The organism is Enterococcus sp. AZ089 (assembly GCF_050547225.1).
In the GTDB taxonomy this organism is placed as follows: Bacteria; Bacillota; Bacilli; order Lactobacillales; family Enterococcaceae; genus Enterococcus_D; species Enterococcus_D entomosocium.
In genome coordinates this window covers 3,558,015-3,672,500 of record NZ_CP172954.1, presented here as the reverse complement: position 1 = coordinate 3,672,500, position 114,486 = coordinate 3,558,015, and the positions used below count along the sequence as shown (strand labels likewise).

Here is a 114,486-nt window from a genome sequence, read left to right as displayed (position 1 = left end):
TATAATCTATTGGATCGCTTTTTAGTGACCTTAGAGTATGAGGGGATCGAACCGATCATCTTTTTGACAAAAGCGGATCTTGTGAAAGATCTTGCCGCAATGAAAGCAATTGAGGAGACCTATCAAGCAATTGGCTACCACGTGATCACGTCAAAAGCAGAAGGCGAAGATCTATTGGAACTTCAACGGTACTTCCCTGAGCGGATCACCGTTTTTATGGGGCAATCTGGTGCTGGAAAGTCTACGCTATTGAATCGAATCGTCCCGGAATTAGCATTGGAAACAGGAGTGATCTCAGAATCTCTCGGACGGGGGAAACATACGACCCGTCATGTGGAGCTCTTGCCGATTTGTGATGGATTGGTTGCCGATACACCAGGATTTAGTTCGATCGATTTTCTGGAAATCGAAGCAGTAGAGTTACCAAAGCTCTTCCCTGATTTTTTAGCAGTAGCTTCCAACTGCCGCTTTAGGGAGTGTATGCACCTCAATGAACCTGATTGTGCAGTTAAACAGGGAGTTGCAGCAAATGAGATTGCTGAAACTCGTTACAAAAACTACGTGCAATTTTTAGAAGAGATTGAAAACCGACGTCCGGTTTATAAAAAGAAGAAAAAGTGAGGGAAAAGCATGATGAAACTAGCACCATCTATTTTAAGTGCCGATTTTGCAAATCTTCAAAGAGACATTGAGCTGGTAGAGCGCCATGGCGCAGATTACATTCACGTAGACGTGATGGACGGTCATTTCGTTCCTAATATTACCTTAGGCCCAAACATCGTTAAAGCGATTCGCCCAGTTACCAAGCTGCCGTTGGATGTTCATCTAATGATCACCGAGCCAGAAAAGTATATCCATGCCTTCGCGGAAGCTGGAGCAGATATCATTGGTATCCACGCGGAAGCAACGCCTCATATCCATCGTGCGATCCAAATGATTGTGGCAGAAAATGTCAAAGCAGAAATCGTCATCAACCCAGGTACACCAGTTTCAGCCATTGAACATGTTTTATCTATGTGTGATCAAGTGTTAGTTATGACGGTCAATCCAGGGTTTGGTGGGCAATCCTTTATTGAAGAATCACTGGAAAAAATTGCGGCGTTGGCTGCTTTAAAAGAAGAAAAAGGCTACCATTATGATATCGAAGTAGATGGCGGGATCGTTCCTGAGACAGCCAAACGCTGCCTGGAAGCAGGCGCAAATGTCTTTGTAGCAGGAAGCTATATTTACGATGCCGATGAACCTGCGGCGCAAATCAGAGCATTGAAAGAAGCTTTGCAATAAATGAAGATTTTGTTAGCGGCAGGTGGAAGTCCTGAAAATTGGCCACAGTTGATGGCGTATGATAAATACATTGGAATTGATCGTGGGGCCCTGTTTTTGCTTCAGCACCAACGGCCAGTCGATCTGGCAATCGGTGATTTCGACTCCCTGACCGCAGCAGAACTGCAAGCGGTCAAACAACAAGTTAAGACAGTGATCCAAGCCCCTGCTGAAAAAGATGATACAGATACTCAATTGGCATTGGTTGAGACGTTGCGTCTTTATTCAGAAGCGCAAATCGACGTGATTGGTGCAACGGGGGGACGCCTTGACCATCTTTTAGCCAATCTGTGGTTAGTTTTAGAAGATCGGTTTCGTCCATTTGCCCCAAATCTGCGTTTTTTAGATCGTCAAAATGTCGTTCAGTTCTTTTTACCAGGCACCTATCAATTGGAAAAAGAACCCGGGATGCAGTATTTGGCGTATTGCTGTTTGACGCCGGTAACAGATTTGACGTTAACAGGTAGCAAGTATTTATTAGAAAACGTCCAAGTACCGTACCCAACTTCTTATGCTAGCAATGAATTTCTGACACAAACAGCAGGTTTTTCCTTTAGCAGCGGGATGATAGCAGTCATTCAAAGTTGTGATTAAGAGACGGAACGTCTCTTTTTTTTGTTGAAAATTTCAGAAACTTAATTACAAAAAAAACATTAAGACGGACAACTTAGCTTTTGTTTGCAGGGTATTAATGGTAAAATTGGAACTACAGTTTGGAATTATTTGAGGTGTCTTTGTGAAAAAGTTTAATCCTAATAAAAATATTATCATCACATTGATTATTGTGATTTTAGTTGTCACCGTATTAAGCGTGACGATCGCCCGCCGAGCAGCGGGAAACTCCACCAATGCCGTGCAATCTACGGTCAATGACTCCGTTGGCTTTATCGATAAAATGATTACCGCTCCTTTTCGTTGGATCGAAAATGGTGCCAATTCAGTCAAAAATTTGTTTGTGACCTATGAAGAAAATGAACGTTTAAAAGAGAAATTGGACAGTTTTGAGGAACTGGAACAAGCGAAGGACAATGCGCAAAGAGAAATCGATGCCTTGAAAGAAGAGCTAGAGCTGAATGCAACCTTGACGAATTATGAACGGATCTCCGCCAATGTCATCAATCGGTCACCTGATACTTGGCAAGATATGCTGATCGTGGACCGCGGCTCAAGAGATGGTGTTGAGGTCAACATGGCAGTTATGTCGCAAAAAGGCTTGATTGGTCGTGTCATTGAGGTCAATGCAGCTTCTTCTAAAATTGAACTTTTGACTTCTGAAAACCAGAATTCCAACCACTATCCGGTTCGGATCAGCGGCGAAGATGGGTCAAACTTTGGGATCCTAAGTAGTTACGATCAAAAAGAACGTTCCTTAGTCATTACCCAATTGACGGGGGACAATGAGCTGAAGGAAGGCGATGTCGTGCAGACCTCTGGATTAGGAGGAAACTCGCCCGCCGACTTAGCGATCGGAACAGTGATCCGTACCACCAAAGATGAGTTTGGTCTTGATACCCAAGTATTTGTAAAACCGTATGCCCAAATGTATGATATTCAAGCAGTAACGATTATCAAACGCTTGGCAGGTGAGGAATAGCCATGAAAAAGCATGACTACATCAAATACCTGGCAGCGGGCGTCTTCTTTTTGATGATGTTGGCAGATGGACAACTGACGCGTTTTTTGGAAAAATGGACCCAAGACAATTATATCGCCAGTGCGCATCTTTTATTGATCGCTCTTTTATGTGGCGCGAAGTATTTGCCGAAAAACTTTTTGATTACCACGGCGCTGGTGATCGGCTGTCTCTATGACGTGTATTATGTCGGTGTGATCGGCATCTACACGGTGGCGTTTCCCTTGATCGTATGGATCATGTATATTTTGAAAAATACGCTTTATCAAAATGTATTTACCATGTTTTTCGGAATGATCATCTTTGTTACAAGCTTAGAAGTTGTGACATTGGGGGTTCAATTGCTGTTTAAGATCGCATCAGTTAGCACGTCATTCTTTGTTTCCCGCTTTCTAGCACCAACGCTTTTATTGAACATCCTTTTGTTTATCCTTTTAGTCATTCCATTCATGAAGCTATTCAAAGACGAATAGCTTCATTTTTTTTGCGTTTGACTGTATAAAAATAACAGCGATTGAAATGTTTTTGTAATATTCCTTTTATCTCTCTGACATACGGCTGTGTTACAATCACACTATCGTGAAGGACTTTAGGTATTCTTAAGCATTTATACATAAAAAAACCATATTAGGGGAAGCAACAGCCGGAGGAATGAAGAGTGAAAAAGCGAATTTTATCTTTATTGTTAGTAAGTTCAATTGTTCTTACTTCTGCAGCAGCACCGACACTTGTCTTTGCATCAGATTTTGACAATAAAATTGAAGAAAAAAATCAAGAGATCTCTGACTTGCAAAACCAGCAAGCGAGCATCCAGTCACAAGTAGCAGCACTTGAAAGCGACGTGACTGCAATCAATGAAAAAGCCCAAACTTTGTTGCAACAACAAGGGGATTTGCGTGCGGATTCTGAAAAGTTGAAGCAAGAAATTGCCGATTTGAAAGTCAGAATCGAAAAGCGTGAAGAAGCGATCCAAAAACAAGCTCGTGATGTTCAAGTCAATGGACAAAGCACGAACTTTATTGATGCAGTATTAGAAGCTGACTCTTTAACAGATGCTATTGGCCGTGTGCAAGCAATGACGACGATCGTCAATGCTAACAAAGATCTTGTAGATCAACAAAAGGCAGACCAAGAAGCAGTTGAAGCGAAAAAAGCGGAAAACGACGATAAATTGGCAGAGATCGCAGCGAACCAATTTGAATTAGAAACACAATTAGGGGATCTACAAGCCAAACAAGCTGATTTGAATGTTTTGCAAGCGGAATTGGCTGTTCAACAAGCATCTAAAGAAGATGAAAAAGCTGATTTAGAAAAACAAAAAGAAGAATACGAAGCAGAACAAGCTCGCATCGCTGCAGAAGAAGCGGCGGCAGCAGCAGCTCGTGAACAAGCAGCACAAGAAGCAGCGGCTCAAGAAGCGGCAGCAAGCGAATCTTCAACGTCGAATTCAACGACATCAAGCGCCACAACAAATTCTAGTACGACGACTGATACTACGCAAGGCAGTTCATCACAAGGCAGCGGTTCAGCAAATACGACCCCATCGACACCTGCCAATAATAACAATAGCAATAACAACCAAGGATCAAATAATAGCAGCAACGGTTCAAGCAGTACTCCTGCACCCGCACAAACGGTCAATGGTTCAGCAATCGTAGCAGAAGCAATGAAATACATTGGTACCCCTTATGTTTGGGGTGGTACGACACCAGACGGCTTTGACTGTTCTGGCTTTACACAATATGTATTTGCTAAAGTTGGGATCTCATTACCACGGGTAACTTACGCACAAGAATTTTCCGGTACGGTAATTTCGATCAACGAAGCAAAAGCCGGTGACTTGTTATTCTGGGGTAGCCGCGGAAGCACACACCACGTGGCGATCGCTATGGGTAACGGACAATACGTTCATGCACCAACACCTGGTCAAAATGTTTCTGTCAGCAGTTACTCTTATTACTCACCAGATTTCGCGGTGCGCGTAAACTAAATCAATTGAAGCTATTTCAAAAGCTGGCGTTTTACGTCAGCTTTTTTTGATTTCTGTTTTAAAAAACGTATGCTTTTTTTGTTTTCAGTCTTGCCAGAACATCTTATAATAGAGAAGAGAAAGGAAGCGGATAAAATGAACAAGACCTCGTCTTCCAGAGAAAAAATGATAACGGTTAAGTTTTATACGAATTATCTTTCTCGCATGATGATGCCGAATTTAAGTATTTTTATTGCGTGGATGCTGATTTCATTCCTGTTGCCTTTTTTCTCAGTCGATCAACAAGTGATCCAGCAAATGGAACAAGGGGTCTTGACTGTGTTGCTGCCCCTCATGATTGCTTATACAGGTGGGCAAATGTTGGCGCCTGAACGCGGTGGGGTCGTAGGAGCAGTGGCGGTCTTAGGGGCTATTCTCGCAACCGATATTCCCCAGGTCTTTGGGGCGATGCTGCTGGGACCGCTAGCGGGCTGGCTATTGTACTGCAGTGATTCGATCGTGAGCAAAGTCAAAAGTGGCTATGAGATGCTGGTGCGCAATTTTATTGCAGGTGCGTTTGGCGGACTCCTTTTTTTAGGCAGTTACTTTCTATTGGCGCCGCTTTTTAATTGGTTCAGTCTCGGCAGCTATCAGCTCGTTGATTATTTCGTTCGGCAAAACGTCGTGCCCTTTATTCATATCATTGTAGAACCATTGAAGGTTTTGTTTTTTAATAATATTGTCAACCATGGACTATTTACGCCGCTAGGAATCGAAGCCGCGGCAGTTAACGGTCAGTCGGTTTTATTTTTGATCGAGGCCAACCCCGGTCCGGGATTAGGGGTCTTAGCGGCGTATCTTTTCTTTGGTTCAAAGCGAAACCGAACGAATGCCGCAGCATCCATTTTTGTGCAGGCTATTGGTGGGATTCATGAAGTCTATTTCCCGTTTGTTCTGCTCGATCCTTGGGTGTTGCTCGGTCCGATCGTTGGTGGTTTCAGCGGTACACTGATCTTCCAATTTTTAGGAGTAGGCTTGAGAGCACCGGCGTCCCCGGGCTCGATTTTGGCGATTTTACTCAATACACCGGCTTCTATGATCCTTGGTGTCTTAACTGGGATTGTCGTCAGTACGGTCGTATCGTTTGCGATCGCTAGTGTGCTATTAAAACGGAAGACCAATACAGAAAATGAGGAGCGTAAGATGCCGAAAATGAAGAAAGTCACGGAGATCGTCGTGGCCTGTGACGCAGGGATGGGGTCCAGTGCGATTGGTGCCAGCATACTAAAAAAACAGTTGCAAGAAGCCCAGCTAACGTTTCCTGTCCGCTATCAGTCGATTTATCGTGTGACGGATGATCCCAAGCTGTTAGTGATCACCCAACGGGAATTAGCAGCTATTGCCCAAAAGCAGACACCACACGCACAGCATTATGTGCTAGATAATTTTTTGGCGGCAGATGAGTATGCTCCGCTGATCCAAGAATTACAAAGAAGAGAACAGGATCCGCAACAATCGTTACAAATCGAAGCAGCAAATTCGCTAGGGTTTTCAACGATCATCTTTTTGTATACTGGAAAAAAACGCGGTTCACAAACGATGGCAGTGGAGATACTAAGAAAAATGGCCCGCCAACAAGCGCTGTCTTTGACCATCAAAAAAATGGCATATGAAGGACAAGCTCTTGATCCTACGGCAGTCTATATCCTCCCGAAAGAACTTGCAAAAAAGTGCCCGATCCCAGATGTTTCTTTACTGGTGGTGGATGATTTATTGACGACAGATGCGTATCGTCAGTTACTGACAGAAGGAGTCGACTATGTTTTTGACCAATCGTGAAACACTTTTATTAACGGAATTGATGAATAGTACCGGTCCGGTTTCTTTAGATCGCATGATGCAAGTCTTAAAAGTCAGTAAACGAACGGTGTACCGTGAACTGGCTAATCTAGAAAAATCCTTAGAAACAGTAGATGCTACCTTAGAGAAGGTCGGTCGTGGTCATTTCCAAATTTTTGCATCAGAAACGAGCATTCGCCAATTACAAGAAGCCATTATGGCAGATACCGATCAAGAATTCGCGGCTAGTGAGCGGCAACACCGTATTTTGTTGCAACTGACTACCGCCACGAAGCCTGTATCCAGTCATTTTTTCTTGGAGCGTTACCAAATCAGCAATACGACGTTTTTTTCAGACATCAAACAGCTTGAAGAGAGTCTCGCACGGCTGCCGTTAAGGATCGTGCGCAATCAAGGGTATGAGATCGAAGGCTCCGAAAAGTATCGGCGGTTGCTCACAGCCAATACACTAGTGATGGAGATCAATGAATACCAATTTTTCCATTTACTGGAAACCGATGATGAAGCCCCGTTTATTTTTCAATTTCTGTCCCGCGACCATCTATTGCTAGCCCAGCGGTTGATTCGGGAAACCATCGAACCCCAATTCAAGGAACTTAGTGACCGCAAATTAGCCTTTATCGTCTTGATGCTGGCGCTAGCCATGGATCGGGTAGCTTTGGGCTATACGGTGGAAGAAGAGACGTACCCGAGTCAGATCAACAAAGACTTGCTGAAGGTGGCGAAAAAGATTTTTGCTCAGATCGCCGAAAAGACCAAACTGCTTTATTCCATCAACGAAATCGTCTTTTTTGCCGTGTTACTAGGTGATTTTGCCAATTCCTTTGACCGTGATTTTTTTGATGACAATTTTGATACCGACTTGGCTTATCGTGTAAAACGCTTGATCGAATTGGTCAGTGAGCAAACGGAAGTGGCGTTTTATGAAGACACGAACTTGTATAAAATGCTGCTGACCCATATCTCAGGAGTAATGACGCGGGCTATTTTAGAAGAAGATCATTTGAACAACCCTATCCTAGAAAAAATCATGAACCAGTATGTCGAGATTGCCAGCGGGATTCGCAATCATCTGCCGCAAGTCTTTCCGCAGCAGCAGTTCTCGGAAGAAGAAATTGCCTATATGGTCCTGCATTTTGCCAATTCGTTGGAAAAAAATCCGAAAGTGTTAGAAGTCAATATTGCAGGGATCTCTCCTAGCGGATTAGCCTCCATCAGTTTGTTAGAGATGCAGCTGCGGAAACATTTTCCCTTTATCAATCAAATCACCTTCTTTCGAGTGGGGGATGTCAAACGGGAAAATATCGAGGAGACCTATGACTTGGTGATCTCGACTTCATTGCTGCCAGGGTATCAAGGAGAGTACAAACTCGTTTCACCGATCCTGCTAGAAGAAGACATTCAAGAGTTGAAGAAGGCCTTCCAAGCCATTAGTCAGAAAAAACGTTCCGCCAAAAAAGCGCCCTCTGCTTTGGTCAAAGAGGAATCCTATGAAGCGGTCTTGGCTTTTATCGAAGCTATTAACCAGCTATTGGCGCTGTTTCAAGTGCAGGCGATTGATAACCCAGCGGACTTGGAAGAAACGTTGCAGCTGGTGCTGACGTCTTTTGATGCACATGTTGTTTTAGATCGTGAGAAAGTTGTTGATCGTCTCTTAAGGCGCTACTTCCAAGCGCCAGTGGGCATTCCTGACACCCACTTTGCCTTGTTTCACGCGGCGAGTTCGGCGATCCTGCAACCTGTTTTTCGTATTTTCGATTTGAAACAGCCGCTGCCACTTCTAGCGATGGATAAAAAAGAAATCGCTGTTACCCGTTTATTAGTCATGCTGGCGCCCTATCCTATCAATGAAACAAGCTCTCAGATGTTAGGGAAGATCAGTGGTTCGATCATTATGAATGATCTAAATACGGAGATTTTTAATTCCGGCAATGATTCGATTATTTATCAGTTACTCTCTTCGCTCTTGATTGAAGAAGTAAAACAATAGGAGGGATCAGCGATGTATATTCCACAGGAGCGGATTTTGTTGGATCAACACTTTACCGATGCCACAGAGGCTCTGACAAAAATTGGCGAGTACTTAGTCAACCAGGAGATCGTCTCTTTACCTTATGTCAAAAGCCTTTTGCGGCGCCATCAAAAAACAGGTGTTTACATCGGTAACTTTGTTGCATTGCCCCATGGGGAAGAAGAAGCCCAGCAATGGATCAAGGAAGAAGGGCTCTTTTTGATCCAAGTGCCGGATGGCGTCGACTTTGGCACGAAGGAGCAACCCAAAATCGCTACGATCCTTTTCGTAGTCGTCTTAAAAGAGCAGCAATTAGCTGTTTTGCAAGAAATCGCCTTTTTTTGTTCCGATATGCAAAATGTTCGGGCGCTTAGTGATGCCGAATCGGTTGAAGAGATCCAACAGATTTTGCTTGCAGAAGAATAAGCGGTCAGCAGCAGACTGGCTTGTAACAAGAGAAGCGAACGAAATGAGTGAATGAGCTGCCTCCGTGTGCTCGCTCTTTCTACCTTGTGTAGAAGGAGCGGGTACACGTTTTTTTTTGTGTTTTGGCAAAAACCAGATAGAAATGCTCCACGTGAAACATAACAAAAATAAGCGAGTGCAGGGGCTACTCGCCTTTTTTTGTTCTATCCGTTTGGCTACAAGTTTTGGCACAGTTTTTTGTGCCAAAGTACGACTTTCGACCGTTTTGGGAAGCGCCTACAATAAGGGTGTAAGCAGACGAGAGGAGAGAAAAAAATGGAACAGACACAAAAAGCAGCCAAATCATCAGTAAAAGCAAAAGTTCAAAAATTAGGCAGTACGTTGTCGAGTATGGTGATGCCAAATATCGGCGCATTGATTGCATGGGGTGTATTAACGGCATTATTTATTCCAGATGGGTATCTACCAAATGAAGCCTTTGCAACGATGGTCGGTCCAATGCTAACGTATTTGATCCCAATCTTGATCGGGTATACCGGCGGGAAAGTGATTGCTGGCGACCGCGGGGCCGTGGTTGGGGCGATCGCGACGATGGGGGTCATCGTCGGAACAGATATCCCAATGCTATTGGGTGCGATGATCATGGGTCCTTTAGGCGGTTGGGTCATCAAGAAATTTGACGAGATCTTCCAAGACAAAGTTCGCGCTGGCTTTGAAATGTTGGTCAACAACTTTTCATCAGGTTTGATTGGCTTTGCCTTAGCATTACTGGGCTTTGTAGCAATCGGGCCAGTTGTTAACACCTTGACACAAGCAATGGCAGCAGGGGTAGAAGTGATCGTCAATGCCCACTTGATTCCATTAGCCAATATTTTTATTGAACCAGCAAAAATCTTATTCTTAAACAATGCCATCAACCATGGAATTTTGACACCACTAGGTACTGAGCAAGTCAGCGAATTTGGGAAATCAATTCTTTACTTATTAGAAGCCAATCCTGGACCTGGTTTAGGAGTCTTGCTAGCCTTCACTTTCTTCGGAAAAGGAGCAGCGAAATCTTCGGCACCTGGAGCGATCATCATTCACTTTATCGGTGGGATCCATGAGATCTACTTCCCATACGTCATGATGAAACCATTGATGTTCTTAGCAGTGATTGCCGGCGGTGTATCAGGAAGCTTTACCTTCCAATTGTTAGGTGCAGGCTTACGGGCACCTGCTTCCCCAGGTTCGATCATTGCGATCTTAGCAATGACGCCATTCAACTCGGTGATGAGTGTTGTTTCTGTCTTAGCCGGAATTGCCGTAGGAGCAGGCGTATCCTTTATCGTCGCTGCCGCAATCTTGAAAGCGGATGCGAAGGACACGGTGGATAATTTTGAAGAAAAAGTACAACAAACGCAAGCAGCAAAACTCAGCGCCAAAGGTTTGGCGGCTCAACCAATGACTGGCATCAATCGTATCATCTTCGCATGTGATGCAGGCATGGGCTCCAGTGCTATGGGGGCATCGATCTTACGTAAAAAAGTCAAAGAAGCGGGTCTTCCACAAAATGTCTCGAATTCCGCCATCAACAATTTGACGGACGATGCCAATACGCTGATCGTCACTCAAGAAGAATTGCAAGAACGTGCCAAACAAAAAGCGCCAAATGCGACCTTCGTCGCGGTTGAAAATTTCCTGAACTCTCCACGGTACGATGAAATCGTAGCTACATTGTCAGGGACGAAGACAGCGGGGGAGTCAGCAAAAACGTCTGAAGCAGGCAACCAGGCAGATGTTCCTTCCGCCAATGACCTTAAGCAAGTCAGTGAAATCATTTTGGCCCACGATGATCGCAAAGGTTCGGCAACGATGGCTCAGAAAGTCTTCCAAGATCTTTTAGCCAAAGAAGCTCTGACGATGCCGATCAGAAAAAGCCATATCAATGATCTCCATGCCAACGCCTCTTCCCTGGTGATCACAAAAGAAGCCTTAACGCCGCAAGCGCAAACTTCAGCGCCAGAAGCGATCCACCTATCCGTTAATAATCTGATGGGAACGACGAACTATCAACGGATCGTGGCATCAATCAAAGCAGCGAATTAAGAAAGGATGAGCCGAATGCAAGTATTAGAAAAAGACATGATTGAATTGAACAAACAATTTGCGACCAAAGAAGAAGCCATTCGTTACTGCGGCGAAAAATTGCTGGCGGCAGGCTGTGTGGAAGAAGAATACGTCGAAGCCATGCTTGAGCGTGACGAGATGCTCTCAGTCTATATGGGGAACTTTATTGCGATTCCTCACGGCACGGATGAAGCCAAAAAATACGTCAAAAAATCAGGTATCTGTATCGTGCAAGTACCTGATGGCGTGAATTTCGGTACCGCGGACGAAGAAAAAATCGTCACCGTTCTTTTCGGCATCGCGGGCAAAGGGGAAGATCATCTGCAATTGGTCCAACAAATCGCCCTCTTTTGCAGTGATATCGATAACGTCGTCGAATTGGCGGATGCTTTGGATAAAGAAGAAATCGCCCAAAGTTTGACCGTAGCATAAGGATTTAAGGAGGAGACAAGACATGAAGGCAGTTCACTTTGGTGCAGGTAATATTGGTCGCGGCTTTATCGGCGAGATATTGGCTGCCAACAACTTTGAAATCACATTTATTGATGTCAATGAAACGATCATTGACGCCTTAAAAGCAAGACAAGGGTATACCATCGAATTAGCCGATGAGACCCAAGAACAGATCCACATCGAGCATGTGACAGGATTGAACAATGCCAAAGAACCAGAAGCGGTGATCCAAGCGATCGCCGAGGCAGACATCCTTACGACCGCCATTGGTCCCAACATTTTGCCGCATATCGCTGAGCTGATCGCCAAAGGCTTAGAAGCACGTCAGCAACACCCAGACAAGCCAGCCATTGATGTGATCGCCTGTGAAAATATGATCGGCGGATCGACCTTTTTAAAAAGCGAAGTGCAAAAATACGTTGCGGATTGGTCAGCGTTGGAAGCGACGGTTGGTTTTCCAGATGCAGCGGTGGATCGCATCGTACCGCTGCAGCACCATGAAGATCCCTTATTCGTTCAAGTAGAACCCTTCTGCGAATGGGTGATCCAAGAGTCTGGGATGAAATCCTCGATCCATCTGCAAGGGGTCCATTATGTGGCGGATCTGGAACCGTATATTGAACGGAAATTATTCAGTGTCAATACGGGTCATGCCACGGTAGCGTACACAGGCGCCCTCCAAGGCTATCAGACGATCGATGAAGCGATGCAGGATCATTTAGTGGTGATCCAATTAAAATCCGTTCTCGAAGAAACTGGCCGCCTTTTAATTGAGAAATGGGCCTTTGATCCTGAAGAACATGAACGGTATATCGAAAAAATCATCCAACGCTTTAAAAACAAGCACATTTCCGATGCCATCACTCGGGTGGCACGGACACCTGTCCGCAAATTAGGGACCGAAGAACGCTTTATCCGACCAGTCCTTGAGTTAGAAAAACGCAACATGCAGCCAGATCATCTCTATGAAACGATCGGCATGATCTTCAATTACAAAGACCCTGAAGATGAGCAAAGCCAACAGTTACAAGCACTTTTGGATGAAAAATCACTACCGGAAGTCATTGCAGAAATCACTGGCTTGCGTGATGAAGACATGATTGAAACGATCCGACAAAACATTGAAAAATATGCGTATGTTGCCGCATAAAAACGAGTAACACACAGAACAAGCAGATAAATTGCCGCATCCGTAAAAGCTAGCCCAACAAGTGAGCTTTTGCGGATAGGTCAATTTCTTTCAGCGCTTGTTCTGTATTTTTTTGCTCACCGATTGACCTTTGCTGCCAACTTGACGATAATAAGAAAAGAAATGAGGGAGAGCAATGGAACGATGGTTTGAAGAAGCCCAGCTTCAAGTAATTGAGTTGCCGATCGAATGGCAGGAAAACCGTCCCGTCTATCGGGCCTTTATCCGTGAATTGCCGACGATCCAAGGGGAAGGAACTTCGCGGCAAGCTGTTTATCGGCAGTTGGCAGAAGCCTACGCGGCTTACCTTGCCCAACTTCGAGAGGTCAATGAGGCGCAGGAAGAAATGACGTCTTCCTTATTATCGACGGAAGAATTATTGCGCTACTATGATGGCGAGACCTTCGATGGTTTTGAGTTGCCCTCTGACGAGTAACAGGAAACGAGCCATGAACTGAAAACTGAAAAGCTACGCAAGAAAAAACCGCTCAGCTGCAGCTCGATCGATACGAAGGATCAAACGCTGCAACTGGCGGCTTTTTTTCTATCAAAGAAACCACGTCTTATTCGCGGTTAGTTCAATGCCTCAGTAATCGCTTGATTGAAGGCATCTAAGTCATCTGGGTTCCGACTGGTGATCAACCGATAGGTTTCGTCGATCACGACGGGCTCATCTTTGACGGTGGCACCTGCGTAGGCTAAATCTGGTCGCACAGAATCATAAGCCGTCAAGGTCAAATCTTTCGTCAGTCCTGTTTGGATAAACAGTTGTGGGCCGTGGCAAATGGCAAAGACGGGACGATCAGATGTCAAAAAGTCTTTCGTCAATGACACATAGCGCTCATCGGTCCGTAATTGGTCAGGGGAGAAACCGCCTGGGATCAACAAAGCATCAAAACTGGCGGGATCGATCGTATCGATGGCCGCATCGACGGGAAACGTTCCACCTTGTTTGCCTTTTACGGTCTCGGTGCCTTCATTACTAATAACGACTACTTCATGTCCGGCCGCTTCCAGTGCTTCTTTTGGTGACGTCAATTCAACATCTTCAACTAGATCAGTGACAATAACAGCAACTTTACTCATTCGATCTCCTCCTTATTACTTGATGAACAATTTGTTCACCTGCTATTATTTATGCTAACGAAGATTTTCGCTGTTGACAAATCATCTGTTTTGTCCGCAGCTTGAAAAAGAAAGAAGGCAACGCCATGGCAACGATCCAACTATTTATCTCTGATACCCCCCTTTGCTTTGAAAAAGCGGAATTCACTTTTATGGAAGAAACATTTGTCATCGAGAAACAGCAATTATTTGAAAAAGTTGATGCGGTGATGCATCAGGAAGTATCCTCGGCCTTGGTTTCATTGGTAGAAAAAGCCCTTTTGACGCTAGAAGCGATCGGGGAAGAAGAGGATTATTTCGACCTGCTTTATTTGACCTATGAGAATACCCGTCGTTCCCCCAGCGGACAGCAATTACTCGCACAGCCTTTTCCAGCTGTAGAGACAGCCTTGCAGCCGGTCTTTGATGAGTTGGCAGAACCGATCATAGAAAAGTTTTATGAAGAGCTGACCAATCAGCTAGAAGAAGTCGCCAATGATGAACTGTTTAGTTCTTACTATCTGGATGATGAGCAAGCGGTGATTCAAATTGATGCGCCGATCCAACATGAAGAAGTAATCGCTTTGCCCGCCCTTTTACGAGATTACCATGGCACGTTGCACCTGACCTTTGAAAAGTTTTATGAATACCTTGTGTAGCGACGGCAACTGCCGTCGTTATTTTTTGTGAAAACAGTTACATGTTTAGTTTTTTTTAAATCCTGCGACAGAAGCCTCGGGAATCTTGACCCTTTTGTCAGAAACGATTATAAAGGTAAGAAGAGGCTGAAGGAACCGAGACTGCCGATGGGCAGAATCGGGTAAGAAAAGGATGAGAATCATGCGAAAAGTCCCGCCTATTTTAAAACCAATTGCACTTTTAACGATATCAACGATCATTGCCACTGCCACCGGCGTGGTGAATTCAGGCAGTTACCGCCAACCAAGTCGTGCGACGGAAACGACAGAAACGACCGAACAAGCACCAAGTGAAAGCACACCGTCTTCGATAACGGAAGACAGTCAAAATCAAACACCTGCTAGCACGGACTCACAACCGACGAACGATGACCAGCAGACAACACCGTCATCCAGCAGTGAAGTAGTAACACCAGAAACGACCCCGTCTTCTTCGGTGCCGACAGAAACGACACCATCAAGCGATGAGAGTGTTTCACCGGCGACACCGGAAAACAATCAAGAAACGCCTTCTTCAAGTGAAGAAACCACGCCAGATCCACAAGGGATCATGGATGAGAATCAAGGAAATGAGTAGGTGAGAAAATGACGCTTATTTTAGATTTAATCAACGGCATCCACAAATTTTTGGGCTATCTTGACATCAGTCCCAAATACTTGAATCGCGCCTATACCATCCTCAGTATCATTCCAACGGCGTATATTTTGCGGATCGTCTATGGAATGTTTGCGAACCAAAACTATTTTCAAGCGATCCTTTATACGATCGGCTTTTTGGTCTTAGTCTATTTTTGGGTACTGAATATCTTCTATTATTTCTTGAATAAAAATATGAAGTTCGATGTCACTCAGACCTTTGTCAAAGTCTTGCCGGATGAAGTCTTCAATATTGAAGGGGAAACTATCAGCACCACCGACATTGATCGTTTGACGACTGAAAAAGCGGTGATCGATTTTGAAGAAGACTATCAGCTGGTATTGGCGAATCATTTGCAGACCTTGATCGCTCAAGAAGAATTGGCGATCAAACCGTCATCCAACGGCTTTACGATCCCGAAAAATACCTTGTATCCTTACTATTTTGTCAAACAGCAAGGGAAAAACGAGTACGTATTGCAGATCGGGACCAGCTACACGGAGATGACGAAAGTCGGCACGATTCAATGGACCGGCAAGCAACCTTTAGAGCCAGTGGGCTTATTTATCACTGGCGGTGATTTTGTCAAAAATGATGTCAAATACCATGAACCCTACAGTTTGAAATTGTACGTCAAAAAAGAGGTCTCCGAAGAAGAACCACAGACCTCAAGACAGGCATATCGACGACAAGCACGCAAATAAGAAAAGGCAGTTCCCCCAGAGCGTTCTCTGAAGGGACTGCCTTTTTGGTATCTCGGTTATTCGATCGGAATGTTTTTTGCAGGTGCGTCTTTGTAGCTAGCTTTCGGTAAAGTCAGGGTCAAAACGCCGTCTTCAAACACTGCTTTGATGGACTCGTCATCAATGTCTGTGATGGTGAAGGTCCGTTGATAGGCACTGCTGGAGCGTTCTTTGCGCAAATAATGTCCGAAATCATCCTCGGTTTCAGTGGTCTCCGTTTGAGCCGCTGAAATCGTCAAGGTATTGTTGACGTAACTGACGCGGATGTTTTCTTTCTTGATGCCGGGTAAATCTGCTTGAACGAGATACTTGTCTTCGTATTCTTTAATGTCCGTGTTCATTTGTCGTTCTTGCCAAAAACTGTTCATTAATTTGCCTAATAGTTCTTCGCCGCCTGCTAAATCTCTTGGAATCAAATTTGCCATGTGGTTCCCCCGCTTTCTTTTATCCATTGAGTTGGTACCTCTATTTTACGAGGAACCAAGCCAAAGGGCAACCAAAATGGCAACAATCATAAAAACAAGAGAAATCACTCAACTATCTTATAAGAATCTGCTATGATAGAACTAAATAACTATCAGATGATTGGATGAATGAAGATGGAGATTATTGAAAAAGCGCCAGCTAAGATCAACCTCGGTCTCGATGTGTTAGAGAAAAGAACAGACGGCTACCATGAGTTGGAAATGGTGATGTCTAGTGTTGATCTAGCCGACCGTCTGATAATGGAAGAGATAGCAGAAGATAAGATCATTGTAGAAACCAACAAAGCTTTTTTACCGATCGATAAACGCAATAATGTCTATCAGGCCGCCAGTATTTTAAAAAAACGCTATGGTATCAAAAAAGGCATCCGCATTCGCATCACCAAGAATATCCCGGTGGCAGCTGGGTTAGGTGGTGGCAGTACGGATTGTGCGGCAGCGCTGCGGGGGATGGTTCGCCTTTGGGACTTGGACCTCTCCATGGCAGAGCTGATCGATATTGGTATGGAAGTTGGCACTGATGTTCCCTATTGTCTGTATGGGACCACTGCTCATATTGCAGGAAAAGGGGAGCTGGTGACGCCGCTGCGGCCGATGCCGCAATGTTGGGTCATCTTAGTCAAACCTCGTCTGAGTGTTTCAACGGGGAAAATCTTTCAAGAAGTTGAGCTGGACCAACTGCACCATCCAGATATCGCAGCATTGTCTGCCGCCGTCTTAGCCGAAGATTACCCAGCAATGATCGCTGCCATGGGCAATAGCCTAGAAGCCATCACGATCCCGAAGTATCCGATCGTCCAACAGATCAAAGATCGCATGATGAAATACGGCGCAGATGTTGCCTTGATGACCGGCAGCGGACCGACTGTCTTTGCTCTTTGTCAAAAATATTCGCGGGCACAACGGGTCTATAATGCCTTAAAAGGATTCTGCGATGAGGTTTATCTTGTACGTACATTGAAATGAATGAGTCAAGGACACAGGCAGGAAGTGCCTGTGTTTTTTCGTTCCTTCGATAAAAATCAGTCATATAGCGAAGAAAAAGGCAGCTGAGGTAGGGAGGAAGCATCTAGAAGCTGCCCTACACAAAAGTCCCCGACTAAAAAAAGACGTCGGGGTCTGATTCTTTACCTAAAGCAAAGGCTATTCTTTTTGGTGCTGCTTCTTTGCGGATTTTTTCTTTTTGTCTTCTTCGTACAATGGTTTGTCGATCGTTTTGCGGATTTCTTCGGTTTGCTGCGATGCAGGATCTTCCGGTAAATCGATTCGATTCAGCAGTTCGCTGTTGTTTACAGTTGGCGGCACAGTTACAAATTCGTTCATCTTCGTTTCCTCCAAGTGCTTTTAGATGATTATCCTACTTACTCTCTAATTTTTCAAGTTATCACAAAGGAATCGCATGGCCAACGGTGTAAAATAAGACGATGTTCCCGAGAGAAGAATCCGCTTCAAATGAACGTTTTCTCCTATGTTTTCCGATTTATCTCGAAATAAAAGTTTTAAATCGTAAAACGTACGATTTGTCTTGACGAACCGGAAATCATTTGATAGAGTAACTTTTGCTAACAAAACGGAGTTGTTCCGTTTTAAAATAAAAAGATGAGCCAGCAAATGGAAGGGGAAATCCCGATGAAAAAAATCTTACTTACTACAGCACTCCTTTTAGGGGGCGTGCTTCTTGGCGCTTGTGGGCAGCAAGAAGCGACAAGTCAATCGAGTGACGCAGAAAAGCTGTCGATCGTCACGACCTTTTACCCAATGTACGAATTTACGAAAGAAGTCGCAGGTGAGGCAGCGGATGTCTCCTTGCTGATCCCTGCAGGAACAGAACCTCATGACTATGAGCCAAGTGCCAAAGATATGACCAAAATTATGGATGCAGATGCCTTTGTCTACAATAGTCCTGAGCTAGAAACTTGGGTTGCTAGTTTGACGGATTCCGTCGATCCTGAGCAAACAGCAGTGATTGAAGCGGCCAAAAACATTCAGTTGGTGGAAGGCACAGAGGAAGAGCATGGTCACGAGGACGAAGACAGCCATGAAGGCCATGATCATACGTATGACCCTCATGTTTGGACTGACCCAGTCTTAGCGATCCAAGAAGTAGAAACGATCCGCGATGACCTGATTGCGAAGTTTCCTGAGCAAAAGGCAACCTTTACGGAAAATGCGGCTGCCTATATCGAAAAGCTTTCTGCTTTAGATGAAGCCTACCAAGCGGCATTAAAGGATGCGACCCAACGAACCTTCGTTACGCAGCACGCAGCCTTTGGCTATTTGGCACGGCAGTATGATTTAGTCGAAGAATCGATTTCGGGCATTTCACCCGATCAAGAACCAACGCCAAGTCGGTTGGCTGAGCTGAAAGAATATGTGGAAGAAAAACAAGTCAAAGTTATCTATTTTGAAGAAAATGCCTCATCGAAGGTGGCTGAGACCTTAGCCTCTGAAACGGGCGTGGAGTTAGCGGTCTTGAATCCATTAGAAAGCTTGACGCAAGAGCAGATGGATAACGGCGAAACATACCTGTCTGTAATGGAAGACAATTTGGCAGCATTACAAAAAAGTATTCACTAAGGAGGCGCCTGCGTGCGTTATATCGATGTAAAAGATTTGACCTTTTATTATGATGATGAGCCCGTCTTGGAAGACATTTCTTACTTTGTTGAAGACGGCGAATTCGTGATTTTGACCGGCGAAAATGGGGCGGCAAAATCTACTTTGATCAAAGCAACCCTTGGTTTGTTGAAACCTTCTAAAGGAGCAGTCACCTTGGCGACCAAGAATGCAGCTGGTGAAAAATTAAGCATCGGCTACATTCCTCAGCAGATTGCTTCCTTTAACGTCGGGTTCCCCAGCACCGTTTTGGAATTGGTCCAATCAGGCCGCTACCCAAGAGATCGTTGGTTCAAGCGACTGACGAAACGAGACCATGAACATGTCCGCCGTGCATTAGATGCCGTCGGGATGTGGGACGTGCGTCATAAACGGATCGGTGAGTTGTCCGGTGGCCAAAAACAGCGGATCAGCTTGGCACGGGTCTTTGCCACGGATCCTGATTTATTTATTTTAGATGAACCGACTACGGGGATGGATGAACAATCCCGCAATCTGTTTTATGAACTGCTGCGGCACAATGCTCATGACCACGGCAAGTCGATTTTGATGATCACTCATGATCACGAAGATATCAAAGAATATGCGGACCGTCAGATCCGTTTAGTGCGGAAGGAGGATTCACCATGGCGCTGCTTTCATATGAATTCATGAGAAGAGCTTTTCTTGCGGCGATTTTTATTGCTGGTATCGCACCAATGCTAGGGGTCTTTCTGGTGATTCGAAGACAGTCATTGATGGCTGATACGCTGTCCCATGTCTCTTTAGCAGGGGTGGCACTAGGCTTCTTTCTAAATCTAAATCCGAGTTTGACGACGCTATTGATTGTAGTCATTGCCGCAATCATTTTGGAATACTTGCGAACACTGTACCGCAGTTATTCAGAGATTTCGATCGCCATTTTGATGTCCGGCGGTTTAGCGTTAGCCCTCGTCTTGATGAACCTTAGCGGGGGGAACTCCGCAACGAGTATCCAATCGTATTTGTTTGGGTCGATCGTTACGATCACACAAGAGCAAGTTTGGATCTTAGGCTTTTTGTTTTTAGTCGTTTTTGCTTTATTCTTCTTATTCAAACGGCCCATGTACATTTTGACCTTTGATGAAGATACCGCTCATGTCGATGGCTTGCCTGTGCGAGTGATGTCGATGCTCTTTAATGTCTTGACGGGGGTGGCAATCGCCATGATGATCCCGATTGCGGGTGCATTGCTGATCTCTGCGATCATGGTTTTACCAGCTGCCATCAGTATGCGTTTAGGCAAAAGCTTCAACGCGGTGATTTTGATCAGTGTCGTGATTGGCATGATTGGGATGATGTCTGGTTTGACCAGTTCCTTTTATTTGGACACACCACCGGGAGCGACGATCACGCTGGTTTTTATCGCTCTTTTCTTAGTAATCAATTTGATCAAACGCATCGTGATCCTCGTGCAACGAAAACAACGCCTCAAATAAAGGGCTTTATGAAAAAGAAACGAAGAATTTTCGTTTCTTTTTTTTAAACTCTAATCAAAACCGAACGATATAAGCAATATTTCAGATAATGCTCGCATTTATCCCGAAAAAGCCTTATAATAAGGCGAATAAACTAAAGGAGTTGTCCGGTGTGAAAATACGTCGAAGTGAACGACTGATCGATATGACACATTACTTGTTGAATCATCCCCATGAATTGATTTCATTGTCCTTCTTTTCTAAACGATATGCCTCTGCAAAATCATCGATTAGCGAAGATTTATCTATTATCAAAAAGACCTTTAAAGAACGAGGAACAGGCATTCTTGATACCGTGCCAGGCGCTGCTGGCGGTGTTTTTTTTGTGCCTGAAATTTCTGAAGAAGAAGCGTATGCGTACGTTGAAGGGCTGGCAAAACGCTTGTCTGAGCAAGACCGTTTGTTGCCTGGCGGCTATGTCTATCTATCTGACTTATTGGGCGAACCGGAATTGCTGCGCCAAGTCGGCCGCATCATCGCTTCCAAATATTTAGGCGAACAAATCGATGCGGTGATGACCGTTGCTACTAAAGGAGTTCCGATCGCTCAAGCAGTCTCTTACTACTTGAATGTTCCCTTCGTGATCGTGCGTCGTGATTCCAAGATCACTGAAGGCTCGACCGTGAGTGTCAATTATGTCTCTGGTTCTTCAGAGCGGATCGAAAAAATGGAATTATCCAAACGCAGCTTAAAGCGCGGCTCTAGAGTATTGGTGGTTGATGACTTTATGAAAGGCGGCGGCACGGTCAATGGGATGAAGAGCTTGATTGAAGAATTTGAGGCCGAATTAGTCGGTATTACGGTTTTTGCCGAAACGAAATTCAAAGGCAAGCGGGCCATCAGCGATTACAGCTCTCTGCTGTATGTTGAAGATGTCGATACCCAGACCAAAACGATCTCGGTAGTACCGGGAAATTATTTTGAGAAAAAAGCCTGATTTTTGTGGCTCTTAGACTGGCGCAAGCAGCTGTTTTTCGAACGGCGGCTGCCAGTCTTTTTTTGATTGGTCTAGGTGGAGATTCCTTAAATCGTTGAAATTTACAAGTACTTGGGCTAAACTGTTTATAGGAAATTCAATGAACAAAAATCGTTCAGATTGATAGGAGTGGAATACGTGGACGCACGTTTTGCAATAATTTTAGCGGCTGGAAAAGGCACGCGCATGAAATCGAAGTTATATAAAGTGTTACATCCGGTTTGCGGTAAGCCAATGGTGGAGCACATCATGAACCGAGTGGTGGAAACAAGTCCTGAAGAGATCGTGACGATCGTTGGTCACGGGGCGGAAATGGTCAAGGAGCAACTGGGGGATCGCACCAATTACGCCTTACAAGCCGAACAATTAGGTACCGGTCACGCTGTCGTTCAAGCCGAATCATTTTTAAAGGGCAAAAAAGGCACGACCTTAGTAATTAGTGGGGATACGCCGTTATTGACGACGGAAACCTTGAATAACTTGTTCGATTACCATCAAGGGAAAAATGCATCGGCAACGATCTTGACGGCACAAGCGGCAGACCCAACGGGCTATGGCCGGATCGTACGGGATCATGTCGGCATCGTGGAAAAAATCGTCGAGCAAAAAGATGCGTCGACCGAAGAAGCACTGATCCAAGAAATCAATACAGGCACGTATTGCTTTGACAATGAATTGTTATTTGACGCCTTGGCAAAATTAGATACGGACAATGCCCAAGGGGAGTACTACTTGACTGATATTATCGAGATCTTAAAGGAAGACGGCAAAATCATCGCTGCTTATCAAACCGAAGATTTCCATGAATCTTTAGGAGTCAACGACCGCATCGCCTTAGCCGAAGCCAATCGCTTGATGCGCCAGCGGATCAACCGTCAACACATGCAAAACGGCGTGACCTTGATCGACCCGGCGACGACTTATATCGACGAAGGCGTTGTGATTGGTTCAGATACCTTGATCGAAGCCGGTGTGATCATCAAAGGGCAGACGACGATCGGAGAAGACTGTGTCATTACGGCAGCTTCTGAAATTGAAGACAGCAAGATCGGCAACCAAGTGACGATCAAGGCATCGACGATCGAGGAGAGCATCATTCATGATGGCGCCGATGTCGGTCCCAATGCCCACCTTCGCCCCAATGCGGAAATTTTGGCCCATGCCCATATCGGTAACTTTGTGGAAATCAAAAATGCGACGATTGGTGAAGGCACCAAAGTCGGACACTTGTCCTATGTCGGTGATGCAACCTTAGGCAAAAACATCAACGTCGGCTGCGGTGTAGTCTTTGTTAATTATGACGGCAAGAGCAAATTTAAAACGACTGTCGGGGACAATTGCTTTATCGGCTCCGGGTCTAATCTGGTTGCACCCTTGACCATCGAAGAGGAAACGATGATCGCTGCTGGCTCAACGATCACCAAAGATGTTCCTAAACACAGTATGGCGATTGCCCGCGCCCGTCAGGAAAATAAAGCGGATTACGCGAAAAAGTTACCTTATCTAAATTAGAAATAGCGAAATGACTTGATTTCTTAAGGAAAAATGACTACTATTTATTAGGAAGAAGATTCTAGTAAAAAGGAGTCATTTTTTTCTAGATGAACGCAAAGAAAGTGGAGGTTCTCATGTCAAATCATTATTTTGATCCAAGATTGAAGATTTTTTCTCTGAACTCAAATCGTCCTTTGGCGGAAAAAATCGCAGCTGCAGTAGGTGTTGAATTAGGTAAGTGTTCAGTCAAACAATTTAGCGATGGTGAAATCCAAGTGAATATTGAAGAAAGTATTCGTGGTGCCCACGTCTACGTGATTCAATCAACCAGCAGCCCTGTAAACGATAACCTAATGGAATTGCTGATCATGATCGATGCTTTGAAGCGCGCCAGTGCGAAGACGATCAATGTAGTAATGCCTTATTATGGTTATGCAAGACAAGACCGCAAAGCGCGATCAAGAGAACCAATCACCGCAAAACTTGTAGCAAACATGATCGAAAAAGCCGGTGCGAACCGTATGGTTACACTGGATTTGCATGCTTCACAGATTCAAGGGTTCTTTGATATCCCAGTTGACCACTTGATGGGTGCACCATTGATCGCCAACTACTTCTTGGAAAGAGGCATTCAAGGCGATGACGTCGTAGTCGTTTCACCAGACCACGGTGGCGTGACTCGTGCCCGCAAATTAGCTGAGTTTCTTAAGTCACCAATCGCGATCATCGACAAACGTCGTCCGAAAGCCAACGTAGCGGAAGTCATGAATATCATTGGTCATGTTGAAGGCAAAACTTGTGTCTTGATCGACGATATGATCGATACTGCTGGTACCATCACATTGGCTGCGAATGCGTTGAAACAAGCAGGTGCCAAAAGTGTTTACGCCTCATGTACTCACCCTGTCTTGTCAGGACCTGCCTTGGAACGGATCGAAGATTCGGCCATTGAGCATCTAGTTGTGACAGATTCGATTTACTTGCCAGAAGACCGTAAGTCGAAAAAAATCGATGAGATCAGTGTTGGTGCCTTGATGGGCGAAGCGATCAAACGAATCCATGAGAACAAACCAGTAAGTCCACTGTTTGAATCAAAATTATCAATTTAATCGTGCCTCATAAGCATGAGAACAACAGCCAATGGTCGGTCTTTAACCGCTCATTGGTTGTTTTTTTCTGAGGAGTTTCAGGATGTTTTTAGAAAAAACGATCGCAGTCATGTTTCTTTTCACCAATTTATGGTATTCTTGAAAGTGACTTGCGAAACGCAAGCACAAAATAAAATAGAATCTAATCACAAAGGGGAGTCTGCAAAGGCTGAGAATGAGAGTACTCTAAACCCTTCGTACCTGTTTCGATCATGCGAACGTAGGAATTGTGACGAGTTGAAGTGTCTAACACTTCTCCTTTGTGAATTGTGATGATTCTAAAGGAGGAGTTTTTTTTGAAACGAAAAATGTCGCTGCAAGTGTGGACGGAAGGAACGATGATTGCTGCGATCGGGGTCGTCTTGTCGTATATCCCAATCCAGACAGCCAATTCCAGTATCGACTTGTCTCTAGGGCTCGTGCCCTTGGTCTTGTATTCGTATCGTCGCGGGGTGCTGCCGGGAATGACGGCGGGATTTATGTGGGGCTTGCTGAATATTTTGATTGGTAGCGCCATGCGTAACTTTATCACCGTTCCACAGATCATCTTTGAATATCCCTTTGCCTTTGCTTTTGGCGGGATGGGCGGCTTGTTTGCTAATAAAATCCAGCAAGCGATCCGTCAAAACAGCAAAACCGTTACGTGGTATGTCGTCTTAGGGGGCATCGTGGCGGTGATTAGCCGTTGGTTTTGGCATTATTGGGCAGGGGTGTTTGTCTGGGGAATGTACGCACCAGAAGGACAAAGCCCGTATCTGTATTCCTTGATCTTCAATGGAACATCGGTCATTATCAATATCGTTTATGTAGGGGTCGTCCTAGGTCTCTTAGTCAAGGCCGCCCCGAAATTATTTGTGCCGAAAGCTTAGTTTTAGAAATGAAATCATAAAAAATGTCTTGATGCTCTTTGAAAAAGAGAAGCATCAAGACATTTTTTTGTCGAAAAAGCCAAAAGCCAAATCTTCTTGATCAATTTCCAACGACCAGTTTTTTTTGCTGGCTGAGTAGCGCAAAACTGCAATTTGATCTAACTCTTTTTGATTGACCAATGTGCTTTTCAAGCCAGCATCTTCTGACAGATAGATCGGGATCGTATAAGTTTTATCGATCAGTTGTTCTTGTGTCAGACAGAAGACGATGCCTTCTTGCATGATTCCCCGCAACTCTTTCAGCAAATTAAAATCGAGTTTTTCCACCGGTGTTGCTTTTTTAAAAAAGGAGAGGCGATCATTGATTTTTTCTAAGACGATGCGGGTGATCCGATCCGCCAAGATCCGGTAATACTCATCTAAGTAACGATAATAAACGCGGGAACGTGCATCTTTTAAGTCAAAGAAAACAAAGTTATTTTGCAGTTTGTAAAAGAAAGGGGAGTGGAGGTGTGTCTTCATGTGGCCAAAATATAACAATTCGGAGATCTCTAAAGGCGTCAATTCTTTGACCATCTCGTAATCATTAAAATCGATCCACTTCATTTCTTCGGCAATGCGACCTTTGTTGATTTGCTGAAAAAACAGTTGGACATCTTCCATTCCGCGTATCACTTTTAAGCCCGTATGACCGTCGAATTCGCCGAAATCACTGGAAGGATCAAGCAAGAGCAAATTCTTGGGCTGATGGACGATGCTCTTGTTAAAATCTTGGGGGGCAAGCCCGCGGGTCAAGACGGCATTGCTGGTTGTATCAATATGTACGTAAATCGTGTTAGACATGCCGATCGATCCCTCCTATATACTAAGTTCATTCTACAACAAAGCGCTGAAAATTGCTTGTATCTTTTCGTTTAAAGTTATATTACAAAATAACAGAAAAAACAATTTTTAAGTTCCCTTTTTCGACAAAAAAAGGCAAATCTTGTCTTTTCGTAAAAAAACTGGCCAAAATTGGCGTCTTTATGAGGATTTTGGTATGATAAAAGAAGAAACTAATGGAGACGAGAACCTATGAGAAAAAAGAAAAGCAGACTTTCGAATTGGCTGAGCAATCTCTTTTTGCTTGTGCTGTTATTGATTGGTTTAGCATTGATTTTTAATAATCAAATCAAAAATTATTTTATTAAACAAACAGGTGAAGCATACGCAGTCGGCACCATTGATCGTAGTGAGGTCGAAAAAAATATGGAAGCGGAAGCGACCTTTGATTTTGATGCCGTGGAGCCGGCAAGTTCAGAAGCAGTCTTACGGGCGCAGCTGAGCAACAAAGCTTTGCCAGTGATCGGCGGCGTGGCGGTTCCCAGTGTTGGGATCAATCTGCCGATTTTTAAAGGCTTGGCCAACGAGGCCTTGCTGTATGGTGCTGGTACGTTAAGTCCCACCCAAAAAATGGGGGAAGGCAATTACGCGTTAGCTAGCCATCGCGCTCAATCGCCAGAGCTTTTGTTTACGCCATTGGATGATGTCGCGATCGGGGCGGCTATCTATGTGACCGATCTGGAAAATATTTACACGTATACTGCGACTTCTTCTGTGCGGGTCGACCCGACCGATGTTTATTTGCTTGACGAAGTAGAAGGCCGCAAAATGATCACGCTGATCACCTGTGGGGAAATGGGCGGTGTCACCCGTCGTGTGATCCAAGGTGATCTGGAATCTGTAACGCCTGTCGACGAAGCAACGGATGAGATGTTGGCAGCATTCAACATGGCACAACGAACATTTTAATCAAAAGAATAGCTCGAGTGGTACGGCAGATGGCGTGTCATTCGTCTATTCTTTTTTGCATAAGGAGGCGTCTTGATGAAAGTGAAAAAACTGACTTCGATCGATTTTCTTGCACAAAGGGCAGGGTTTCAAGAAAGCCGACTGGTCTTTTCCTTTTTTGAGTCGCACTCAAAAGCGCGACGAGCATTTCTTGCCGACATGGCGCAGCAGGGCTGGCAGATCGACAGCCGTTATGGCCGCTTTTACCTTGCCGGGCAGTTTGATTTTGACCAAAAGACACTGACTATCACCAATCTGCTGGTGGAAGCGGCCGCCGAGTTTACTTGGAAACAACTGCTGGCCGTGACAGAAAGCTTCGCCCGCAGTCGCTTTGTAGCAGCCGTCTTGTGGCAGCTTCCTCATCGGCCCCCCTTGGCTGAGTGGTTTATCCAGCAAGGGTATCAGGTGGTCCCTCAAGGGTATCAAAGAGCGCTATCTTATCAGACGGCGCTGGTTTTAGGCGGTGGCGGTGCTCATGGGGCGTATCAAATCGGGGTTTGGCAAGCGCTGCAAGAACGGGGCATCACCTTTGAATGGATCACGGGAACTTCCGTCGGTGCCTTGAATGGTGCCTTGATTTTAATGAACGATGTGGAAGCGGCCGTCGATTTATGGGCAAATATCTCCAGCGAGCAAGTATTGCACTATCCGCTTGCTTCGGTACGAGCCCAAACACTGCGGGATTTGATGAATCAAGCCAACTCGCTGGTCCGTGAAGCGGTCAAAAGCAACGGCGCCAGTACCGAACCCTTGGCAAAGCTTTTGCAAAAGACCTTTGATCAAGAAAAATTCAGCCAAACTGCTTGTCATTTGCTAATCTGTACGACTCGTCTGCCAGATTTCAAGGAGACGGTTTATGCCTTTGATCCATCAGCAGTAGAAGAAAACCTGCATTGGTTATTGGCATCCGCCTCATTTTATCCAGCGATGCAGGCGCAAAAAATTAATGACGCCTATTACATCGATGGCGGCTATCGCAACAACCTGCCCATCGATGTCGCTCTACAGCAGGGGGCAACGGAATGTATCACCGTGGATGTCCAAGGACCCGGCATCAATAAAAGGACGGTTTTGACGGAAGAAACTGCGCAACTTTCGTTAGGGTCTCCTTGGTCCTTAGGCAGCTTTTTGGTTTTTGATGCCCAGCGTTCGCTGGATAATATGACCTTGGGCTATTTGGAAACCTTGAAAGTGTTCGGCAAATACCAAGGCCATTGGTATACCTTTGAAAAGACGGTTGATTTTCAGCCGTTATGGCGGGGCTTTTTGAAAGAGCTACGCCAGACAGACCCGTTGCTTTATCAGGAACTAAAGAAAAAAGAATTTTGGAAAAAAATGCGTAAATTCTATCAACAGGATGTGCCATTTGAGCAGTGGGGGCGTATACTGATAGAGTGTACCGCGAAAGTATTGTATCTAGCGCCTACGGTGATTTATGAGCAGGAAACGATGCTAACGGCTTTAGCTGAAAAAATTGCGCTAAAGGCAGTGGAAGAAGCCGATGCCTGGTCGATCACCGAGTGGCTGAGCTATTATCGCGACCGTTTTTTTGTCTTGTCCGAGCAAAACCGCTTTTTCTTTTTTTATCGGACGCAGCAATTGAATCTGCCCGCCCTTCAGCAGATTCGTCGGCGTTACCCGCTGACTGCTTTAATGGCAGCGTATAGTCACTATCTTTTGAAAGGAGCAGAAAATGGATAAATTTTCGTATGAAATCGTTGAAGAGATCGCCGTGCTTTCGGAAAATCAAAGAGGCTGGCGCAAAGAATTGAATTTGGTGAGCTGGAATGGGCGTCCGCCAAAATTTGATCTGAGAGATTGGGGCCCAGAGCACGAGAAGATGGGCAAAGGCGTGACCTTATCCAATGAAGAATTTGCAGAACTTAAAAAAGCCCTGCTTTCCATGTAAGAAAGCAAAACGGTGAGGAGTGATCAAATGAAAAGTATGACTGGTTTTGGCAAAGGCAGTGCAGAAACGCCAGATGTGCAGATCGAAATTGAGATCAAAAGTGTCAATCAGCGCTTTTTGGACCTGCAGCTGCGAATGCCCAAACAATTGAATCCTCTAGAAGGTGCTTTACGGCAGTCGATCAAGCAGACCCTCCAGCGGGGGCGAATCGAATTGTATGTGACGTTAAAAGAAAAAACCGCAAATACGAAACAGATCGAGATCCAATGGGACCTGCTGGAACGTTTCATGCAGGAGATCGATACCGAAGCCAACGCCCGTTTTGACCTGACAGAGCTGCCAAAAGCAGCATTGCTGGAACAATTCCTGCTCCATGAGGCTTTTCTAACGATCTCTGATCAAGAGCCAGAAGAAAGCACCTTAGCCGATGGCGTGATGGAAGCATTAGACCAAGCGTTGGCAGCGATCGACCAAAGCCGCTGGGTGGAAGGGCAAGGCATTCTGCAGATCTTACAAGAAAACCAGCGACAGCTGCAGGAAAAGCTGACAGAACTCAAACAATTCGTGGCCCTCTATGAGGCGGACTACCAAGAACGCTTTGAAAAGAAACTGACTGCTTATTTAGGGGAAGAAGTCGATCGCGATCGTTTACTGACAGAGTTGGCGATTTTATTGGAACGCGGCGATATCCACGAAGAACTGGATCGTTTAAGTATCCATTTAACGACGATGACGGAGCTGCTGGCAGCCGAGACACCAATAGGTCGAGAACTGGATTTCTTGATCCAAGAGATGAACCGGGAAGTCAATACGATTGGTTCAAAATCGAGTCCGATCCAAATCAAAAACAGTGTCGTCCAAATGAAGACGATCATTGAGAAAATCAGAGAACAAGTTCAAAACATCGAGTAGGAGGAATGAACCAATGAAATATTACGATATCACCTTTCACGAACTGAGCGGAAAAAATGTCATCAAGCGCAGTATTCCCTCTGATAAAGAGAATTTCTCTGCGTGGGAAGATGCCTGCGTAGCCATCGATCCGGATTTTCTTCATCTACTAGTTGATGGCGTAGCTGTTTCTTTAAATCGTCGGTACATCGTGCGTATCGATTGCCAAGAAGTGACGGATCCGACCGAAAAAGCGATCACTGCCAAAGACGAATTAGCAGGGGTCATCAATACCTTAAGCAACATGGGCTTTTAAGAAAGCAGCCGAAGTGTAGACTAGCAATTTCATGAAATTCCCATTATAATAAAGTAGTTCTTGAAAGTTGCTGAAAAAAAGTGCAAAATAGACGTTAAGCAAATGTCAGTGAAAGGACGTCATTATGTCAGAGCGAGGATTACTTATAGTTTTATCAGGACCTTCCGGAGTAGGGAAAGGGACCGTGCGCAAAGCAATTTTTGAGAGTGACGACAACGATTTTCAATATTCCGTTTCAATGACCACTCGTCAAAAACGCGAGGGGGAAGTGGAAGGGGTCGATTACTATTTCCGCACGCGGGAAGAATTTGAAGCCTTGATCGAAGCCGGTGAAATGCTGGAATACGCCGAATATGTCGGCAATTATTATGGCACACCATTATCTTATGTCCAACAAACACTGGATCAAGGAAAAGATGTATTTTTAGAGATCGAAGTGCAAGGGGCAAAACAAGTAAAAGACAAAGTTCCCGATGGTGTGTTTATTTTTCTGACGCCACCTGATCTGGCAGAATTACGCTCTCGTATTACAGGAAGAGGAACCGACTCTGCCGAAGTGATCGATGAACGGATGCGCGTCGCCCGTGAAGAAATCGAAATGATGGCTTTATATGATTATGCCGTTGTCAATGATGAAGTACCTAAGGCAGTCCAACGAATTCGCGAAATTATTTCGAGTGAACATTTTCGCGTTGACCGAGTGATCGGAACCTATATCAAAATGTTAGAGGAGCTGTAAGAAATATGATGTTAAAACCTTCAATCGATTCTTTGTTGGATCGTGTCAACTCAAAATATTCATTAGTGATCTTAGCAAGCAAACGGGCGCATGAACTTGATGCCGGTGCGCAAGCAACATTAGAAAACTTTGATTCAGTGAAAAGCGTGGGTCAAGCGCTTGAAGAAATCGAAGCGGAATTAGTCGTTAATGATCCGCATCCGGAAATCAAACGGGCCCGTTTGAAAATGGAACAAGAAGAGCGCAAAGCGCAAAAAGACCAAGAACAAAAAGAATTAGAAGCGCGTATCCGCGACGAACAAAAGCTATAGACAAAAGCAAGCTAGAGCACGCCTGTGTTCTGGCTTTTTCTTTTGAATGGCGATGGTTAAATTTTTGTAAGGGGTACAGACAAACCCCAGCCCATTTAGTAAAATAGAACCTAAAAGGAGGAGAAGAGATGGCGTACATAGCAGAAGTGATCGTGGATGTTCCCACGATGCAGACCGATCAGCCTTTTACTTATCTGATCCCATCAGAATTACAAGCCGCCATTGAGACAGGAATGCGGGTCGAAGTGCCATTTGGCAAAGGTGACCGTCATATCCAAGGGTTCGTCGTCGGGCTTTCAGAAGTTGCCGAACCGCAACAGACCTTAAAACCAATCGTTCGTTTGTTGGATTTGTCGCCTGTCGTCAATGAAGAACTTCTCCAATTAGCCGACTACATGAAGGAAACGACCTTTGCCTTTAAGATTACTTGCTTGCAGACGATGCTGCCTAGTGTGATGAAAGCCGAGTACCAAAAGCAGATCGTTTTACTCGAAGGAAATCATCCCATCAAAGAATATTTTCCCGAAGACGGCATCCTCAGCTGGCAAGCCGCCGAAAGTGCAGGGCTGCTGCCGCAGTTGAAGCCTTTGCGGGAAGCCGCAGTAGTTGAATTGCAGTATCTCGTGAAAAATAAAAACAAAGCGAAAATGACCCGTTACATTGAACGCAAGATCGAGCCAGCAGAAATCCCCGCCGTCCAGCAACAGCTGCGCAAAGGGGCCAAACGCAAGCTGGAAATCTTACAGATTTTGACAGAGGAAGCCCGCTTGCCGGTTTCCTTTTTTACCGAACAAGGGATTTCCACCGCGGCTTTGAACCAAGCGCAAGAAGCTGGCTGGCTGACCTTTACGGAAGTTGAAGCCTACCGTGATCCTTACAAAGACCGTCAATTTCAAAAAACGGTCCCCCTTGAATTAAATGAAGAACAGGCAGCTGCAGTAGCGCAAATCACTGCTTGTGCGGATAACCAAGAGGCGCAGACTTTTTTACTGGAAGGGATCACCGGCAGTGGAAAAACAGAAGTCTATCTACAAGCGATCGCCCAATTGCTGAAACAAGGCAAAACTGCGATCATGCTCGTACCGGAGATCGCTTTGACCCCGCAAATGGTCGAACGCTTTAAAAGCCGTCTCGGCGACGCAGTGGCTGTTTTACACAGCGGCTTGTCCCAAGGTGAAAAATACGATGAATGGCGTAAGATCGAACGTGGGGAGGCGCAGGTGGTGGTTGGCGCCCGCTCGGCGATTTTTGCTCCGTTGAAAAACATCGGGGTCATCATCGTCGATGAGGAGCACGAAGCTTCCTACAAGCAAGATGAAGCCCCTCGTTACCATGCGAGAGATTTAGCGATTTGGCGCAGCCAGTACCATCACTGTCCAGTGGTGTTAGGCAGTGCGACGCCGTCATTAGAATCTCGTGCTCGGGCCCAAAAAGAAGTCTACCGCTTATTGAAATTGAATCAGCGGGCAAAAACCAGTGCGCAATTACCGCAGATCGAAGTCGTGGATATGCGTACCGAATTTGCTAATAAAAAGTATCAAACTTTTTCTCGTCCGTTACAGGAAAAAATCACAGACCGCTTGGCCCGGAAAGAACAGATCGTCTTGCTGCTGAATCGGCGCGGCTACTCTTCCTTCGTGATGTGCCGCGATTGTGGGTATGTTTTGCCTTGCCCAAATTGCGACATCTCCTTGACGCTCCATATGGATACCAAAACGATGCGCTGTCATTATTGCGGACATGAAGAACACATCCCCCATCGTTGCCCCAACTGTAATGCAGACAAGATTCGTTATTACGGAACGGGCACGCAAAAAGTGGAAGAAGAGTTGAAGGAACTGTTTCCCGAAGCGCGGGTTTTACGGATGGATGTCGATACCACCCGCAAAAAAGGCGCCCACGAAAAAATCTTGACCTTGTTTGGGGAGAAAAAAGCGGATATTTTGTTAGGGACTCAAATGATCGCCAAAGGCTTGGATTTTCCTGATATCACGCTGGTAGGGGTCTTGAATGCCGATACGGCCTTGAACTTGCCAGATTTTCGTTCGAGTGAACGGACGTTCCAGCTGCTGACTCAGGTCAGTGGTCGGGCAGGTCGGGCGGAAAAAACCGGCGAAGTGGTGATCCAAACATTCAACCCTGAGCACTATGCCATCCAGTTGGCGCAGTCGCAAGACTACGAAGATTTCTATCAAAAAGAGATGTGGATGCGGCACCAAAGCGGTTATCCACCGTATTATTTCACCGTCAAAATCACCTGCAGCCATCCCGAAGAGCAAGTCGCCGCTCAGAAGATGTTTGCGATCGCGCGGGATCTGCAGCAGGAGCTGTCACCGCGCAGTATTTTGTTGGGTCCGGCACCAAGTGCGATTTTGCGGGTGAAAAACCGTTATTACTACCAATTGATCATTAAATACAAAAATGAACCGCAGCTACCTGCTTTGTTGACCCGTCTGTTGGATCAAAGTCAAATCGATCAGCGCAAAGGATTGTACGTATCGATTGACCAAGAGCCGTTGAATTTTATTTAGAGGAGAAAATATGCGTTATCCTATTATTATCACCCCCGATGAACGTCTTCGTCGGCAAGCAAAACCCGTCAAAGTAATTACCGATGAACTCGTTCAGCTACTAGACGACCTTTATGAAACGATGGTCGCCCATGACGGGATCGGTATTGCCGCACCGCAAGTCGGCAAAAACCTACAAGTGGCGATCGTGGAAGTCGAAGAAGACGATCGCTTTGAAATGATCAACCCTGAGATCATCGCTTCTTCTGGTGAATCCCTTGATGTGGAAGGCTGCTTGAGTATTCCCCACACCTTTGGGACCGTCAAACGAGCAGACGAGATCACTGTCCGCTATTTCGATCGAGAAGGAGAAGAAATGGAAGTGGAAGCATTCGGTTACTTGGCGCGTGCGATGCAGCATGAGATCGATCATTTAAATGGCGTGCTGTTTGTCGACAAGCTCGTCGAACGCATTCCTGAAGAAGACTTAGAAAAGTATATGGAGGAACATGAAAATGACTAAAATCGTCTTTATGGGTACCCCGGCGTTTTCCGTCCCAATTTTAGAAGGCTTGCTTGAAGCCGGCTATGAAGTGGCAGCAGTCGTGACACAGCCGGATCGTCCCGTCGGTCGCAAAAAAACCATCACTCCGACACCCGTCAAAGAAGCGGCGTTGAAGCATGGCTTGTTGGTTTTACAACCAGAAAAAATCAGTGGGTCACCAGAAATGGAGCAGATTCAAGCTTTAGCACCTGATCTGCTGATCACGGCAGCTTTCGGCCAATTTTTACCTAGTGCTTTACTAGAAGTACCGAAGTATGGCGCTATCAACGTTCATGCGTCCCTACTACCGAAATACCGGGGCGGAGCACCTGTGCATTATGCCATCATGGAAGGCGAGCAAGAAACGGGTGTAACCATCATGGAAATGATCAAAAAAATGGATGCTGGCGGTATTTTTGCTCAAGCTCATTTGCCGATCACGGCACAAGATGATGTGGGGACGATGTTTGATAAGTTGAGCCTGCTGGGCAAAGACTTGCTGCTGGAAACCCTGCCGAAAATCTTGTCAGGAGAGTTGCAGCCGGTTCCGCAAGAAGAAGCGAAAGTAACCTTCTCGCCGAATATCAGCCGTGAACAAGAAGCCATCGACTGGCAGAAAACGGCGGTGCAAATCGATGCCCAAGTCCGAGGCATGCGGCCATGGCCGATCGCCTTTACGACACAAAACGGCAACCGCTGGAAGCTTTGGCAAGTAACACCGCTGGAGCAAACGACGACAGCCCAGCCAGGAAAGATCATTGAACGGACGAAAAAAACGTTGCTGATCGCTTGTGGGGAAGGCACGGTATTGGCTATCGATGAATTGCAGCCAGCTGGAAAAGGCCGACAAGACATTGCCGCATTCTTAAACGGCAGTGGACAACAGATTCAAAAAGGGGATCAGGTAGGTACCTATGAAGCGTAATCTTGGAGACATACAATATACAGTGCGTTTTGTGGCACTAGAAGCGTTGTTGCGAATCGAAAAAGGCGGTGCTTATTCCAATCTACTGCTGCGGGAATTGATGAATCAAGGGCGTTTAAATGACAAGGACGGTCGCTTACTGACTGAATTGGTGTACGGCACCATCAGTCGTCAGCTTTTATTGGATTATTATTTGGACCGGTTTATTAAAAATGCCCGCAAAGTCGACCCGTGGGTCAAAACGCTGCTGCGGCTTTCCTTGTATCAGATGCTGTATCTCGATAAAGTACCCGCCCATGCCATCATTCATGAAGCCGTGGATATTGCGAAAGCCAAAGGCAATCCGGGGACTGGTAAATTCGTCAATGGCGTGCTGCGCACGATCCAACGACAAGGAGTGCCAGACTTGGCATTGATTAAAGACCCAATGGAACGTTTAGCAACGGAAATCAGCCTGCCCTTATGGCTAACGAAGAAACTAGTCAAACAAATTGGGATCGAAGAAACCAGTGAGCTAGGCTATGCCCTATTTGAACCCAATCATGCCAGTGGTCGTATCGATCTGCAGCGCATCTCGCAAGCAGCAGCGATCGAACGGCTACAAGAAGAAGGCATTGACGCACGACCAAGTGAGCTTTCCCCTTATGGGGTTGTGGCTGATAAAGGCTTTATGGCGGGCTCTTCCCTCTACAAAGAAGGCTTACTGACGATCCAAGATGAAAGTTCGATGCTGGTTGCCCCCGTTTTACAAGTAGCCCGGAACCATCAAGTATTGGATGCGTGCGCCGCCCCAGGAGGCAAAACGACCCATATCGCTGCCTTCTTGTCTGCCGTAGAGGGCGGCAAAGTGACAGCACTGGATATCCATGCCCATAAAGTTAAGCTGATTCAGCAAAATACCCAACGTTTAGGCGTAGAAGCAGTTGTGGAAACCCGCGTGATGGATGCCCGAGAGACGGCTCAAACCTTTGCCCCCGAACAATTTGATCGCATCTTAGTGGATGCCCCTTGTTCTGGATTAGGGTTGATGCGCCGTAAGCCGGACATCAAATACAGCAAGACGGAGGCCGATTTCCAACGCTTGCCGCAGATTCAGCGAGAGATTTTGGAAAGTGCCGCCCCAACCTTGAAAAAATCGGGTATAATGGTCTACAGCACATGTACGATTCTAGAGGAAGAAAATCAACAAGTCGTGGCAGCGTTTCTCGCTGACCATCCTGAATTTGAGCAAATGCCTCTTGCGGTAGGACCGCTGGCAGCCGAAGCTGTTCAAGAGGATATGTTGACGATCTATCCGCAAGATTTTATGACAGATGGCTTTTTTATCAGTTGTCTACGCAAAAAGTAACGAGGTGAAAGAAATTGGAGATTCGTTTTCAAACAGATGTCGGCAAACGTCGCAACACAAACCAAGATTTTGCAGCAACCTATGTAAATAAAGCCAATGTGACATTGGCCTTGCTTGCCGATGGCATGGGGGGCCACCGGGCCGGAGATGTCGCTAGCCGTCAAGCAGTCAGTGAGATTGGCACCGCTTGGGAACAGACAGAGCTGACAGACAGTGAAAAAACTGCCCAATGGTTGATCCAAAAAATCCAAGCAGAAAGCCAAGTGATTTTCCAAAAAGGACAAGAACAAGAAGAACTTAGCGGCATGGGCACCACGATCATTGCTGTGGCCTTATTAGGCGACCAGTTTACGATCGCCAATGTCGGGGACAGCCGTGCCTATCTTTTACGCAATCAAGTGCTGACCCAAATCACAGAGGACCATTCACTGGTCAATGAATTGGTGAAGTCAGGACAAATCACAGCAGAAATGGCCTTGAATCATCCTCGCAAAAACGTTTTGACCCGCTCGATCGGCATGCCAAGCGAAGTCGAAGTCGATGTGGCGATCCACTTTATTGCAGACGGGGATTATTTGCTGCTGTGTTCAGACGGATTGACCAACATGGTCTCAGATGAAGAGATCACAGCAACGATCCAAGAAACCCCTGTGCTGGAAGAAGCAGTGCAATCATTGATCGATCAAGCCAACGAACGCGGCGGTGTCGACAATATCACGGTATTATTGATTAAAGTTGGAGGAGAGCGCCCATGATCGAAATTGGGAAGAAGATAAACGGCCGATACAAAATCATCGGCAATATCGGCAGCGGCGGAATGGCAAATGTGTTTTTGGCGCATGACTTGATCTTAGACCGTGAAGTGGCAATCAAAGTGCTTCGTTTTGACTTCCAAAACGACCAAAGTGCGATTCGGCGCTTTCAACGAGAAGCATTGGCGGCGACTGAGCTGGTTCATCCCAACATCGTAACCGTTTATGATGTCGGCGAAGAAGACGGCATGCAGTTTTTGGTGATGGAATATGTCAAAGGGATGGATCTCAAGCGCTATATCCAAACGCACTATCCAGTACCTTATTTGCAGATCGTTGATATCATCCAACAAATCTTATCAGCGGTAGCGCTGGCCCATCAACACCGCATCATTCACCGGGACCTCAAGCCCCAGAATGTGCTGATCAATGAAGATGGCGTGGTGAAAATCACCGATTTTGGGATCGCGATCGCCCTATCAGAAACATCGATCACCCAAACCAACTCGATGTTAGGCTCGGTGCATTATCTTTCACCAGAACAAGCACGAGGCAGTATGGCGACCAATCAATCAGATATTTATGCGATTGGGATCATTCTCTATGAAATTTTAACCGGCAAAGTACCTTTTGATGGCGAATCAGCCGTAACGATCGCCCTGAAACATTTCCAAGATGAGATCCCTTCGATTCGGATCTATGACAAAAATGTTCCGCAATCGCTGGAAAACGTCGTATTGAAGGCGACCGCCAAAGAACCGGCGGATCGGTACAAAACTGCCGATGAAATGCGAGCGGATCTTGATACTGTATTGTCACCTGATCGACTCAATGAACCGAGATGGGAACCTCATGCCCTGATGGATGAAACGAGAGTGCTGACCCCTGTAGAAGCAGCCCAAGTTGAAACGCCGCCAGTGGAAGAACCCGTGGCAGAAACGGCTGCGGATCAAGCCGAAGAATCAGCGAAACCGAAAAAGAAAAAACGCAAACGCTGGCTGCTGCTGCCGGTCATTATGGTGATCGCACTGCTAGGCATAGGCAGTTATTTCCTATTCGGCGGTGGTCGGGGGGATGTAGCGATTCCTGAAGTCAACGGCAAGACAGAAGCGGCCGCCCGGGCCGAACTGGAAGCCGCTGGCTTACAAGTGGCAGACGAGGTGGAAGAAATCGAAGACGATGAAGTCGAAGCAGGCAATGTCGTCAAGACCGATCCGCCAGAAGGCAATGAAGTCAAAAAGAATTCCGTCGTGACCCTCTACATCAGTAGCGGAACCAAGAAAATCACCCTTGATGACTATGAAGGTCGCTCCTTTGATGATGTCAAAAAAGAGTTGATCGATTTGGGCTTTGATGAAGACAGAATCAAAGAAGAGCTAGAGTCGTCAGATGATGTCGATGAAGGGGATATTATCAGTCAATCACCAGCAGCAGGGCGGGAAGTTTCCCCAGCAGAAGACGAAATCACCTTTAAGGTCAGCTCCGGACCAGATAGCTTCGCAATGGACAACTATTATGGCATGACAGAGGCAGATGCACGAGCAGCATTGACTTCTCGTGGTGTCGACCGATCACAGATCGAAGTGAACTATCAATCTAGCAGTCAACCATCAGGCACGATCATCGCCCAAGCACCCGCAACAGGTGAAACGGTGGTGACTTCCCAAACGACCATCACTTTGACGGTCAGCAGTGGGCAGGAAATGGTCAATGTACCAAGAATCGTTGGGAAAAGCCAAGCCGATGCAGAAGCAGACTTGAATGAAGCGGGATTGGACTCAACTTTTGAGGAAGAGGACGGCTATAATGACTCGGTACCAGCTGGACATGTTGTCCGTGTCTCTCCAGGTGCTGGAACCTCCGTCGAAGTTGGCTCTACTGTAACGGTCACGATCTCTAGAGGACCTGAACCAGATGATTCGTCCTCATCGACGCCAAGCAGTAGTTCAGATGATTCCTCTGATTCAAGCGCTACGAGTGAAAGTAGCTCAGAAAGTGATTAGAAACTAGCTAAAACCAAATACTTTAACCAAGCAGCCTTCGGGGACCAAAGAATTCTCTTTTTGTTCCCCGTCCAGCTGCTTGTTTTTGTTTCTAAACCTTATAGTGAGGCACAGGTGTCTTTAAAATTTCCTTTAGTCCTGCCATTTGTGCAAGCGTACATCTTTCCAAGGATTCAAAAATTGGGTATAATGAAGGTCAGAATTAGTCAAGGGAGGGAATGAATTGAGTCATCACAATACTTCCGATTTGATTGAAGCATATTTGAAGAAAATTCTTGAAGATAGTGAAACCATTGAGATTCGTCGCGCGGAAATGGCAAATTTGTTCAACTGCGTGCCCTCACAAATAAACTACGTGATCAATACCCGCTTCACCGTTCAAAGAGGCTATGCGGTTGAAAGCAAACGCGGCGGGGGCGGCTATATTCGGATTGAAAAAGTCAAAATCACGGACAGCCACCACTACTTAAAAGAAATGAATCAACTATTCGATGAAACCATCTCGGAAAAAGATGCGTATGCAATAATCCAGAAACTTTATGAGGAAGGAATCCTGTCCAAGCGAGAAGGCAACTTATTATTGACCGTCATCGCGAAAGCAGTTCTAGGACGTTCTCCTTATGAAAATAGAACACGAGCTGATTTGCTCCATGCAATTCTAGAACGATTAAGTTACGAAGACAGGAAGTGAAAGAGATGGATGAATTATTCACCCAACGCGCGAAAGCCGTTTTGGCTATCGCCCAAGAAGAAGCAAAATACTTTAAGCACCAAGCAGTAGGTTCTGAACATATTCTATTGGCATTGGTCATTGAACAAAACGGGATTGCCGGCAAAACCTTGCGGGAAATGAATATCACAGAAAATGATATTCGTGAAGAAATCGAACATTTAACAGGGTATGGCACTGTCCGTCAATACCCAGAAAACGCCTATCTCGCGTATTCACCACGAGCAAAACATACATTTGCTTATGCAGGGGATGAAGCCAAACGCTTAGGGGCACCACAAATCGGTACTGAACATCTATTATTAGGCTTATTAAGAGATGAAGACATTTTGGCTTCTCGAATCATGCTGAATCTCGGCTTGAGTCTCGCGAAAATGCGTCAGCTTTTGAAGAAAAAAATGGGCTTCAATGAAAGCAAAACCAACGGAAGTGCTGGTCGTCGTCGTCCAGCCCAAGCCAAAGCGCAGCAAGGAACACCGACCTTGGATTCCTTAGCCCGTGATTTGACCAAATTAGCCCGTGAAAAACGGTTGGATCCTGTTGTCGGTCGTGCCAAAGAAGTCAAACGCCTGATCCAGATCCTTAGCCGTCGGACCAAAAACAACCCTGTTCTCGTGGGGGAACCTGGTGTTGGGAAAACCGCGATCGCCGAAGGCTTAGCCCAAAAAATCATCAATGGGGAAGTCCCAGAAGACATGCAAAACAAGCGTTTGATGATGCTGGACATGGGGGCTTTAGTTGCCGGAACGAAATACCGGGGCGAATTTGAAGACCGAATGAAAAAAATCATTGATGAGATCTATCAAGATGGTCAAATCATCTTATTCATTGATGAATTGCATACACTGATTGGGGCCGGCGGAGCAGAAGGGGCGATTGATGCCTCGAATATTCTGAAACCAGCCTTAGCCCGTGGGGAATTGCAAACCATCGGTGCCACAACACTAGATGAGTACCAAAAATACATTGAAAAAGATTCTGCGTTAGAACGCCGTTTTGCCCGGGTGCAAGTCGACGAACCGACACCAGAAGAAGCGGAAGAAATTTTACGGGGCTTGCGTCCTCGTTATGAAGAACATCATGGGGTGGAAATTTCTGATGATGCGTTACACGCCGCTGTGCAACTGTCCGTGCGTTACATCAATTCGCGCCAATTACCAGATAAAGCCATCGATTTGATGGATGAATCAGCTGCCAAAGTGCGTTTAGACAAAACCGATGAAAGTTCAGAATTGGCAGATCTGCAAAACGAGATCGCCAACTTGATCGAAGAAAAAGAAGCCGCTATTCGTCAGCAAGATTTTGAAGCAGCAGCTCGTTTACGGATCAAGGAAAAGAAATTGACCCAACAGCTGACGGAAGTAGCGTTTATGGAAGTCAAAGAAGCATCAGGCTATGCCGATAGTGTTACTGCAGAAGATGTTGCTACGGTCGTTTCCCAATGGACCGGCGTACCTTTGCAGCAGATGGAGAAAAAAGAAAGCGAACGCTTGTTGGATCTTGAAAAGATCTTGCATCAACGGGTAGTTGGCCAAGAAGAAGCAGTCAAGGCAGTCGCTCGTTCGATCCGCCGCGCCCGCAGTGGGTTGAAAGATCCGAACCGTCCAATTGGTTCCTTCATGTTCTTAGGCCCGACCGGTGTCGGGAAAACCGAGCTTGCCAAAGCCTTAGCAGAAGCGATGTTTGGTAGTGAAGATGCCTTGGTTCGTGTCGATATGTCCGAATTTATGGAAAAATACAGCACGAGCCGTTTGATCGGTTCACCGCCAGGCTATGTCGGCTACGATGAAGGTGGGCAATTGACGGAAAAAATCCGTTCAAAACCATACTCCGTCATCTTATTGGACGAGGTGGAAAAAGCCCATCCCGATGTCTTCAATATCCTCTTGCAAGTGCTAGATGATGGTCATTTGACGGATGCCAAAGGTCGGAAGGTCGATTTCCGCAACACGATTTTGATCATGACCTCTAATATCGGTGCCCAACAAATCCGCGAAGAAAAAAGCGTTGGGTTTAATGTCACTGATTTAACGAAAGATCACCAAGCGATGCAAAAACGGATCTTAGAAGAGCTGAAAAAAGCCTTCCGTCCAGAGTTCTTGAACCGTGTGGATGAAACAGTGGTCTTCCAATCCTTAGGTGAAGGGGAGATCCACGAGATCGTGAAGATCATGAGCAAAGCGATCATCAAACGATTAGGCAACCAAGACATCCAATTGAAGATCACGCCATCTGCCATTGATGTGATCGGTAAAGCTGGTTTTGATCCAGAATATGGGGCACGGCCGATTCGTCGGGCCTTGCAAAAAGAAGTCGAAGACCGTTTAAGTGAAGCACTCCTATCAGGACAAATTCATTTAGGTGACAAAGTAACGATCGGTGCTTCCAAAGGATCGATCACCCTCAATGTCAAAGAGGGACAAGCACGGGTCTTGCAACAAGTTTAAGTCGAGCCAATAACGGCAGTGGCGTTTCTATGGTCGAGCAATCGGCATCCATAGGAACGCCGCTTTTTTGTCTTGTTATGTCTAGTAGTGATCAAGAAGTCTCCACTGATTATGATTGATGATTCACAAAAAAATATCCTTCTAAATAGCTTTATGACAACGGTTGATTAATGATCAAAGCGCTATTCGTGAAAAAAAGAGTAACGAGACCTCTTGGAAAGAATCCTGCTGTGTGATACTATGAATGAGTTGAAAAAAGGAGGAGTATTATGGTTGAGATTATCGCCACGGTGGAATCGATCGAGCAAGCACAGCAGCTGATCCCTTATGTTGATACATTGTTTTTTGGAGAAGAGACATTTGGGCTGCGCCTACCGGCCTCTTTTTCTCGTGAAGAGCAAATCAGACTGATCGACATGGCCCACGAAGCTGGAAAGAAAGTGACGATCGCGGTCAATGGCATCATGCACCCAGAAAAAATGAAGCTGATTCCAGAATACCTAGCATTTCTGAAGACCAATCAAGCCGATCAAATCGCTCTCGGAGATCCTGGGATCATTTACCGCATGAAGCAAAATCCAGAATGTGCCTTGCCATTTATCTATGCAGGGGAAACCTTAGTAACAAGCGCTCGTCAAATCAATTTTTGGGGACAAAAAGGGGCAAGGGCAGCCGTTTTAGCGCGAGAAGTTCCTTTCGAGGAAATGAAAATCATGGCCCCGCAACTAAATATTCCTGTGGAAGTATTGGTTTATGGTGCGACCTGCATTCACCAATCGAAGCGTCCGCTTTTACAAAATTATTATAACTATACCCAACAATCGGAAGAAAAGAACCACGATCGTGGGTTGTTTTTATCCGAACCGAAAAAAGAAGAAACCCACTATTCCATTTATGAAGATAGCCACGGTACGCACATTTTTGCCAATAACGACATTAATTTGATGCTGCAGCTGGCGGAATTAGCCGAAACAGGCTTTCAAACCTGGAAGTTGGACGGAATCTATACACGAGGGGCAGCCTTTGTGGCAATTGCTAAACTGTTTGCCCAAGCCAAGACCCTTGTAGAAAGTGGGGAGTGGCAAGCAGAGCAAGCTGCTGTGCTCAGTGAACAAGTTGCCCAACTTCATCCGGCAGAACGTGGGTTAGACACTGGATTTTATGCCATCGATCCTGACGATATCAAGTAAGGAGCAAGAACAAATGACCGTTAAACAAGCATTGAAACGACCAGAAGTGTTAGCACCAGCTGGTACGTTAGAAAAATTAAAAACAGCGATCCACTATGGCGCTGACGCTGTCTATATCGGCGGCAATGCCTATGGCCTACGGAGTCGCGCGGGAAACTTTACCTATGAAGAAATGGCGGAAGGGGTAGCTTTTGCCAAAGCCCACAACGCAAAAGTCTATGTAGCAGCCAACATGGTGACTCATGAGGGCAATCAAGAAGGTGCAGGGGAGTTCTTTCGGGAATTGCGAGATGTCGGTATTTCGGCCGTGATTGTTTCTGATCCAGCTTTGATCCAGATCTGCGCAACAGAAGCGCCGGGTCTACCGATCCATTTGTCCACCCAAGCCAGTGCCACGAACTATGAAACGTTGGAATTTTGGCGAGAAGAAGGCCTAGAACGGGTCGTCCTCGCTCGGGAAGTGTCGATGGAGGAAGTCGCTGAGATCCGCAAAAATACCAGCGTGGAGATCGAAGCCTTTATTCATGGCGCCATGTGTATTTCGTATTCTGGCCGTTGTACTTTGTCCAATCATATGTCGATGCGAGACGCTAATCGCGGCGGCTGCTCGCAATCTTGCCGTTGGAAATATGATCTGTTTGACATGCCCTTTGCAACGGAACGAAACAGTTTGACCAAGAATGGGACAGTGGAAGAAGAGTTTTCTATGAGTGCTGTGGATATGTCGATGATTGAACATATCCCTGATCTGATTGAAAACGGCGTGGATAGTTTCAAAATCGAAGGCCGCATGAAATCGATCCACTATGTTTCAACCGTGGCGAACGTTTATAAAGCAGCCGTGGACAGTTACATGGCCGATCCAGAGAACTATGTCTGCAAACAAGAATGGATCGATGAACTGTGGAAAGTTGCGCAGCGCGAGCTTGCGTCAGGCTTTTACTATGATACCCCGAGTGAAAATGAGCAGTTGTTTGGTCCACGTCGGAAAATTCCACAATACAAGTTTATTGGGGAAGTCATGGCATATGATCCGGCAACGAAAACAGCTACGATCCGGCAACGGAACCACTTTTCCGTCGGCGATGAAATCGAATTTTACGGTCCCGGATTCCATCACTTTCACCAAACCGTCGAAGTCATGTATAATGAAGACGGTGAATCCATCGATCGTGCACCAAATCCTATGATGCTGCTGACGATGCCGGTCAAAGAACCGGTGGAAGTCGGAGACATGATTCGGAAGAAAAAATAAGGTCGAGAGTCTCTCTCGGCTTTTTTTGTTGAATCAATCCAGCCAAAAAGGATCGATGAGAACATAGACAATCTTAAGGAGGAAACAACAAATATGGAAACATACGACTACATAGTAATTGGCGGCGGCAGCGGCGGGATCGCCTCAGCCAATCGAGCAGGAATGCACGGTGCCAAAGTATTATTGATCGAAGGCAATGAATTAGGCGGCACCTGTGTCAATGTCGGCTGTGTGCCGAAAAAAGTCATGTGGCAAGCCAGTGAGATGTTAGAAATGATCAAGCGGGACGCAACTAGCTACGGTATTTATCCACATGTGGATAAATTTAATTTCACTGAGCTTGTGGATAACCGTGAAAAATACATTGATTTTTTACACACAGCCTATCAAAAAGGTTTAGATAGCAATAATGTAGAAGTTATCCACGGTTATGCACAGTTTGTGGATAACCACACGGTCACCGTCAATGGGGAAAACTACCATGCAGCAAATATTTTGATTGCCACCGGTGGAAAACCCAGCGCTATGAATATTCCCGGTGGTGAGTACGCCATTGACTCGAATGGTTTTTTTGCGTTGCGAGAAGCACCAAAGCGTATGGTCGTCTTAGGGGCAGGCTACATCGCAGCCGAAATCAGCGGGGTCAGCCAACAGCTGGGCAGCCAAGTGGCTTGGGCGTACCGCAAAGAGCGGCCATTACGAACCTTTGACAAGATGCTTGCGGATAATCTTGTGGAGATGTACCAAGAATCAGGGATCGAAACTTATGCAGGCTACGTTGCCTCTCGTATCATTAAAGAAGGTGACGAGTATCTCGTTCACTTTGAAAATGGTGAAACCTTGACCGGCGATTGCGTCCTTTTTGCTGGTGGTCGCGTGCCGAATACGGATAAGTTAGGCCTAGAAAACACCGATGTCCAATTGGATGAAAAAGGGTTTATCATTGTGGACAAATATCAAAATACCACAGATGACTCGATTTTTGCGGTGGGCGATGTCATTGGAAAATTGGATTTGACCCCGGTTGCGATCGCCGCCGGTCGTCGCTTGTCTGAACGCTTGTTCAACGGTCAAAGCGATGCGTACTTGGATTATAATTTAGTACCGACGGTCATCTTTACGCATCCACCGATTGCCACGATTGGTTTATCCGAAGAAGCAGCCTTGGAAAAATACGGCCAAGAGCAGATAAAGGTGTATCGTTCGCGCTTTACACCGATGTACTTTGCTTTAAATGAGTATCGCCAAAAGTGTGAGATGAAATTGGTGTGCTTAGGAGAAGAAGAAAAAATCATCGGTCTGCACGGCATCGGGATCGGTGTCGATGAAATGCTGCAAGGCTTCGCTGTAGCCATCAAAATGGGTGCTACAAAAGCAGACTTTGATCAAACCGTTGCCATTCATCCGACGGGGTCAGAAGAATTTGTGACGATGCGTTAAAAGAAAAAAAAGCCTCAACGGACAGATGAGTTGTCCGTTGAGGCTTTTTTTGCGTATAAAATTCTAGCTATCAACTAAAAAGTCCCCAAAAGTAGATCAGAAATCGAACCTTGGGGGCTTATTTCAGGATGATCCCAGCTGCTGGGTTTATCCTAGATCAGTTCTGACGCCCAAGGATCTGAGCAGTGATCTGATAAAGATATGTTTTGGTTTCATCTTTGGTCTCAGGCAATTTCTGGATCGCTTGCAAAGCTTTTTTCGTGTAGTCGGCAGCGAGTTTCTTGGCTTCGTCAATCCCGGCGCTTTCTTGGACGATCCGATAGACTTCATGGGTATCCGCCTCAGTCATGGCAGCTTGTTTTTCCAGCAGTGGCAACAGTTGTTGGCGGTCATTTTTCAATGCCATCAACAGCGGCAAAGAATAGACGCCTTGCCGAACATCTTCCAATACTGGTTTTCCTAAGGCAGTCGCATCTTGACTGTAATCCAAGACGTCATCCATGATTTGAAAGGCAAGGCCAATGGCTTCGCCGATCTCACGGGCTTGATTGGCAAAGCGCAAGGAGGTGCCGCTTTCGTAAGCCCCGATAAAGCAGCTTAAGGCAAACAATTCAGCGGTTTTGCCGCGAATGTTTTCTAAGTAATCCTCGACGGTGACGGACAAATCGTATCGTTTGCTCATTTGCCCTAATTCGCCGGCGAGGATTTTTTCCATACTACGGGAATTCATTTGCAAGCTTTTCATGGAGCTAGCATAATCCGCCATCAATTTGAAGCAGCAGACGAAGAGGTAATCACCAGCATAGACAGCGACATCGTTGCCAAATTCGGAACGAATGGTCGGCAGCTTGCGGCGGGTGTCCGCATGATCGACGATATCGTCGTGGATCAGCGAAGCAGTGTGGAGCATCTCGATCGAAGCCGCCAATGCGACGGCTTTTTCGCGATCTTTGTCACTGCCATAAGCAGAAAAGAGCAGCTGATAAGCAGGACGCAGCAGTTTCCCACCTGAATGGATCATGGACAGGATCGCTTGTTCGACCTCTTTGTTTTTTAGTTTTAATGATTTTTCCATCAATTGCAAGGAGGCAGATAAGTCAGCTTGCAGTGCTGGATACTCTTGCCACATGGAATGAAGTTTCATAATTAACTCCTTTATTCTGAATCCGAGCGCCATTTGACTTTGGTCTGGCGTTCATAATCAATTTGAAAACGGCGCAGTGTTTCAACACGACGCAGCAAGTAGTTGGCGGCGATCCCGATAGCGATCCCGGACAAGATCCCAAAGAAAGACAGGACCGGCAAGTAGAGCATCACGCTCCAGGATTGAGCGATCCATGAGGCGGTGATCAACTGTCCGACGTTGTGCAAGAAACCGCCAGCCGCACTAATGCCGATGATACTGACACGCTTAGGCCCCAACTGTTTCACCAAAGACATCCCAAAGTAGCTCAGTAAGGAACCACTCATACTATATAAGAAGGTCGAAACCGTTCCTCCTAGTAACGTCGTTAAAATCAGTCTTAGCCAAATCAAGAGAAAACTGTCTTTTTTCGGCATGGTGAACAAAGCAATAATGGTAATTAAATTTGCCAAACCTAGTTTCGCACCAGGCGCAAAGGCAAATGGATAAGGGATCATATTTTCAACTAAACCAATCACGACCCCTTGGGCGACCAGCAGTGAGATGAAAATTATTCGTTGTAATCGACTCATAAGCAAACGATCAATAGATTAGATCGTCGGTCTCACTCCCATCTGCGGATTGGATTTCGATCACCAATTTATGAGGTAGACAGACAATGGTTTCCCCATTTTTACTGGCCCAGCCACGGCGCACACAAATCTGGTCGCCGCAATCAGCTTCCTTGATTCGGATCCGATCGCCTTCGATCTCCAGTAAATTGGTATCCCCGTCTTCATCTTCATAAAGATAGGTGTACGTTTTTTGACCTTCAACTAAGTCAAAACGTTTGATTTCTGTCCCATCGACCCGCAAGACGGCTTCTTTCTCAGCCGTTTGCGTCTGGCCAAAAATAAAAATCGGTAAAAAAGAGCTGAGGATCAAAACAAGTATGATGACGCCATCCCATGGTTTTAAATGGGCATCGCGGATAAATTCTTTTAGTTTCATCAAAAAAGACTCCTGTTCTTTCATGTGATGTGTCTCATTCTAGCATAAGAAGACAAGATTCTACTAGCTGAATCCTCAATAATCCACCGATTTCTGTGCAAGGACGATCAAGAAAAAGTTCTGTACTTGGAAAGAGACCAAGACACTGATTGAAAATCAGAATGTCTTAGTCTCATGAAGTCGTACAGGTATTCTATTTTGCTGGCTTATTTATTGCCATATAAGGAGCGAGGGGTACCGTACCACCATTTTCCAAGGGTACGTTGCAACCATGGGATTACCCAACGATCTAAACCGACTGCGCGTCCTGAACCGTTCATCAAGGCAAACGCAACTGGAATGAACCAGATGTTTACCCAGTAGAACATACCAGACATACAGAAAGTCAACACTAAAACGATGGTCGTTGCGTTCACTAACCAAGTGAAGAGACCAGCCATCAATGCAAGAGCTAAAGCAATTTCAAAGAAGACCATGAATTTTTGGAAGAACATTGCAACGTCGTTGTTTGGCATAATAAATTGCATAACTTTTGTGAACCAGTCAGGTGATTTTTCGATCACGATCATTGGTTGTTCACCGTAAGCATAGCTCAAACCAAAGTGTGCGGCTTGTGTCGCTGCATCGGCTGCTTCACCGGCGCCACTAGCGGCACTTGCTGCATCGGCTGCTTCACTAGCACCACTTGCTGCATCAGCGACTGTTTGATATTCCCAAGTCCAAGGGAATACGCTGTTGCCTTGGAACCAAGAACCTTCACCGAACCAAGTACCAGGTTTGAAGACTTCCCCATTCGTACCTAAAATTTTCTTGAAGGCTTCAACGAACCAGACAAGACCATAGAAAATACGAAGCGGAACACTCCACAAGACGTTACCGTAACGAGACGTGTGACCACGAGCGACTGTCCGGTCATCTTTGATGTGGAAGATTTCATGCATCAAGTATTGGAACATGTAGTAACCAGAACGAATATCAAAGAAGTATTTCAAGTTAACGATGTGTTTCATAATGATCGCTAAGAAACCGCTCAGGTGAATCTTATTGAATAAGTTCGCCACGCCCCATTTGGCACCGATCGAAACCATAAATCCTTGGTAGTTTCCTTTGAATTTATGTTTTTCGCCGCCTTTGATGGCTGAAACGATGTTCGTTGCTGCAGTGTGACCTGTTTGTTCAGCTGCTTGCACGATTTGTGGTGTTGGTGTATTCGGGAATTCTTCGAAGTAAACCAAGTCACCAATAATATAGATGTTTTTGTCTTCGTAGCCTTTTGCTTCCATGTACTCATTGGCAACTAGACGGAAACCACGGGCTGTTTCTAAACCGAAATCAGCAGCATCGCTAGTTCCTTTGACACCGGCAGTCCAGATCAATGTGTGGGTTGGGATCGTTGAACCATCTTTTAGTTTGATGTGGTCAGGTGCCACTTCAACGATTGGTGCATTCAAGACAAGATCAACATTGTTTTTCTTCAAGTAGCGTTCTGCTTTGGCTGCATCGTTACGATCAAGCATGTTCAAGATCGTTGGCATTGCTTCAACGACTTTCAAGCTGATTTCACTTGGGTCCAATTTATAATCGGAAGCTAAACGATCTTTCCAATCGATCAGTTCACCGATCATTTCGATCCCGGTAAATCCAGAACCACAAACGACAAAGGTCAACATTGCTTTGCGTAATGCTGCATCTGGTTCGATCGCTGCTTTTGCGACAGTTTTTTCAATGTGTTCGCGAATACGGACAGCATCGTCAAATGACCATAAAGTAAAGCCGTTTTCTTTAACGCCAGGTGTACCAAAGTCATTCGGTTCGCCACCCATCCCTAAAATCAAGTAGTCAAATGAATAGCTACCTAATTTTGTTTGGACGGTTTTATTTTCTTTATCGATCCCAGTTACTGTATCGGTTACTAAACGAACATTTTTCTTGCGTGAGAACAAGCGCTGCAAGTCATATTGAATTGCGGTAGGTTCTACACGTCCTCCAGCGACTTCATGCAGTTCAGTCATCATCGTATGATAAGAGTGACGGTCGATCAATGTTATCTCAACATCATTGTCTTTTTTCAATTTCTTTGCCATGTACTTCGTAGCAGAAACGCCTGCATAACCGGCACCGACAACGACAATGTTTTTCTTTGCCATTGCAAATCTCTCCTTAATAAAAATAATCTATGATAATAATTACACAATCGTTCCTATTATATAGACAAATGGTTCATTTGTCTAACGATTCTGATGAAAAAAACGCATATTTCCTGAAATTCGTGAAAACTTGCGAAAATCAAAAAATAAGTCCTTTTTCCGTAAAAAAGCGGAAAGGAAGCGGTTGACATATCGTAAATTTACTTTACAATGTTAGATGTATCACAAACTTTTTTGTGGGGAAAATAAACAAGTAAAAGGTGGATAATTATGAAAGCAAAGAAATTGATTGTAGGTATGGCGGTATTTTCATTCGCAGCATTGTTGTTAGGGGGATGCGGAGCAGACGACAATAACACAGCTTCTTCGTCAACTAATGAAAGTACATCACAAACTTCTGCAAGCGATTCAGCATCAACAGAAAGTACAGAAGCGACCGTTGTTGCGGGCGAACCAATGCAAGATGGGACGTATCGTTTAGAAGAAAAGAACTACAAAAACGACTACCGTGTTACTTTTGAGATCACAGTCAAAGACGGCAAAATCGTTGAATCAAAATATGACAACGTGAATGCTGATGGCGAATCAAAAACAGAAAACACTGAATACAATGAAACGATGAAAGAAAAAGCAGGCATCAGCCCAGAAGAATTTATTCCTAAATTCAATGAAGAATTAGTTGCCGCACAAAGCCCTTCTTCAATCGAAGTAGTTTCTGGCGCGACTCATTCCTTTGATTCCTTCCAAAACTATGCACAACAATTGATCCAAGCGGCGCAAGCAGGCAACACGGAAACCATTGAAATCGACAATGGTGCCGACTTGCAAGACGGAACCTATACATTAGAAGAAAAGAACTACTCAAATGGTTACCGCGTAGTCTTCTCAATGACTGTGGCTGACGGCAAAATCTCTGAATCAAACTACGACTACCTAAACGAAGCCGGCGAGTCGAAAAAAGATGATGCATCATACAACGAAAACATGGAAGCTAAATCTGGTACAAGTCCAGAAGAATTCATTCCAAACTTCAATGAAGCTTTTGTTTCTGCAGTCAATGCCGAAGATGGTTCTGTTGCTGATATGGACGTTGTTTCTGGTGCAACCCACAGCTTCCACAGCTTTGTTATCTATGCACAACAATTGTTGAATGCAGCTGAAAAAGGTGACCAAACAACAATTGAAGTCGATAACTTCGTTACTGAATAATCACAACTTTTTTGAATGAAGAGGACAGCATTCGTTTTGAATGCTGTTTTTTTTGTGGACAACCATGAGAGGGGGAAAGTTCGTGCAAAAAAAAGCAATCTGGTGAGTACTTTTTTTTAAAAGAAATGGGTTCTTTAATGATGGAAAGCATCGATTAAGGATTCCTAAAATACCTTGAGAAATCACGGAATGCCCCTTTTCATTCTGCCAAAAAAAGGCTATTATATGAAGGTTGAAGACAATAGAAAAGAGGAAAATCATGAAAAAGAAAGTAACGTTTTTTCTGATGTTTGTTTTTTTAGGCACAATGTTGGCAGCTTGTGGCAGTAATCAGGAAGCAACGACGCTGCGGGAAGAACCATATTTTCAAGAAGAATTTTTATTAGGCACTTATACTCGAATCCGCATTTATGATGAAGGCAAAGAGGACGCTATGAAGCCAGCCTTTGACCGCATCAGAGAATTAGGCGATAAAATCACCATCAACCAAGCAGGATCAGAGATCGATGAAATCAATGCGCAAGCTGGCATCAAACCAGTGAAGGTTTCGGATGATATTTATTATTTGCTAAAAGAAGCTTACGATTACAGTGTGAGATCAGAAGGCGGCTTTAATATGGCCATCGGTGCCATCACCCAATTATGGCGAATCGGCTTTGATGATGCCCGCAAGCCAGAGCAATCTGAGATCGATGAAGCATTGAAACATATCAATTATGAACAAGTCGAGTTTAACGATGAAGATCAAACCGTTTATTTAAAAGACAAGGACATGATCCTTGACCTTGGGGCGATCGCTAAAGGCTATATCACGGACGAAGTCGTCAAAGTGTTGAAGGACAATGGCGTGACTTCCGCGATCGTCGATTTGGGCGGGAATGTCTATGTGTTAGGTCATAGTAACCGTGGCACAGATGAGCCATGGAATGTCGGAATCCAAGACCCGAACAAATCTCGCGGCTCGATTATCGGTAGTATCAAAGAAACCAATAAAACAGTAGTTACTTCAGGGATCTACGAACGCTACTTAGAAGTAGACGGCAAAACGTATCACCATATTTTTGATTCTGAGACTGGCTATCCTTACGATAGCGATGTAGCAAGTGTGACTGTGATCACCGACAAATCCATCGATGGTGACGGGTTGACTACGGTGGCGTTTGATAAAGGGGTCAAAGAAGGCTTGGCTTATATCGAGCAGCATACCGAAAAGGGGACCGATGCGATCTTTATCACAAAAGAAGATAAGGTGTATGTAACCGACGGTATCAAAGATACCTTTGAACTTTCAGAGGAATCAGGCTACACGATGGGTGATCGTGCTGATTTAGAATAGGAGGAGTGAAAGATGTCTCTTTCAGTGTTTTTAGAAGTAGTGGAGATCCGTACCAAAGTGGCCAGTGTCTTCCCCTTCATTATGGGTGTGTTGTTCTCGTTGGTGTATTTTCATGAATTTCATCCTTTGAATACCGCAATCTTTTTTCTGGGGATGTTGCTGTTTGATTTGACGACGACGTCCATCAACAATTATATGGATTTCAAAAAAGCCAAATCAGAAACCTACAAATACCAGCACAATGTGATCGGGCGAGAAAACATCTCAGAAGCTACTGTTCGCAATCTGATTTTTGCGATGTTGGCAGGAACCTTGTTAATTGGTCTTTACTTGTCGTTTGTCACTGGCTGGTTGCTGCTAGTGATGGGGTTGGTCGTTTGCTTTATCGGAGTCTTTTATACCTTTGGCCCCATTCCGTTATCGCGGATGCCTTTAGGCGAGGTGTTCAGCGGCGTAACGATGGGGTTAGGGATTTTTGCCATCACGATCTATATCAATACTATTGATCAAAAAGTTTTTTATCTGGCACTGGATTTTGCGAACGGGACCTTTGGCTTAGTGGGGAACCTCTGGGCCGTTTGTGCGATTGTGTTGGCATCCTTGCCATTGATTTTCACGATTGCTGACATCATGTTAGCCAATAACTTACGGGATCTGGAAGCCGATATCGAAAATCACCGCTACACACTGGTGTACTACATCGGTCGCGAAGCAGGTATCCGTCTGTTTCAAGGAATGATGCTAGCTTCCTACGCCGCTATTTTATTGGGCCTCTTGTTTGGTCTCTTCCAATGGCCGATTTTGCTCGTGTTTCTGACACTGCCGAAAATCCACCAAAATTTGAAAGAGCATCAAGCCAGCCTGCCCCACCCACGTAGTTTCGGCTATTCGATTAAGAACATGATTTTATTCAACAGCAGCTATGCCTTAGGCTTGCTTTTCTGTCTGTTGTGGCAATTGCTTTAAAAAAAAGATCGACCCGCTCTTGAAAGAGCAGGTCGATCTTTTTTTGAGGACCAAAATAACGTAAAAAACTTCAGAAATCATTTGATAAAATAACGATCATAATGCTTAATATGAAAAGATTAGGCCTGCTTCTCTGCAATCCTGATCGCAACAGTAAAGTTTTGGTGACAGTGGCTAAACCCGAAAGAAAGGGGACCTGCCTAGGTTGCTTTTTGCTTAAACCCTCGGAATAAGCAGGTCAGCTTATGGAGCATTTGTGCTTGCGATTGCTTTAACTGATTGCCTACGAAAGCAGCGAATCAGCAAGCTGGTTTGCGGTTTTTTCGCAGCATCAATACCGTTCCAAACTGATTTCTCCAGAAGAAAGCACCTTGCGCTCCGTCGCTGTGTCCACCACTAATTCACCGGTGTTGGTAATGTCTTTGGCGATCCCTTCATAGGTCACACCTTGTTGTGTAAATTGAACGGTGCGGCCCAAAACGAAGGATTTTTGCCGATAGCGGGCCATATAATCCATGTCAGGCAGTTGTGCCAATAATTGGAAGAACCGACGCCAAATTTCTTGGATCAACGCGGCTCGAGAAAAGGTTGGATACTCTTCACCAGGAAAGAGTGAGGTCGCTTTTTCCCGAATCTCTGCTGGAAACTGCTGTTGCGGAATTGAAAAACTGATGCCGATACCGATCACAACCGAAGTAATACGGCCTGTCTCAAAGTCACTGGTTGCTTCAGACAAAATACCGCAGATTTTTTTCCCATCTAAGTACAGATCGTTGACCCACTTAATGGCCGTTTCCTTCATTAGAAGGGCATCGATGGCTTCGGCAACTGCTACCGCCGCCAGAACGGTATATTGCGGCAATTCTTGAAACGCTTGGTTTGGTTTTAAAAGCAAGCTCATATAGATCCCTTGTTTTTTCGGTGAGAAAAACGGTCGTTCGAAGCGGCCATGACCGCCTGTTTGCGTTTCGGTCAAAAAAAGGGCGGGGGTTGCCAGTCCACTATCCAAAGCGGCAATCTTGGCTTCTTTCATGGTGGATTCAACAGCTTCCTTGATTTGAATCGTGGGAATCATCGGCAAGGCGGCTGCAAGTGCTGCTTGATCGTATCGATCATCCGAGACAAAGCGATAGCCGTTGGCCAAGTGTTCGAAATGATAGCCTTCTTTCTCGAGTTCTTTAATGGCTTTCCAGACTGCGGTACGAGAGATCGACAAAGCTTGGGCTAGTTTCTCTCCAGATAGCACAGTATCTTCTTTTTGTAATAAGGTCAGTATTTTTTCTTTTGTCGTCATAAGGATATCCTTCCTAATGTTTCACGTGTAACGTTTTCGTTAGCATAGCAAGAAATCGGCAAAAAGCAAAGTAGTTTCTTACGAAAAACCGTCCACACCAGCCTTGTTTTTTTCTTTAGAAAATCTTAGGAAATGGGTGCGCCAGAAAAGCATTGGAACTTCCAATGAAAGCTTGACAGAGAAGTGCTTCATCTGTATAATAAGGAGTTGCAAAAACTATCTGAACGAAAAAAGCAGAAACGAAATATTGTCCGTTTCGGCTTAGGAATAAGGAAACAAAAGTAGAAAATGCCCAATGCATCCGTTCTATTTTTGGTTTTTTTTTGCCTAAAAGCCGCAAAAAATGCTTTCTGTAACCTATATTTAATATTTGTTACAGTTTTGTAAATAATCGGATAGCCTTTTTGAAAGACTTTATGAAGAGGTGAAGAGCTTGGCTGGACACGTAGTAAAATACGGAAAGCATCGCGAACGTAGAAGTTTCGCACGGATCAGTGAAGTATTAGAATTACCGAATTTGATTGAAATTCAAACCGACTCTTACCAATGGTTCCTAGATGAGGGCCTAAGAGAAATGTTTGAAGATATTTTGCCAATCGAAGGATTCAACGGTAACTTGTCCCTAGAATTTGTGGATTATGAATTGAAAGAACCAAAGTATACAGTAGAAGAAGCACGTGCCCATGATGCAAACTATTCGGCACCATTACATGTTACTTTGCGTTTGACGAACCGTGAAACCGGGGAAATCAAATCCCAAGAAGTATTCTTTGGTGATTTCCCATTAATGACTGAACAAGGAACCTTTATCATCAACGGGGCAGAACGGGTTATCGTTTCTCAGTTGGTCCGCTCTCCGGGTGTATATTTCCATGGCAAAGTCGATAAAAACGGAAAAGAAGGCTTTGGTTCAACTGTTATCCCTAACCGCGGTGCGTGGTTAGAAATGGAAACTGATGCCAAAGATATCTCATACGTACGGATTGACCGTACCCGTAAAATTCCTTTGACGGTCTTAGTCCGTGCCCTAGGGTTTGGTTCTGATGACACGATCTTTGAAATTTTCGGCGACAGTGAATCATTACGTAACACGATCGAAAAAGACTTGCATAAAAACGCAAGCGATTCTCGTACCGAAGAAGGATTGAAAGATGTTTACGAACGTCTTCGTCCAGGCGAGCCAAAAACAGCAGACAGCTCACGCAGCTTGCTGAACGCACGCTTCTTCGATCCAAAACGTTACGACTTAGCAAATGTTGGTCGCTACAAAGTAAACAAAAAATTAGACTTGAAAACACGTCTATTGAACTTGACCTTAGCAGAAACCTTGGTTGACCCTGAAACAGGCGAGATCATTGTTGAAAAAGGCACTGTTTTGACTCACCAAGTCATGGAAACACTAGGCGCATTTATCGATAATGGCCTAAACAGTGTAACGTACTATCCATCAGAAGATGGGGTCGTTACCGAACCAATGACGGTCCAAGTCATCAAAGTCTTTTCACCAAAAGATCCAGAACAAGAAGTCAACGTGATCGGTAATGGCTATCCAGATACTGCGACACGTACCGTTCGTCCAGCAGACATCATTGCTTCAATGAGCTACTTCTTCAACTTGATGGAAGGCATCGGCAATGTCGATGACATCGACCACTTAGGAAACCGTCGGATTCGTTCTGTTGGTGAATTATTGCAAAACCAATTCCGGATCGGGCTTGCTCGGATGGAACGTGTCGTTCGTGAACGGATGTCGATCCAAGACACCGAAACCTTGACACCGCAACAATTGATCAATATTCGTCCAGTTGTCGCAAGTATCAAAGAATTCTTTGGTTCTTCTCAGTTGTCACAGTTCATGGACCAAACAAACCCACTGGGTGAGTTGACCCATAAACGTCGTCTATCTGCCTTAGGACCTGGTGGTTTGACCCGTGACCGTGCCGGCTATGAAGTCCGAGACGTTCACTATTCCCACTATGGCCGTATGTGTCCGATCGAAACGCCTGAGGGACCAAACATCGGGTTGATCAACAGCTTGGCCTCTTATGCCAAAGTCAACAAGTATGGCTTCATTGAAACACCATACCGTCGAGTTGACCGCGAAACAGGCCGTGTTACAGACAAAATCGATTACTTGACTGCCGATACCGAAGACCACTACGTTGTGGCCCAAGCAAACAGCTTGTTAAATGAAGACGGCTCTTTCGTAAACGACGTTGTTATGGCGCGTGCTACTTCTGAAAACTTGGAAGTATCGATCGATAAAGTCGACTACATGGACGTATCACCAAAACAAGTAGTCGCAGTCGCAACCGCATGTATTCCTTTCTTGGAAAACGATGACTCCAACCGTGCCTTGATGGGTGCCAACATGCAGCGGCAAGCTGTACCATTGATCAATCCGAAAGCACCTTGGGTTGGTACTGGTATGGAATACAAATCAGCACATGACTCAGGAGCTGCTTTGTTATGTAAACATGATGGGATCGTAGAATACGTGGATGCAGCCGAAGTGCGCGTTCGTCGTGACAATGGCGCATTAGACGTTTATTCTGTTACCAAATTCCGTCGTTCAAACTCAGGAACCAGCTACAACCAACGTCCATTAGTGGCACTTGGTGAAAAAGTGGAAAAAGGCGACATCTTAGCAGATGGCCCATCTATGGAACAAGGTGAAATGGCATTAGGACAAAACGTCTTAGTCGCATTCATGACTTGGGAAGGGTACAACTATGAAGATGCCATCATCATGAGCCGTCGTTTGGTAAAAGATGATGTTTACACTTCTGTCCATATTGAAGAATATGAATCAGAAGCCCGCGACACAAAATTAGGACCTGAAGAAATCACTCGCGAAATCCCGAACGTTGGGGAAGACGCGTTGAAAGACCTAGACGAAATGGGCATTATCCGCATTGGTGCGGAAGTCAAAGATGGCGATCTGCTTGTTGGGAAAGTCACTCCAAAAGGGGTAACGGAACTTTCAGCAGAAGAGCGTTTGTTGCACGCAATCTTTGGTGAAAAAGCCCGCGAAGTGCGTGACACATCTCTACGCGTGCCTCACGGCGGCGGCGGAATCGTCCACGATGTCAAAATCTTTACCCGCGAAGCTGGCGATGAATTGTCACCAGGTGTGAACATGCTGGTTCGCGTTTATATCGTTCAAAAACGGAAAATCCATGAAGGGGATAAAATGGCCGGACGTCACGGAAACAAAGGGGTCGTTTCTCGCATTATGCCAGAAGAAGACATGCCTTTCTTACCAGATGGCACACCAGTCGATATCATGCTGAACCCATTAGGGGTACCTTCTCGGATGAACATTGGACAAGTATTAGAGTTACACTTAGGAATGGCTGCGCGTCAATTAGGCATTCACGTGGCAACACCAGTCTTTGATGGTGCCAGCGATGAAGATGTTTGGGCAACGGTTGCTGAAGCAGGAATGGCCAGCGATGCCAAAACAGTGCTTTACGACGGACGTACCGGCGAACCATTTGATGGCCGCATCTCCGTTGGTGTCATGTACATGATCAAATTGGCCCACATGGTCGATGATAAATTGCATGCCCGTTCCATTGGACCTTACTCATTGGTTACGCAACAACCATTGGGAGGAAAAGCCCAATTTGGTGGACAACGTTTCGGAGAGATGGAAGTTTGGGCACTGGAAGCATACGGTGCTGCTTACACCTTGCAAGAAATCTTGACCTACAAATCAGATGACGTGGTTGGTCGTGTGAAAACATACGAAGCGATCGTCAAAGGGGAACCAATTCCAAAACCAGGTGTACCAGAATCATTCCGCGTATTAGTAAAAGAATTGCAATCACTGGGTCTAGACATGCGCGTCCTAGATATCGATGATGCAGAGATCGAACTGCGTGATATGGATGATGACGATGATGATTTAATCACCGTTGATGCCTTAACAAAATTTGCGGAGCAACAAACAGCCCGTGAATTAGAACAAAAAGCACAAACAGAAGCTAAAAATGCCGCCGACGCGTTGAACCAACAAATCGAGACAGCAGAAGATCGCTTGCAATAATAGACGGCCCTCGCTATTTCCGCCACTAGCGGAAATAGCCCCCGTTCTATCGGATATGTCCATGAAATGAAATGGAGGGAACCTTTTTTGATCGATGTAAATAAATTCGAAAGTATGCAAATCGGTTTGGCTTCTCCTGAAAAAATCAGAAGCTGGTCTTATGGTGAAGTAAAAAAACCAGAAACCATTAACTACCGTACGTTAAAACCTGAACGCGAAGGGTTGTTTGACGAGCGTATTTTCGGTCCAACCAAAGACTGGGAATGTGCTTGCGGCAAATACAAACGGATCCGCTATAAAGGCATCGTTTGTGACCGTTGCGGCGTGGAAGTAACACGTTCAAAAGTGCGTCGTGAACGCATGGGACACATTGAACTAGCAGCACCAGTATCACACATTTGGTACTTCAAAGGCATTCCTTCACGGATGGGTCTTGTCTTAGACATGAGCCCACGTGCATTGGAAGAAATCATCTACTTTGCTTCATACGTAGTGATTGAACCAGGAAACACCAGCCTTGAGAAAAAACAACTATTGACTGAACGGGAATACCGTGAAAAACGTGACCAATACGGTCAAGAATTTTCAGCAGCAATGGGTGCCGAAGCCATCAAACAATTATTAGATGGCGTTGATCTTGAAGGCGAAGTTGCTGAATTGAAAGAAGAATTGAAAAACGCGACTGGTCAAAAACGGACCCGTGCGATCCGCCGTTTGGACATCTTAGAAGCATTCCGTGCTTCAGGAAACAAACCAAGCTGGATGGTCATGGACGTTATCCCAGTTATCCCGCCTGATTTGCGTCCAATGGTGCAATTAGAAGGTGGACGTTTTGCCACAAGTGACTTGAACGACTTGTATCGTCGTGTAATCAACCGTAACAACCGTTTGAAACGCTTGTTAGATTTGAATGCACCAAACATCATCGTTCAAAATGAAAAACGGATGCTGCAAGAAGCAGTCGATGCCTTGATCGATAACGGTCGTCGCGGCCGTCCAGTTGCAGGGCCAGGGAACCGCCCATTGAAATCTCTTTCTCACATGTTGAAAGGGAAACAAGGTCGTTTCCGTCAAAACTTGCTAGGAAAACGGGTCGACTACTCAGGTCGTTCAGTTATCGTCGTTGGTCCATTCCTTAAAATGTACCAATGTGGTCTGCCAAAAGAAATGGCGATCGAATTGTTCAAACCATTCGTGATGCGGGAACTTGTTTCTCGTGAAATCGCGTCAAACATCAAAAATGCCAAACGCAAAATCGAACGTCAAGAAGACGAAGTTTGGGATGTCTTAGAAGATGTTATCAGAGAACATCCAGTGCTATTGAACCGGGCACCTACGCTTCACAGATTAGGTATCCAAGCATTTGAACCAGTCTTAGTTGAAGGCCGTGCCATTCGTTTGCACCCACTTGTTTGTGAAGCCTACAATGCCGATTTCGATGGAGACCAAATGGCCGTTCACGTACCATTGAACGAAGAAGCGCAAGCAGAAGCACGTATGCTGATGTTAGCAGCCCAAAACATTTTGAATCCAAAAGACGGAAAACCAGTTGTAACACCATCTCAGGATATGGTCCTAGGGAACTACTACTTGACGATGGAAGAAGAAGGCCGTGAAGGGGAAGGCATGATCTTCCGTGACATGGACGAAGCAGTTACGGCATGGCGCAATGGCTACGTGCATTTACACACACGGATCGCCATCAATCCAAACACTTTAGGGGACAAACCATTCACGTCTGAACAAAAACAACGCTTGATGGTAACAACGGTGGGTAAAGTGATCTTTAACTCGATCATGCCACCAGAATTCCCATTCTTGAACGAACCGACAGACTACAACTTGACGGTTCAAACACCAGACAAGTACTTTATTGAAGCTGGTACAGATGTGCCTGCCTTCATCAAAGAACAAGAGCTTGTTGGCCCATTCAAGAAGAAAAACTTAGGAAACATCATTTCAGAAGTCTTCAAACGTTTCCGCATCACTGAAACGTCACGCATGCTTGACCGTATGAAAGACTTAGGATACAGCCACTCAACAATGGCGGGTATCACCGTTGGTATCGCTGATATCATGAACTTGCACGAAAAACATGAAATCATCGACAATGCCCACAAACAAGTAGAAACGATCACGAAACAATTCCGTCGTGGATTGATTACCGATGACGAGCGTTATGAACGAGTTATTGGTGTTTGGAATGCAGCCAAAGATGAAATTCAGTTAAAACTGATGGAATCATTGGAAGCGAAAAACCCAATCTTCATGATGTCTGATTCCGGTGCCCGTGGTAACATCTCCAACTTTACTCAGCTTGCTGGGATGCGTGGATTGATGGCCGCGCCTAACGGACGAATCATGGAGTTGCCGATCATCTCAAACTTCCGTGAAGGTCTGTCTGTCTTAGAAATGTTTATCTCGACCCATGGTGCCCGTAAAGGGATGACCGATACCGCCTTGAAAACAGCCGATTCCGGTTACTTGACACGTCGTCTCGTTGACGTTGCCCAAGATGTCATCATCCGTGAAGACGATTGTGGTACTGACCGTGGTTTAGACATTCAAGCAATTCGCGAAGGAAACGAAATCATCGAATCCTTAGAAGAACGTTTGATTGGACGTTACACACGTAAATCAGTGATCCATCCTGAAACTGGCGAAGTCCTTCTAGGGGTCAATGAATTGATCACTGAAGATTTAGCTAAAGCCATCGTGGACGCTGGTATCGAAACAGTATCCATTCGCTCTGTCTTTACATGTAACACCAAACATGGTGTATGTAAACATTGTTATGGTCGCAACTTAGCCACTGGTTCTGAAGTTGAAGTTGGGGAAGCAGTCGGTACCATCGCTGCCCAATCAATCGGTGAACCTGGTACTCAGTTGACCATGCGTACCTTCCATACCGGCGGGGTTGCCGGAGACGATATCACGCAAGGTCTCCCTCGTGTCCAAGAAATCTTTGAAGCCCGTAATCCGAAAGGACAAGCGGTCATTACCGAAGTTACCGGAGAAGTCATCGATATCTCAGAAGACCCTTCAACTCGGACCAAAGAAGTGACCATCAAAGGGGAAACCGATACGCGTACGTATACCGTTCCTTATACTGCCCGGATGAAAGTAGCAGAAGGCGACTTTATCCATCGTGGTGCGCCATTGACGGAAGGTTCGATCGATCCAAAACAACTGTTACAAGTTCGCGATGTCTTGTCTGTTGAAAACTACCTATTACGGGAAGTTCAACGCGTTTACCGGATGCAAGGGGTAGAAATCGGCGACAAACATATCGAAGTAATGGTTCGTCAAATGCTGCGTAAAGTCCGCGTCATGGATCCAGGTGATTCAGGCATCTTGCCAGGAACATTGTTGGATATCGCCGACTTTAAAGACCGCAACTACGACACATTGGTAGCCGGCGGCGTTCCTGCAACTAGCCGTCCAGTCCTACTAGGGATCACGAAAGCATCTTTGGAAACCAACAGCTTCTTGTCTGCTGCGTCCTTCCAAGAAACCACTCGTGTGTTGACCGATGCAGCGATTCGCGGCAAGAAAGATCCACTTCTTGGATTGAAAGAAAATGTTATCATCGGTAAGATCATCCCAGCTGGTACTGGTATGCCTCGTTACCGTGAAATGGAACCAAAAGAAGTAACAGTTGCCAGCGAAAATGTCTACAGCATCTCAGACATCGAAGCACAAATGGCTGCTGAAGACGCATTGAACAGCCAGAACTAATCAATGCCCAGCACCTGATTGACTCAGTGTGACGGAAAAGCTTGTCATTCTTCGGAATGGCAAGCTTTTTTTGTTTAGCAAAAGGAAATATCATGAAAATGAATGCGCCCTTCTTTCCTCCTAGAAAAGGGGCATTTGGGACGATTAATGAAAGCGTTATTTTTAAAATGTCCAAATCAGTGGACATCGATTAAGAAATACTCGAGCCAAAGAAGGCTATAGTAAAGATACGGAGGGAGACAGTATGAAGCTGAGCAAGAGAGAAACACGTTTGATTGAGCAGTTTATGACACAAGGGATGAATTTGACCGCTAATGAACTAGCCACAGCTGCTAAGGTTTCAACAAAAACCATTTATCGGACGATCAAGCGGATCAATGAGGCTGCTGGTTCAGAAATCATTCGGTCTGAAATCGGCAAAGGATTTTGTTTGGATTATGAAGCGTATCTCAAAGGCACGATTGAAAATCAAGAAACGGATCAACATGATGAGCCGCTTGAGCGGCGTCATGCGATTGCACTGCATGTATTGTTTAAATCACCAAAGCGATTAATGATCAAAGAGCTGTTCGCCCCTTACTATTTGAGTGAAGCAGTGATAAGTAGTGATATCAATCGTCTTTCGGAATATTTTCAGTACTTTGAACTCCAATTGATCCGATCCGATAAGAGAATTGCAGTGATTGGTACCGAAAAAAATATCCGTCGCTGTGTCAATGATCTCTTTACGAAAACCCATGTGTGGAATGAAGAAATGGTCGCGCAAAAATATCCCATCAATGCCTTTGATATCAACTTTATTACCTCCATTCTTGAATTCATTGAGCGAAAACTCGCGAACAGTATTGCGTATCCTTACAATATGAATATTTTCTCGCATCTGTATATTCTGATTTTACGAATGAGGGAAGGAGAAATTGACCGCGAAGAGATAATTGAGGGTTTAGATGAGGAAGAACAGCATTTGATTGAACAGCACCAAGAGTTTTATCAAATTGCCAAACAAGTGATTGAAAAAATCAATGCCTATCTCGTGACGGAGCTACCAGAAAGTGAGGTATTTTATCTCTACCAGTATCTAGTGTCTTCCAGAGTGGAAAACAAACCCTTGGCAATGACCAATCTGACAAAAGAAGCCAGCGAAATCACGGAGTTTTTTACTAAGCGGATGGAAAAAGCACTGGGTATCAAATTGAACCAGCAAACAGACAAGACCAATCTACTTTGCCATATCCAGCCGATGCTCTATCGGCTAAAGAATAAAATTATCGTGAAAAATGGGCTGCTGAATGACATTCAACTAGAGTACCCAAGGATTTTTGAGCAAGTGGCACAAGTCAGCAAGGAAGTGGAGCAAACCTATGGAACGAATCCCATATCGGAAGACGAGATTGGTTTCTTGGTTCTGTATTTTGTGAAATTTAAAGTCATTCGTCGGCGCAGACAGCGAGTCTTAATTATGTGCAGCAGCGGCGTAGGGACTTCTGAACTGCTGAAAGTCAAAGTCCAACGGGCATTTCCAGAGTTGGATATCGTGGATGTGCTTTCCGCTCGTATGTACCGAAAGCATGCGCAAGACTATCAGGATATCGATCTGATCTTAACCACCATTAATTTGCCAGTAGAAACGAAGGTGCCGACGATTTTAGTCAATTCGGTATTTACCAAACAGGATGAAAAGCGAGTCAAACAACTATTAGGAGAGATGTAAAGATGAAAAACGAAAGCCAAACGATCCAAGCGTTCAGCATCGCAGATGTAATCAATCCCAATCTTATCAAGATGGAAATGGAAGCGAATTCAAAAGAAGAAGCGATCACTGAACTGTCTGAACTTTTATATGAAAACCAGATAATTACCGATTTAGCAGGGTTCACCCAAGATGTCTTTGCCCGAGAAACGGAAGGAATGACCGGTATCGGGCATGGATTGGCAATTCCTCACGGAAAGTCGGACAGTGTGAAAAAAACCTCTTTAGTGATCGGAAAAACCAAGCGTCCGCTTGAATGGGAGTCCATCGATGAAGCGCCCGTTCAAGTAATTATCTTGTTTGCAGTCAAAAATACCGATGCCAATACGATGCATATCAAGCTGCTGCAAAAGGTAGCGATGCTACTAGCGGATGAATCGTTTATTGATCGTCTCGTTGCGTCAGGGACAAAGGATCAAATGATGACCTTGCTTGCTAAAGATCCAATGGCAGAAAACTAAGAAAGGGGGAGAAAAGATGAAAATCGTTGGTGTAGCTGCTTGTACTTCAGGAATCGCTCATACGTATATTGCTAAGCAGAAAATCGAAACAGCTGCGAAAGAACTTGGTCATGAAGTCCATATCGAAACCCAAGGAACCATCGGGACGGAAAGTGAATTGACGGAAGCCGCTATTCAAGCAGCCGATGTTGTCATTATTGCGGCAGATATCAAAATCGGCGGCAGAGACCGCTTTGAAGGCAAGCGAATAGTAGAAATTCCAACTAGTATGGTGATCAAAGCGCCTAAGCGTTTGCTTGAAACAATTGAAGAAAAATTAAATCAGGGATGAATCAATAAATGTTCTGACAATTCAAATTTAAAGGGGGATGAAACAAATGATGAAACAGCTGCAGTTGAAAAAACATGCCTTAACCGCCATCTCGTATATGCTGCCGGTCGTTGTCACAGCCGGGCTTTTGATTGCGATCGGCAATCTTACCAACGGCACAGTCATTGAAAATTACGATGCTGCCTATACGATCCCGGATGCACTGGTCTCGCTGGGCGTTTTAGGGATGGGGCTGCTGGCGCCAGTGATCGCTGCCGCGATCGCCTATTCCATTGCTGATCGTCCAGGAATCGCTCCGGGACTCTTTATGGGACTGATTGCCAATGCGATTGGCGCAGGCTTTTTAGGGGGAATGTTAGGAGGCTATCTCGCAGGTTATCTGGTCTTATTCTTAGTAAAAAACCTTAAAGTACCACGTTGGGCACAAGGTCTGATGCCAATGATGATCGTACCGGTCTTGTCGACACTGATCGTCGGTGCTTTGATGTTCTTCGTCATCGGTGTACCGATCGTGTGGGCTACGGAGGCGTTGACTACTTTCTTAACGAATCTGCAAGGCTCGGGGAATTTCTTATTTGGCGCGATTGTCGGTGGCATGGCTGCCTTTGATTTTGGCGGACCCGTCAACAAAGTCGCCTCGCTATTTGCTGATGGTCTATTACTGGAAGGCATTCAAGAACCCGAAGCCGTGAAAATTTTAGCCTCAATGGTGCCTCCCTTTGGTGTTACGATCTCTTGGGGCCTCTCTCGTCTCTTACGCCGGCCCAAATATTCTACGGAAGAAGAAGACAACATCAAGATCGCTTTTCCAATGGGCCTTTGTATGATTACAGAAGGAGTGATCCCGATCGCTGCCGTCGACCCGTTTCGCGTCATTTTTTCTTGTACGGTCGGAGCAGCCGTCGGCGGTGGTCTAAGCATGGTTTGGGGCGTCGGTTCACCAGTGCCATCTGGTGGGGTCTTCATCATTCCTGCCATGACGGATCCACTGAAATTTACCATCGCACTCCTGATTGGTTCTGCCATCACCGGTGTTTTGCTGTTTGCATTGAAAAAGGCACCCGTGGAAATGCCGATCATGGAAGAGGAAGAAGACATTGACTTTTCGTCGATTGAAATTTCCTAAAAAAAGGAGCGAAGAAGATGTATGTATCAATGAAAGAGATGCTGCAAAAAGCCAATCGAGAAAACTATGCGGTTATGGCCATCAATTGTTTCAACCTGGAAACCGCTAAAGCAGTGATCGATGCCGCTGCAGAATCACATGCACCCATCATCGTGGATTTGCTGCAAGACCATTTAAAGACCCATCTAGATCATCGTTACTTAACCCAGCCGATCATTCGAATGGCGGAAAATGCCAATGTGGAGGTTGCCATCAATCTGGATCACGGACAGGATATCGCCTTCGTCAAACAATGTCTCCATGAAGGGTTCTCAAGCGTCATGATGGATGCCTCTATGCATCCTTTAGAAAAAAACATCGCCATCACCAAAGAGATCGTACAGTTTGCGCAAGCCTATAATGCCAGTGTCGAAGCAGAAGTTGGGGACATGGGAGCAGTGGCTGGGGATCAGTTTACTAGCGATGGGATGTATACCGATCCAGAGGAAGCCATCCATTTTATTCGAGCAACCGGGGTCGACTGTCTCGCCCTTTCTTACGGCTCCAGTCATGGGGATTATCCAGCAGGATATCGCCCGGCATTTCGCTTTGACATCGTTCAAACAATCAAAGAAGCCACTGACCTACCGCTGGTTTTGCATGGCGGCTCGGGAGCCGGCAGTGAAAATATCTTGCGTTCCGTGGCATTAGGGATCAATAAGATCAATGTAGGGGCTGATTTTATGAAAGCCCAGAGAAATGCCCTGCACCAACAGCTGAATGCTTGTCCGGAAAGCGATTATCCGACCCTGGTCCACCAAACCATCGAAGCAGGAAAAGCAGTCGTCAAAGAGTATATCGAATTATCTGGATCAAAAAACAAATCACTTTAAAAAGATTGGAGCACACTTATATGTTGATCAATATGAAACAATTACTGACCGTTGCCAAAGAAAATCAATTTGCCGTTGGTGCCTTTAACGTCGCAGACAGTAACTTCTTACGCGTCGTTATCGAAGCAGCGGAAGAAAACGATGCACCAGCCATCATTGCGATCCACCCAACAGAATTGGCCTTTACAAAGGATGAATTTTTCCACTATGCAGTTTCCAGAGCGAAAAACAGTTCTGTGCCGATCGTGATCCATATGGATCATGGCGACAGTCTGGCGAGTATCATGCGGGCGATCCATTGCGGGTTCAGCTCAGTGATGATTGATGGGTCGTTGCTGCCTTTTGAAGAAAATATTGCTCTGACAAAACAGATTACCGAGATTTGCCATCCGATTGGGGTTTCTGTCGAAGGCGAGCTGGGAACGATCGGTAATACCGGAACCTCCGTTGAAGGGGGCGTCTCCGAAGTGATTTATACTCGTCCAGAAGATGCACAAGAATTCATTGAGAAGACAGGCATTGACACTCTGGCAGTTGCGATTGGAACTGCCCATGGTATTTATCCGAAAGATATCAAACCGGAATTAAAAATGGATGTCTTACAAGAAATCAAAGATCGTGTCGATATCCCATTGGTGTTGCATGGCGGATCGGCCAATCCCGATGAAGAAATCGCTCAGGCAGTGGCAATCGGTATCCAAAAAGTAAATATCTCCTCTGATTATAAATACGCCTTTTACAAAAAATGCCGTCAAATTTTAGCTGAAACAGAATTATGGGATCCAAATGCTATTTACCCAGAATGCATTGAGGCAGCCAAAACAGTGGTTACGCAAAAAATGTCCCTCTTCAATGCAATTGGGAAAGCAGCTCTGTATCGCCAGCAAAATATCCAGCCATGGCGTAGTGAACAAAACTAAACAGCAAACAAATAATGGAAACACCCTCGAAAATCGCTAAATTGCGGCTTTTCAAGGGTGTTTTTTTTATTGCGCATTATTTTCTTGCAGCATACGAATCCCCTTTTCCTGAACCTGCCGAGCGATAAACGCCAAATCATTCGAAGTCAGGTTGATGTCTGCATAATGAAATAAGTTTTTTCTGCAGGAGGGGGTCAGATTGCCGATGATCAAATCATAAGTCTCGTCCAGTCTGGTCAGAGAAAACGAGTCCAGAGGATTTAAAATCGTGATGGTTAGCTGATAAGGAATAAACTGTTGGATTTTCGTTTGGATAAATTCCGTATGGTAACTATTCGTATCATAAAACAAAGCTAAGCGAAAGCCAGCATTGGCATCGATGATTTCTTTAGCGAAATTTGGGAAAGATATATGGAAAATATAAATCAGGTAATTGATCGTACTTGGTCGAATGATCGGTAAATTTGAATGGGTCAAAAGGTGAACGATGTCTCGATTGACTGCCTGTTGGACCAAATCACAGTTGTTGACAAAACGAGCAAAGCGATCATCCAAGATGCAGTAAGGAACGCGCAAGTTGATCCCAAGAAAATAAGAAAAGACCACAGCGTCGAGTTTCTCTTCAAAGTCGGCTTCATGATAGTTGTACTTTTTAAATATACGTTTGGTCATTTGATAAAACTCTTGTTTGGTCTTACGAAAGACGTTGGGGTCTTGACCAATATGGGTCGTGACATAACCGACCATTTTCTCGACGTAGGCCCGACTGTAGCCGGTAAATTCGCTCAAATCGATTTTCTCTAAGAAATATTCGACGTGGTTTCCATTGGGGTTGGAGGCGTATAGGCGATCGCGCTTCGTGTTGATATAGATCACAAAAGCGATTTTTTTGATGTCGGAAAAATAAAGCTTTAAGGGCGTCGCTGCCGCCATGATACGGGCGATTTTCAAAAAATCCTGTTCTTGGTTGATGTTGGCATCCACAAATTCATACTGGTACTTTTCTAAGAAGAAAATCAGAAAAAACTGGCGAATGTTGTGTTCATTTCCTTTTAACTGGATGGGTTTGGTCGCGATGAAGAAATCATATGGTGCCAGAACCATGTTGATCCTCTTGATCAAACGAATGATCGACGATTTGCTTAAATTTAATTCTAGAGCCAACATATCATAACTAGTGAAACTTGATGAGAAGAGTAGTTCCAATAATTGAAATGCAGAAGAGCGAGTCAAAAACTGGCTGTATACGTCTAGCCGAGTAGCAAAGGGATGCAAGTGGAGACGAACAGCTGAATAATCGTCAAATTGTAAGTCCAGAAACGAAAATTCATTGTCGATTTCCGCGATATAGGTTTTCGCTGCAGACATTGAAATGGAAAATTTTACTGCCAAATCGTGAAGACTCGTTCCCTGATCGTCTAATAAATACTCAATCAGCTGTAGTTTCTTTTGTGTCGTAGATGATAACAATTTCCGTAACATGATTCCCCCTGAGCCCCCTTTTAAGTAAATAGTATCACGTTTTTACATGTATTCAAAAAAATTGCGTGTTGTATTTTTTTTGAATACATCCCACCCCAAAATTTTGGGAAAATAGAAGTGTGGAATAGTAGTAATACGTTTGATACAAGTAGCAAAGACCAAAATTTTTGAATCATGGGGAGGAGGCAAAAAGCAGTTGTTTGTTGGGATATCTTGCTCACTGTTGAACAATGTTATTCGTCGAGCGCTTCCGAGATCAATTGAAAAAATTTCAATAAAAAGGAATGAACAATTATGAAAAAACAATTTTCTATCTATATATGTTTGCTAGTCTTGCTTGGATCCATTTTTTGTGAACCAACGATCATACTAGCAGAAGCAATCAACGCAACTGATAGTACCGAAAGAACGGCTGAAACGCTGGAAAGTACCGAACCTGAGACGGGAACGATCGATACGGAAAAAGCACCTACGGATTCATCGACAGCGGGAGCAGTTCAGTCAGAAATGAGTCAAGCAGAAGAAGAACAAGCAACCGTCCCTAGTGAAAGTCAAGCAACCCAAGCATCTTCGACACTGAATCAAAACAGCATTCAACCCCGAGCACCAGATACTGAAGCGGAAACGGAAGCTTCTACTACCGCTGAGAATCTTAGTGCCAACCTAAACGAACGGGGAGTACAACTTTTTGACAATGTCCGAATTACTGACTTAAACGATCAACCCTTCACTGCCGAAAATCCACCGATGTATAACGGCAACATCAAAATTCATTTTGACTGGTCGTTAGAAGATACGGAAGAAATTCGCGCAGGCGATTATTATACGTATCAATTGCCGGAATATTTTGCTATTCATAACACCGTTAGCGGCGAATTGACCCGTTCTGGCGGGCAATCGATCGGAACCTTTACCTTAGCACTCGATGGCACGTTGACTGTTACTTTTAACGAAGCGGCACAAACACTTTCCAACCGCTCAGGGACTATCGATCTAATTACGGAATTAAGTGTGAGCACTGTCACCGAAGAAGTGACGATTCATACTGGGATCTACGATGAAGATGGTCATGAGATCATCATTACATTGCCTATTTATGAAGTCGACATCATTAAGACTGGTAACGTGACTTCCAGCGGTTCAGTGGTTTGGGAAATTATTTTTAACCAAACCAGTCGTGAATTGCATGATGTGGTGATCACCGATAAAATGCCTCAAGGTTTGTCTTATAGTACTTCGACAGGCTACTTGTACGATAAAGCCACCGAGGAGTGGGTTCGTACCGATGGCTTATATACTTTTAACAGCGTCAACAACACGTTTACCTTCAATCAAACGGTTAATCAACCGGTTCGAATCGTCATCAATAGTGCAGTCACCGATCCAACGGCTTCTTCTTTCAAAAACACGGCAACAATCAACGGCAGCGATTTTACAGAAAAAACTGCAGAAGCAACGGTTACTTACGATGAGCAATCGGAATACAAACGGTTCAAAGGCTATGATCAAGAAACGAAACGAGCATCATGGGAAATTTCCGTCACATTGGACAAAGACCAAGCCAGAGTTTTGGATCAGACCTATTCAGGAACGGATCCTGAAAAAGCCCTACACTTTTTTGTTCCAGAGACTTTGGTGATCACTGACAAAGATGGTAACTCGATCCCAACAGAAGATTGGTCCTTTGATGGGACGTACCAGCTGGATAAAGAGGGGGAAATCGTCCGCTTTGGTATCACGTTTGCCAAAGCTGGTTACTACAAGATCCAATACGATACCCAGTTGTATGAATCTGTTCTAGCTGATACTCGTATTTACAACTACGCTTCGATCCGCGACAATCAAAATAGCTCGTTGACGGGCAGTGGGACAGTGACGCCAACCAAAACGATCGGTGTCGTGAAAACAGCTGGCACCAAAGACTATGAAACGAAGACTGTCGCATGGAAAATTGATGCCAATACCAATCAGCAAAAAGTTAGCGACCTGATTATAGAAGACCGCTATCAATTGATCTCTGGCGCAAACAGTAGTGCGTTAGCTTTATTGGCGGATACGCTAGTAGTGACAGCCAGCGGCGTGACCGAGCCTTTAGAGCTCAATACCGACTATACGCTAGAGCTAATCACAGAAACGAAAACACTAGCCGATGGCTCAACGAAGGAACTTGAGACTGGTTTTCGGATCAAGCTGCAAGGGGCGTACCAAACGACCTCGGCAACGATCACGGTTAATTTCAAAACTAGCTTCGATGTTTCACAGCAGATCGCATTAGGAAGTTCTAGCAGTCGTTTTAGTAATGCAGCGTTTGTCCATTATAAAGATGAAGCCGGCAATACGTTCACGGAAGCCTCTGAATCCAATACTTGGATGGATACCAACTGGTTAAAAAATGCCTTGAAATACGGCCTATTTATTGGTGAAGGGGAAGATGTCGCCAAAGCGATTACTGCCGTATTAGGTCGGAACTTAGGAACTATTTTTGATGAGCAGACCGCCTCTAGCGATCAAGTCTATTGGATGGGGCTATTCAATACGTACAAAGAAAAAATCAACAAAGATGCAATCATCACGGACCAGCTGCAAGAAGGCCAAACCTTGAAAGACTTGGCGCTTTACACGGTCACAGTAACTGGGTATACGACACAAGTCAGAGCACTAAAAGAGCAATTGGTGCTAAACGAGGATTACAGTTACACCTATGACCCTGACACGAAGAAAGTTACGATCACCTTGCTGAAAGAAACGTCAGAAACACTGGCGGTCTTCTTGGCAACGGAAGCAGCGGAAGATGTATTTACCTACAAAAATACTATTACATTGACGGACAATGACACAACGTTGACTGCCGATGGCCAAGCCGATAAGTCGGCGAAAACGGACTGGTTGATGAAAAACGGTAGTCAGAATGCCGACAACAATCGGTTAATCGATTGGGAAATCATGATCAACGCTGACAGTCGCAAAATCCACAATGCGGTGGTCACCGATACCATCAACTACAATCAACACACCTTTTTACGAGATGCCGACGATGCCGTGATCGTAGATGTGTATGAAGCGGTCTTAAACAATGGCACGTGGGAAAAAGGAGAAAAAGTCACCTTCACCAACGAGGACAATCCGAAAATCACCTCGGATGTGGCAGCAGGGACGCAATCGTTAGTGATCGCTTTTGAAGAAATGATTGATAACCCATACTTTATCGTTTATCAAACACAGCTTGATCCTGGGATTTTGAACAATGAACGGGTGGCCAACAGTGTCAATTTGACGGGTAGTGAGATCGAGATTCACACAGTGACCAAAGAAATCACTATCAAATCGACAGATGGCAGCGGAACGTCTTCTGGGACGAACGGCTCTTTGACGATCATGAAATACGATGCAGACGGCACCAAAGAACGAGGGATCGATAAAGAAGCGGTTTTCCAATTAAGCCGCAAAAATGCGCAAAATACCTATGAAGTCATCTTGTCGAATCTGGTGGTCAAAAACAATCAGATCATGGAAAACGGCAACGCCATTGATCGGATCGACAATCTGCGTTACGGCGATTATATGATCCAAGAAATCACCGCACCGGAAGGATACGAACGAGATGCGACTCAGTACACCTTCACTATTTCTGATAAGCAAGTCAATTATGTCTTTGAACTAGCCAACAAGCGGGAAATCAAAGAAACGACCCACGCCTTGAATGTTCAGAAGCTGCTTGATGGGCGCGAGCTAAAAGACGGCGAATTTACGTTCCAACTAGTGGATGAAACTGGCTCTGTGATTCTAACCCAAACCAATGACGGCAACGGTCAAGTTGCCTTTGACGCCATCACTTACAACGAGCCTGGCGAATACCACTACACGATTCGGGAAAAAGCCGGCGATGATCCAACCATCACCTATAGCGACAAAGAACTAAAGGTAACCGTGACCGTCACTGAAGAAGATAGCCAGTTGATTGCGAAAGCAGTCTATGAAGGCAATCAAGTCTTCGAAAATGACTATACGCCAAAAGCCGGTAGTGTCGTTTTGAATGCTGAGAAAGTGCTGATCGGTCGTGATTTGAAAGCAGAAGAATTTGACTTCGAATTAGTCAATGAAGCAGGAACTGTACTTCAAACAAAAGCCAATGATGCCACTGGCAAGATCTACTTTGACGCGCTCCCTTACGAGGAAGCCGGTGAGTATCACTACACCATCCGTGAGAAAGCAGGAACTGACGGTACCATCACTTACGATGCAAAAGAACTAGCGGTAGTCGTGACCGTCACCGATGAAGACGGACAATTGACCGCAGTGGCGGAATATGAAGGCAACCAAGTCTTTGAAAATGACTATACGCCAAAAGACGGCGGAGTGGTGCTGAATGCTGAGAAAGTATTGACCGGTCGCACGCTGGAAGCCAACGAGTTTGCCTTTGAGCTGGTAGATGAAGAAGGCAATGTACTTCAAACAAAAGCCAATAACGCAACCGGACAAATCTACTTCGATGAATTGACATATGGCGAAGTCGGCGAATACCGCTACACGATTCGAGAAAAAGCTGACGCAGATAGTACCATTACCTATGACATGAAAGAAATTGGCGTTGTCGTGAAAGTAACCGATGAAGACGGGCAACTAGTGGCAAAAGCAACATATGATGGCAATACAATCTTTGAAAATGACTATACGCCAAAAGACGGCGGAGTGGTGCTGAATGCTGAGAAAGTATTGACCGGCCGCACGCTGGAAGCCAACGAATTTGCCTTTGAACTGGTAGATGAAGAAGGCAACGTACTCCAAACAAAAGCCAATGACGCAACCGGACAAATCTACTTCGATGAATTAATGTATGACAAAGACGGCGAATACCGCTACACGATTCGAGAAAAAGCTGACGCAGATAGTACCATTACCTATGACATGAAAGAAATTGGCGTTGTCGTGAAAGTAACCGATGAAGACGGGCAACTAGTGGCAAAAGCAACGTATGATGGCAATGCGATCTTTGAAAACGACTATCAACCAAAAGCTGGTAGTGTCGTACTGAGTGCCGAAAAAGTCTTGATCGGTCGTACGGTACAAGCAAATGAATTCGATTTTGAACTAGTCGATGAAGATGGAACTGTTCTTCAAACAAAAGCCAATGATGCAACCGGACAAATCTACTTTGACGCTCTCGCCTATGAGGAAGCTGGCGAATACCGCTATACCATCCGTGAGCAAGCAGGAACTGACGGCACCATCACTTACGATACGAGAGAACTGGCAGTAGTCGTTACCGTCACTGATGAAGACGGACAGTTGACCGCAGTGGCAGAATACGAAGGCAACCAAGTCTTTGAAAACAGCTACCAACCAAAAGCCGGCAGTGTTGTACTAAGTGCCGAGAAAGTATTGACCGGTCGTACGCTACAAGCAAATGAATTCGACTTTGAACTAGTCGATGAAGAAGGGAACATTCTTCAAACAAAAGCCAATGATGCAACTGGCAAGATCTACTTTGACGCGCTCCCTTACGAAGAAACAGGTGAGTACCACTACACCATTCGTGAGAAAATAGACAGCGATGGCACTATCACGTACGATACAAAAGAACTAGCGGTAGTCGTGACCGTCACCGATGAAGACGGACAGTTGACCGCAGTGGCAGAATACGAAGGCAACCAAGTCTTTGAAAACAGCTATCAACCAAAGGCTGGTAGTGTCGTATTGAATGCCGAGAAAGTCTTAACTGGTCGTACACTACAAGCAAATGAATTCGATTTTGAACTAGTCGATGAAGACGAAACTGTACTTCAGACAAAAGCCAATGATGCAACCGGACAAATCTACTTTGACGCTCTCGCCTATGATGAAACAGGTGAGTACCACTACACTATTCGTGAGAAAGCAGGAACTGACGGTACCATCACCTACGATGCGAAAGAACTGGCAGTAGTCGTAACGGTCACCGATGAAGCCGGACAGTTGACTGCAGTGGCGGAATATGAAGACAATCAAGTCTTTGAAAACAGCTACCAGCCACAAGCAGGCAGTGTCGTACTAAGTGCTAAGAAAGTCTTGACGGGTAGAGACTTGCAAGCCAACGAATTCATATTTGAATTAGTGGATGAAGCTGGAAAGGTTCTGCAAACCCAACGCAATGACGCAAATGGAACGATTACCTTTGATGCATTGACGTATGACGATGCTGGGGAACATCGTTACACGATTCGTGAAAAAGCTGGCAACGACGCAACGATCATCTATGATGAAACCACCTATCAAGTAACGGTCACAGTCAAAGATCAAGCAGGAAAATTAGTAGCTGAAGCGGAGCAAACGGCAGACATGGTATTCAACAACCGTGTCAAAGAAGGCAAAACAACGAAACCGGGAACTGGCAACTTACCGAAAACCAATGACACCACGACCGCTGATTGGGTCGTCTTGGGACTGTTGTTAGTAGTAATTGCAGTGGGCATCTACCTTGATTGCAAAAAACGGACGCCGTTATCATAGGCAGGGGAAGCAACAGAGCAGAAAGAGAAAGCGGGATGAGGCCAACTTGTCCCGCTTTTTCCTGCCCTATTTTTCTTCACTTCAAAGAAAAAAAGCGTCAAAAGTATGAAACGCTAGGAAGCGAACAATCAGCAAACCAAGACTCAAGAAGGGAACGAAGGGCAACTGCGCCAATCGTTTCTTCCAGATGCCTTGATAGCTAAAAAAAGCGAGGAGACCAAGACTGCTGGCTACCAGTAAGAGGGTCAAAAGGGTCGGTGGCGCTAGCCAAATGCTCCAACCTGCCAGCACTAAGAGATCGCCACCGCCCATTTTTTCCTGCCAGACAAAAAAGACCAGTGGAACCAGCAAGCCTAAAGACAGCCATTGAAAAGAAGCGCCGCTTCTAAGCTGTGCCAGCGCTAGCAGTAGGTGGGCGGGGTACAGCAGTTGTGGGTAGACGCTATAGTCTATCAAGTCGGTCAAGCTGAGTAAAAAGGCACTGGTCAGCCAGACAAAAGTCAGGAAGCTTTCTGAATCATGAAAGGCAACCCCGCAAAGTCCGCCATAGCACAAGCAGGCGAAAACCCAATAAAACGGGGGTGAAAGCCATCTCGTAGGAAGGCGAAAAAACCAATGGTTATCCGAAACTTTGTTCACTTTCTGGTAGTGAGAACGAGAATCACTTTTTAGTGGATTCCAAAACAGGGTATGTAAGAGCAAAAGCCAAAAGAAGCCGAGTAAAGCGCCTAAAAAAAACACGAAAATCGTCATTTTTCGATCCTCCTTATAAAGAAATACGTAAGAGAGTGAGAAATTTTCTCAAATAGATGATTTTGTTGTACTTTTTATTTGTTTCGTATTATCCTTAAAATAGATAATTTAGAGGAGGAATCGTTATGAAATTTGAACAAACAAAAGAAGTATTAAACCAACTTGTTGCTGATTTAAGCCAAATGGCTATGGTCGTTCACCAAACACACTGGTACATGCGTGGACCTGGCTTTTTGACATTGCATCCAATGATGGACGAATTCATGGATGATCTAAATGAGCAATTGGATGAAGTTTCTGAACGCTTGATTACATTAGACGGTTCACCATATTCAACTTTGCGTGAAATGGCAGAACACACTCAAATCCCTGATGAAGTCGGCAACTGGGACCGCACGATTCCAGAACGCTTAGCTACATTGGTGGAAGGCTACCGTTACTTAGCGGACTTATACCAAAAAGGGATCGAAGTATCTGGTGAAGAAGGCGACGACCCAACCCAAGATATCTTCATCGGCTTCAAAACAGCCATCGAAAAACGTATTTGGATGATCCAAGCGCACTTAGGCGAAGCGCCATTGATCGATCCAGCGAAATCTCGCGTACGTCATTAATCAACAAAAAAACCAGCGAAGAATTTTCTTCGCTGGTTTTTTTACTTGCCCGCCAATAATGCTTTAGCGGCTTCAATTTGCTGTGCCACTTGATCAAAACCGGTGCCGCCATAAGAATGACGATTTTTGACGGCGGTATAGGAATCAAGTTTTTCAAAAATATCGCTGTCGATGGCAGGATGGATCGCTTGGTAGTCTTCCAAGGAAACATCTTGCAGATAGATGCCTTTGCTCAAACACTCGCTAACGAGTTTGCCGACGATCTCATGGGCTTGTCTGAAAGGCACACCTTTGCCGGCTAAGTAATCCGCTAATTCTGTTGCGTTGGAAAAATCCTTTTCAGTGGATTCTTGCATTCGTGCTTGATTGACCTTCATCGTTGCGATCATGCCCGTCATGATCTGCAAGCTTTTCGTGATGGTTTCGGCACTGTCAAACATGCCTTCTTTGTCTTCTTGGAAATCTTTGTTGTACGCCAGCGGCAAGCCCTTCATGACCGTCAAAAGACCAAAGAGGTTCCCATAGACACGTCCTGTTTTTCCACGGATCAGCTCCGCCATGTCAGGGTTTTTCTTTTGAGGCATGATGGAACTGCCGGTGGAGAAGGTATCGGTCAGTTCCACGAATTGGTACTCGTGGCTGCACCAAAGAATCAGCTCTTCACAAAAACGAGACAGATGCATCATCAATAAAGAGGCATTGCTTAAAAATTCCAAGATAAAATCACGATCGCTGACCGCATCTAGGCTGTTGCTGTAAATATTGCTGAACCCTAACTCTTGAGCAGTGAAGGCACGATCGATAGGGAAGGTAGTTCCTGCCAAAGCAGCACTGCCTAAAGGCATCACATCGATGCGACTCAAACTCTCACTGAAACGTTCTTGGTCACGCGTCAGCATACTGTAATAGGATAAGAGGTGATGGGCAAAAGAAATCGGCTGTGCATGCTGCAGATGGGTATAACCGGGCATGATGGTGTAGATGTTGGCTTCGGCTTGTAAAACCAGCGCTTCTCGCAATTCAGCGATCAAAGTGATCACGTCTTGCACGACTTCTTTCAAATACAAATGCATATCGGTTGCCACTTGGTCATTACGACTACGGGCAGTATGCAATTTGCCTGCCACTGGTCCAATCAATTCATGCAAGAATGTCTCGATGTTTAAATGGATGTCCTCATTTTCAATCGTGAAGGTCAATTCGCCAGCGGCTAATTGCTGTTGAATCGTGGTCAAGCCGTCAATGATCGCTTCGCCATCGGTTTGACTGATGATGCCCGTATGGACCAGCATTTTGACATGTGCCAAACTGCCAAGAATGTCTTGCTTTGCTAACTTTTGATCAAACGTGATGGAAGCCCCAAAAGCATCGATCCATGCTTCATTTTTTCCATCGAAACGTCCGCCCCATAATTTTGCCATATTCTCACCTCAAAAAAAGATTACGGCTGAAGCGGCAGCTTCAGCCGTGCATACTTAAATCAATGTTTCTGTTAGTTGCTGTTGTGCTTGGATCTCAGCGTGCACTTTGCTTGGCAGTCCCCATAATTTGATGAAGCCGATGGCCGCATGCTGATCAAAGGTATCTGCAGAAGTATACGTTGCTAAGTTTTCATCGTACAGGCTGTTTTCAGATTTCCGTCCTTCACAGATGACGTTGCCTTTGAATAATTTCAAACGCACGATTCCGTTGACGTAGACTTGTGTGCTTTTCAGGAAGGTAATCAAGGCTTCCGTCAATGGATTGAACCAAAGACCATCATAGATGACTTGCGCTAATTGCTGCTCGATGATTGGTTTGAAATGCGCCAATTCCCGTACAAAGACCAAATCTTCCAATTCTTTATGAGCCGTCATCAAAGCGATCGCTCCTGGACATTCATAAACTTCCCGTGATTTGATCCCCACCAGACGATTTTCAATATGGTCGATCCGACCAACGCCATGTTCGCCAGCCATCCGGTTCAATTTCATGATCAATTCTGCTAGATTCATCGTTTCACCATCAATGGCGGTCGGTACCCCTTGATCAAAGGTGATCTCAACGATCGTCGGTACGTCAGGCGTATCTTCTAATTCTTGCGTGATGGCGTAGGCTCCTTTTGGCGGTGTTGCCCAAGGATCTTCTAAGACGCCGCACTCACAGGCACGTCCCCACAAGTTTTGGTCGATGGAATATGGATTGTCCAAGTCAGCGGGAATCGGCACTCCTTTTTCAGCCGCATAGGCAATCTCTTCTTCTCGCGACCATTTCCATTCCCGAACCGGTGCGATGACTTTCAAGTGAGGCGCTAAAGCGGCGATCGCTACTTCAAACCGAACTTGGTCGTTGCCCTTACCAGTACAGCCGTGGGCGACGGTCGTTGCGCCAGTCGCTAATGCCAACTCCACCAATTTCTTGGCGATCAATGGACGAGACAAAGCGGAAACAAGAGGATAAGAATTTTCATAAAAAGTATTGCCTTGTAAAGCGATCAAAGCAAAATCTTGGGCGAATTCTTCGCGGGCATCGATGGCATAAGATTCAATCGCGCCAACTGCCAAAGCTTTGTCTTTAATGGATTGGGTGTCGCGACCTTCACCGATGTCTAGGCAGCAAGCCACCACATCATATCCTTGGTCCGTTAACCATTTAATTGAAACGGAGGTATCTAATCCTCCAGAATAGGCCAATATTACTTTTTCTTTCATACTTATTAACTCCTTTTCCGCGTGTTTTCAAGTGATTGAAGCTATCTTATCAGAATAAAAATAATAAATCAAGGGTAAAATTAAATATTTATACATAAAAGTGGCGATTATCAGGTTTTTATACTATTATCGATGGTTAAGGAAAAGAAGTGGATGCTCACTTCGTGGATGAAAGTTTATACATAATATTCATAAATCTATTCAGTTTTAGCAGCCTGCAACAACAAGTTTCGTTTTTCAGAGAAAATGGCAGAAAATGAATGGAGAAAATTTTCAAAAAGAGGCGGAATTACGTTGACATTAGGCTTTATAGAAGGTATTATGTTATATGGTATTGTTTGCCCCACAAGAGCCCCGGAAACTCAAGTGTATGTCAAACATTCGTGAAATTGAATTGGAGGAAAAAATTGTGCGTACAACATATATGGCCAAACCAGGCGAAGTAGAACGTAAATGGTACGTAGTAGATGCAACAGATGTTCCTATGGGTCGTCTTTCAGCAGTAGTAGCATCTGTCTTACGTGGTAAAAATAAACCAACATTCACACCTCATGTGGATACAGGCGATTTCGTAATCGTCATTAATGCAGAAAAAATTAAATTAACAGGTAACAAAGCAAGCGATAAAATTTATTACCGTCACTCAAACTTCCCAGGAGGATTGAAATCAGTCTCTGCTGGAGAATTACGTGCTAAAAATTCTCGTCGTTTGATCGAAACTTCTGTAAAAGGCATGCTTCCTAAAAACACTTTAGGCCGTAAACAAGGAATGAAACTTCATGTTTATGCTGGCGCTGAACACCCACATGCTGCACAACAACCAGAAGTATTGGACATCACAAACTTAATCTAATAGGAGGGAATTTCATTGGCACAAGCTCAATATATCGGCACTGGCCGTCGTAAAAATGCAGTAGCCCGCGTACGTTTAGTACCAGGTACTGGTAAAATTACTGTTAACAAAAAAGATGTTGAAGAATACATCCCACACGCAGACTTGCGTGAAGTAATCAACCAACCATTCGGCGTTACAGAAACTAAAGGTTCATACGATGTTTTTGTAAACGTAAATGGTGGTGGATACGCTGGACAATCAGGTGCAATCCGTCACGGTATCGCACGCGCATTGTTACAAGTTGATCCTGATTTCCGTTTAGCTCTTAAACGTGCTGGCTTACTTACTCGTGACGCACGTATGGTTGAACGTAAAAAACCAGGTCTTAAGAAAGCTCGTAAAGCTTCACAGTTTTCAAAACGTTAATCTTTTTATCGAAGATTTCAAAACACTCTCCTTTTGGAGGGTGTTTTTTTTTATGTATCAATATTGCTTCTTCTATTAATCGTAATAAATTTCTGAATGATCATAAAAATATACGGCTGATTATAATTTCAAGAAATTCCACTTCTATGGATATCATTTTCTTTGCAATTTGATTGTAGTATGAGTGGTAGTCAAAATGATGTTAGTAGGTTTAAATGAGATTATACAAGTGGAATGCAAACTGATGGGATAAATAAAAAATTTGTTAGCCAATTCGATGATAACTTAGTGTATAATTTTATAGTAAGAAGAAACTACGATTATATGTAAACGCATTCATAATGCGGCGGTTTAGTTGTATATAAGTAGAAACAGCGCTTAGCTTATGGATGAGAGTCAAGTCATGAATGTGTAATGGTCGAATGAAACAAACTGTTTTGTGAAATACTTATAAAACTAAAATTCATTAATTCAAAATAGTTGGAGGGTTTAATGAAAAATAAAATTTTGTATTATATGGAAAAAATCATGAAAAATGTTGATATAAAAAAGGAACTTATAAATGATAACAATTCTACTAAGCCGTTAGTATGTTTCCGTGGAGAGTCCATAGATTATGGAGATACCAAGTTGATGCCGTCTTTATTTCGGAATGATTCCGGAATCTTATTAGAAAAAGAACTTATTGAATTGCTAAGTGATTATGATATTCCTCAATCAAAAGATAATACTAAACTTTCAAAAACAATTGCAGGACAGCATTTTTTACAAATCAGTCGTTTACTGGATATAACGTTTAGTATTCTACCAGCGCTTTATTTTGCTAGTGACAACCAAGAAGAAGATGGGTTCGTATATACTTTTGTATTTCCAGAGTCTTTTTCTCCTAACTCAGATTATTTAAATCATTATTATGATAGCCTAGTTGCTAATGAATTTTTTCCATATTCGAAAGATTTCAAAGTAATCACACATAGCTATAATAATGAACGATTAAAAATGCAGAGCGGTGGCTTTATTCTATTTGGAGGGGAAGCTTTTTCGAAAATTCCAGAAGAATACTATTGTGAACCTACGAGAATATCAGCAGAAGATAAAGTAACGATTCGAGCACAATTGTCAAAATACTTTAATTTAAATGAATCAACTATATTTCCAGAGAAAGACAAGCGGAAAGATCCTATAATGGAGAGACTTTCCTACATAAAAAGAAATAAAGCGAATATAGGCGATTTTGTAGATATTGAATTGGAATACTGTTTCCGGAGGATCGTATTTGAAACTAGTTTGAAAAAGGAAGATCCAAAAAAAATACTGAGGTTTCTTCGGAAAGAAAAAGCTAATTTATTCACCTATATTGATAAAAACTATAAAAGCGAATCAGAAAAATATAAAAAGAGAAAAATTATCGAAGATAAGTTTACAATTATTGAATCAGGAGTGGGTTTATGAAAAATGAATTAAGATCTATATTGATAGATAACGAGATCATTACGATTGAAGATTTGAAAGCCGAAAAGTTCAAATCTCTGTTCAAATTTTATTCTATAGAAAAACAAACTGATAGTAGTATTATTACTATTTTGATAGCAGATTACAGAAATATAAATAATATTGATCAAAATGAAATCAAGCTACTGAAAAAAAATCTATTAGAATTAAGGAATGAAATTGAAAAAGGGGAAAAAATATACGAGCTATATGCATTTTTCAACGATTGGGCACAGGAAAGAGAATCTTTACGAATCTTTTTGAAAGAATCGGATAATGCAAAAGAGCGTAAAATAGTTAATGACATGTATAGTTTTATCACCTCTATCTACTATGAGACACCAGAAGAGTTACATCTCAAAGTTGATCAAGAAGGTATAAATTATTTAGAGATGCATAGAATCGAAGAATTAAACTTAGAAGCGAAAATATTCAATGTATCTATGTTGGAGTTAAAAGGCTTATTCAATATTAGAGGAAAACATTTATTTAAACTAAATGTGAGAACCGGAATCGAAAATAAAAAAAATGGCTTAGAATTAAAAGAAGATTTTAAAAATTATTTAAAAGTGGGACTTTTTAATCAAGTTGCTAAAGAAAATACTGACACGGATCTATTGGATAGTTTATCGAATTACTTTGGTATCACAGAAAGTACGAAACAGAAATTTAATCCCGATATTTTTTGGTATAAACATAACGGTATAAATATTTATATGGATGAACATGCTCTACTGGATACTTCAACGCATCTTGTTAAATTAAACCCTAAACTGGTCAGTGTTATTAACGGTGCCCAAACATTGACGAATTTTTTTATTGCTAACGATGAACTTATTAAGGAATTGGTGATAAGTGATTTTCGACTCCCAAATTTAGATATCAAAATAAATGCAGTTTTAGATTCAATCATTGTTAAAACGATATTCATAAAAGGAGATAGAAACTTATCTAAAACTATCACTTGGGGATTAAATAACCAAATTCCAATAACTCAAGAAGACTTTATTGGTGTGTCGAAAGATATTGATGAACTGAATAAAATGTTAAAGAAGTACCAATTAAAAGTATTAAAGACTGGAGAAATCTCAAAAATATATAGGGGATTATCTTCTTTGGAATTTATAAAATTATTCTATATTGCAATAGGTGACCCAGGAAGAAGTAAAAACTTTAATAAAACGAACTTAGAAAAGGATATAGGGGAGGCTGTTGCAACAATCAAGAATAATGAGGTACTACTTACGAAAATAGATATAGCTTTGCAGATTGGGAAGTGGTGGGATGATTTATATCGTAATGCTGATGATAAGTCTATTTTTCTAAGGTATGGGAAGAATTATTTTCAGAGTTTTGTAGTATGGAGGCTCGATGAGAACGACGGACTAGTCTCTTTTATAGAAACTGATTTAGAAATGTATTATGAAGAGATTGAATCGTTAGCAAAAGAAATGAATATAGAAATCAATGACTATAAATCAAATCAATCTTTTATGAAGATACAAAGGAAACTATCTAAGTCAAAAGCTATCAATATTAAGGAGAATGAAAGTAATGACGATAGAGCTTTGAGCGATTATGTCATCAACAACAAGCAAAATAATTATTCAGTATCATCGATAATCAAGAGATTTAATGAACAGCAGGGTATCGATATGGAGTATTTCCGTACTATTTCATACAAAGGGAATAAAGTTAAAGAAAATTTTCCTTTCCCTAATTCTACATTTGAAGAATTTTATAAACGAGAAAAATATATGGAAGACGACGCTTACCCAGTTTTTGAAGACTCCCTATTTTTAAAAGAAATAAGAAGGAAGTACCCTGTCTATGTTATTTTTTTGAATGAGAATAATGATATTAAGAACGTTAAATTTATCTCAACTTTTTCAGTTACAATGGCTAAAGATTGGGAAGAAAAGGCTGAGAAAGCTTTCGATTTAGTGAGAGAAGCTTTCTTGCTAGGGGATTCAACGAGATTTCCTAAAGTAAGTTCAAATATTGGATTCCATGTTCGTCCTAAAGCAGCAAATTCTAAGGATACGTTCCAGTTTAGTGATGGTGAATTTATAACGAGACGAACGTTTTGGGCTAATTCTGAGTATATAAATAAAATATTGTTAGATAATAAACTAATATAAAATAAATCAGAAAAAGCGTCAACCATACTGTTATGTTGAGTACGATTGACGCTTTTTTTAGAAATATTTTTGAGTTTTTGAAAACAAACAGTTGGAGATCATGCTTCTAAAATATCTTTTAGCCCATCACCGATCCGTTTTACTATCTCTGTCACTAATGCATTTCCCATGAAAAACATGCGCATACGATCAGAGACTTCTACAATTTCACCTGTTGAAAGTTTTTTGAATCTTGTCCAGTCATCCGGGAAGTCTTGTAGCCGCTCTGCTTCTATTGGTGTCAATAATCGATATCGACCATCGATAAATAAAATATGAGTAGAGCGATTTACTGATCCTTCAGAGGTAAGCATCGTTCTTCCTGGCATGCTCAAATCATCATATGGAGACATGCCACCTTCTGCAAAAATATATTTGTGACCTTCGGCAGAAGTTCGTTCGATTTTTTTTGGTCCGCGTAAATACTGAAATTTTTCTAGTTTATTTGTGTCTGTCAAATAATACTTTTCGTCTACCATCTCAGATGGCTGAATGATTTCACCTAAGGTTATAGGACGTTCATCACCTAGTGGTAAGGTGTCTATAGTATAATAACGCCCATGACGCATAACACCTGTATTCCAAACTTTCCCAGTGAATCCATCAGAAACTTCTACTATATCTTCTGAAAGTTCGTAAAAAGCCTCTCTATTTTTATAAGGCTGTTTAACTATCGGAAATTGCCGAGCAAATAATCCATCATTGAATATATACTCATCATAGCGATGCTCAGCAACAAATAAGTCCTCAGAAGATGAATTTTCTTCGAAACGTTTATCCAATCGTTTTGCAAAATCTGTGTCGTTTCGATAAACAAAGAAGAAAACACGTCTGCGCCTTTGGCTGCGACCGTAGTCAGCAGCATTGATGACCCGCCATTCAACTGAGTATCCTAGTTGGTTGAACGCGGTAAGCATGATAGCAAAATCACGTCCTCTTTGCTTGGAAGGAGATTTTAACAGACGGTCAACATTCTCAAGGATCAAATATTGGGGGCGAATATGATTAGTAGCACGTATGATTTGCCAAAAAAGAACGCCTTTTTTACCTTGGATCCCCATTTCATGTTTCTTACTCCGAGCGACTGAATAATCTTGACAAGGAAATCCACCTACGATTATGTCTGCATCCATTTTTTCGAAAACATCATCAGAAATCTCTTCAATGTTTATATTTAAATTTTCACTATCTGGGAAGTTATAGTCATAAACTTCGAACGCATCTTGGGATCTGCGAGATGGTTCCCATTGATTTGCCCACTTAGTTACATACAAATCGGGATCGGAATGTTCGAGCCCAACGCGGAAGCCGCCTACACCTGCAAAAAGTTCTAATACTTTCATTTTTTGTTTCATTATACGAACATCCTTTCGATATATCTATTGGTCATTATACACTAAAATTAAAAAAAGATCAAGATCTAAATTCAATTTATTGATGTTATAATAAACATATGAAGAAATCCAGGATATGAATGAAATATGTATATAAATAATTTAAAGAAGGATGAAGAATTTGGAAAAAAATTTGCATTGTTTTACAAAAAAAGATTTAGTAATGATTTTGGATAATGTTTTGGAAAAGACATTAGGTGAAGTGGATAAAAACCGCGTATTTGATCGTACGATAGTCCATCCCAAAATTACAGGTATTGCTGGCGACGTGATTGAGCAGTCTGTTTTAGGATATCCTGCTGATTCAAGACAAGAACCTGATTTGATAGTTGACGGTGAGGAAGTGGAACTGAAAACTACAGGACTTAGAATGTCTAAAAAGGTCAAAGGTCAATTTGAAGCGAAAGAACCGATGTCTATTACCGCAGTTTCTCCCAAATCTATCATTACACAAGATTTTGAAAGTTCGCATTTTTGGAAAAAGTTAGAAAAAATGCTTTTAGTTTATTATTTATATGATTCTGATGTGACAGTACCAGCTGCCGCATATGCTGATTTTCCGATCAAAGGTTATGATTTTCATGAATTTGATGAAGCAGATAAAGAACGATTGTCGAATGATTGGTCTCTAGTAAAAAACTATATCGTAGAATTGCAGTCAGAGGAAATTCCGGAAGAACATTACCCGACGATTTCATCTAAACTTAGACCACATTTGATGTTGATAGATACCGCACCTAAATGGCCCAATCCACCTAGGTTTCGTTTGAAAAGGTCGACGGTCACTACTATGGTTCAAAAGTATTTTGGTAAACGATTTGAAGAATTGGATAAGGATTTTGGTACATATGCTGAGATCGATCAACAGCTTAAAGAGTTTACATTGAATTATCAGGGAATGACGGTTTTACAATTGATGGAACATTTTGATATTCCAATCAAATTGAATGATAAAAATGACGTAGCAAAATCTGTGACTGAGCAAATAGTTGTACGTATGTTTGGTGCTTCTTCAAATAAAATGAAGAAAATCGAATTATTCAGTGAAATTGGATTGAGAGCAAAAACTATTACACAAACATCTAGAGGAAATCGAACAGAAGATACTAAAATGTTCCCAATCGATTTTGATGAGTGGATGCAAAAAGATATACTTTTTGAAGAATCTACCGTTTATGCTGAATTCAACGAGCAACAATTTTTATTTATCATTTTCGAGGAAAGTTCTTCTAAAGATAAATTACTTGAAAAACGATTTAAAGGGTTTAAACGTTTGTCTTTCGATGAACAGTTTATTGAGACAGAGGTACGCCCGATTTGGGAATCTGTTCGTTATTTGATTTTTGAGAACAAGCTAGTTGAAACTGTGAAAAAAAAGAAAGATGGACAAGTGCGTGTCAATAAAAATGGAACGGTGATGACATCGATAAATTTCCCTAAATCAGCAACTAATACTGTATTTTTTAGGGGATCTGGTGCGGATTCATCTGATAAACCCGTAGAGATCAATGGTATTTCAATGTATCGCCAAGATCTCTGGATAAAAGGCAAAATACTTGTAGATATGTTGAACAAAATGCCCTTCCTATAAGGATAAATAAAAAAATTGAGTTGATTTATTGAGGAGATGCAATGAATCAACTCTATGTTTATTTGCGCAGTTCTATCCTATTTAAAATATTGATTACACAGCTATCCAAATTTTTTAAAACTTCTTTTTCCCAAAAATGAATCGGGAACCATCCACTATCAATTAGAAGTTGGTCATTCTTTTTATCACGTCTGATGTTCTCCTCGATTTTTTCAATCCAATAATCTCTGTTTCGTTTCAATTTCTTTTTTCGATTTACCCAATCTTGTCCATGCCAAAATTCTCCATCAACAAAAATAGCGATTTTATATTTTGTGATTGCAATATCAGGAGAACCAGGTAATTTTTTATAGTTTTTCCGATAACGTATGCCTTGGTGCCACAAGGAGAGCGATAAGAGGTTCTCAGCTTTGCTTCCTTTCAAATGGACATTCCCCATCCTTTTAGATGTTGCTGCATCTGTTTCTAACTTTCTATGCTTCATTTTATTATCCCCATCCTTTTATGATTAATAAAAGAGTAACATAACCGTCATACGCTAAGCGAATGAAGCGACGCGGTATTTTTTAATCAGGCTTGAAATAATATTTGTTGAGTTTTCTTTATTGATTTGTACAGTAAAGATGAACGTACTAAGGGAACACATTGTGTACTTAATTTTATTATAGCTCTTGATTTCTTATGCTTATTAAATTTTTATTGTTGGTAAACAAATTTTTTTGAAAAAATCGTTGCTTATAAGAGTAACATGAAGTATAATAAGCACGAAGTGATACCTATATAAGTATCACTTCGTGCTTATTATGAATTTAAAAGTCGATGGATGGAAAATCATAATTGAAATTCAAGTAATTTTCGCTTTTTAAGCCTATCTTGTTATACTGTCTGTTTAACATGAATAGAATCGGTAAAAATAATATACTAATGTTGTGCTGTCTATGAAAGCTTTCATTTATCCTCAATCGTCAAAATCTCACGAATATCATCTATATTCAAAGCCTCAGCTATTCGTTCGATGTATTCAATATTGATTCGTTGCCGTTTTCCACTGGATAGTTCACTTAGCCGGGCAATATCTATGTCCGCACGCCTAGAAAGCTCTCGTAAAGAAATATTATGTTTTTTCACAAGTTCTTGTATATGGATCACTAACACTTTTTCCTTATACACAAAAATCACCTCTTTATTGATGTTTATGTAAGTATCATAGAGTATAATGTTAACAAATCTGTTGCTTTATTAGCAAACATTAAGTGAGTTCTTCCTATTTATCACTTTTAAGCTAAAAACACATCCAGTCATTAATATAAACAGAACATAGGAGAGAAGAAACTGATTAATGAGTGTCTACTCATCTCTTATAATGATTTAAAAGTGTTATTACAATGAAATTTCGTTATCATTGCTCATTGGCTTTATAAGGAGGTCTAACATCAGTCAGATTTACCAAATAATCAAGACTAGTATTATAATAATTTGCTAACTTTATTAACATTTGAATAGGGATATCCAGCTCGCCGTTCTCGTACCGAGAATACGTTGACTGTGAAATATTTAAAAGAGTAGCAATCTGGTGTTGAGTTAAATCGTTGTCTTCTCTCAAATCTCGGATTCGCTGAAACATTCACGTCACCTCGATACTATTCTAAATTATGCTCTTATCGCATATTGACTTTTATGCGTTTTACGCATATTATGTTGTTAGCTACGAGGATAGGGTTTTTGATGGTCTGTTAAATTTAGCAAGTAGTCGACACTAGTAGAATAAAAATCTGCAAGTTTAATCAGAGATTGGGTAGGAATGTCTAATTTTCCTGACTCATAGCGGGAGTAAGTTGTTTGACTGATATTCAGAAGTTTAGCAAGTTGTTCTTGATTCAAGTCTTTATCTTCGCGTAAGTCACGAATTCTATGATACATAAAAATCACCTCTCTTTTATTTTATGGGAGGAAATTTACAGAATGTTTTAATATGCAATAAACGCATAAAAGTATTGGGATAGTTGAGTATAATTCGAGATTCTCTTAGAGGAAATGTTTTTTACCTCCATACATAGAAAAAGAAAGGAGAGTGATTTGGATATTTACCTCAGTCTTGACTAAGAAATTGAGTAATTGAGTGAACTTCTATTCGTCTATCAAAAAGATTTAAGGAGGGATTCACATAGAAAGTGAAGTTGCTTGGAAACTGCCGGAAGGGATTTTTTAGATAAAAGAGGGGATGAAGAAATGAGAAAGAAAGACGAGTGTTGGCTAAAAAAGCGTGTAGCAACTGATGTAGTTTCGACATATAGTTTCGAGCAGTCGGACCAATTGACGGATACGATCAAACGAGAGATGCAGACATTATTTCCAATGTGCCGCTGTGTGGAAGAGGCAAATGCAGAGTTATATTTTAAAAAGGCAACGGATGCGCTGCTTGGGGATGAAGGATTTGAAATCAGTTATGAGCACAATCAGACAGTCGTTTATGCGAATGCTAGTAAAGGCTGGTTATATGGCTTCTTTGAACTTTACAAGCATGTGATTCGAACCACTGAGTTGCCAGAAAATCTGAGGTCGATTCCCAATCAAGCCATTCGTATGGTCAATCATTGGGATAATTTTGATGGGACGATCGAACGTGGGTACGCTGGAGAATCGATTTTCTTTTCAAACAATCAGTTTCGGCAAGACCATGAAACGGTACGCGACTATGCGCGTTTCTTAGCTTCCATCGGAATGAATGCGGTTTCTATCAATAACGTGAATGTTCGCGGAGATGCCAAATGGTTTATTACGGAACCGTATTTGATTGAGATTAAAAAGATCGCAGATACATTCGCTGCCTATGGGATTCGGACGTTTTTAAGTATCAACTTTGCGGCACCTATATCCGTTGGAGGACTAACGACCGCCGACCCGTTAGCTGAGGAAGTTATTGCGTTTTGGCAAAAAACAGCAGATACAATCTATCAAGTGATGCCGGATTTTGGTGGGTTTGTAGTCAAAGCCGATTCTGAAGGGGAACCGGGACCGTTTGTATATGGGCGTGACCATAATGATGGTGCCAATATGCTGGCACGAGCGTTGCAACCCTATGGAGGACTACTGATATGGCGCTGCTTTGTTTATGACTGTTCACAGGATTGGCGAGATCGCTCAATTGATCGTGCCAAAGCTGCCTACGACCACTTCATGAAATTAGACGGTACGTTTGAGGAAAATGTTATTTTACAGATTAAAAATGGACCGATTGATTTTCAAGTACGGGAACCCGTGACGCCGCTTTTTGGCGCGTTAAAACACACCAATCAAATGTTGGAATTCCAAGTGACGCAAGAGTATACCGGACAACAAAAGCACATTTGCTGCTTACTACCGATGTGGAAAGATGTGTTAGATTTTGATACGAAGCATCCACTTGAACACGCCACAGTAAAGAAGATTCTCCCAGAGCAAAGTCCAAATCCTAAATATTCTGGCGTGGCAGCAGTCGTCAATGTCGGCATGGATGATAATTGGACCGGACACAAGCTAGCGCAAGCGAACCTTTTTGGCTATGGCAGATTGATTTGGAACAATGAATTAAGCACAGAAGCTATCCTTTGCGAATGGATCGATTTGTCCTTTGAATTAGATGATTCTGCAAAAAAACGACTACTTGCAATCCTCGCTACGTCCTATCAGACCTATGAAAATTATACTGCCCCACTAGGTATCGGTTTTATGGTTCGTCCCAATCATCACTATGGGCCTGATGTCGATGGCTACGAATATGATAGATGGGGGACGTATCACTTTGCAGATAGAAAGGGCATTGGCGTCAATCGAACGTTAAAAGACGGCACCGGCTATGTAAGGCAGTATGCGGATGCTTGGTGTGAAACATACGAAAATGTAGAAACTTGCCCAGATGAACTTGTGTTATTTTTCCACCATCTGCCATACGACCATGTCTTACAAAGCGGCAAAACGATCATTCAACACATCTATGACACGCATTTCGAAGGCTATGAAAAAGTAGAGGAATATGTTACCGAGTGGGCTTCCTTACAGGGACAAATCGATGAAGAAAGTTATCAAAACGTCGCCGAACGATTGCAAGAACAAGTTCGTTCTGCTAGAGATTGGCGGGATCAAATCAACACGTATTTTTATCGTAAAGGCGGCATTCCAGATGCACATGGACGTCAAATTTATGCGTAAAAAGAGAAATAAGTGCTAGGTTTCAAAGAAGAAATAGCTCGTTTAGATCACTAAGAAAAAAGATTTCAACCAGAGATAAATTTTTTGTAATATAAGTTAGTTTATCCAACTTACTAAAACGAATCAGGAGGAAGAGTGATGAAAAAATGGAAAAAACAATTGATAGTGGTAGGTTCTTTGCTTTCGGTATCACTGGTGTTGGCTGGATGCAATGCTGGGAGAAAAAAGACTGAGACAACGGGGAGTGGTGATCGAGTAGAAATCAGCTTTAGTTGGTGGGGAAATGATGATCGTCATCAGGCAACCCAGGAAATGATCGCTCATTTTGAAAAGGAGCATCCTGAAATTTCAGTAAAAGGAGAGCCGAGCGGCTTTGGCGATTTGGATCAAGCCTTCACGACGAGGTATGCTGGCAATACTTTGGCGGATATCACGACTTTACTCTACAATTGGGTGCCGCAATTCGGGCAAAATGACGGGTTTTATGATCTTAATACAATCGATAGTTTGGATCTGTCCACCTATGATCCTGATTTTTTGGCATTCGGACAAGTTGATGGAAAGCAGGTTGCCGTTCCTTATGGGGAAAATACTTTAGTTATGTATTTAAACAAATCCGAATATGAAAGACATGGTATTGATGTCACTACGTTGAAGACGTGGGACGATTATGTGGAAGCCGCTAAGAAGTTACCAGAAGGGACCTTTTGTGTCGTATCCCCAACTTGGCGTTTTCCGGTAACCATTTGGTTGCAACAAAAGACTGGAACGTCTGAGTTTGATGAACAGGGAAATATGAACTGGACAGAACAAAACTATTTAGAAGCGATGACTTGGTATAAGGAAATGGCAGATGCTGGGGTCTTCGTTTCAAGACAAGATTATTTAGAAAATGTCGGCTCGGAACCTGTATCCTTAGCCACCAACAAAAAGTGGATTGAAGGACAATATGCGGGTGGCATCGATTGGAATGCCAGTATGTCTTCTAATTATGAAGCATTGAAAGAAGTAGGGGATGAAATGGTCGTCGTTGACTACCCAATCGCAGAAGGCGGCACCGAGGTGAATTTAATGTCAAAACCTTCACTCCTTTTTGCCGTTCGGAAAAATGTTGAATATCCAGAAGAAGTAGGAACATTTCTAAATGAATTTTTAAATGGCGAGGAAGCAAATAAAATTTTGGGTCTTTCCAGAGGGATTCCTGCTTCAAGCAAAGCGATCGAAGTATTGACGGAAGATGGACAATTATTAGGCGTGATGAAAGAAGGCTTTGAGTACGCCCAAAGTGTCGCAAAAATCAACCAAACACCGTTCTATGAAGATGGTACCTTAACGACTATTTACACTGCAGAAATGGAAGCTGTCGAATTAGGACGAACGGATTTAGAAACAGCTGCTCGCAACGTCTACACGAAAACAAAAGAACAAGCCGAAAAGCTTGCGAAAGACTATAAATTGCAATAGGCAACTATCCGCATACTTTATGGGGGTGAATGGCTTTTGTTTGCTTCCATGAAGTGTCGTGAATCGTTGTCAAAAAGATGGGAGGGATTTTATGAAAAAGGAAAAAGTGGGCTTGATCTATGTAACGCCTTGGCTGATTGGCTTTTTACTGCTGACCGCTTGGCCGATCTTGTCCTCATTTTATTACTCACTGACCGATTATTCTTTGGCTCGTGTCGGACAGACACCTGCATTTTTAGGCATCCAAAATTATGTGAATCTCTTTAAGGATCAAACGTTTCTTGATTCGATGCGGGCGACACTGATTTATACGGTGTTCACTGTGCCTTTTCAACTAGGGTTTGCGTTGTTCGTTGCGTTTATTCTGAATTTCAAATTAAAAGCCATCAATTTCTATCGGACGGCGTATTATATTCCCTCGATTCTAGGAGGAAACGTGGCCGTTGGTGTGCTTTGGCGATCAATGTTTCAACCAGAAGGTTTGGTGAATATTTTTCTAGGAACCGTTGGCATCGAGCCAATTAACTGGTTATCGACACCTACAGGCGCAATGGTCGTCTTGATTCTCTTGAAAGTGTGGCAATTTGGTTCCTCAATGTTGATTTTCTTAGCTGCATTGAAGGAAATCCCCCAGGATTTATATGAGTCCTCGAGTTTGGACGGCGCATCAAGGGTGACCCAGTTCTTCAAAATTACGATTCCTTTGATCACACCAACCATTTTTTTCAACTTAGTGATGCAGCTAAACAATGCCTTTCAAGAATTTAACGGTCCTTTTATTGTCACCGGTCGTGGTCCCCTCAATGCCACGTATCTGTCCTCGATGTTTATTTATGATAAAGCATTTAAAGAATTTGATATGGGCTACGCAAGTGCGGCAAGTTGGGTGTTGTTTGCGTTGATTGTTTGTTCAACGGTTCTTCTTTTCACGAGCCAAAAACGATGGGTCTATTATTCTGATGGAGGTGGGAAATAAATGGAGGCAACCCCTGTAGCATCTGCAAAAAAGAAGCACTCGAATAAGCATGGTCAAGCACTGATTCGCTATGTTTTGTTGACGGTCGTTGCACTGATTATGCTGTATCCAATTATTTGGATGGTTGGAGCGTCCTTCAAAACGAACACAGAGATTTTCACATCAATCGGCTTCATTCCTTCAACGATTGATTTCCAAGCATATATTGATGGTTGGAACACCAAGGGCGATTATACGTTCACCTTGTATTTTATCAATACCTTTAAATACGTCATTCCAAAGATTCTTTTTACCGTTGTCTCGGCGACTCTTACAGCCTATGGATTTGCTCGGTTTGACTTTCCATTCAAGAAAATCATGTTCTCGTTGTTAATGGCAACGATGTTTTTACCTCAAGTCGTAACCAGAATCCCCTTGTATCTCTTCTGGAATCGCTTGGATCTATTAGATACGTATGTTCCGTTACTGGCCAATTCATTTTTAGGACAAGAACCTTTCTTCGTGTTCATGATGATCCAGTTTATGCGTTCAATTCCACGGGATCTCGATGAAGCAGCGATCGTTGACGGTTGTTCTTCTTTCGGTGTTCTCTGGCGTGTTCTGATTCCGGCATTAAAACCTGCACTGATTTCTTGTGTGATTTTTCAATTCGTTTGGAGTTTCAGTGATTTCTTAGGTCCATTGATTTATATCACTTCACAAGACAAATTCCCAGTATCTCTTGCGTTGCGGCTCAACGTTGACCCATCTACTAATACCCCATGGAATCAAGTGTTTGCAATGTCGGTGATCTCATTGTTGCCAGCAATCATCTTATTCTTCAGCGCGCAAAAGTATTTTGTCGAAGGCGTCACAAGTTCGGGTATCAAAGGATAGGAGGTAAGTATGAATCCTTTCTTTCACGCTATTTCTGAGTGGACTGTTGCCATCGTCCACTCAGCCTATCGGCTTTTGGTTTATCAGCTGTATTTCATCCTGTCGAATAGTTTACTCCTGATGCACTTGTTTTTTCTTCGATTGACTCTGAATAATATTGTCTTCTTTTGGGTACCCCTAGTTTTTTTTATTGCAAGTCTGTCCGCTCAATTCGGCTTATTTAACAACCCAGAGCATTTATCGAGTACAAAGAACTATTTTCAGTACTATCGAGAATGCTTGAAGAAAAACTGGGGATTATATATCTTGTATTCTATGATCATTCTCTTGATCCTCTTTGGACTGAAAATACTGATATTATATCAACGATCTGTTATGTTTTTGCCATTTGTCCTTACGAGCTGTTTTTTATTAAGCAGTATGCTCTTTGTCTTACTGATCTCAAGCGATTTCCGCGTCACTCAAATCCCATTTAAGAAGAAAATAGAATGGTCATTGCTGATAAGCTACCGATTGCCTTCAGTCACTGTTTATAATAGTGCATTTATTGGACTGTCAATTTTCTTAATGCAGTATTTCTCTTTGGCGTATCTTTGTTTTCTTAGTGGTGTAATCAATTACGGTGTGTATCGTAATTTGATTCGACGATTTTCACTTGATTTGTTTTTTGAGGAGTGGGGCAACAAGGGCGAACGGCTTGAAATGAATACTAATCAAAAACTGTAGCTTAAATTTAAAAAAAGAGGTGTTCCTATGAAAATAAAAAATCCTGTCTTATCCGGCTTTCATCCTGATCCGTCCATCATCCGAGTAGGAGATACGTACTATATAGCTAATTCAACGTTCGAATGGTTCCCTGGGATTCGTTTGCACGAATCAAAAGATTTGGTCCATTGGAAACTGCTGGATGCTCCTCTCGATTCAGTAGAGATGCTAGACATGAAGGGAAATCCGTCGTCTGGTGGAATATGGGCACCAGATTTATCCTATGCAGACAATAAATTTTGGTTGGTGTTTACCGACGTCAAAGTTGTGGATGGGTCATTTAAGGACATGACCAACTATTTGACTACCGCAACGAATATCCATGGACCGTGGACTACACCGATTCGATTGAATGGCGTTGGCTTTGATCCCTCTCTGTTTCATGATGAGGATGGCAGAAAATACCTCGTGCAACAGACGTGGGATCATCGAGAGTATAAAAATCCTTTCAATGGCATTACACTGACCGAATTTGATGTAGAAACCATGCAGTTGAAACCAGAAACTGCTCGAATGATTTATGAAGGAACGAATGTAGGATTAGTTGAAGGACCGCATCTATACAAAATAAATGGGCGTTACTATTTATTTGTGGCAGAAGGTGGAACTGTCTTTACCCATCAAGAAGTCGTAGCTAGGTCCTCTTCACTGGAAGCTGATTCGTTCGAGACCGATCCTCATGGACCGTTTCTAACCAATTACGATACGCCTCATTCATACTTGCAAAAGCAAGGACATGGGGCGCTTGTGTCTACTCCTTCAGGCGAATGGTACTATGCATCACTATGTGCCAGACCCTTACATCGAGAAAACGAGTCGGTGACAAATCCTCGCGGATGGTCAACTTTAGGACGTGAGACTGCCATTCAAAAAGTTGAATGGGATTCTGAAGACTGGCCAAGAATCGTTGGTGGACATGGGGGACAAACAAGCGTGGAGGCTCCTAAAGATGCAGCACCTACCGAAGTTTTGAGTAGCCGCTCTCATTATGATGACTTTAGTGAGAAGCAGCTAAATAAAAACTGGCAGACCCTTCGTGTACCATTTTCAGCAGAAATGGGCAGTGTAGGCGATGGGAAACTAGAACTAATTGGAAAAGGAAGCTTAACAAATCATCATGATCTTTCAATGATCGCACGCCGTTGGCAAACCTTTTATTTTGATGCAATAACAAAAGTAAAATTTGATCCATTTTCTTACCAACAAATGGCAGGACTAACCAATTACTATAATGACCAACACTGGTCCTTCATTTTTATCACTTGGAATGAAGAAAATGGAAAAGTAATTGAAGTAGCTGAAAACAATCAAGGAACCTATACGTCCTACTTAAGAGAAAATGCGATTACCATTCCAGATGCTGTGGATTTTCTATGGTTCAAAACAAAAGTCCGCAAGCAGACCTATAGATATGCCTATTCCTTTGATGGAGAAACATGGCAAGATTTACCAATCGAATTTGATTCTGCTATTCTATCGGATGATTATGTATTACAAACTTGCGGCGGCTTCTTCACCGGAGCATTTGTCGGACTAGCAGCGGTTGACTATGCAGGCTATGACACAAAAGCTGTGTTTTATGAATTTGATTATCGAGAGATGGATGAGGAAGGGCGCAGTTAATTATTATATTGATCTAGAGTAAACTCATTTTTTGTAAGTTTACTCTTTTTCGCTAATTTCTTTCAGTTGGCGGATGAAAAAGTGAATACTCTTAGGTGCTACACATTTTTTAAATTTTGATTGGCGACCTTACTTGTCCAAGATTCCCCTATAAAGCTCATCTAACAGCTCCTAACCTTATATACATTTACATATCTAACTCTTATCTTTTCGCTTTTAGTTAGTTAAAAAGCAAAAAATAAATGTGAATCCGAGCTATTTTTAAATAATTAACTAGATAATCTTCCGATTGGAACGGTTAAACAGTGAATGATTGTTAGAAAAGAGATTAGGGAATGCAAGTTGTGATAAGTAAATTCATAAAAGAAGAATGCTAGAAAAGTAGAGAAAAATAGGATTAATGAAATAATCGAGATCCTTATTTTTTAACAATTTTCGAAAACCATAAATGAATTGAAGGAAGCTTAGTGTGGGTGAAAGAATAATTACAAAAAAATATTGACTTAAAAAAATGGCTATGGTAATCTATAAACGAAAATAGTGGGAACGTTTCCAAAATACATCTTCGTTAAATTTTTATTTTTTTTAGACGAAAATGGAAACGTTTCTAAAATGTATTGGGAGGAGATTGAATTGGAAAAGACATTGGGACCAGGTGGTGAGATAAGGGCGGTACAACGGGATAAAAAAAATATCTCGAAGTGGGAAAAATTAAAGAAACAGTTGCGGCGTGATAAGTGGATGTACTTGTTGCTCTTACCAGGTATCATCATGACGTTTATCTTTAAGTATGTGCCAATGTACGGTGCTGTGATTGCATTTAAAGACTATAATCCTATGCTAGGAATTTTGGAAAGTCCTTGGGTAGGACTAGATCACTTTAGGGAATTTATCAGTTCACCAAATTTTACGCTTTTGCTGAGCAACACATTAAAAATTAGCATTTATGGTTTATTGTTAGGTTTTTTTCCACCAATTATTTTAGCACTGAGCTTGAATCAAATTATCAATAAAAAAATAAAACAGAAAATCCAGTTGATTCTATATGCGCCGAATTTTATCTCAGTAGTTATTATCGTGGGGATGCTGTTTTTGTTCCTATCCGCAAATGGACCTATTAATGGGTTAGTAGAAAAGGTTACGGGGCAACCAATTATGTTCATGTCTAATCCAGCTTATTTCAGAACGATTTATATTTTATCGGGAATTTGGCAAGGAATCGGCTGGTCATCCATTCTTTACACCGCGACGCTGGCGGGAGTCAGTACCGATTTATATGAGGCAGCAAATATCGATGGGGCAAATATTTTACAAAAGATTTGGCATATCGATTTGCCTGCATTGAGGCCTGTGATGGTGATCAGCTTCATCTTGGCCGCCGGCGGTATTATGAATGTAGGATATGAAAAAGCCTACTTGATGCAAACTTCAATGAACATCCCTGCCTCAGAAATCATTTCCACTTATGTATACAAAGTCGGCTTGCAATCAGGTGATTATGCCTACTCTGCTGCTGTTGGTCTGTTCAATATGATTATTAATGTCGTTTTATTACTGATTGTCAACAATATAACCAAGCGGCTAAACGATGGTCAAGGCTTGTAATGAAAGGAGAAAATTATGAATAGTGCTTTATCAAAAATCGACCGTCAAATCTTATGGTTGAATCGAGTGATTGTAACTTTTTTAGTCGTCATCACCATTGTTCCGCTGATTTATGTACTGGTAGCTTCTTTTATGGACCCAGCTACTTTGATCAATAAAGGTATAAGCTTCAATCCGAAAGATTGGACAATACAAGGATATCAACGGGTATTTGCAGATGATTCCATTTTACGCGGTTTTGTAAATTCGTTGTTTTACTCTTTTAGCTTCAGCTTATTGACTGTATTTATTACGATGATCACTGCGTATCCTTTGTCTCGACCTAACTTGGCGGGGAAAAAGATTATTATGACTTTTTTTGTCATTACAATGTTCGTGGGTGGCGGCTTGATACCTACCTATTTATTGGTAAAGAACTTGGGCATGTTAGATAGTGTATGGGCGATTATCGTACCAGGTGCTATAAATGTGTGGAATATTATCTTAGCCCGTACCTATTTTAGTGCTTTGCCAAAAGAACTTTCTGAAGCTGCTACTATCGATGGCGCTAATGACTTGCAAATACTGTTCAAAGTCATGCTTCCATTAGCTAAACCAATTATGTTCGTATTGTTTTTATATGCCTTTGTTGGGCAATGGAACTCATATTTTGATGCCATGATTTACATCAAAGATCCCGACTTACAGCCGTTGCAACTCGTATTAAGAAATATTTTGATCCAAAACCAACCTTCACAAGACATGGTGGGAGCCAATACTGCCATGGCAGAAATGAAACAAATTGCTGAGTTGATCAAATACGCAACGATCGTCATTTCTAGTCTGCCATTAATCATAATGTATCCTTTCTTCCAAAAATATTTTGATAAAGGTGTTTTAGTTGGTTCTGTTAAAGGGTAAGTATTGTTCACTATTTGTATGAATAAAAATTATAAAGGAGATTTTAAGATGAAAGCAAAATGGATGCTGCCAATCGTTTTTACTTCCGTACTAATTTTGGGGGCTTGTGGAGGCTCAAAAGAAAAGAGTAAATCAAGCCCTGATTATGAACTAGAAAATGTCTCTTTTCCATTGAAAGAAAAAGTATCTTTAAAAATGATGTCTCAAAGTGCCCCTTTGGCTCCCAATGATCCTAATGACAAATTGATTTTCCAACGATTAGAAGAAGAGACCAATCTCCATATTGATTGGACAAACTACAGTAGTGATTTTGCCGAAAAAAGAAATTTGGATATCGCTAGTGGTGATTTACCAGATGCCATCTTCAACGCCGCTGCAGGTGACTATGATTTATTAAACTGGGCGGAAAGTGGTGTTATTGTACCGATTGAAGATTTGATCGAAGATTATATGCCAAATCTGAAGAAAATTTTTGATGAAAACCCCGAATACCGACAAATGTCTACTGCACCTGATGGTCACATTTACTCTATGCCTTGGATTGAAGAATTAGGCGAAGGAAAAGAGTCGATTCATACAGTAAATGGGATGGCTTGGATCAACAAGGAGTGGTTGGATAATTTGGGTCTTGAAATGCCGCAAACCACTGATCAGTTGATGACTGTGTTGGAGGCTTTCAAGACGCAAGATCCAAATGGTAATGGTGAAGCAGATGAAATTCCTTTTAGCTTTATTAACAATGGAGGAAACGAAGACTTAAAATTTTTAATGGGGGCATTCGGTCTAGGTGATAATGATGACCACTTAGTCGTTGATAACGATGGCCAGGTACAATTTACTGCTAACAAAGAAGGGTATAAAGAAGCCATCAAATATTTCAATGAAATGAATAATAAAGGTCTTATTGATAAAGAGGCTTTCGAACAAGATTGGAATACGTATGTTGCCAAAGGGAAAGAACATAAGTATGGCGTGTACTTTACTTGGGATAAAGCAAATATCACGGGTGCAGATGATAGTTATGACGTCTTGCCAGTCTTAGCGGGACCAGATGGAACGAAACACGTTACTCGTACGAATGGCATGGGTTTCTCAAGAGATCGTTTCGTAATTACTAGTGCGAATAAAAACTTGGAACTTACAGCTAGGTGGATAGATAAAATGTATGAACCGTTACAGTCTGTCCAAAATAACTGGGGAACCTACGGTGATGAAGCACAGGCGAATATTTTTGAATTAAAGGATGGTATGTTAAAACATTTGCCTTTAGAGGGGACAGCACCGGGGGAACTAAGACAAAAAACCGAAGCTGGAGGACCATTAGCAGTTCTTGATTCTTATTACGGCACAGTCACTACTATGCCAGATGATGCGAAGTGGCGTTTAGATTTGATGCATGACACGTATTTGCCATATATTACAGAAGACAATATCTATCCGCGTGTCTTTTTAGAAAAAGAAGAAACAGATCGATTAGCAAAAATTGAAACAGATATGTGGGATTACATCTATCGCAAAAGAGCAGAGTGGATCACCGGCGGTAAAATCGATGAAGAATGGGAAGAATACCTTGCTGAATTGGAACGTGTAGGTTTGGAAGAATGGATTCAAATAAAACAAACTGGCTATGATAATTTTTTGAAGGGAGCACAATAAGTGTTAGTAGAAGAAACGGCGATTTTGGATAAAGCAAATCGATTTATTGAAATGATGCGAGGAAAAGTTAACCCTCAGTATCGACAAAACTATCATTTTTCCGCACCCATCGGGTGGATAAATGACCCCAATGGGTTTATATATTACAAAGGGCATTACCATCTCTTCTATCAATACTATCCTTACGATAGTCGATGGGGACCCATGCATTGGGGGCATGCGCGCAGTAGTGATTTGGTCCATTGGGAAGATCTACCAGTAGCGTTAGCCCCAGATCAACCTTATGACAGCGGCGGGTGTTTCTCAGGAAGTGCAATTGAAAGAGACGGAAAACTATATTTATTTTATACAGGCTGTCAAGAAATTGATGGTATTAGCCATCAGCATCAATGTTTGGCGGTCTCTGAAGATGGTATTCATTTTAGCAAATACAGTGGTAATCCTGTGGTAGCAGAAAAACAGCTAGGTGAGAATGGGCTGATACAAGAATTTCGTGATCCTAAAGTAATTGTTCACAACGATGCTTACTATATGGTAGTAGCTACTAAGTCTACACAGTCTACTGGTAGAATAGTGATGTTTCAATCGTCAGATTTGTATACTTGGCACTTTTACTCTGTGTTGCTAGAAGGGACTTCAGAGCAAGGAATAATGTGGGAATGTCCTGATTTATTCCATTTAGACGGACGAGATGTCTTAATCATGTCACCGATACAAATCAAGAAGAACGGACTGGAATATCATAATATCAGTTCTACCATGGCTTGTATTGGTGAGGTAGACTGGGAAACAGGTCAGATGATAGTTGATAATTTCCATGAAATGGATTTTGGAATGGATTTTTATGCACCACAAACAACAACAGATCCTAATGGTGGACGGGTGATGATTGCTTGGATGCAGATGTGGGATCGTACATTGCCTACACATGAGTTAGGCCATCTTTGGGCAGGCTCTATGAGTTTGCCCCGAGAGTTAAGAGTGAAAAAAAATCGATTGGTACAAAAACCCATCTCAACTGTATATAGTCATTTAGTTTATCAACAAGGCAGTGAAAATATCGCAGTGACTGACACATCAGTCGTATTTCGAAACGCACTGTCGGATTCTTCATATTTACATCTAGTCGCAGATTTGGAGAAAGCAGAAGTTTTTACAATTGAATTACTGCGGTCTAAGACGGATTGTCTCAAACTAGCCTATGACACTGCTACACAGGTTTTTGAATTGGATCGTCAGAAACTAGGAAGAGAGCTTACAGGGGCGGAAGAAGACCCTCTGAATGTCCGAAAAGTTGAAGTACCTTTGATTGATAATCAGCTCGTTCTTGAGATTTTTAGAGATACCTCATCAGTTGAAGTCTTTATTAATGGGTTAGAAGTTATGACGGCTACTTTCTATGAGCTGGAAAAAGCTCGAGATATCTTGTTTCATTCGATCGGAGAAAGTCGTATTCAAGCTTTTGAAACAGCGAGTGTGAAATAAATGTTTGATTGCTTAGGCGATGAATCAATTATTTAATAGGTTTTGAAGGATAATTTTTTAGAAAAGAACAGATAGCTAGATTTCCCATGGATTTGCTATTAGTATTTTGAAAAAATTAGTAATTTATGACAAAATTCATTATACTAAACTTGTGCAGAAATGTGAGGGATCAACTATGAAAGCAACAATGAAAGATGTCGCAAAATTAGCAGGTGTCGGAGTAGGAACTGTTTCCCGGGTATTGAATAACGGCTCTGTTAAAGCTTCTACTAGAGAAAAAGTTGAAGCAGCAATGACAGAGTTAAACTATCAACCAGATTTTTATGCCCGGGGGTTAAAGATGAAGCATACGAATACGGTTGCTTTGATTCTACCCACTGTATGGCATCCATTTTTTGGCGAATTTGCCTACCATGTAGAAACAGCATTAGAAAGACAAAACTACAAGCTTTATTTGTGTAACTCCAGTGGTAATAGTGAAAAAGAACAAGAATATATCCAGATGGTCAGCCAAAATAAAGTAGACGGCATCATTGGAATTACTTATTCAGATATCGATGAATACATTTCGAGTAATCTGCCTTTTGTTAGTATTGACCGTTATTTCACTGAAGAGGTGATTTATGTGACCGCTGACAATGCGGCCGGTGGACGTTTGGCTGCAAATGAACTTTATCGCCGAGGATGTCAGAATGTAGCATATATCGGTGGGTACCAAGAAACACCGAATGAAACGAAGAGTCGTCGAAAATATTTTGAGATCGAGTGCCGTCAACTGGGGATTTCCTATAAAGCGTTAGATATGTTAGAACCTTTAGACCATCTCTCAGAACGTGTAACAAATTTTTTGTTAGAGAATCCCGATATCGATGGGATTTTTACGATCAACGATCCGATGGCATTAGCTGTCATTGGTATGCTTGAAAAAATAGGGAAAAACGTACCAGAGGATGTCCAAGTTATCGGATTTGATGGTCAAAAGATGACAGAAGGAGACCCTTATCTCGTCTCAACAATTGCCCAACCTACAAAGCAAATGGCGGAAGTGGCAGTGGCAAAATTAATTGCTGTCATTAATGGAGAGACAGTAGAAAAACGTACCGTATTGCCGATTGAATTTGGTGAAGGTGGAACAACGAAATCTTTAGTGAGAAACGATTTTGCTTAGTGCAAATACGTTTCTTTTTTTGAAAATGAGTGAATGAAAGGTGTAGATAAAATGTTATATGGCGGGATAGAAGCTGGTGGAACAAAGTTTGTCTGTGGGATTGGTAACGAACAATTACAAGTGATAGAACGGAAAAGTTTTCCTACCACAACACCAGAAGAAACGATGAAGCAAGTGTTTGATTTCTTTGATAAGTACAAAGGAAATATCGCATCAATTGGTGTAGGAGCATTTGGGCCTATTGATATTCAAATCGAATCAAGAACTTACGGATATATCACCAACACTCCGAAGTTAGCTTGGCAAAATTATCATTTTGTAGGAGCTTTGGAAAACGCCTTGTCGGTTCCCATCTATTGGACTACCGATGTAAATGCTGCTTGTTATGGAGAATATATGGCAGGGTATGGAAAAGGTAAAAATAGTGTTCTTTATTACACCGTTGGTACTGGTGTTGGTGGTGGTGCTGTAGTCGATGGAAAAATAGTCACAGGTTTCAGTCATCCTGAAATGGGACATATGCTCTTACAACGTCATAATGAAGATCAATTTGAAGGAATCTGTCCTTTTCATCATGATTGTTTGGAAGGGTTAGCCTCAGGACCCGCGATTGAAAAGCGCTTTGGAAGAAAAGCCCAGACCATTTCATTTGATCATCCTTATTGGACGATTGAGGCAGATTATCTTGCTCAGTGTGTGTATAACACAACGTTACTATATGCACCGGAAGTAATAATTTTAGGCGGGGGTGTAATGAAACAGCCGCAACTACTCGAGTTGATTCGCCAAGCGTTTAAAGAAAAAATGGGTTCCTACGTGGATACGCCCACTCTCGAAGAATACCTACTAACTCCAATGCTTGCTGACGATGCAGGTTTGATCGGCTGCTTAGCTTTAGCAATAAAGAAGTTGGAACAATAGCAGCATGTTAAAGAACGTGTGAGAGAGTTTTTATAGCAGTTAGGATAGATAAAAAGGTTAACTAAAATGAGAGCTAGAAAAAAGGATGGCTAATAATAGATGTTCATATATATTTTTTGCGTAATCGAATGTCGCAAATAAGAATTTTTTCTTTCGTTCTCGTCTTCAGTTATATTGTTGTCTAGCTGCCTCAAAATTACTTCTTAGTGCCTGTTTTTTTCTATTAGCCCGAGCAAAGAAAAAGGAAACAGAATGTCTTATTAAAGCCAATTAGGCCTATGCCTAATTGGTTTTCTATATTCCTGTTCTAATTGTGTTTGGGTGGGATGAATATCCTTTTTATTAATAATAGTGACGGTGTAATGAACGGTTTTGCTAACGGTAAAATAAGTATATCTAATTCAACTTTCTACTAACGCGAATATTCTTTGAATTTGATTTACTAAAAGCTGGGTAGCTTCTCATCAGTCATTCTCTTCATTGGGGTTAATAAAGTGTTGTCAGTCATCCTGCCCTATTCTCAACAAGTACCTGCCTAATGCCTTCTTCAAACGTTGTGATCTTAAAATGAGGGAATGCCTTTTTGAATTTATCAGAGACAAAAAGATTATCCACCGTGTATCTAGGTAATAACTCACTTAGTTCGTGCGCGTTTTTACTGAATAGCTTAGCAAGTTTAAATTGCCACAAAGGAATGACGCGGTATTTCAATGGTTTGCCTTCAATTTTTTCGGCGAGATCGATCATGTCTTGGAAACTATGAGGTGTATCACAGGGCAAATGCCAAGTTTGGCCATAGGCACTAGGCGTATTACCGATAAGGGCCATGGCTCGGCTAGCATCAGGTGTCCATAGAAGTGTGCGTAAAGTGTCTTTATTGACAGGTATTTTGACGGGAGCATTGTGGACTATATTGTTTAAGACGAGTGTATTAGTAATGCTCTGGGTCTTGCCTGGGCCGTAAAACTCTGGGGCTCGACAAATCACCGCATCTAAACGGCCACTTTCCATCTCGGATAAAACCAATTGAGCCATTTTAGAGCGCACGAGGGACTTCCTGCCTGCTGGAAAAAATGGCGTGTCTTCCTTTTGGGGTGTACGATCCTTTGGATACATATAAGTATTATCAAAAAAAACCAGTTTGCTCTGTGCTTCTTGGCAAGCGCGGATGACATTTTCTGTGATTTTCATAAAATTGGTTTCCCACAGCTCTGCATCCATCGGTAACCCAACAGTGAAGTAAACAATCTCACTATGTTCAATCGCTTTTTTCGTTTGCGAAAAGTCCATCAAGTCTGCGGAAACGATCTGATCTGTAGGATTGATTTTTTGAGGCTTCCGGCTAACTAGCCGAAGCTCATTTGTGTAATTTTTGTATAGTTCTTTTGCTAGTTCATAGCCGATTTGTCCATTGCTTCCTAAAATTGTTTGCATGACTGTACCTCCTCAAGATATAGTTTTGCTACAGCACGTACAGAAAAAGGATTTTGGCCAGTGATGATCCGCCCATCTTTTAGGGCAAATGCTTTATAAAAGCGTCTTTTTTTGAATTGAGCGTTTCTTTCTTCTGCGGCGGTTTGATTAAAGAAAGGAACTTTGTTCATTTTCCCGGCGAGAAATTCTTCGGTTTTCGTAAATCCTGTGATTTTTTTTCCAGAAATCAAAAAGCTTCCTTCTCTATCTTTTATATTTAGTAAACCAGCGATTCCGTGGCAAACAGATAAAATATACCCATTGTTTTCATAAATGGCTAAAGCGAGTTCTTGCAGCTCTTTATTATCAGGAAAATCCCACATGACACCATGCCCTCCGGTAAAATAAATCGCATGGTAGTCATTTGGATTTACTTCTGCGGGTTTTTTCGTTTGAATCAAGCCGTTTTGAATGAAATTTTCTTCCAGATAAATGTTCATAATGGCTTGATCTATATATTTCATGCTTCTTGGATCTAGAGGAACAAAGCCTCCTAATGGACTTACGAAATCAACATCAATCCCTTGTTGATAGACTTCATCTAGAAACTCGGCACTTTCTCCTAACCAAAGTCCGGTAGCCTCGTTCGTGCCAGCATATTTTTGAATGTTTGTTTCAACAACTAATACTTTCTTCATAAATGGTCCCTCTCGTTCATAATGTGAATGACTTTCGTTAAAAAGGATTGGAGTTTTTTTATTTCTGTTTGCTCATGATCGAGATAGTAATAATTTTTTGTTCCTTCTTGCCTGAAATTCACGATTTTGGCTTCTTTCAAGATTTTCAAATGATGTGAAATGGCGGGTCTAGATAAATTGGTGGCCTCTAATAAGGAAGTGACCTGTAAGCCAGCACAATTTTCCGCTTCTAGCAACCGAATGATGATAGCTTGTCTTTTTTTGTCACCTAGCGCGATTAAAAAATTACTTAATTCAGAAAAATCTTGTTGCAGATTGGCATAATCTATCATAATTGTCTCTCCATTATCGTTTAAAAGTTTAAACCATTAAACCATTTAAAGGAGATTTTTGCAATGAAAGAAGCTCGAGAACATTCCTTTTCTCCACCATCGCTAAGGAGATTAGAATGTTCTGTAAGCAAATAGATAATAATGGAAAAGCATAAGAGCATTTGATCCTTTTTTGTGTTTAGAAGCAGCTTATTTTTTTATGAAGTGATTAAGAGCCGTGTCTTGCTCATTTTTTGTTGTTGTGTTATGTATGTAACATCTAGACAAAAGACGTAGTGAGATATGAGGCGGAGAATATGAGAGACTTACAGTTAGCATTTATCAGTAATCGCACAACTAAGCGCTTATTTCGAGTTTTGAGTGTGATGGAACGAGATCGTTTATTTACAATTGGTGAAATGGCAGAAAAGATGCAAGTCACACAACGCACAATTGCAAATGATCTCAAGTATGTGAAAGACTATTTTGGTGATTGTATCACCCTAATTTCGGGGAATAGTGGCTTTCTTTTTGAAGAGAAAAAACCTTCCGTGTACCAAGAAAAGAAACAAGATTTGCTAGAAAATGAGTGCTTATTTGAAATCATCGGTCATATTTTTCAAGGGGAATTGATGGATATTGACGAGTTGGCCCATCATTATCATTTTTCTGAGAGCACGTTTCGACGGTTGTTGGGTCAATCGAACAAAATATTGAGCAGTTATCGGTTAAAATGGGTGTCGAATCCATTGACAATTGAAGGGAGCGAAGCGGATTTACGGAAATTCTTCAAAGACTTTTATTACGAAGGGATTGATACTGCCCATACCCTTGTTCCCGACCCCGCATTGCATGAGTTGGTCTTAACCCAGTTAAACAACAAACTAGGACAATATGATATTGGCTCTGGAACAACACCAGCTGCTTTTTACTATACTTTTTTTATTGCAATCAAACGGGCGAGCCTTGGTTTTCCGATAACAGTCCCGAAATACTTGATTGAATTAGCCTACAAAGGAAATAGCTTCTCCCTCCTGTATTCTTTAAAAGACGGAATCAACAAGCTTTACGGCGTAGAACTAGCGAAGGAAGAATTTGCATGGATTTATTTAGTTACTATTTGTAAACGTACCTTAGATCGAGAAGCATCGGAGGAAAAGTTCTACCAGCAGTTTCATCAAGGATCAGAAATTGCCAAACTTACGGAGGCTTACTTACAAGAGTTTGAGCTCACAAATGAGAGCTATGCCAAGATAAAAATTTTCTTGCAATCCTTCTTTTTGTCTAGAAAAGTGAACTATGCGTTAGCTCCTGCATTGAACAAAGAGGCACAGGACATCAAAGAATCTCTCATGCGTTCTGACAATGAAAACTATCAACGGAATTTACGATTTTTAAAGAAGCATCAAAGAAAAGACTTTTTGGCTGCGCCATATCTTGAAGATATTTGTGTGAGTTTAACGATCTACAGTGATTTGATTTTTGATTTTTATTCACCGACAAAAAGAATTTATTTTCTTCTAGAAGGTGATCACTTCATCTGCCAACAGATTCGAACTCGTGCAATGCAACAGTTTGGTACAAAGCACACGTTGACCTTTTTGCCATTGCAACATCTGACACAAGAAATATTAAATGCCAATCATATTGATTTGATTGTCACAAACTATAATCGGTACCTCTTAGACTATATTATTGAAACAGATTACTTGTTATTGAAAGCTGTCCCAGATGAGCATGACTGGCGGAATCTGGAAAGAAAAATTGATCCGTATCGAAAACCATTTCTCTAATCTCCGTACACTCGTTAAAAGTATTAACGAGTGTTTTTTTTCATTTATTTCATCCGTATATGAAAATATTGATTCCAATTTGACCAAAAAATCAGGTAACCTTAATCATGTAAGGAAAAGGTATGCATACAAACTTACAAATAAAAGTATCAAAAACCTTCGTTTTTTAGAATAGATATTTGTTATGTATTCTCTAAAATAGAAAACCTAATCTAATAACTTTTCCAAGACATTCGATCCGATCGAATGTCTTTTTTTGTCGTCAACCCAAAAACGAAGAATTTTGAGATACAACAAAGGGGAGGATCATGATTGAGAAAACAAAAAGGTGGATAATATTTATGGGAATACTCTCAGTTTTATCATTACCGTTGGTAAACGCTGCAGAAGTCCAGCAAGTTGAAACAAATGGGACCATTGGATTTACTGGTGTCTATGAACCCATTGGTACACCTGATCCAGCGCCGCCCGAAACTATTGTCAGACCACCAATTACCGAAGTGGCCAAACCAGATGGTACGTTGCCACAAACAAACGAAATAGGATATTCATGGCACGCTTGGCTAGGCGTTTTTCTAATCAGTTTCGTCTTCCTCTTATGGAAACAAAAAAGAAATCATAATAAAAATCTAAAACAATAAGAAAGCAGGAATAATCAAATGAAATTTATTCGTTTAGCAACAATTGCCGCACTATCAACTACTATTTTAGCAGGAGGAGCAGCTTCTGTTTTTGCCGATGAAATGAGAGAAGTAACAACCGAAGGTCAAATCCAGTTTACAGCGGATGAAGACGGTGATCTGGAAGTCATCCCTCCTGTACCTGATCCGGATGTGATTATTCCACCGATTATCGATCCAGTTACAGGTCCATTGTCTATCGTACAGGCACCTACAATGAACTTTGGTACTCAGGTCATCTCCAACCAAGATCAAACATATAATATGGTTGCAGAGACTGCTGAACTCGCTAATCCAGAAGAAGGTGGGCCTACTGACGTTCCATATATTAGTTTTGCTCAAGTACAAGACGTTCGTGGAACCAATGCTGGATGGGATCTAAAAGTGAGCTTAAGTGATTTTGAAGCTCCAGAAGCACAAAATAAAATTCTAACGGGAGCGCAAATCACCTTTGCTAATGCTCAGTTAAATTATGAAGGTAGCAATACTGATAACGAACCTACAGTGCACCAGGCTGGACTAACATTACTTCCTAATGGTGCAGCGCGTTCAGTGATGACTGCGGCACAAGGACAAGGTGCAGGAGCTTCTTCAGTTATCTGGGGAGACCAAGCAGACTTGACTGCCCAATTTGAAGCAGAGGGCTTTAATCCTGAGACAGACGTTGTAGAAAACAACGCAATACAATTGTCGATTCCAGGTTCAACAGCCAAAGATGCGACAACGTATACGTCAACGCTAACTTGGGAATTAAACTTAACACCTGGAGACGAACTATAAAAGCCTTGTAACCATTTGTTTTGAAACTCTCGGCAGCGTCACAGTAAAATTGTGACGCTGTTTTTCTAAGAAAGGAGACGTAACCTTGAAACAAACAACTTTAGCTCATCGTTCTCAAAGAGCCTCTTGGTGGGGACTTACGCTTCTTTTTCTTCTTTTTGGAATTTTTCCATCAGTAGCTCAAGCGGAGGAAACACTGACATTTTATGTCACGCCTGAATTTCCTGAAAGCCAGGTAGAAGGATCAAATAGTTATTTCGATTTGAATCTAGCAGCTGGAGCAACAGAAACCTTAGCATTGAAACTGCAAAATGTTAGTAGTGACCCAATTCAAGTGCAAGTAACCCCTCATACAGCGTATACCAATGTTCATGGAGTCGTTGAGTACGGAAAAGATGCCCAAGAACCAGATAGTAGCCTTACTTATTCATTGGACGAATTGATTGACTCATCTGGCGTCATTGAACTGGCAGGAAATGAAACCCAAACAATTAGTGTTCCTTTACATATGCCAGAAGAATCGTTTGAGGGATTTTTAGCGGGAGGTCTACGGATTTCGGAAGTCAAAGAGAAGCAAGAAGAAACGGCAATCAATGAAGAAGGCGTAGCGATCAAAAATGAATTTGCCTATGTGATTGGGATTGTTGTCAGCAATTCTCGGGATTCAGTTCAACCGGATCTCGATTTATTAGCTGTTTTTGCAGATCAGTTGAATTATCGGAATGTTATTAGTGCAACGATCCAAAACTTCACGCCTACCTTTGTCAATCGAATGGCGGTGGAAGCGACAGTACAACGAGCAGGAGAAAACGAGGTTCTTTATGAAGCGAGTGAAGAAATGATGCAAATGGCGCCTAATTCTAATTTTGATTTTCCAATCTCGTTAGAAGGCGATCGCTTTCAAAGTGGCGACTATGTATTGAAATTAAGAGCAATATCTGGTGAAGATGAGTGGGTATGGGAGAGACCCTTCACAATTAAAGCAGATGAAGCCAGGGCATTGAATCAAGCAGATGTGACCATTGATTCAAGTATGAATTGGTGGATGATTGGCGCAATCATTTTACTTGTTCTTTTACTGGGGGTCATTCTTTATCTACTTATTCAAAAAAAGAAAGCAAACCGAAGCGAACAAGAGTAGTAAAAAGGAGTGAATGGAATGACCACGAGATTAAGAAGACCGCTGCTTCTATTAGGGGCGTCTATTCTAATGATGCAAGCATTGATTCTATCGATTGGCATGGTCTACGCTGAGACAACGATGGACACTGAGGAACAAAAACAGGTAGAACACCCATCCATGAAAAACCTTCTAAAAGAAGAACAGGCTAGTGATGCGCGCTTTTTCTTTACTCAGGCGCGGATGCAAGGCACGGTAGAAGAAACCATACAAGTAACCTTCTTTTCTGATCAAGAAGTGTCAGAGGCACGAGTATTTTTACCTGAAGAAGCAACGCTTATCAACGAGCAGTTACCGGCAGGGGGATCAGTCGAACAGATAGAGCAGTCTCAGGAATGGCTGGTTCAGTCAAAACGGGCGCAAAATACATTTGTTCTTCCTTTAGTATTTGAACAGGCGGGACGCTATGAACTGTCTGTGGGAGGAGCAACGGCTTATCTTGAAATCAGTGAACAAGAAGATAGTATTGTGGAGAACCCTACTGAAGGAATAGAAGCTTCTGATGATGCTCAAACAGTACAAGCGGATCTGGAAGCGAAAGAGAATGCAGTAGAAGAGAATCAAATGAAGGAGCAGCCATCACAAAGTTTAGATAATGAATACAGTTCAAATGCTACCGTCACAAAAGATAATTTTTTGCAGCATTTTGACTTACAGGGTTCTGCAACGTATGATTCAGAAACAGGGGAAGTAACCTTAACTACAGCTAGTAATAATCAAGTTGGAAATGTTACATTGAAGGAAAAATTAAGTGTGAATTATCCATTTGTTTTGACAGGGAAGGCAAATATTGGTTCTAATACGAATGGTGCAGATGGTATGGCTTTTGGTTTCCATAGATCTGAAAATTCTGCTGTTGGAAATAGTGGAAACGGTATGGGGATTGCTGGCCTAACAGGAGGCTTTGGATTCAAATTGGATTCAAATTTTAATACAACTCAGGGAGCGGGTGCAGCTAGAGATCCTGCTGCTTTAGGTGGGGCTCCTTTTGCTGGATACGTTTATCATGAGACGAATGGTTTATTGACTACTTATATGGGAAGCGATGCTCCAGCAAAGCGAACAGGGACATTGAATGGCGCTTACGATGATATAGTCATTGAGTATCTGCCAAGTGAAGAAGCAAATATTTTCCGTATTAACTATAAAGGAGAAACCTGGGAACGAGATATATCCGATTGGCAAGGAATCGATACTACTGCATTATCTTTTTTAATCTCAGGAAGTACAGGTGCAAGAAACAATGTTCATAGCTTTATATTTGAACAGATGGACTATGTAATAGGGACAGGAGAAGTTGAAGTCAGTTATCGTGATGCAGCTACAAATGAAGAAATAATACCTAGTC

At 42.9% G+C, this 114,486-nt stretch carries 98 protein-coding genes and 1 riboswitch (2 of these 99 running past the window's edge); of the genes, 77 read left to right on the top strand and 21 right to left on the bottom strand.

From position 1 onward, the window contains the following. The 13 genes from rsgA to IGJ01_RS16985 form a co-directional block, all read left to right on the top strand. Positions 1 to 621 carry the 3' portion of a ribosome small subunit-dependent GTPase A gene (rsgA, locus tag IGJ01_RS17045; protein ID WP_005232946.1) on the top strand. The gene continues 264 nt to the left of window position 1, outside the view, so only the last 621 of its 885 coding nucleotides appear in the window; its start codon lies beyond the left edge, outside the window; it ends in the stop codon at positions 619 to 621. Positions 622 to 630: 9 nt separating this feature from the next. After that, entirely contained in the window at positions 631 to 1,284 is a 654-nt protein-coding gene (gene rpe / locus IGJ01_RS17040; protein WP_005232947.1) for a ribulose-phosphate 3-epimerase, read from the top strand. Next, the gene (locus tag IGJ01_RS17035) at positions 1,285 to 1,917 is read left to right on the top strand and encodes a thiamine diphosphokinase (RefSeq protein ID WP_086316712.1); all 633 of its coding nucleotides are present in this window, start codon (positions 1,285 to 1,287) and stop codon (positions 1,915 to 1,917) included. It begins immediately after the preceding gene. 142 nt (positions 1,918 to 2,059) lie between these two features. Further along, the gene (gene mreC / locus IGJ01_RS17030; RefSeq protein ID WP_005232949.1) at positions 2,060 to 2,917 is read left to right on the top strand and encodes a rod shape-determining protein MreC; all 858 of its coding nucleotides are present in this window, start codon (positions 2,060 to 2,062) and stop codon (positions 2,915 to 2,917) included. A 2-nt stretch (positions 2,918 to 2,919) separates the two neighbouring features. Beyond that, positions 2,920 to 3,429: a rod shape-determining protein MreD gene (gene mreD / locus IGJ01_RS17025; protein ID WP_005232950.1), complete on the top strand. Its 510-nt coding sequence runs from the start codon at positions 2,920 to 2,922 to the stop codon at positions 3,427 to 3,429. Positions 3,430 to 3,614: 185 nt separating this feature from the next. After that, the gene (locus tag IGJ01_RS17020; RefSeq protein WP_061053511.1) at positions 3,615 to 4,946 is read left to right on the top strand and encodes an NlpC/P60 family protein; all 1,332 of its coding nucleotides are present in this window, start codon (positions 3,615 to 3,617) and stop codon (positions 4,944 to 4,946) included. 69 nt (positions 4,947 to 5,015) lie between these two features. Continuing rightward, positions 5,016 to 6,764 carry a PTS sugar transporter gene (locus tag IGJ01_RS17015; RefSeq protein WP_061053510.1) on the top strand — a complete coding sequence of 583 codons (1,749 nt, stop codon included), beginning with the start codon at positions 5,016 to 5,018 and terminating at the stop codon, positions 6,762 to 6,764. Beyond that, entirely contained in the window at positions 6,745 to 8,775 is a 2,031-nt protein-coding gene (locus IGJ01_RS17010; RefSeq protein ID WP_061053509.1) for a BglG family transcription antiterminator, read from the top strand. Before IGJ01_RS17015 ends, IGJ01_RS17010 begins: the two co-directional genes overlap by 20 nt. A 12-nt stretch (positions 8,776 to 8,787) precedes the next feature. After that, positions 8,788 to 9,222: a PTS sugar transporter subunit IIA gene (locus IGJ01_RS17005; protein WP_016612038.1), complete on the top strand. Its 435-nt coding sequence runs from the start codon at positions 8,788 to 8,790 to the stop codon at positions 9,220 to 9,222. A gap of 315 nt (positions 9,223 to 9,537) precedes the next feature. Then, a complete protein-coding gene (locus tag IGJ01_RS17000) occupies positions 9,538 to 11,310 on the top strand; it encodes a PTS mannitol transporter subunit IICBA (RefSeq protein WP_430601274.1) in 1,773 nt (590 codons plus the stop codon). A gap of 15 nt (positions 11,311 to 11,325) precedes the next feature. Further along, positions 11,326 to 11,763: a PTS sugar transporter subunit IIA gene (locus IGJ01_RS16995; RefSeq protein WP_008381683.1), complete on the top strand. Its 438-nt coding sequence runs from the start codon at positions 11,326 to 11,328 to the stop codon at positions 11,761 to 11,763. 22 nt (positions 11,764 to 11,785) lie between these two features. After that, positions 11,786 to 12,934, top strand: coding sequence for a mannitol-1-phosphate 5-dehydrogenase (locus tag IGJ01_RS16990; protein WP_142437285.1), 1,149 nt, complete (start codon positions 11,786 to 11,788; stop codon positions 12,932 to 12,934). Between the two features lie 175 nt (positions 12,935 to 13,109). Further along, the gene (locus tag IGJ01_RS16985; protein ID WP_005232957.1) at positions 13,110 to 13,409 is read left to right on the top strand and encodes a hypothetical protein; all 300 of its coding nucleotides are present in this window, start codon (positions 13,110 to 13,112) and stop codon (positions 13,407 to 13,409) included. Positions 13,410 to 13,546: 137 nt separating this feature from the next. Here the strand turns inward: IGJ01_RS16985 and IGJ01_RS16980 are convergent, their stop codons facing one another. Next, entirely contained in the window at positions 13,547 to 14,059 is a 513-nt protein-coding gene (locus tag IGJ01_RS16980; protein WP_005232958.1) for a type 1 glutamine amidotransferase domain-containing protein, read from the bottom strand. Positions 14,060 to 14,184: 125 nt separating this feature from the next. Here IGJ01_RS16980 and IGJ01_RS16975 point away from each other — a divergent pair, with 125 nt between their 5' ends. The 3 genes from IGJ01_RS16975 to IGJ01_RS16965 all read left to right on the top strand — a co-directional run bounded on the left by IGJ01_RS16975 (position 14,185) and on the right by IGJ01_RS16965 (position 16,116). Next, complete coding sequence (locus IGJ01_RS16975) at positions 14,185 to 14,736, top strand: hypothetical protein (protein ID WP_430601273.1); 552 nt, start codon at positions 14,185 to 14,187, stop codon at positions 14,734 to 14,736. A gap of 181 nt (positions 14,737 to 14,917) precedes the next feature. Beyond that, a complete protein-coding gene (locus IGJ01_RS16970) occupies positions 14,918 to 15,352 on the top strand; it encodes a hypothetical protein (RefSeq protein WP_005232960.1) in 435 nt (144 codons plus the stop codon). Positions 15,353 to 15,360: 8 nt separating this feature from the next. Then, complete coding sequence (locus tag IGJ01_RS16965) at positions 15,361 to 16,116, top strand: DUF6681 family protein (RefSeq protein ID WP_086298910.1); 756 nt, start codon at positions 15,361 to 15,363, stop codon at positions 16,114 to 16,116. A gap of 56 nt (positions 16,117 to 16,172) precedes the next feature. Here IGJ01_RS16965 and IGJ01_RS16960 read toward each other — a convergent pair whose 3' ends face one another. Continuing rightward, entirely contained in the window at positions 16,173 to 16,580 is a 408-nt protein-coding gene (locus IGJ01_RS16960; protein WP_034871953.1) for an Hsp20/alpha crystallin family protein, read from the bottom strand. A 174-nt stretch (positions 16,581 to 16,754) separates the two neighbouring features. On the opposite strand from IGJ01_RS16960, the gene ispE reads away from it, so the two are divergent. After that, complete coding sequence (gene ispE, locus IGJ01_RS16955; RefSeq protein ID WP_008381696.1) at positions 16,755 to 17,606, top strand: 4-(cytidine 5'-diphospho)-2-C-methyl-D-erythritol kinase; 852 nt, start codon at positions 16,755 to 16,757, stop codon at positions 17,604 to 17,606. Between the two features lie 177 nt (positions 17,607 to 17,783). Here ispE and IGJ01_RS16950 read toward each other — a convergent pair whose 3' ends face one another. Further along, positions 17,784 to 17,963 (bottom strand): hypothetical protein, encoded by a 180-nt coding sequence (locus IGJ01_RS16950; RefSeq protein WP_005232965.1) that lies wholly within the window; start codon positions 17,961 to 17,963, stop codon positions 17,784 to 17,786. Positions 17,964 to 18,269: 306 nt separating this feature from the next. On the opposite strand from IGJ01_RS16950, the gene IGJ01_RS16945 reads away from it, so the two are divergent. The 7 genes from IGJ01_RS16945 to thiT all read left to right on the top strand — a co-directional run bounded on the left by IGJ01_RS16945 (position 18,270) and on the right by thiT (position 25,239). Continuing rightward, positions 18,270 to 19,217, top strand: coding sequence for a metal ABC transporter substrate-binding protein (locus IGJ01_RS16945; protein WP_034878800.1), 948 nt, complete (start codon positions 18,270 to 18,272; stop codon positions 19,215 to 19,217). A gap of 12 nt (positions 19,218 to 19,229) precedes the next feature. Next, positions 19,230 to 19,910, top strand: coding sequence for a metal ABC transporter ATP-binding protein (locus IGJ01_RS16940; protein ID WP_005232967.1), 681 nt, complete (start codon positions 19,230 to 19,232; stop codon positions 19,908 to 19,910). Continuing rightward, the gene (locus IGJ01_RS16935; protein WP_005230272.1) at positions 19,883 to 20,713 is read left to right on the top strand and encodes a metal ABC transporter permease; all 831 of its coding nucleotides are present in this window, start codon (positions 19,883 to 19,885) and stop codon (positions 20,711 to 20,713) included. Before IGJ01_RS16940 ends, IGJ01_RS16935 begins: the two co-directional genes overlap by 28 nt. Positions 20,714 to 20,864: 151 nt before the next feature. Further along, a complete protein-coding gene (gene purR, locus IGJ01_RS16930) occupies positions 20,865 to 21,689 on the top strand; it encodes a pur operon repressor (protein WP_008381701.1) in 825 nt (274 codons plus the stop codon). Between the two features lie 177 nt (positions 21,690 to 21,866). Then, the gene (gene glmU, locus IGJ01_RS16925) at positions 21,867 to 23,240 is read left to right on the top strand and encodes a bifunctional UDP-N-acetylglucosamine diphosphorylase/glucosamine-1-phosphate N-acetyltransferase GlmU (protein ID WP_008381702.1); all 1,374 of its coding nucleotides are present in this window, start codon (positions 21,867 to 21,869) and stop codon (positions 23,238 to 23,240) included. Positions 23,241 to 23,356: 116 nt separating this feature from the next. Next, positions 23,357 to 24,331 carry a ribose-phosphate diphosphokinase gene (locus IGJ01_RS16920; protein ID WP_008381705.1) on the top strand — a complete coding sequence of 325 codons (975 nt, stop codon included), beginning with the start codon at positions 23,357 to 23,359 and terminating at the stop codon, positions 24,329 to 24,331. A 181-nt stretch (positions 24,332 to 24,512) separates the two neighbouring features. Beyond that, a riboswitch (TPP riboswitch) is annotated at positions 24,513 to 24,614 on the top strand. A 52-nt stretch (positions 24,615 to 24,666) separates the two neighbouring features. Further along, complete coding sequence (gene thiT / locus IGJ01_RS16915; RefSeq protein WP_008381706.1) at positions 24,667 to 25,239, top strand: energy-coupled thiamine transporter ThiT; 573 nt, start codon at positions 24,667 to 24,669, stop codon at positions 25,237 to 25,239. A 54-nt stretch (positions 25,240 to 25,293) separates the two neighbouring features. Here thiT and IGJ01_RS16910 read toward each other — a convergent pair whose 3' ends face one another. Beyond that, positions 25,294 to 26,082, bottom strand: a complete 789-nt coding sequence (locus IGJ01_RS16910; protein ID WP_005232973.1) for a hypothetical protein — start codon at positions 26,080 to 26,082, stop codon at positions 25,294 to 25,296. A gap of 231 nt (positions 26,083 to 26,313) precedes the next feature. Here IGJ01_RS16910 and IGJ01_RS16905 point away from each other — a divergent pair, with 231 nt between their 5' ends. The 18 genes from IGJ01_RS16905 to gor all read left to right on the top strand — a co-directional run bounded on the left by IGJ01_RS16905 (position 26,314) and on the right by gor (position 46,379). After that, on the top strand, positions 26,314 to 27,030 hold the full coding sequence (locus IGJ01_RS16905; RefSeq protein WP_005232974.1) for a class A sortase: 717 nt from the start codon (positions 26,314 to 26,316) through the stop codon (positions 27,028 to 27,030). 75 nt (positions 27,031 to 27,105) lie between these two features. Continuing rightward, complete coding sequence (locus tag IGJ01_RS16900; RefSeq protein ID WP_144330825.1) at positions 27,106 to 28,770, top strand: patatin-like phospholipase family protein; 1,665 nt, start codon at positions 27,106 to 27,108, stop codon at positions 28,768 to 28,770. Further along, the gene (locus IGJ01_RS16895; RefSeq protein ID WP_005230288.1) at positions 28,763 to 28,978 is read left to right on the top strand and encodes a YdbC family protein; all 216 of its coding nucleotides are present in this window, start codon (positions 28,763 to 28,765) and stop codon (positions 28,976 to 28,978) included. The genes IGJ01_RS16900 and IGJ01_RS16895 overlap by 8 nt, the downstream gene beginning before the upstream one ends. Before the next feature lie 27 nt (positions 28,979 to 29,005). Beyond that, a complete protein-coding gene (locus IGJ01_RS16890; protein WP_061053501.1) occupies positions 29,006 to 29,890 on the top strand; it encodes a YicC/YloC family endoribonuclease in 885 nt (294 codons plus the stop codon). A gap of 13 nt (positions 29,891 to 29,903) precedes the next feature. After that, complete coding sequence (locus tag IGJ01_RS16885) at positions 29,904 to 30,185, top strand: hypothetical protein (protein WP_086298906.1); 282 nt, start codon at positions 29,904 to 29,906, stop codon at positions 30,183 to 30,185. Positions 30,186 to 30,309: 124 nt separating this feature from the next. Then, positions 30,310 to 30,924, top strand: a complete 615-nt coding sequence (gmk, locus tag IGJ01_RS16880; RefSeq protein WP_005230308.1) for a guanylate kinase — start codon at positions 30,310 to 30,312, stop codon at positions 30,922 to 30,924. Between the two features lie 5 nt (positions 30,925 to 30,929). Beyond that, a complete protein-coding gene (gene rpoZ / locus IGJ01_RS16875; protein ID WP_005232977.1) occupies positions 30,930 to 31,235 on the top strand; it encodes a DNA-directed RNA polymerase subunit omega in 306 nt (101 codons plus the stop codon). Between the two features lie 128 nt (positions 31,236 to 31,363). Further along, complete coding sequence (gene priA / locus IGJ01_RS16870) at positions 31,364 to 33,766, top strand: primosomal protein N' (RefSeq protein ID WP_016612055.1); 2,403 nt, start codon at positions 31,364 to 31,366, stop codon at positions 33,764 to 33,766. A 10-nt stretch (positions 33,767 to 33,776) separates the two neighbouring features. Beyond that, positions 33,777 to 34,268: a peptide deformylase gene (def, locus tag IGJ01_RS16865; protein WP_005230314.1), complete on the top strand. Its 492-nt coding sequence runs from the start codon at positions 33,777 to 33,779 to the stop codon at positions 34,266 to 34,268. Beyond that, positions 34,261 to 35,214 (top strand): methionyl-tRNA formyltransferase, encoded by a 954-nt coding sequence (gene fmt, locus IGJ01_RS16860; protein WP_430601272.1) that lies wholly within the window; start codon positions 34,261 to 34,263, stop codon positions 35,212 to 35,214. Before def ends, fmt begins: the two co-directional genes overlap by 8 nt. Then, entirely contained in the window at positions 35,204 to 36,562 is a 1,359-nt protein-coding gene (gene rsmB / locus IGJ01_RS16855; RefSeq protein ID WP_430601271.1) for a 16S rRNA (cytosine(967)-C(5))-methyltransferase RsmB, read from the top strand. The genes fmt and rsmB overlap by 11 nt, the downstream gene beginning before the upstream one ends. Positions 36,563 to 36,576: 14 nt before the next feature. Further along, positions 36,577 to 37,317 (top strand): Stp1/IreP family PP2C-type Ser/Thr phosphatase, encoded by a 741-nt coding sequence (locus tag IGJ01_RS16850; protein WP_005230317.1) that lies wholly within the window; start codon positions 36,577 to 36,579, stop codon positions 37,315 to 37,317. Continuing rightward, positions 37,314 to 39,317, top strand: coding sequence for a Stk1 family PASTA domain-containing Ser/Thr kinase (gene pknB / locus IGJ01_RS16845; RefSeq protein WP_086316703.1), 2,004 nt, complete (start codon positions 37,314 to 37,316; stop codon positions 39,315 to 39,317). The genes IGJ01_RS16850 and pknB overlap by 4 nt, the downstream gene beginning before the upstream one ends. A 223-nt stretch (positions 39,318 to 39,540) precedes the next feature. Further along, positions 39,541 to 40,008: a CtsR family transcriptional regulator gene (locus tag IGJ01_RS16840; protein WP_005230319.1), complete on the top strand. Its 468-nt coding sequence runs from the start codon at positions 39,541 to 39,543 to the stop codon at positions 40,006 to 40,008. Between the two features lie 5 nt (positions 40,009 to 40,013). Next, positions 40,014 to 42,494 (top strand): ATP-dependent Clp protease ATP-binding subunit, encoded by a 2,481-nt coding sequence (locus IGJ01_RS16835; RefSeq protein WP_008381720.1) that lies wholly within the window; start codon positions 40,014 to 40,016, stop codon positions 42,492 to 42,494. 269 nt (positions 42,495 to 42,763) lie between these two features. After that, positions 42,764 to 43,684 carry a peptidase U32 family protein gene (locus tag IGJ01_RS16830; protein WP_016612060.1) on the top strand — a complete coding sequence of 307 codons (921 nt, stop codon included), beginning with the start codon at positions 42,764 to 42,766 and terminating at the stop codon, positions 43,682 to 43,684. A gap of 13 nt (positions 43,685 to 43,697) precedes the next feature. After that, positions 43,698 to 44,939, top strand: coding sequence for a peptidase U32 family protein (locus tag IGJ01_RS16825; RefSeq protein ID WP_008381725.1), 1,242 nt, complete (start codon positions 43,698 to 43,700; stop codon positions 44,937 to 44,939). Between the two features lie 93 nt (positions 44,940 to 45,032). Next, a complete protein-coding gene (gene gor / locus IGJ01_RS16820; protein ID WP_086316702.1) occupies positions 45,033 to 46,379 on the top strand; it encodes a glutathione-disulfide reductase in 1,347 nt (448 codons plus the stop codon). Positions 46,380 to 46,536: 157 nt separating this feature from the next. On the opposite strand, the gene IGJ01_RS16815 is transcribed toward gor, so the two are convergent. From IGJ01_RS16815 to IGJ01_RS16800, 4 genes are all read right to left on the bottom strand, one after another. Further along, on the bottom strand, positions 46,537 to 47,523 hold the full coding sequence (locus IGJ01_RS16815; protein WP_081119194.1) for a polyprenyl synthetase family protein: 987 nt from the start codon (positions 47,521 to 47,523) through the stop codon (positions 46,537 to 46,539). 11 nt (positions 47,524 to 47,534) lie between these two features. Continuing rightward, the gene (locus IGJ01_RS16810) at positions 47,535 to 48,095 is read right to left on the bottom strand and encodes a Gx transporter family protein (RefSeq protein ID WP_005232987.1); all 561 of its coding nucleotides are present in this window, start codon (positions 48,093 to 48,095) and stop codon (positions 47,535 to 47,537) included. 10 nt (positions 48,096 to 48,105) lie between these two features. Further along, positions 48,106 to 48,513 (bottom strand): NusG domain II-containing protein, encoded by a 408-nt coding sequence (locus IGJ01_RS16805; protein ID WP_144330828.1) that lies wholly within the window; start codon positions 48,511 to 48,513, stop codon positions 48,106 to 48,108. A 206-nt stretch (positions 48,514 to 48,719) separates the two neighbouring features. Next, positions 48,720 to 50,660, bottom strand: coding sequence for an NAD(P)/FAD-dependent oxidoreductase (locus IGJ01_RS16800; RefSeq protein ID WP_005230327.1), 1,941 nt, complete (start codon positions 50,658 to 50,660; stop codon positions 48,720 to 48,722). A gap of 270 nt (positions 50,661 to 50,930) precedes the next feature. Here IGJ01_RS16800 and pplA point away from each other — a divergent pair, with 270 nt between their 5' ends. From pplA to menA, 3 genes are all read left to right on the top strand, one after another. Continuing rightward, complete coding sequence (gene pplA / locus IGJ01_RS16795) at positions 50,931 to 51,869, top strand: extracellular electron transfer flavoprotein PplA (protein WP_086298900.1); 939 nt, start codon at positions 50,931 to 50,933, stop codon at positions 51,867 to 51,869. A 259-nt stretch (positions 51,870 to 52,128) separates the two neighbouring features. After that, the gene (locus IGJ01_RS16790) at positions 52,129 to 53,205 is read left to right on the top strand and encodes an FAD:protein FMN transferase (RefSeq protein WP_005232994.1); all 1,077 of its coding nucleotides are present in this window, start codon (positions 52,129 to 52,131) and stop codon (positions 53,203 to 53,205) included. 12 nt (positions 53,206 to 53,217) lie between these two features. Then, positions 53,218 to 54,171 carry a 1,4-dihydroxy-2-naphthoate polyprenyltransferase gene (gene menA, locus IGJ01_RS16785; RefSeq protein ID WP_008381742.1) on the top strand — a complete coding sequence of 318 codons (954 nt, stop codon included), beginning with the start codon at positions 53,218 to 53,220 and terminating at the stop codon, positions 54,169 to 54,171. A 331-nt stretch (positions 54,172 to 54,502) separates the two neighbouring features. Here menA and IGJ01_RS16780 read toward each other — a convergent pair whose 3' ends face one another. After that, the gene (locus tag IGJ01_RS16780) at positions 54,503 to 55,465 is read right to left on the bottom strand and encodes a biotin--[acetyl-CoA-carboxylase] ligase (RefSeq protein ID WP_086298897.1); all 963 of its coding nucleotides are present in this window, start codon (positions 55,463 to 55,465) and stop codon (positions 54,503 to 54,505) included. Positions 55,466 to 55,898: 433 nt separating this feature from the next. Here IGJ01_RS16780 and rpoB point away from each other — a divergent pair, with 433 nt between their 5' ends. The 8 genes from rpoB (at position 55,899) to IGJ01_RS16740 (ending at position 68,714) form a co-directional block, all read left to right on the top strand. Further along, complete coding sequence (gene rpoB / locus IGJ01_RS16775; RefSeq protein WP_008381746.1) at positions 55,899 to 59,516, top strand: DNA-directed RNA polymerase subunit beta; 3,618 nt, start codon at positions 55,899 to 55,901, stop codon at positions 59,514 to 59,516. 87 nt (positions 59,517 to 59,603) lie between these two features. Continuing rightward, the gene (gene rpoC / locus IGJ01_RS16770; RefSeq protein ID WP_034871965.1) at positions 59,604 to 63,254 is read left to right on the top strand and encodes a DNA-directed RNA polymerase subunit beta'; all 3,651 of its coding nucleotides are present in this window, start codon (positions 59,604 to 59,606) and stop codon (positions 63,252 to 63,254) included. 244 nt (positions 63,255 to 63,498) lie between these two features. Then, positions 63,499 to 64,965, top strand: a complete 1,467-nt coding sequence (locus IGJ01_RS16765) for a BglG family transcription antiterminator (RefSeq protein ID WP_086298896.1) — start codon at positions 63,499 to 63,501, stop codon at positions 64,963 to 64,965. A 2-nt stretch (positions 64,966 to 64,967) separates the two neighbouring features. Further along, positions 64,968 to 65,465, top strand: a complete 498-nt coding sequence (locus IGJ01_RS16760; RefSeq protein ID WP_061053488.1) for a PTS sugar transporter subunit IIA — start codon at positions 64,968 to 64,970, stop codon at positions 65,463 to 65,465. Between the two features lie 16 nt (positions 65,466 to 65,481). After that, on the top strand, positions 65,482 to 65,796 hold the full coding sequence (locus IGJ01_RS16755) for a PTS fructose transporter subunit IIB (RefSeq protein ID WP_005230357.1): 315 nt from the start codon (positions 65,482 to 65,484) through the stop codon (positions 65,794 to 65,796). A 46-nt stretch (positions 65,797 to 65,842) separates the two neighbouring features. Further along, entirely contained in the window at positions 65,843 to 66,922 is a 1,080-nt protein-coding gene (locus IGJ01_RS16750; RefSeq protein WP_086298895.1) for a PTS fructose transporter subunit IIC, read from the top strand. A 17-nt stretch (positions 66,923 to 66,939) separates the two neighbouring features. Beyond that, positions 66,940 to 67,794 (top strand): class II fructose-bisphosphate aldolase, encoded by an 855-nt coding sequence (locus tag IGJ01_RS16745; protein WP_008381753.1) that lies wholly within the window; start codon positions 66,940 to 66,942, stop codon positions 67,792 to 67,794. Between the two features lie 20 nt (positions 67,795 to 67,814). Then, positions 67,815 to 68,714, top strand: a complete 900-nt coding sequence (locus IGJ01_RS16740; RefSeq protein ID WP_008381754.1) for a ketose-bisphosphate aldolase — start codon at positions 67,815 to 67,817, stop codon at positions 68,712 to 68,714. 66 nt (positions 68,715 to 68,780) lie between these two features. On the opposite strand, the gene IGJ01_RS16735 is transcribed toward IGJ01_RS16740, so the two are convergent. After that, positions 68,781 to 70,196 carry a helix-turn-helix domain-containing protein gene (locus IGJ01_RS16735; protein WP_008381755.1) on the bottom strand — a complete coding sequence of 472 codons (1,416 nt, stop codon included), beginning with the start codon at positions 70,194 to 70,196 and terminating at the stop codon, positions 68,781 to 68,783. A 294-nt stretch (positions 70,197 to 70,490) separates the two neighbouring features. Here IGJ01_RS16735 and IGJ01_RS16730 point away from each other — a divergent pair, with 294 nt between their 5' ends. Further along, positions 70,491 to 76,682 (top strand): Spy0128 family protein, encoded by a 6,192-nt coding sequence (locus IGJ01_RS16730; protein ID WP_430601270.1) that lies wholly within the window; start codon positions 70,491 to 70,493, stop codon positions 76,680 to 76,682. An 81-nt stretch (positions 76,683 to 76,763) separates the two neighbouring features. On the opposite strand, the gene IGJ01_RS16725 is transcribed toward IGJ01_RS16730, so the two are convergent. After that, the gene (locus IGJ01_RS16725) at positions 76,764 to 77,435 is read right to left on the bottom strand and encodes a prepilin peptidase (protein WP_430601269.1); all 672 of its coding nucleotides are present in this window, start codon (positions 77,433 to 77,435) and stop codon (positions 76,764 to 76,766) included. Positions 77,436 to 77,560: 125 nt separating this feature from the next. Here IGJ01_RS16725 and IGJ01_RS16720 point away from each other — a divergent pair, with 125 nt between their 5' ends. Continuing rightward, positions 77,561 to 78,049, top strand: a complete 489-nt coding sequence (locus IGJ01_RS16720) for a Dps family protein (protein ID WP_005230382.1) — start codon at positions 77,561 to 77,563, stop codon at positions 78,047 to 78,049. A 41-nt stretch (positions 78,050 to 78,090) separates the two neighbouring features. Here IGJ01_RS16720 and argH read toward each other — a convergent pair whose 3' ends face one another. Together argH and IGJ01_RS16710 are read right to left on the bottom strand one after the other, a co-directional pair. After that, positions 78,091 to 79,470, bottom strand: a complete 1,380-nt coding sequence (gene argH / locus IGJ01_RS16715) for an argininosuccinate lyase (RefSeq protein WP_429976807.1) — start codon at positions 79,468 to 79,470, stop codon at positions 78,091 to 78,093. Positions 79,471 to 79,524: 54 nt separating this feature from the next. Next, a complete protein-coding gene (locus tag IGJ01_RS16710; RefSeq protein ID WP_005233014.1) occupies positions 79,525 to 80,739 on the bottom strand; it encodes an argininosuccinate synthase in 1,215 nt (404 codons plus the stop codon). A gap of 406 nt (positions 80,740 to 81,145) precedes the next feature. Between IGJ01_RS16710 and rplM the strand changes: the two genes are divergently transcribed. From rplM to IGJ01_RS16690, 4 genes are all read left to right on the top strand, one after another. Then, a complete protein-coding gene (gene rplM, locus IGJ01_RS16705; protein WP_301280258.1) occupies positions 81,146 to 81,592 on the top strand; it encodes a 50S ribosomal protein L13 in 447 nt (148 codons plus the stop codon). A gap of 15 nt (positions 81,593 to 81,607) precedes the next feature. Further along, a complete protein-coding gene (gene rpsI / locus IGJ01_RS16700; RefSeq protein ID WP_003128901.1) occupies positions 81,608 to 82,000 on the top strand; it encodes a 30S ribosomal protein S9 in 393 nt (130 codons plus the stop codon). A 492-nt stretch (positions 82,001 to 82,492) separates the two neighbouring features. Next, on the top strand, positions 82,493 to 83,452 hold the full coding sequence (locus tag IGJ01_RS16695) for an FRG domain-containing protein (RefSeq protein WP_400451183.1): 960 nt from the start codon (positions 82,493 to 82,495) through the stop codon (positions 83,450 to 83,452). Then, positions 83,449 to 85,632: a hypothetical protein gene (locus IGJ01_RS16690; protein WP_430601268.1), complete on the top strand. Its 2,184-nt coding sequence runs from the start codon at positions 83,449 to 83,451 to the stop codon at positions 85,630 to 85,632. The genes IGJ01_RS16695 and IGJ01_RS16690 overlap by 4 nt, the downstream gene beginning before the upstream one ends. Positions 85,633 to 85,730: 98 nt before the next feature. Here the strand turns inward: IGJ01_RS16690 and dcm are convergent, their stop codons facing one another. Then, complete coding sequence (dcm, locus tag IGJ01_RS16685; RefSeq protein ID WP_400451190.1) at positions 85,731 to 87,014, bottom strand: DNA (cytosine-5-)-methyltransferase; 1,284 nt, start codon at positions 87,012 to 87,014, stop codon at positions 85,731 to 85,733. 172 nt (positions 87,015 to 87,186) lie between these two features. On the opposite strand from dcm, the gene IGJ01_RS16680 reads away from it, so the two are divergent. Then, positions 87,187 to 88,656, top strand: a complete 1,470-nt coding sequence (locus IGJ01_RS16680) for a MutH/Sau3AI family endonuclease (RefSeq protein WP_430601267.1) — start codon at positions 87,187 to 87,189, stop codon at positions 88,654 to 88,656. Between the two features lie 58 nt (positions 88,657 to 88,714). On the opposite strand, the gene IGJ01_RS16675 is transcribed toward IGJ01_RS16680, so the two are convergent. From IGJ01_RS16675 to IGJ01_RS16660, 4 genes are all read right to left on the bottom strand, one after another. Next, positions 88,715 to 89,140: a very short patch repair endonuclease gene (locus IGJ01_RS16675; RefSeq protein WP_430601266.1), complete on the bottom strand. Its 426-nt coding sequence runs from the start codon at positions 89,138 to 89,140 to the stop codon at positions 88,715 to 88,717. A 464-nt stretch (positions 89,141 to 89,604) separates the two neighbouring features. Next, the gene (locus IGJ01_RS16670) at positions 89,605 to 89,826 is read right to left on the bottom strand and encodes a helix-turn-helix domain-containing protein (RefSeq protein ID WP_311775819.1); all 222 of its coding nucleotides are present in this window, start codon (positions 89,824 to 89,826) and stop codon (positions 89,605 to 89,607) included. A gap of 229 nt (positions 89,827 to 90,055) precedes the next feature. Continuing rightward, on the bottom strand, positions 90,056 to 90,280 hold the full coding sequence (locus IGJ01_RS16665; protein ID WP_400451177.1) for a helix-turn-helix domain-containing protein: 225 nt from the start codon (positions 90,278 to 90,280) through the stop codon (positions 90,056 to 90,058). A 77-nt stretch (positions 90,281 to 90,357) separates the two neighbouring features. Next, positions 90,358 to 90,576 (bottom strand): helix-turn-helix domain-containing protein, encoded by a 219-nt coding sequence (locus IGJ01_RS16660; protein ID WP_086299707.1) that lies wholly within the window; start codon positions 90,574 to 90,576, stop codon positions 90,358 to 90,360. A gap of 309 nt (positions 90,577 to 90,885) precedes the next feature. Here IGJ01_RS16660 and IGJ01_RS16655 point away from each other — a divergent pair, with 309 nt between their 5' ends. From IGJ01_RS16655 to IGJ01_RS16600, 12 genes are all read left to right on the top strand, one after another. After that, the gene (locus tag IGJ01_RS16655; protein WP_430601265.1) at positions 90,886 to 92,844 is read left to right on the top strand and encodes an alpha-glucuronidase; all 1,959 of its coding nucleotides are present in this window, start codon (positions 90,886 to 90,888) and stop codon (positions 92,842 to 92,844) included. Between the two features lie 138 nt (positions 92,845 to 92,982). After that, a complete protein-coding gene (locus IGJ01_RS16650) occupies positions 92,983 to 94,308 on the top strand; it encodes an ABC transporter substrate-binding protein (RefSeq protein ID WP_430601264.1) in 1,326 nt (441 codons plus the stop codon). Positions 94,309 to 94,399: 91 nt separating this feature from the next. After that, positions 94,400 to 95,284 carry a carbohydrate ABC transporter permease gene (locus tag IGJ01_RS16645; RefSeq protein WP_016621141.1) on the top strand — a complete coding sequence of 295 codons (885 nt, stop codon included), beginning with the start codon at positions 94,400 to 94,402 and terminating at the stop codon, positions 95,282 to 95,284. Beyond that, positions 95,285 to 96,160, top strand: a complete 876-nt coding sequence (locus tag IGJ01_RS16640) for a carbohydrate ABC transporter permease (protein ID WP_101699545.1) — start codon at positions 95,285 to 95,287, stop codon at positions 96,158 to 96,160. It abuts the gene before it with no gap. Positions 96,161 to 96,169: 9 nt separating this feature from the next. After that, a complete protein-coding gene (locus tag IGJ01_RS16635) occupies positions 96,170 to 96,886 on the top strand; it encodes a hypothetical protein (protein ID WP_430601263.1) in 717 nt (238 codons plus the stop codon). Between the two features lie 27 nt (positions 96,887 to 96,913). Next, positions 96,914 to 98,548, top strand: a complete 1,635-nt coding sequence (locus IGJ01_RS16630) for a glycoside hydrolase family 43 protein (protein WP_430601262.1) — start codon at positions 96,914 to 96,916, stop codon at positions 98,546 to 98,548. 612 nt (positions 98,549 to 99,160) lie between these two features. Further along, a complete protein-coding gene (locus IGJ01_RS16625; protein WP_005233042.1) occupies positions 99,161 to 100,153 on the top strand; it encodes an ABC transporter permease in 993 nt (330 codons plus the stop codon). A 15-nt stretch (positions 100,154 to 100,168) separates the two neighbouring features. Next, positions 100,169 to 101,053 carry a carbohydrate ABC transporter permease gene (locus IGJ01_RS16620; protein WP_005230433.1) on the top strand — a complete coding sequence of 295 codons (885 nt, stop codon included), beginning with the start codon at positions 100,169 to 100,171 and terminating at the stop codon, positions 101,051 to 101,053. A 48-nt stretch (positions 101,054 to 101,101) separates the two neighbouring features. Continuing rightward, positions 101,102 to 102,709, top strand: a complete 1,608-nt coding sequence (locus IGJ01_RS16615) for an ABC transporter substrate-binding protein (RefSeq protein ID WP_010729375.1) — start codon at positions 101,102 to 101,104, stop codon at positions 102,707 to 102,709. After that, the gene (locus tag IGJ01_RS16610) at positions 102,710 to 104,194 is read left to right on the top strand and encodes a glycoside hydrolase family 32 protein (RefSeq protein ID WP_144809470.1); all 1,485 of its coding nucleotides are present in this window, start codon (positions 102,710 to 102,712) and stop codon (positions 104,192 to 104,194) included. A 175-nt stretch (positions 104,195 to 104,369) separates the two neighbouring features. Next, positions 104,370 to 105,362 (top strand): LacI family DNA-binding transcriptional regulator, encoded by a 993-nt coding sequence (locus tag IGJ01_RS16605; RefSeq protein WP_008381799.1) that lies wholly within the window; start codon positions 104,370 to 104,372, stop codon positions 105,360 to 105,362. 51 nt (positions 105,363 to 105,413) lie between these two features. After that, positions 105,414 to 106,283 carry an ROK family protein gene (locus IGJ01_RS16600; RefSeq protein WP_034878228.1) on the top strand — a complete coding sequence of 290 codons (870 nt, stop codon included), beginning with the start codon at positions 105,414 to 105,416 and terminating at the stop codon, positions 106,281 to 106,283. A gap of 504 nt (positions 106,284 to 106,787) precedes the next feature. On the opposite strand, the gene IGJ01_RS16595 is transcribed toward IGJ01_RS16600, so the two are convergent. From IGJ01_RS16595 to IGJ01_RS16585, 3 genes are read right to left on the bottom strand one after another with little or no spacing between them, the layout of a single operon-like run. Further along, positions 106,788 to 107,717, bottom strand: a complete 930-nt coding sequence (locus tag IGJ01_RS16595) for an NAD-dependent epimerase/dehydratase family protein (protein ID WP_430601261.1) — start codon at positions 107,715 to 107,717, stop codon at positions 106,788 to 106,790. Then, a complete protein-coding gene (locus IGJ01_RS16590) occupies positions 107,702 to 108,394 on the bottom strand; it encodes a type 1 glutamine amidotransferase domain-containing protein (protein WP_016621151.1) in 693 nt (230 codons plus the stop codon). The genes IGJ01_RS16595 and IGJ01_RS16590 overlap by 16 nt, the downstream gene beginning before the upstream one ends. Beyond that, positions 108,391 to 108,726, bottom strand: coding sequence for an ArsR/SmtB family transcription factor (locus tag IGJ01_RS16585; protein WP_194188594.1), 336 nt, complete (start codon positions 108,724 to 108,726; stop codon positions 108,391 to 108,393). Before IGJ01_RS16585 ends, IGJ01_RS16590 begins: the two co-directional genes overlap by 4 nt. Positions 108,727 to 109,022: 296 nt before the next feature. On the opposite strand from IGJ01_RS16585, the gene IGJ01_RS16580 reads away from it, so the two are divergent. The 5 genes from IGJ01_RS16580 to IGJ01_RS16560 all read left to right on the top strand — a co-directional run. After that, positions 109,023 to 110,498, top strand: coding sequence for a helix-turn-helix domain-containing protein (locus tag IGJ01_RS16580; RefSeq protein WP_430601260.1), 1,476 nt, complete (start codon positions 109,023 to 109,025; stop codon positions 110,496 to 110,498). Positions 110,499 to 110,839: 341 nt separating this feature from the next. Then, positions 110,840 to 111,139 carry an LPXTG cell wall anchor domain-containing protein gene (locus tag IGJ01_RS16575; RefSeq protein WP_008381812.1) on the top strand — a complete coding sequence of 100 codons (300 nt, stop codon included), beginning with the start codon at positions 110,840 to 110,842 and terminating at the stop codon, positions 111,137 to 111,139. An 18-nt stretch (positions 111,140 to 111,157) separates the two neighbouring features. After that, the gene (locus IGJ01_RS16570; protein WP_008381814.1) at positions 111,158 to 111,958 is read left to right on the top strand and encodes a WxL domain-containing protein; all 801 of its coding nucleotides are present in this window, start codon (positions 111,158 to 111,160) and stop codon (positions 111,956 to 111,958) included. Between the two features lie 85 nt (positions 111,959 to 112,043). Continuing rightward, positions 112,044 to 113,099 carry a DUF916 and DUF3324 domain-containing protein gene (locus IGJ01_RS16565; RefSeq protein ID WP_008381815.1) on the top strand — a complete coding sequence of 352 codons (1,056 nt, stop codon included), beginning with the start codon at positions 112,044 to 112,046 and terminating at the stop codon, positions 113,097 to 113,099. Between the two features lie 18 nt (positions 113,100 to 113,117). Then, positions 113,118 to 114,486 carry the 5' portion of a WxL domain-containing protein gene (locus IGJ01_RS16560; protein ID WP_008381816.1) on the top strand. Its footprint extends 1,004 nt past the window's final position, so 1,369 of the gene's 2,373 nt are visible here — the first part of the coding sequence; the start codon lies at positions 113,118 to 113,120; the stop codon falls past the right edge of the window.

Coding starts and splice junctions, on each gene's coding strand:
- rpe (WP_005232947.1), top strand. CDS start 631: ATGATGAAACTAGCACCATCTATTTTAAGTGCCGATTTTGCAAATCTT.
- IGJ01_RS17035 (WP_086316712.1), top strand. CDS start 1,285: ATGAAGATTTTGTTAGCGGCAGGTGGAAGTCCTGAAAATTGGCCACAG.
- mreD (WP_005232950.1), top strand. CDS start 2,920: ATGAAAAAGCATGACTACATCAAATACCTGGCAGCGGGCGTCTTCTTT.
- IGJ01_RS17015 (WP_061053510.1), top strand. CDS start 5,016: ATGCTTTTTTTGTTTTCAGTCTTGCCAGAACATCTTATAATAGAGAAG.
- IGJ01_RS17010 (WP_061053509.1), top strand. CDS start 6,745: ATGTTTTTGACCAATCGTGAAACACTTTTATTAACGGAATTGATGAAT.
- IGJ01_RS17005 (WP_016612038.1), top strand. CDS start 8,788: ATGTATATTCCACAGGAGCGGATTTTGTTGGATCAACACTTTACCGAT.
- IGJ01_RS17000 (WP_430601274.1), top strand. CDS start 9,538: ATGGAACAGACACAAAAAGCAGCCAAATCATCAGTAAAAGCAAAAGTT.
- IGJ01_RS16995 (WP_008381683.1), top strand. CDS start 11,326: ATGCAAGTATTAGAAAAAGACATGATTGAATTGAACAAACAATTTGCG.
- IGJ01_RS16990 (WP_142437285.1), top strand. CDS start 11,786: ATGAAGGCAGTTCACTTTGGTGCAGGTAATATTGGTCGCGGCTTTATC.
- IGJ01_RS16985 (WP_005232957.1), top strand. CDS start 13,110: ATGGAACGATGGTTTGAAGAAGCCCAGCTTCAAGTAATTGAGTTGCCG.
- IGJ01_RS16980 (WP_005232958.1), bottom strand. CDS start 14,059: ATGAGTAAAGTTGCTGTTATTGTCACTGATCTAGTTGAAGATGTTGAA.
- IGJ01_RS16975 (WP_430601273.1), top strand. CDS start 14,185: ATGGCAACGATCCAACTATTTATCTCTGATACCCCCCTTTGCTTTGAA.
- IGJ01_RS16970 (WP_005232960.1), top strand. CDS start 14,918: ATGCGAAAAGTCCCGCCTATTTTAAAACCAATTGCACTTTTAACGATA.
- IGJ01_RS16965 (WP_086298910.1), top strand. CDS start 15,361: ATGACGCTTATTTTAGATTTAATCAACGGCATCCACAAATTTTTGGGC.
- IGJ01_RS16960 (WP_034871953.1), bottom strand. CDS start 16,580: ATGGCAAATTTGATTCCAAGAGATTTAGCAGGCGGCGAAGAACTATTA.
- ispE (WP_008381696.1), top strand. CDS start 16,755: ATGGAGATTATTGAAAAAGCGCCAGCTAAGATCAACCTCGGTCTCGAT.
- IGJ01_RS16950 (WP_005232965.1), bottom strand. CDS start 17,963: ATGAACGAATTTGTAACTGTGCCGCCAACTGTAAACAACAGCGAACTG.
- IGJ01_RS16945 (WP_034878800.1), top strand. CDS start 18,270: ATGAAAAAAATCTTACTTACTACAGCACTCCTTTTAGGGGGCGTGCTT.
- IGJ01_RS16935 (WP_005230272.1), top strand. CDS start 19,883: ATGGCGCTGCTTTCATATGAATTCATGAGAAGAGCTTTTCTTGCGGCG.
- IGJ01_RS16920 (WP_008381705.1), top strand. CDS start 23,357: ATGTCAAATCATTATTTTGATCCAAGATTGAAGATTTTTTCTCTGAAC.
- IGJ01_RS16910 (WP_005232973.1), bottom strand. CDS start 26,082: ATGTCTAACACGATTTACGTACATATTGATACAACCAGCAATGCCGTC.
- IGJ01_RS16905 (WP_005232974.1), top strand. CDS start 26,314: ATGAGAAAAAAGAAAAGCAGACTTTCGAATTGGCTGAGCAATCTCTTT.
- IGJ01_RS16900 (WP_144330825.1), top strand. CDS start 27,106: ATGAAAGTGAAAAAACTGACTTCGATCGATTTTCTTGCACAAAGGGCA.
- IGJ01_RS16895 (WP_005230288.1), top strand. CDS start 28,763: ATGGATAAATTTTCGTATGAAATCGTTGAAGAGATCGCCGTGCTTTCG.
- IGJ01_RS16890 (WP_061053501.1), top strand. CDS start 29,006: ATGAAAAGTATGACTGGTTTTGGCAAAGGCAGTGCAGAAACGCCAGAT.
- IGJ01_RS16885 (WP_086298906.1), top strand. CDS start 29,904: ATGAAATATTACGATATCACCTTTCACGAACTGAGCGGAAAAAATGTC.
- gmk (WP_005230308.1), top strand. CDS start 30,310: ATGTCAGAGCGAGGATTACTTATAGTTTTATCAGGACCTTCCGGAGTA.
- rpoZ (WP_005232977.1), top strand. CDS start 30,930: ATGATGTTAAAACCTTCAATCGATTCTTTGTTGGATCGTGTCAACTCA.
- priA (WP_016612055.1), top strand. CDS start 31,364: ATGGCGTACATAGCAGAAGTGATCGTGGATGTTCCCACGATGCAGACC.
- def (WP_005230314.1), top strand. CDS start 33,777: ATGCGTTATCCTATTATTATCACCCCCGATGAACGTCTTCGTCGGCAA.
- fmt (WP_430601272.1), top strand. CDS start 34,261: ATGACTAAAATCGTCTTTATGGGTACCCCGGCGTTTTCCGTCCCAATT.
- rsmB (WP_430601271.1), top strand. CDS start 35,204: ATGAAGCGTAATCTTGGAGACATACAATATACAGTGCGTTTTGTGGCA.
- pknB (WP_086316703.1), top strand. CDS start 37,314: ATGATCGAAATTGGGAAGAAGATAAACGGCCGATACAAAATCATCGGC.
- IGJ01_RS16835 (WP_008381720.1), top strand. CDS start 40,014: ATGGATGAATTATTCACCCAACGCGCGAAAGCCGTTTTGGCTATCGCC.
- IGJ01_RS16830 (WP_016612060.1), top strand. CDS start 42,764: ATGGTTGAGATTATCGCCACGGTGGAATCGATCGAGCAAGCACAGCAG.
- IGJ01_RS16825 (WP_008381725.1), top strand. CDS start 43,698: ATGACCGTTAAACAAGCATTGAAACGACCAGAAGTGTTAGCACCAGCT.
- gor (WP_086316702.1), top strand. CDS start 45,033: ATGGAAACATACGACTACATAGTAATTGGCGGCGGCAGCGGCGGGATC.
- IGJ01_RS16815 (WP_081119194.1), bottom strand. CDS start 47,523: ATGAAACTTCATTCCATGTGGCAAGAGTATCCAGCACTGCAAGCTGAC.
- IGJ01_RS16810 (WP_005232987.1), bottom strand. CDS start 48,095: ATGAGTCGATTACAACGAATAATTTTCATCTCACTGCTGGTCGCCCAA.
- IGJ01_RS16805 (WP_144330828.1), bottom strand. CDS start 48,513: ATGAAACTAAAAGAATTTATCCGCGATGCCCATTTAAAACCATGGGAT.
- IGJ01_RS16800 (WP_005230327.1), bottom strand. CDS start 50,660: ATGGCAAAGAAAAACATTGTCGTTGTCGGTGCCGGTTATGCAGGCGTT.
- pplA (WP_086298900.1), top strand. CDS start 50,931: ATGAAAGCAAAGAAATTGATTGTAGGTATGGCGGTATTTTCATTCGCA.
- IGJ01_RS16790 (WP_005232994.1), top strand. CDS start 52,129: ATGAAAAAGAAAGTAACGTTTTTTCTGATGTTTGTTTTTTTAGGCACA.
- menA (WP_008381742.1), top strand. CDS start 53,218: ATGTCTCTTTCAGTGTTTTTAGAAGTAGTGGAGATCCGTACCAAAGTG.
- IGJ01_RS16780 (WP_086298897.1), bottom strand. CDS start 55,465: ATGACGACAAAAGAAAAAATACTGACCTTATTACAAAAAGAAGATACT.
- IGJ01_RS16765 (WP_086298896.1), top strand. CDS start 63,499: ATGAAGCTGAGCAAGAGAGAAACACGTTTGATTGAGCAGTTTATGACA.
- IGJ01_RS16760 (WP_061053488.1), top strand. CDS start 64,968: ATGAAAAACGAAAGCCAAACGATCCAAGCGTTCAGCATCGCAGATGTA.
- IGJ01_RS16755 (WP_005230357.1), top strand. CDS start 65,482: ATGAAAATCGTTGGTGTAGCTGCTTGTACTTCAGGAATCGCTCATACG.
- IGJ01_RS16750 (WP_086298895.1), top strand. CDS start 65,843: ATGATGAAACAGCTGCAGTTGAAAAAACATGCCTTAACCGCCATCTCG.
- IGJ01_RS16745 (WP_008381753.1), top strand. CDS start 66,940: ATGTATGTATCAATGAAAGAGATGCTGCAAAAAGCCAATCGAGAAAAC.
- IGJ01_RS16740 (WP_008381754.1), top strand. CDS start 67,815: ATGTTGATCAATATGAAACAATTACTGACCGTTGCCAAAGAAAATCAA.
- IGJ01_RS16735 (WP_008381755.1), bottom strand. CDS start 70,196: ATGTTACGGAAATTGTTATCATCTACGACACAAAAGAAACTACAGCTG.
- IGJ01_RS16730 (WP_430601270.1), top strand. CDS start 70,491: ATGAAAAAACAATTTTCTATCTATATATGTTTGCTAGTCTTGCTTGGA.
- IGJ01_RS16725 (WP_430601269.1), bottom strand. CDS start 77,435: ATGACGATTTTCGTGTTTTTTTTAGGCGCTTTACTCGGCTTCTTTTGG.
- IGJ01_RS16720 (WP_005230382.1), top strand. CDS start 77,561: ATGAAATTTGAACAAACAAAAGAAGTATTAAACCAACTTGTTGCTGAT.
- argH (WP_429976807.1), bottom strand. CDS start 79,470: ATGGCAAAATTATGGGGCGGACGTTTCGATGGAAAAAATGAAGCATGG.
- IGJ01_RS16710 (WP_005233014.1), bottom strand. CDS start 80,739: ATGAAAGAAAAAGTAATATTGGCCTATTCTGGAGGATTAGATACCTCC.
- IGJ01_RS16695 (WP_400451183.1), top strand. CDS start 82,493: ATGAAAAATAAAATTTTGTATTATATGGAAAAAATCATGAAAAATGTT.
- IGJ01_RS16690 (WP_430601268.1), top strand. CDS start 83,449: ATGAAAAATGAATTAAGATCTATATTGATAGATAACGAGATCATTACG.
- dcm (WP_400451190.1), bottom strand. CDS start 87,014: ATGAAAGTATTAGAACTTTTTGCAGGTGTAGGCGGCTTCCGCGTTGGG.
- IGJ01_RS16675 (WP_430601266.1), bottom strand. CDS start 89,140: ATGAAGCATAGAAAGTTAGAAACAGATGCAGCAACATCTAAAAGGATG.
- IGJ01_RS16665 (WP_400451177.1), bottom strand. CDS start 90,280: ATGTTTCAGCGAATCCGAGATTTGAGAGAAGACAACGATTTAACTCAA.
- IGJ01_RS16660 (WP_086299707.1), bottom strand. CDS start 90,576: ATGTATCATAGAATTCGTGACTTACGCGAAGATAAAGACTTGAATCAA.
- IGJ01_RS16655 (WP_430601265.1), top strand. CDS start 90,886: ATGAGAAAGAAAGACGAGTGTTGGCTAAAAAAGCGTGTAGCAACTGAT.
- IGJ01_RS16650 (WP_430601264.1), top strand. CDS start 92,983: ATGAAAAAATGGAAAAAACAATTGATAGTGGTAGGTTCTTTGCTTTCG.
- IGJ01_RS16645 (WP_016621141.1), top strand. CDS start 94,400: ATGAAAAAGGAAAAAGTGGGCTTGATCTATGTAACGCCTTGGCTGATT.
- IGJ01_RS16640 (WP_101699545.1), top strand. CDS start 95,285: ATGGAGGCAACCCCTGTAGCATCTGCAAAAAAGAAGCACTCGAATAAG.
- IGJ01_RS16635 (WP_430601263.1), top strand. CDS start 96,170: ATGAATCCTTTCTTTCACGCTATTTCTGAGTGGACTGTTGCCATCGTC.
- IGJ01_RS16630 (WP_430601262.1), top strand. CDS start 96,914: ATGAAAATAAAAAATCCTGTCTTATCCGGCTTTCATCCTGATCCGTCC.
- IGJ01_RS16625 (WP_005233042.1), top strand. CDS start 99,161: ATGTATTGGGAGGAGATTGAATTGGAAAAGACATTGGGACCAGGTGGT.
- IGJ01_RS16620 (WP_005230433.1), top strand. CDS start 100,169: ATGAATAGTGCTTTATCAAAAATCGACCGTCAAATCTTATGGTTGAAT.
- IGJ01_RS16615 (WP_010729375.1), top strand. CDS start 101,102: ATGAAAGCAAAATGGATGCTGCCAATCGTTTTTACTTCCGTACTAATT.
- IGJ01_RS16605 (WP_008381799.1), top strand. CDS start 104,370: ATGAAAGCAACAATGAAAGATGTCGCAAAATTAGCAGGTGTCGGAGTA.
- IGJ01_RS16600 (WP_034878228.1), top strand. CDS start 105,414: ATGTTATATGGCGGGATAGAAGCTGGTGGAACAAAGTTTGTCTGTGGG.
- IGJ01_RS16595 (WP_430601261.1), bottom strand. CDS start 107,717: ATGCAAACAATTTTAGGAAGCAATGGACAAATCGGCTATGAACTAGCA.
- IGJ01_RS16590 (WP_016621151.1), bottom strand. CDS start 108,394: ATGAAGAAAGTATTAGTTGTTGAAACAAACATTCAAAAATATGCTGGC.
- IGJ01_RS16585 (WP_194188594.1), bottom strand. CDS start 108,726: ATGATAGATTATGCCAATCTGCAACAAGATTTTTCTGAATTAAGTAAT.
- IGJ01_RS16580 (WP_430601260.1), top strand. CDS start 109,023: ATGAGAGACTTACAGTTAGCATTTATCAGTAATCGCACAACTAAGCGC.
- IGJ01_RS16575 (WP_008381812.1), top strand. CDS start 110,840: ATGGGAATACTCTCAGTTTTATCATTACCGTTGGTAAACGCTGCAGAA.
- IGJ01_RS16570 (WP_008381814.1), top strand. CDS start 111,158: ATGAAATTTATTCGTTTAGCAACAATTGCCGCACTATCAACTACTATT.